We start from the raw sequence: 113361 nt of genomic DNA, 5'->3' as shown, positions 1-113361 counted from the left end.
GCGGGCGCACGAGCAGGAGGCGGGCAAATCCGATCGCTTTCTGCTGGTCGCCGTCGAGCAGCTTGTCCCAGCGGGCGCGGGTATCGAGCCTTGCGATCAGCGAATGCAGGCCAACCTTGTCGAGGGCCGCCTCGACGGCGGCTTTCTCGTAGGCTTCGGGACGTTCGGGAAAGGCCAGCGCCTCGCGCAGCGTGCCGCCGGGAACATAGGCAACCTGCGGAACGAAGAGCATGTCGTCGATTGGCGGCAGGCCCATCGTCCCACTACCGCACGGCCAGAGGCCGGCCATCGCCTGGAACAGCAGCTTGCGGTTGACGCTGTGATCGCCGTTGATCATGATCCTTTCGCCGGCCTTGATCACGACATTGGTTTCACGCAGTCGGAAACCGCCGCATTCCTCGATATCTTCGCCAACCTTGGCGACGATCACCACATCCTTCAGCGTCAGCGTGTCGGGCGCGGCGTTTTCATAGGCGATGCTGTCCTTCAGGTCGAAGTCCTCGTCCATGTCGAGCAGCGCCTGGCGGAAATCGGTGACGCGCATCAGCGTGGCGCGCCACTCGGCGATCGGGCCGAAATTGGAGACATACCAGCGCAGCGCCGTGTTGACCTGGTTGAAGGCGCCGACCGACATCATCAGCTGGCCGAGGGTGAGGCCGCCGGAGAAATAAGCGGGGGCGGCAACGATGATCGGGATGACGATTACCAGCCAGCCGTAGCCGGCCGAAACCCAGGTGAGATTGGTATTGGCCATGGCGAGCCGCTTGACGACTGTCAGTACCGAGCTGATGTCGGTGTTGATACGTCGGCGCTCGTTCTCCTCGCCGCGGGCAACGGTGATCGCCGGCATGTTCTCATTGGCATGCATCAGCGTGAAGCGAAGCTCGGCTTCTTTCGAAAAACGGTCGGCATTGAGCTTGACCAGCTTGCGGCCGACGACCTGGCTCAGCACCGAGGCGGAAGCGGCATAGAAAATCGCCGCCCAGACCATGTAGCCCGGAATGGAGAAGCTGTGGCCGCTGATGCGGAAGATGAAGCCGCTCGAAAGCTCCCAGAGCACGCCGATGAAGCTCACCAGGAGGATGGTCGACTGCAGCAGGCCGAGAACGAGCCCTGTCGTGCTTTCGGCAAGGTTGCGGGAATCCTCGTGCAGACGCTGGTCCGGATTGACGCCGATCAGGCCGCTGGAGGCAAGCCGCAGCGCCCGCTTGCGCTTCAGCCACTGGTCGACGAGATCGCGTGACAGGCCTTCGCGCATATAGAGCGCGGTCATCTGGTTCAGCCAGGCCTGCAGCACGTTGAGCAGCAGCAGCGTGCCGGCGATCATCGCGAAGATTTCGAGTTGGTGGAAGAATTCGCCGAGGTCGCGGCGCTCCAGCGAGTCATAGAAGGGCGCATTCCACTCGTTCAATATGACCTGGCCGTAGGACGTCGCCAGGATAACGAGGATCAGCACGGTCGCCAGAAACAGCACCCTGCCACGCACTTCCGAATTCCAGAATGCTGAGAACATGACGCCGAGGCGATATGTCAGGCTGAAATCATACCCTACCCTATCCTGCCTCCGGATGCCCGGCCTCCCCTCAATCTTATCTGCCATTACGCTTTTCCAAATCGCCCATGCCCTATAAATAACATGGTGGCGTTACGGGTCCATCAACAGATTCTATCATTCATTAAACTGTGATGATGCGGCAGAGGTCACTTGACTGCAGTCGACAGTTGATTCGCGACCCGACTGGGTCTAATTAAAGCGCTCCGTGGTGATTTGGCCGGCCGGCTTGCAGCCACGTTAAAAAAATCGCTAAAGGGCCGCGTGCGGACCGGTAGCGATTTTTTCGCCGCCGGTTTTTGTTTTTGATCGAGTGACCGCAATGCCCATCAAGATCCCCGATACGCTGCCCGCCTTCGAAACCCTGGTTCAGGAAGGTGTGCGGGTGATGACCGAGACGTTGGCGATCCGTCAGGATATCCGACCGTTGCAGATCGGGCTGCTCAACCTCATGCCGAACAAGATCAAGACCGAATTGCAGATGGCGCGTCTCGTCGGCGCCTCGCCGCTGCAGGTGGAACTGTCGCTCATCCGTATCGGCGGCCACAAGGCGAAGAATACGTCAGAAGATCATCTGCTTGCCTTCTACCAGACCTGGGAGGAGGTAAAACACCGCAAGTTCGACGGCTTCATCATCACCGGGGCGCCGATCGAGCTCTTGCCCTATGAGGACGTCACCTATTGGGCGGAGATGCAGCAGATTCTCGACTGGACGGAAACGAATGTCCATTCGACGATGAACGTCTGCTGGGGCGCGATGGCGGCGATCTATCATTTCCACGGCGTTCCGAAATACGAGCTCAAAGAGAAGGCCTTCGGGGTTTACCGCCACCGCAACCTGAAGCCTTCGTCCATCTATCTCAACGGCTTTTCCGACAATTTCGAAGTGCCGGTGTCGCGCTGGACCGAAGTGCGCCGCGCCGATATCGAGAAGTCCGAAAACCTGGAGATCCTGATGGAATCACCCGAGATGGGCGTGTGTCTCGTGCACGAGCAGAAGGGACGGCGGCTCTACATGTTCAACCATGTCGAATATGATTCCACCTCGCTTTCCGACGAGTATTTTCGCGACGTCGATGCCGGCGTGCCGATCAAGATGCCGCACAATTACTTCCCGCATAACGATCCGGCGCTTGCGCCACAGAACCGCTGGCGCAGCCATGCGCATCTCCTGTTCGGCAACTGGATCAACGAAATCTACCAGACGACGCCCTTTGATGTGGAAGAGATCGGCACGGACCTCTGACCGTTGCCGATCGCGCCTCGAGCCGATGCCGCCGCCTCACTGCTGCGGCATTTTCTTTCCGATCCGCCGGTTGCGGATTGAAGCAAATGCGGGCAGGTTCCTGTCCCGAACCCTACCACACCGCGCGTCTTCATCGGACGTGCAATGCACAGTTTGAATCGCTGCAAATTCCTCAAATCGATTCCGAATTGAGGAATTCGCAGCAGAGATAGAATGGACGGTCGATCATGTCGGATAAGTTGGAGCGGGACGTTTTCGGGCAGACGAAGGCGGGCGAAACCGTCTATCGCGTCGTGATCAAGGGCGGTGGGCTGACGGCCAAGATCATAAGCTGGGGCGCAGTCATCCAGGATTTGCGCCTCGAGGGACATGACGCGCCGCTGCAGCTCGGCTTCGACGATTTCCACAGCTACCCCCTCTATTCATCCTATTTCGGCGCGACACCCGGCCGCTGCGCCAACCGCGTCGGCGGCGGCAGGTTTACGCTTGACGACAAGGACTATCAGCTCGAACTGAATGAAAACGGCGTGACGCATCTGCATGGCGGCAGCGACAATATCGCCAAACGCAACTGGACGATCGTCGAGCATGACGTCGACCGCGTGGTGCTGAAGATCGTCGATCCCGATGGCCGCGCCGGCTATCCCGGCAATTGCACCATCCAGGCGACTTTCTGGGTGCATGGCAACGGTGAACTGTCGATCACCTACGAATCGACCAGCGACCAGCCGACGCTCGCCAATGTCTGCCAGCACGCCTATTTCAATCTCGACGGTCGCGACGATGCGCTTGGCCACGATATCATGATTGCCGCCGATCATTATCTGCCGACCGATGAGAAGCAGGTGCCAACCGGCGAGATCCGTTCCGTCGAGGGCACCGAATTCGATTTCCGCGAGATGGCGCCGATGAAGCGTTTCGTCGACAGCGAACAGGTGTTCTACGACCATAATTTCTGCCTGTCCGCCGAGCGCACCGCCAAACGAACCGTCGCGCTCGCCCGCAGCCTTTATTCCGGTGTGTCGCTGGAAGTGCGCAGCACCGAGCCAGGCGTACAGTTCTATGCCGGCTTCAAGCTCGATACCGGGGCTCCCGGCATCGGCGGGCGCAAATACGGTCCATTCGCCGGCTTCTGCCTGGAGACGCAGGTCTGGCCGGATGCCATCAATCACCAAGGTTTTCCGAATGCGGTTCTGCGCCCCGGCGAAGTGCTGCGCCAGGAGACGGATTATATCTTCACCAAGAACTGAGCGTCCTCCAGCGCCGCGCGTTTCTAACGCGGGGCGCTGTCGACGCACGGTTGTCAGATTTGGTCGCTATGAAACCCTCGCCGGCCCGCCGGCGAGGGTTTTTTCTTTCGGCACTCGATTCTGTCTTGCTGATTGGTCCTATATAGGTTCTATTGTGCGCCCATGGATAGAACCAGTCTGATAGCGGAATTGAATAGCCGCGGCCTGCGTGACGAGGCATTGACCGGGCCGCTCTACAAGCGGCTGGCGCAGACGCTGACCGGCCTCATTCAGGAAGGCCTGCTGAAGCCCGGCACCGCACTCCCGGGCGAGCGCGACCTTGCCGAAGCTCTGAAGCTCGGCCGAGTGACCGTGCGCACCGCCTATCGTGATCTGATGGCGTCCGGCGCATTGGAATCGCGCCACGGAAGCGGTACTTTCGTGTCGAGCAGAGTGGAGCGCATGGAACAGTCGCTCTGGCGGCTTTCCTCCTTCTCCGCCGACATGCGTTCACGCGGGCGTCTGCCGGCCGCACGGATATTGTCGCGGGCGGTCAATACGCCGTCGCCGGAGGAATCCTTCCTGCTCGGCCTCGGCGGCGACGAGCCGGTGCTGAGACTCGACCGCTTGCGCCTTGCCGACGGCCTGCCGCTGGCGATTGAACGCGCCGTGGTGCCGATCAAGTTCCTCGGGCACGATGCCGGCGGCGAGGGATCGCTCTACGATGCGCTGACGGCCAGCGGCCACAGGCCCGTGCGCGCGCTGCAGCGGCTGACGGCGGTCACGCTCGACCCGTCCTCCGCCGCAATCCTGAACGTCAAATCAGGCGCGCCGGCGCTCCTGATCGAACGTGTCTCGCGCCTGGAAGACCAGCGCGTCGTCGAATACACCCGCTCGCATTATCGCGGCGATGCCTATGATTTCGTAGCCGAATTGAGAATCGGAGATGACCTATGAATGACAACCAGTCACTGATGCTGCAAGAAGCCGGCCAATCGCCAGAGGTGGTGGCTACGCTTCTCGAAAAGGAAAAACCGGTCTTTGCCGAGATTGCCCGGCTGTTTTCGTCCGCCCGCCCAAGCGTGGTGACGACGGCGGCGCGCGGCTCCTCGGACCACGCCGCCACCTTTTTCAAATATCTTTTCGAGATTACCTGCGGCGTTCCGGTCGCCTCGGTCGGTCCGTCGATCGCTTCCGTCTACGGTGCGGCGCTGCATCTGGAGGGCGGCGTCCATTTCACCGTCTCGCAGTCGGGTGCCAGCCCCGATATCGTCGCGTTGCAGGATGCGGCGAAGAAGGGCGGAGCGACGACGATCGCCGTCGTCAACGTCACCGACAGCCCGCTTGCGAAACAGGCCGATATTGTTCTCGGCCTCAATGCCGGCGCGGAAAAGAGCGTCGCGGCGACGAAATCCTTCATGGCCTCGGTCGCCGCCCTTGCCGGTGTGACGGCTGCGATCGGCGGCGCGTCCGACCTGCAGGCGGCGCTCGACAAGCTGCCGGAGGCGCTGTCGGCGACCGCCGGGATCGACACGGCGGCAGCCGAGGAGGTGCTCTTCAACGCGACCTCGCTCTATACCGCCGGCCGTGGCCCGGCCTTTGCGATCGCACTCGAAGCGGCGCTGAAGGCCAAGGAAACCTCCGGCCTGCATGCCGAGGCCTTCTCGCTGGCGGAACTGATGCACGGCCCCATGCGCTTGGTGCAGCCGGGCTTCCCGATCGTCGCCTTCGCACCCGACGATGCGGCCTTCGCCAACAATGTCCAGGCGCTGGAGCGCCTGCAGAAGCTCGGCGCCACCACTGTCGGCTTCTCGGCGCAGCCGCTTTCCGGTGTCCATCTGCGCGTGCCGACGACGGGCAACGGCCTCGTCGATCCGCTGGTGTCGCTGCTCGTCTATTACCGGCTGATCGAGTCGGTGACGCGCCGCAAGGGCTTTGATCCCGACAAGCCGGCGAACCTGCTCAAGGTGACGGAGACGGTCTGATGGTCCGCAAGATCTTCCTCGGCGCCCGCATCTTCGACGGCGAGCGCTTCCATGACGACAAGGCGCTCATCGTTGCCGATGGACAGGTCGAAGCGATCGTCGCCAGAGATGATCTGCCGGACGGCGAGGTGGTGACGCTTGCGGGCGGTATTCTGTCGGCCGGCTTCATCGATGCGCAGGTCAATGGCGGCGCCGGGCGGATGCTGAACGACGAGCCTTCCGCCGCCTCGATGGACATTATCGCCAGCGGGCACCGGCCCTATGGCACGACGTCGCTGCTGCCGACACTGATTACCGATACATCAGAAGCGTCCATTGCCGCCATCGAGGCGGCCAAGGAGGCTGTCAAGGCGAACCGCGGCGTTGCCGGTCTGCATCTCGAAGGTCCGCATCTGGCGCCTGCGAGGAAGGGTGCGCATCTGGCCGAACTGATGCGACCGGTGGAGGACCGCGACGTCAAGGCCTTCATCCAGGCACGCGAGGCGATCGGCACTCTGCTCGTCACAATGGCGGCCGAGCAGGTGACGGTTGCTCAGGTGCGCGAGCTTGCGGAAGCCGGTGTCACCATCAGCATCGGCCATTCCGATTGTTCGAGCGAGGCGGCGGAAGAGCGTTTCGATGCCGGCGCGCGGGGCGTCACGCATCTCTTCAACGCCATGAGCCAGCTGGGACACCGTGCGCCCGGTCTCGTCGGCGCGGCGATCGATCATCCCTCGACCTGGTGCGGCATCATCGCCGATGGCCATCACGTCGATCCGAAGGCCTTGCGCACGGCACTGCGCGCCAAGCGCGGCGAAGGCAAGCTGTTCTTCGTCACCGACGCGATGTCGCTTGTCGGCTCGGAGAAGGATTCGTTCACGCTGAACGGGCGCACCGTCCGGCGCGAAAGAGGCGGCTTCTGCTCGAAGCTGGTGCTTTCCGACGGCACGCTGGCCGGTTCCGATGTCGACATGATCTCGACGATCCGTTACGGCGTCACCTATCTCGATCTGACGCTCGCCGAGGCGTTGCGCATGGCGACCCTTTATCCGGCCCGGTTCCTCCGGCTTGCTGATCGCGGCCATCTCTCGCCGGGGACACGCGCCGATCTCGTGCATCTGACCGATGCGCTTGCCGTCACCGCCACCTGGCTCGGCGGCGAAGCGGCCTGAACGCTAAGGCGCGTCGCGATCTTTCAGATTCGCTCTTCGCGCTTTAAATCTTTGTTTTTACGCATGTCGTTATCGCAAAACCGCGGCACACTTTTGCCCGACATGCGCTAGGAGAAGCGGGATGACCGACATTACCGATGCCTATTTCTCCAACCTGATCGGCCGGCTGGAAGAGCTGAAGCAGGTGCTTGCCGAGCCGATGGCGCAGGCAGCAGCCGTCATCCTCGATGCTGCCCACGGCGACAAGCGCGTCTATGTCTTTGGCACCGGCCATTCGCATATGCTGGCGGAAGAGGTGCACTATCGTGCCGGCGGGCTCGCTTTCACCGTGCCGGTGCTCGTCGGCTCGGCCATGCTGCACGAGGGTGCGGTCATCAGTTCGGTTTATGAGCGCACGCAGGGCCTGGTGCGGCCGATGCTGGAGCGTTACGGCATGCAGCCGGGCGATGTCATCATCATCGCCTCCAATTCGGGCGTGAATGCCGCGCCGATCGAGGCCGCCGACTATGCGCGCGAAATCGGCGCAAAGGTGATTGCCATCACTTCGATCGCCTATTCCTCAGCGATCGCCAATGGCCGCCGGCGGCTCGCCGACGTAGCCGATGTGGTGCTCGATAACGGGCTGCCACCGGGTGACGCCGTTGTCGATCTCGAAGGCACGGGGCTTCGGGTTGGGCCAGTCTCGACGGCGGTCGGGGTGACGGTCATCAATGCGATCTTCGCCGAAGTCGCCTCGGAGCTTTCGAAATCCGGCGATGCGCCAATTTATCTCAGCGCCAACATGCCGGGTGCTGCCGAGATCAACCAGAAACTCGTCAAGAAATACCGGCCGCGCAACCCGCATCTCTGATGATGGGAGCGAAGCGGTGTCGTAATTCACAGTTCCGTATGTCACGACATGCTCCTGACGCGATCAAGCGGCAAGAATGGAGCTGACCATCCGAGCCGTCCGCGGTGCCAGCGTCAAACCGATATGCCCGTGTCCAAAAGCAAACACCACGTCCCTTCCTCCTCTTGAAGGCCGGATGACCGGAACGGAATCGGGCATGGAAGGGCGGAAGCCCATCCAACTGCGGCTTGGTTCGCCAAGCGTCGGGAAAATCCTGCGAGCGTTTGCCAACAACACTTCGAGGCGCCTTGGGTTCGAAGGCGCGGTGATGCCTCCGAGTTCCACAGTGCCGGCCACCCGCAGGCGGCCGCGCATCGGGCAAAAATAAAATCCGTGATGCGTCGGGCATACCGGTCGTTCCACCGGCAATGTTTCCATATCGAATTCGAGATGATAACCCCGCTCGGTATCCAGGGGGACCCGCTCTCCGAGCTGCAGAGCCAGACCGCGGGAATGGGCGCCGGCAGCGATCACCGCCGCTCGGGCATGGATGCTGTGGGCCGAAGCCATCATCCTCACTCCGCTCCGCTCACGCGAAATAGTTGTCACCGAGTCTCGAACGAACTCGACGCCCGCTCGTTTGGCGGCGGCTTCCATCACGCTCATGACCTGGCCGGGATCGGTGAAGTTTATCGCTTTCGGAAAGAAAAGCCCTCCGCCATGGACCTGCGGCAGCCGAGGCTCCAGGCTTTGCACCTGGTCGGGTGTGAGAAGCTGCTGCGCTATCCCATAGGTTCGGCGAAGCTCGACATCCGAAGCGGCTGCCTTGAAGGCCTCGGGCGTCTGGTAGAGATAGAGGCATCCCTTCGCGCTCAAAAGATCGGATGCGCCGATCTCTGCCGCGAGTTCGAGCCATTCCGATGAAGCGTCGGACAGAAGGTCGGCGATGCGGCTCGTATTGTCTCTGTATCTGTGCGGGAGAGATTCGTAGGCAAAACGTATCAGCCAAGGAAACAGCGTGGGCAATGCCGTTTTGCGGATGGACAGCGGGCTGTCGGAATTGAGAAGCAGCGAGGCCAGGTTTTTGAGGACGGCGGGCGTACCGACGGGAATGATTGCATAGTCGGCGATCGTTCCAGCATTGCCGTAAGATGCTCCCGAACCGGGTTTGTTAGGTTCGATCACTACGACATCGCGACCGTCTGCACGTAGCCGCAGCGCGGTTGCCACGCCGATCACACCGCCGCCGATGACGGCGATATCTGTCGTTAGTTTGTCCATGAAATTATGTATCTACCTCGGCGCCTTGTGATGCCGCGATCCGTTATGTGAATTCGCCGGGCCGGTTCGGTTCAATCGAGGACTAAGGCGCGTCGCGATCTTTCAGATTCGCTCCTTGCGCTTTAGCTCTTTATTTCTACGCATGTCGTTGCCGCAAAACCGCTGCACACTTTTGCGCGACATGCTTTAGCCTGGCGAAGCGTAGCGCGCGACATAAGCCGCCGTGCGTGCTTCGGTTGGACGGTCAAGGACATCTCCGGCGGTTCCCTGCTCGATGATAAGACCACCGTCGATGAACACGACCCAGTCGGACACTTCCTTCGCGAAGGGCAGCTCATGCGTGACCAGGATCATCGTCATGCCGTCGGCCGCAAGTTCCCGCATGACGCGTAGAACTTCCCCGGTCGATTCAGGATCAAGCGCCGATGTCGGCTCGTCGAACAGCAACACCGTTGGTTCTAGCGCCAGGGCGCGTGCGATCGCCACACGCTGCTGCTCGCCGCCCGACATCTGTTCCGGATAAGCCATCGCCCGTTTGGCGAGGCCTACTCTCGTCAGAAGTTCCACGGCCCGTTCCACAGCCTCTCTCTCGCCGATCCCGGCTGCATGCATCTGAGCGAGAACGACGTTCTCCACGGCCGTCAGATGCGGGAACAGATTGAAGCGCTGAAACACCATGCCGACACGTTGCCGAAGCTTTGCAAGGTTGCGGCAGGTCACCTCGCCATTGGCGAAGATCGTCTCATCGCCGACAGTGATCGTTCCCTGATCGGGACGTTCAAGCAAATTGACGCAGCGCATGAGGGTGGTCTTTCCTCCGCCGCTCTGGCCAATGATGCTCACGATCTTGCCAGCGGGAACCTCGAGATCGACGCGGTCAAGCACCAGGCGCCCATCGAAAGACTTGCGCAATCCGCTGATTTTGACGGCCGGGCGTCCGACCGGCTGCCGTGACACGAAAGGAGTTTTGGCAGGGATGGTCGTCATGGGCGGATCTTCCCCTCGGCGAGGTAGGTCCTCGCTAATTTCAGCCGGCGCCTTCTGGCCAAGGACAATGGCACGCCCCCATGGATCTTGCGCTCCAGCAGAAGCAGACATTGTGACACCGGGTAGCAGATAGCGAAATAGGCCGTAGAGATCACGAGATACACTTCAAGCGCTCGGAATGTTTCCGAGGCTATCAACTGTGCCTGCGTCATCAGTTCGGCGGCGGAGATCGTGACAAGCAGCGAGGTCGACTTGATCAGGTCGACGAACATTGTGTTCGTACCGGGAAGCGCGAGCCGCACTGCCTGCGGCAGGACGACATGGGTGAACGTTTTGCCGCGCCCTAGCCCGAGAGCTTGAGACGCCTCTTGCTGTCCTTGGTGTACGCCGGCGATAGCGGCCCGAAAGATCTCGGACAGGTAAGCGGCGTAGAAGAGCACCAAGCTCAACACTCCAGCCTCGAAAACCTCCAGCCTGATGCCTACGGAAGGCAGGCCGAAGTATGTGAGGAATATGATCGCCAGAAGCGGTACGTTTTTAAAGAGCTCGGTATAGAACGCTGCAGGGACGCGGACGAGCCGCAGCCGGTTGAGCCTCATCAACGCAAGTGCAAGACCAAGAATCGTCGCGCCAATGAAGCTGGCCACGGTGTAGCCGAGGGTCCTGAGCAGACCCCCGGCAATGCTTCCGACGTAGTCATTCCAGGGAACCTGGAAAACATCGGTGAAGGATGACAGCGCCGTCATGCCCCGAACTCACTTCGCGATGGAAGGCGGGTTCCAGTCGGCGGGACGGTCAACGCCGCGCCGCTGTGCCGCCATCTCGGGCGATGGAACCAGGAACTGCTTGGGATCGCCGCCCCATTTCGTGATCAAAGCCGCAAGGGATCCATCCTTGTACATGCCGTCGATCTGATCGGATACAGCCTTGGCCAGCTTCGGCGACTGCTTGGGAAGGTAGAATCCGGTCATGTAGGCTTGAAAATATTTGTAATCGGGGTGTGCGGCCACCTGTTCGTTTGTCGGCGGCTTCAGATATTCGATGCGGACCTTCATGTCGGGGCGCTGCTGCTGTTGATAGGTGATCAGCAGCGGATCAAGAAAGCCAACGTCCAGACGTCCGGAAGAAATATCCTGGAACACACCTTCGGCGTTCGGGAACGTATGTGGTGATGCGTTAGGGACCTGCGCGATCGATTTCGCCCAGACATACCCCGTCACAGTGCCGAGATTTTTGCCTTCCAGACTCGCAACATCCGGAAAGCTCGCCGTGCCGCTCACCGCCATGGCCGGCGGCGAATAGTACGGAGGGTCCGTGAACAGGCCGACCTTCTGGCGAGCGTCGGACCATGCAATTCCGCCAATGGTTATATCAGCCCGCTGCGTCTGGACGGAAGCCAGCATGCCTGGAAAGTCGGTGACGTTGATTTCCATTTTGAGGCCGAGCTTATCGGCCACGGTTGTCAGGATGTCGCTGTCGAGACCGACCAGCTTTCCATCCTTGACCGCCGTATAGGGCATGTAAGGCTGCACTGCAACGACGAGCGTGCCCGGCTTCATCAGCTCCAGATCGTCGGCGTTTGCAGTGGATGGCACCGCCGTCGCGAATAGCCCCAAACCCAAGACCGCCAAGGCAATAATCCCGTTTGCCTGCGATTTTTTCGTCAATTCAGCATGTTTCATTGGAACCCCTCTTTGTAGTTATATATTGCTGATATATTAAGAATATGCGGACATGATATGGAGTCAAGCAGATTCGTTGAGCGGCTTTTTTCTAGGCGGATAAGCGTCTAGCTATGCGGAAACGGGCAGAGAGAGGAAAACGCTGAATATGTCGGCATTCGAAGTGGATTACGAAGCGGCGGAATCGACACTGGCGGAACGGACGTACATTCGGCTGCGCGACGACATCATTACGACGCTGCTTCCTCCGGGCACACTTCTGCGCGAAGCCGAAATCATGAAACGCATGGACGTCGGGCGCACGCCGGTCCGGGAGGCGATTCAGCGTCTGCAATATGATGGTTTCGTTGTCGTCAGCGCGCGGCGCGGCACATTTGTGAGCAAGATCGATATCAATGATCTTACTGCGGTTTATGAGGCGCGAGCACGGATCGAGTCCTGGGCGACCCGACTAGCTGCGGAAAGGCTGCGCGAGTTCGAGCGGCAAGAAGCGCGGCAACTGATCGATGAGCTCAAGCAAACAACCGGTCCGATGGCGTTGGAGGACATACTTGCTCTCGATCGCCGGGTTCACCGCTTCATTTACAAAGTGGCGAAAAACCCTTTCCTGTCCGATACGCTGGATCACTACCACAATCTGTCGCTGAGAATCCTGTACGTCGCCATGAAACGGTTTCCAAGTTTGGTGCCGCGCCTTGAGGACGTCTTGCATGATCAGGTCCTCATGCTTGAGGCGGTGTGCAGAGGTGACGCAGATGAGGCCGAAAAGATCGCGATGGCTCATGTCATGAGCTTTGAGAGCGAGGTCCGGAAGGTAATCTGAATTCGGATCTGGGGATTGGATGCAGCTTCAGCTGAACGAAGATATTTCCGGCAGAATGAGCCGTCCGAAACGATCTCGTGCTGCGAGTGGACTCGGCATCGACACCTGCCTGAATTCCACATCTCAGTGAGAGGCCGGCGTGAGCCGGCCTCCTGAACGGATGAAAACCAGGATCAGTCCTTGGCGCGTTCGACGTAGGAATTGTCTTCCGTGGCGATGACGACGCGGGTGCCGGCATTGATGTGCGGGGGCACCAGGGTGCGGACGCCGTTCGACAGCATGGCCGGCTTGTAGGAGGACGATGCCGTCTGGCCCTTGACGACCGGTTCCGTCTCCATGATTTCGAGCGTGACGTGGCGCGGCATCTGGATCGCCAGCGCAATGCCTTCATGCATTGACAGAACGCAGGTCATGCCTTCCTGCAGATAAGCCTTGTCGTCCCCCATCGTGTCGACATCGACGACGACCTGATCGTAGTTTCCAGGGTTCATGAAGTGAAAGCCTTCGCCGTCCTCGTAGAGGAATTGATGGTTCACGTCCTCGACGAAGGCGCGCTCGACCTGTTCGGTGGTGCGCCAACGCTCGGAAACCTTCACGCCGTCGACGATGCGGCGCATGTCGACCTGGGTGACCGGTGTGCCCTTGCCCGGATGAAAGTTCTGGGCGGTGAGAACGACGTAAAGCTTGCCGTCGACATCGAGAACGTTGCCCTTGCGGACCGAAGAGGCGATGACCTTGACCATAAGACTTCCTTGTAACTCGGCTTTCGGCGTCGTAGATGACTGCCGAGACGCTCCGAAGACGCAAATGTTTTTCTTTGGGGCGCAACTAACCTAAAATCCGGGAAATAGCCACCCCCTATACCGGCTTCTCCGGCGAAGAAAGCTTGGAATGAACTCTTCGGCGAAAGCGTCCCCCTGGTGGACCCCGTCCGTGCATGCCGACCGCCGTCCGTTCCTGATCGGGCGCAATGCGATCCAGGCGGCGTTGCGCGGGTTTTTCGCGCGCGAGGATTTCGTCGAGGTGGATACGGCTGTGCTGCAGGTCTCGCCGGGCAACGAGGCACATCTGCATGCCTTCGCCACGGAAGCACTGACGACGGATGGGCAAAAGGCGCCATTCTACCTGCACACCTCGCCGGAATTCGCCTGCAAGAAGCTGCTTGCGGCGGGCGAGGAACGCATCTCGTGTTTTGCCCATGTCTATCGCAACCGCGAGCGCGGGCCGCTGCACCATCCCGAATTCACCATGCTCGAATGGTATCGGGCCGGCGAAAGCTACGAGAGCCTGATGATGGATTGCGTGCGGATCCTGGCGCTTGCAGCCGAAACGGTGAAGACCGGGAAGCTTGCCTATCGCGGCGCCGAGAGCGATCCCTTTGCCGGGCCGGAGCGGATCGGCGTTGCCGAAGCGTTTGAGCGTCATGCCGGCATCGATCTTCTCGCCTCGGTCGCCGCCGACGGTTCGACCGATCGCGACCATCTGGCGGCCGAGCTCAGGCGCGTCGGCATGCGTGTTGCCGATGACGACGGCTGGGCCGATCTCTTCAGCCGGGTGCTGGTCGAAAAGATCGAGCCGTATCTCGGCTTCGGCCGCATCACCATCCTCGACGAATATCCGATCTCGGAGGCAGCACTTGCGCGTCCCTCGGCACGCGACCCCAGGGTTGCCGAGCGTTTCGAGCTCTATGCATGCGGCGTCGAGCTGGCGAACGGCTTCGGCGAACTTACCAACGCTGCCGAACAACGGCGACGGTTCGAGATCGAGATGACCGAGAAGGCACGGATCTACGGCGAGACCTATCCAATCGACGAGGATTTCCTTGCCGCAGTGGCGCTGATGCCTGAGGCAAGCGGCATCGCGCTCGGCTTCGACCGGCTGGTGATGCTGGCAACGGGAGCATCACGCATCGACCAGGTGCTCTGGGCGCCGGTTGCGGAGTACGGAAGATGAATGTCATCAAACCGATCAAGAGCGTCGATGATCTTGTAAAGGCAGGGCTGGTCGCGCCTGCCGATCGCGCAAGTCTCGAGGAGGTTGCCGCGCGTTACGCGATTGCGCTGACGCCAGCGATCAGCAAGCTCATCGACCGCACCGATCCCGATGATCCGATCGCTCGGCAATTCGTGCCTGATGCAGCCGAACTCACTGTCGCTCGCGAAGAACGCGCCGATCCGATCGGCGATCATGCCCACAGCCCCGTCGAAGGCATCGTTCACCGCTATCCCGATCGTGTGTTGCTCAAGGCCGTGCATGTCTGCCCGGTCTATTGCCGCTTCTGCTTCCGGCGCGAAATGGTCGGGCCGCAGGGCCTCGGCACGCTCGATGCGGCAGCGATGCAGGCCGCTTTCGATTATATCCGCGGTCACGAGGAGATCTGGGAAGTCATCCTCACCGGCGGCGATCCGCTGGTGCTTTCTCCGCGCCGGCTCCACGAGATCATGGAGACGCTTGCCGGGATCGCGCATGTGAAGATCGTGCGTTTCCACACCCGCGTTCCGGTCGTCGATCCCGAAAAGATCGATGCGGCGCTGATCGACGCGCTGAGGGCAAGCGGCAAGACGGTTTATGTGGCGCTGCACGCCAATCATGTGAGAGAACTGACGCCGGAAGCGCGGGCCGCCTGCGCCCGCCTCGCCGATGCCGGCATCGCCATGGTCAGCCAGTCGGTGCTGCTCAAGGGTGTCAACGACGATCCCGCCGTGCTTGCGGAGTTGATGAAGGCTTTCGTCGAAATCCGCGTCAAACCCTACTACCTGCATCATCCAGATCTGGCGCCTGGCACCGGCCATTTCAGAGTGACGATCGACGAGGGGCAGGAGATCGTAGCGGCGCTGCGCGGGCGGATTTCCGGTCTCTGCCAGCCGGCCTACATCCTCGATATCCCAGGCGGTCACGGCAAGGCCGTCGTCAGTGGGAGCGCGATCCGGGCGTCCGGCGACGGATGTTATTCCGTCACCGATTATCGCGGTGGCGAGCATTCCTATCCGCCCGTTGATTGAGACAAAAGTCGGCGTTTTGCGTGTCATTTCTGTACTCGCCACGCCAGACGCTAGAGTGTGTCGCAGCGTCGAAATTATTATAAGTCACTGATATAAAATGGTTGTTTACGACAGTGCGGAAAGGATCGCTAAAATCCTAACTATGAGCCTCAGTCATATTTAACTCAATTAATTAGCGGAATGTTCTGTTTTCCGCACTAAAAGAACGCTCATGACAAGGCGATGAACGCCGGTTCGGGATCATGAGAATCTTGGAGTGATGGGATGAATAAGGCAATCCGCGACCTCGTAGCCAAATTCGGCAAGCTTCCTGGGTCGATCGACCAGGTCGCCGACGACGCTGATCTTTATGCGGCAGGTTTGACGTCCTTTGCTTCTGTGCAGTTGATGCTTGGCCTCGAAGAGGCCTTCGACATCGAATTTCCCGACAATCTCCTGAACCGCAAATCCTTCGCGAGCATCTCGGCCATCGCCAGGACCGTCGATCTCATCCGGGACAGCCGGAAGGTCGCCTGATGAATTTCCCCGTCAAGATCATGCAGGACGGTCTTGTCGCAAGGGTGGCCCGCGTCGCCGAAATCGCGACGAAACACGCGGATACCGTTGATGCCGAAGCCCGCTTCCCCCGGGAAGCCGTCGATGCGATGAAGGCCGAAAGGCTGCTCGGCATCCAGGTGCCGCGCCATCTCGGCGGAGAATCCGCCTCGATCACCGAGATCGCCGAATTGTGCTCGCTGCTCGGCCAGGTTTGCGCCGCGAGCGCCATGGTCTTCGCCATGCACCACATCAAGCTGTCGAGCCTCGTTGAACACGGCGCCGACAGCGAATGGCATCGCGGTTTCATGCGCCGCATCGCCGCCGAGCAGTTGCTGATCGCATCCGCCACCACCGAAGGCGGTATCGGCGGAAACCTGCGCAACAGCATCTGTGCGGTCGAGGTCGATGGCGACACGTGCCGTCTCGAAAAGGATGCGACCGTCATTTCCTATGGCTCGCATGCCGACGCCATTCTCATCACCTCGCGTGCCCACGCGCAGGCGGCTTCCTCCGATCAGGTGCTGACGGCCTTCCTCAAGGACCAGTACACGCTCGAGAAAACGCATGTCTGGAATACGCTCGGCATGCGCGGAACCTGCTCCGACGGCTTCCTGTTCAAGGGCGAAGCGCCGGCGCATCAGATCCTGCCGAAGCCTTTCGCGGAGATCGCGGCGCAATCCATGCTTGCCTCCTCGCACCTCTTGTGGAGCGGCGTCTGGTACGGCATCGCCGTCGATGCCGTTGTGCGCGCCCAGGCTTTCGTGCGCGCCGCTGCCCGCAAGGCGCCGGATGCCCAGCCGCCGGGCGCGCTGCGCCTTGCCGAGGTTTCGAACCTGCTGCAGATGGTGAAATCCAACGTGGTTGCCGGCCTCAAGGCCTATGAAGATGCCAAGGCCGATGCCGACAGGCTATCTTCGATGGGATTTGCGGTGGCGATGAACAACGTCAAGATCGCCTCGTCCGAGACGATCCTGGAGATCGTCAACCATGCCATGCTGATCTGCGGCATCATGGGCTACAAGAACGGCACGCCCTTCAGCCTGGGACGCCATCTGCGCGACGCGCATTCCGCGCAGCTCATGATCTCGAATGACCGCATCCTCGGCAACACGTCGAGCATGCTTCTTGTCCATAAGCAGGACACTAGCCTACTGGGGTGACAGTCATGGATATGCAGACCTCGTTTCTGGACCGGCTTTTCGATGCCGGTCTGCTGATCGATACCGGCATCGACGGGCTTTACGGCCGTAGTGGCCAGTTCGAAGACGTGATCGCTGCCTTCGAGCGCCTGATCGACACGTTCGGCGGCGCCGATGGTGCCGAAGCCATGCGCTTTCCGCCCGGCATGAACCGCGCCTTCTTCGAAAAGAGCGGCTACATGAAGAGCTTTCCGCAGCTCGCCGGCACGGTGCACAGCTTCTGCGGCAGCGAACTCGATCATGTCAGCCTGCTGCAATGCATGGAAGTCGGCGAGGACTGGACCAAGGGGCAGGAGGCGACCGACATCGTGCTGACGCCGGCTGCCTGCTATCCGCTTTATCCGACGATCGCCAAACGCGGCAACCTGCCGAAGACGGGCGGCCTCTTCGACCTGCAATCCTATTGCTTCCGCCATGAGCCGTCGAAAGACCCGGCCCGCCAGCAGCTGTTCCGCATGCGTGAGTATGTCTGCATGGGCACCGAGCTGCACGTCACCGATTTCCGCCAGCGCTGGATGGATCGCGGTGTCGAGATGATGAAGGCCGTCGGTCTCGACGTGACGATCGACGTCGCCAATGATCCGTTCTTCGGCCGTGCCGGCAAGATGCTCGCCAATAATCAGCGCGACCAGAACCTGAAGTTCGAGCTGCTGATCCCGATCACCTCAGCTGCCAATCCGACCGCCTGCATGAGCTTCAACTACCATCAGGATGCCTTCGGCACGAAATGGGGTCTCTATCTCGAAGACGGCAGTGTCGCACACACCGCCTGCGTCGGCTTCGGACTGGAGCGCATCGCCCTTGCCCTCTTCCATCATCATGGGCTCGATGTGAAGCAATGGCCGGCCAGCGTACGGAAAGCATTGTGGGGCTGAGCAAATCGATGACATCGGTATTTTCGGGAATCGACCCGGAAACCTACCGGGCGCATGCGCTGCATTCCGGCGAGCGCGCCTGGCCGGAAACCAATTGCTATGTCGATCTCTGGATCGAAGTGCTGGCGACATCAGGCGTTGCACCAGAGGCGATGCTGGGTTTTACCCTGACGCAGGATTTCGAGGGCGACCAGTTCACCTTCTTCAAGGTGCCGCTCGAGGATCTCGAAGCGCTCTACGGCATTCGTGCGACTGAGCTTGCCATCTACGACCGTGTCGAACGCCATGCCGAGGTTCAGATCGCGCGGGGCCGTCTCTGCCTGATCGAAATGGATTCCTTTTACATGCCGGATACGCGCGGCACCGCCTACCGGCAGGAGCATGGCAAGACGACGGTTGCGATCAACCGGCTAGATGTTTCGGCAAAGCGCGTCGATTATTTCCACAATGCCGGTTATTTCCGTCTCGAAGGCGAGGATTTCGACGGTCTGTTCCAGCTGCAGCTGACGGAAAACGACCCGCCGTTCCTGCCCTACACGGAATTTGCCCGATTCCCGGAAAGACCGGCTGATGAAGAGCATCTGCGATCGACCGCGCGGCGGCTGGCCGGCTTTCACTTCATCAGGCGTCCCCGCGAAAACCCGATCCGCGCCTTTGCAAGCATCTTTCCGCAACAGGTCGAGGCGGTGGCGGAACGGCCGTTCGGCTTCTTCCATAAATACGCCTTCAACACGCTTCGCCAGGTCGGCGCCAATTTCGAGCTGGCGGCCGATCATCTCACCTGGCTCTCCCCTGGTGAATTTGCGGCTGCCGCCGAGCATGCCAGGCGCATTTCGGAGGTGGCGAAATCGGTGCAGTTCCAGCTTGCCCGCGCTGTCACCCGCAAGAAGTTCGAGCCGTTGCAGGCAGCTCTTGATCCGGCCGCCGATGCATGGGATTCCATGATGGCGTCGCTTGCGGGGCGAATCTGAGGCCGGAGATCTGACCATGCGGGGGCGTTTGGCGAGCATCGGTGCCGAGGAAAGTCTACTTTCCGAAGGCTGGAACCTGATCCTGACGGAGCCGGGCGCCTGCGCCGTGCCGCACGACATCCCGCTCTCGGCGCAGTTGATTCCAGCACCGGTTCCCGGCACCGTCGCCGCCGCGCTTGAAAAAGCCGGGCTCTTCGACCGGGAAAATCCCGAGCCGCTGAACACACGGGATGCCTGGTATCTCTGCCGGCTTTTCGATGCCGAGCCCGGCGACGCGATCCTGCGTTTCGAAGGGCTGGCGACGCTCTGCCATGTCTTCCTGAACGGCCAGGAAATCCTGTTTTCCGAGAGCATGTTCACGGCGCATGAGATTCCGGTGACGCTTTCGGGTGGCGATGAACTGGCTTTGTGCTTCCGGGCGCTCGGTCCCCGCCTGTCGGAGCCGGGGCCCCGTGCGCGCTGGCGGCCGCAGATGATCACGCCGGCGGGCTTGAAGAATTTTCGCACGACGCTGCTCGGTCATATGCCGGGCTGGTGCCCCGATATCCATGCCGTCGGGCCATGGCGGCCGATTTCGATGGTGCGGCGCAATCCCGTCTCGATCGACAATGTCTCCATCCGCGCCGTATTCGAGGAGAGTGGTGTCGGCCGTCTCAGCGTTTCCCTGCATAGCAATGCCGAGAATCCCTCAATGCTGCTTCGCTGCGGCGGGATGGAGCAGCCCTTCGAGAAGGTCGGCGACAGTCATTACTCGGCTATCCTCAAGCTTTCCGATATCGAGCCCTGGTGGCCGCACACGCATGGCGCTGCGCGTCTCTATGAGCTGACGCTGGTTTCCGACGGGGTGGAATATCCGCTCGGCAGGACTGGCTTCCGGCGCATCGACGTCGACCGTGGTGCGGATGGCGATGACTTCGCGCTCCTCGTCAACGGCGAACGCATCTTCTGCCGCGGCGCCGTGTGGACGACGGCCGATATCGCGCGATTACCGGGCGGGCGGGCGGATTATGAGCCGTTCCTGCGGCTTGCCGCCGGAGCCGGCATGAACATGATCCGCATCGGCGGCACCATGGCCTACGAAACGCCTGATTTCTTCGCGCTCTGCGACGAGCTCGGTCTGCTCGTCTGGCAGGATTTCATGTTCGCCAATTTCGATTATCCGCGCAACGACAAGGCTTTTCTCGGTCACGTGCATGCGGAGGTCGAGGAATTTCTGCACGGCGTGCAGGCGTCGCCTTCGCTGGCCGTGCTCTGCGGCGGCAGCGAAATCCACCAGCAGGCGGCAATGCTCGGTCTGCCGGCGGAATTCTGGAGCGGACCGGTCACCGATGAAATCATCCCGGCGGTCGTCGCGCGCATGCGCCCGGACGTGCCCTATGTCCCGAACTCGCCCTATGGCGGGGCAATGCCCTTTTCGCCGAATGCCGGTATCGCCCATTATTACGGCGTCGGCGCCTATATGCTGCCGGTTGCCGATGCGCGCCGCGCCGACGTGCGTTTTGCCTCCGAAAGCCTCGCCTTCGCGCATGTGCCGCAGCAGAGGACGCTGCAACGTCATCTCGACGTGCCCGCCGTCCACAGCCCGCTATGGAAGGCTCGCGTGCCCCGCGACCGCAGCGCATCGTGGGATTTCGAGGATGTCCGCGACTTCTACCTGCAGCTTCTCTACGGTTTCGATCCGGCCCAGCTGCGCCGCGAAGATCCGGAACGCTATCTCGATCTCTCCCGCGCCGTCACCGGCGAGGTGATCGAAGAGACTTTTGCCGAATGGCGGCGCAAAGGCTCGGCCTGCAATGGCGCGCTTGTCTGGACGCTGCAGGACCTGCTGCCCGGCCCCGGCTGGGGGGTGATCGATTCCACCGGAGAGCCGAAGCCCGTCTGGTATGCGATGCGCCGTGCCTTCCGGCCGGTTCAGGCAATCTTCACCGACGAGGGAACGAACGGTCTCGACGTGCATGTCGTCAACGAGACGGATGCCGCGCTCGACGTCGAGCTCGAGGTCGTCTGCCTGCGCGACGGAAAACAGCAGGTCGTCAGCGGCAGCAGGGCCTTCAAGCTGGCGGCAAGGGACACGGAGCGCCTTGCCTGCACCGCGCTGTTCGGCGCCTTCTTCGATACGACCTATGCCTTCCGTTTCGGGCCGCCGGCGCATGATGCAAGCGTCGCACGCCTGCGCTCGCTGGTAGACGGCGCCATTCTCGCCGAGAGCTTCCACTTCCCCTGCGGACGGGGGAGGGCGCTGCATGACGCAGGGATCGAAGCATCATTCGGCAGAGACGACGACTGGTTCGTCGATCTGAGGACCGACCGGCTTGCGCAATCGGTGCATATCGACGTCGAGGGCTATCGGGCCGACGACGACTGGTTCCACCTTGCCCCCGGCGCGATGCGGCGGGTGAAGCTCCACCCGCTGTCCGGCGCGGAAAGCGATACTCCGCCTGCGGGAGAGATCAGAAGTCTAGGCAGTTCGCATCGCGTCGCAATCGAGGGCTGATGCCCCTGCGAAGAATGATGCCGATCCATTGGGAAAGACCGTGATTTGAGAACGATATACCGCCTTCTGCGCGCCCATGTCCTGCAGCGGCTGATCCCGCGGTCGCGTGTTGCCTTCAACCCACGCAGGCCGGTGGAAGTCGTCGGTTATCTCTCGATGGCGGTCGGTGTCGGCGAATCGGCAAGGCTCTGCGCCGACGCATTGTCGGAGGCGGGGCTGGCGATTTCACTCTCCGACGTCAGCACGCATCCTGACGAGAATTCATTCGCCGGATGGACGCCGTCGCATCTTTCCACCGAACCGGCGGGAAGCCGGATCTGGCATCTTAATCCGCCGATGCTGCCGCGCGCCATCCTGAAGAAGGGCGTTGCGAATTTCAGCCGCGCTTTCAACATCGGCTATTTCGCCTGGGAGCTCGAAGTCGTGCCGGCGGAGTGGCGCAATGCGATGCATTACATGAATGCCGTCTTCGTGCCGTCGGAATTCACCAGGCGGGCGATTGCGCCTCTCACCACGGCGCCCGTCATCGTCGTTCCGCATCCCGTCACCGAGAAGCCGGCGACCGAAGGCATGCGCCAGAAATTCGGCATCGAGGAAGACGCCTTTCTCGTCAGCTTCATCTTCAGCGCCGGCTCCTCGATCAACCGGAAGAATCCGCAGGCCGTCATCGAGGCCTTCCGGATATTCGCCGCCGAATGCCCCAGCGCCTTCCTCTTGATGAAGGCCAGCGGCGATATCGGCAAGGACGAAGGCCTGCGCGAACTGGTCGCTTCGGTTAAGGGCGACAACCGGATCAGGATCGTCACCGACAGGTTATCGAACTCCGATATCAACGGCCTCATCCGCTGTTCCGACGCCTATCTTTCGCTGCATCGTTCCGAAGGTTTCGGGCTGACGGTTGCCGAGGCGATCATGCAGCATACGCCCATCATTTCCACGGCCTGGTCGGGAACAGTAGATTTCTGCGATCCCGACAATAGCTGGCTGGTTGGCTCTCCCCTTATTCCTGTGGTCGATACCCATCCCGAATTTGCCGGGCTCGAGGGTGCAGTCTGGGCCGACCCCTCACCCGAGGCGGCGGCCGGGTACTTGAGGGAAATTTTCCGCGCGCCAGAGCGTGCACGAGAGAAGGCCGGGAAGGCGCGGGAGTTCCTGCTGCGCTACCTTGCGGAAAACAGCTACGAGAAGGCGCTTCAGACATTGACGGCGATGCAGGCCAGCTAAGCTGAGGTCGTCACTCCGCTTTATTTTAACATTTTCGCATTAGAGATGGCGGGTATGCGGCGGTAGGCCGATCCTGACGGATGGACAGATGTCGAAGGGTATTATCGCAAACTCGGTGATGAACGCGGCGGCAGGCATGCTGCTGCTTCTGACGGGCTTCGTTTCCTCGATCATAACCGCGCGGTTGCTCGGGCCGGAAGCCAACGGCATCGTCGCCTTTTCGCTCTGGCTGGTGGTGACCGGCGCCTCGATCGCCGAGCTCGGCTCCAGCATCACGCTGCTGAAGACGTTGCCGCAACTTTCGGCGGAGGGTTTCGATGCGCGCCGTCGGCGGGGTTTTGCCGCCATCCTCGTCAGCTTCATGATGTTCTCGACCGTCGTGCTGCTGGCGCTCTACGCGCTGTTTTTCCTGACGTCCGAAAAGATGCACTGGGCCGACACCGCGCCATCCGTCGCTCTGGTCACCGGCGTGCTGTTCTTCATCCAGGCGATCGGATCCTTCGTCAAATTCTACCTGATCGGCGAAAAGAAGCTTGGCGCTTTCTTTAAGCTGACGGTCGCCGTCTCGATCGTGCAGCTTGCCGGCGTTGCCGTCGGCGCCGTTTTCTATGGCGTCGAGGGTGTTCTCGTCGGTTATGCGCTCGGCCAGCTGGTGCTGTTTTTCGCCACGCTGCCGATCCTTCTGGCACGGCGCGACTGGTGCGGGGTCTCGCTGAAGTATCTCGCCTCTTCCTCCGTCATCCTGTCGATCCAGTTCATCATCGATTCCATTTTCCTCAACCGGCTCGAGCTGCTCTTCCTGCAGCAGTTCTGGTCGGTGGAGATGGTCGGTTATTATGCCGTCGGCCTGTCGATCGCGAATATCGCGCTGCAATTGCCGATCCAGATGACCGGCAGCCTGCTGCCCTACTATTCCGAGCGGCGCCACAGCAGCGACGATTCGACATTGCCGGTCGAGGTCTTCGCTGCCGTCACGCGCAGCATGGCCTATATCGTGCTGCCGATGAGCCTCGGGCTTGCCGCGATCTCCAGCGAACTGGTGCTCGTGGTGTTCGGCGAAGCGTTCCGCCGCAGCGGGACGGTGGTGGCGCTGCTTGCGCTCGTCGCTCCCGCCTATACTTTCATGCAGATCCTCAGCCTCTACCTGCTGTCGATGGACAGGGCCCGCTCCCGCCTGAACATCAGTGTGATAGGTGGCCTACTGATGGTAGCGGGTTGTTTACTGATCGTACCTAGGCTTGCGGCCGAGGGTGCTGCACTTGTGCGCATCCTCGTATTCGTTGCGATGTCGGTGATGATGATCAGACAGACAGGATTCGGATCCCAGCTTTCGGGTCTCTACGCAAGCCTGACGAAGGTGACGCTCGCCTCCGTCCTCTGTGCTTGCGGAGCGATTTCCGTGCTGGAATTCGTCCAAGGTCCGGCCGGATTGGTCGGCGCGATCATCGCCGGCGCATTCGCCTATTTCGCGGCGCTCCGAGTGCTGCGCGCCGTGCCGGGCGAGGATGTCGAAGTCATGCGCTCCATTCTCGACAAGATGCCGTCCCTGCTGCGGCGACCGGTTGGCCACGCGATCAATTTCATCGCGCCGCGGCTTCCCGGCGATCCCGATCGCGCCAAGGTCGCGCCCGGCGAATTCTCGCTGGAACCGGCCGAGGGGGCGGGACGCAACGCTGCCCTGCCTGTCGTCTTCGACGGCACGATCGGGCTGTTCATGCCTGAGAATCCTCTCACGAAGAAACGTTCGGCCGCCGTGCTCTTCGTCAGCCCCTGGGGTTTCGAGGAGATGTGCAGCCGCAAATTCTTCCGCGTCGCGGCCGAGCATTTCTCGGATATCGGCGTGCCGAGCCTGCGCTTCGACTATCGCGGCACCGGTGACGCGCTCGATTTCGGGGTGCTGCCGGCAAGGCTGGAAACCTGGGAAAACTCGATCCGTGCGGCCGCTGACAAGCTGAAGTCGCTGAGCGGCTGCGACCGTATCATCCTCATCGCACAGGGCCTCGGCGCGACGCTTGCCCACCGCGTCGGTTCTTCGATCGAAGGCGTCGACAGCCTCGTCATGCTGGCGCCGGTGCTGAGCGGCAGGGCCTATCTGCGCGAACTCAACATGTGGTCCAAGATCATCGATGCCGATCTCGGCCTCGGCAAGGAGCACGTCCAGACCGCGAAGGTGCAGATCGCCGGGCTCGTCATGCCCGAGGAAATCGCTGCCGAGCTCGGCAAGCTCAACATCACCTCGCCGCAGGGGCTCGCAGCCTCGCGCTATCTGATCCTCGAACGTCCTGCCAAGGCCGAGGATACCGGCTTTGCCGATGCGCTGATAGCGCTTGGCGCCGATGTCGAGCAGAAGGCCTTCGAAGGCTATGACGAACTCGCCACCAATCCGCTGTTTGCCAAGACGCCGATGGCTGTCGTCGCGCTGCTGACGACGTGGCTGGAGGCAACGACGACAGAGACATCCGCCGCCCATTCGCCGACGGCGATCGACAACCCGCTGCTTGCCGGCGATGATTTTGCGGAAACGCCGGTCCGTTTCGGAAGCCATAATCATCTGGTCGGCGTCGTCAGCCGGCCGCTCGGCGAGATCAAGGGCAATGCCGTGCTCTTCCTGTCGACAGCCTATGACCGGCATGCCGGCTGGGGACGGACGACGGTCGACATGGCGCGCGAGCTCGCCCGCCAAGGCGTCGTTTCGCTGCGTTTCGATTCCGCCAATGTCGGCGACAGCCCGCCGCGGCCGGATGCACCGGAACAGGTACTTTATTCGGATACGCAGACCGGAGATGCGGTCGCCGCGCTCGATCTGCTCGAAGGCGTCGTCGCCGGTCCCGTCATGGTCGCCGGTCGATGCAGCGGCGGCTATGTCGCCTTCCGCGCCGGCGTCGCCGACGAGCGCTTGAAGGCTGTCGTGTCGATCAATCCCTTCGTCTATTACTGGGATCCTGACATGCCGGTGCGCAGGGAGCATGTCGTCTCCGTTCCCCGCAGTCTGGATGATTACAGCCAGCGCCTGGCGCGGCTCGACACGCTGAAGCGGCTGCTGCGCGGCCAGGTGGATGTCGTTGCGGCGCTGCAGAATATCGTCATCGCCGCCGGCCGCCGGCTGTCGCCGTGGATCGCGCCGGTGCTCGAGCTGCTTCCCGACCGGCGCCATATCGCCCGCGAGGTCCGGCACTCCTTCGCGCTGTTCGGCAAGCGGAGGGTGCCGTTGACGCTGATCTACAGCGAGGGCGATGTCGGGCTCGACCACGTCTATTTCCACTTCGGGCCGCGCGGCGCCAGGCTCTCTCGCTATCCGAACGTACGGCTGCTGATGCTGCCGGATGCCGACCACAATCTGACGCCGCCGCAATCGCGCAAATTCGTGCTCGACGAGATCATCCGTCTCGCCAGAGCGTGACCGGGATTTCAGCTAAAGCGGTTCAGCTTTTAACGGAAGCGCAGGACCGCTCTAGCCTTTTGTTTTTACGCAATTCCGGACGGAAAACCGCTTCGCACTTTTCCTGGAATTGCTCTGAAGCATGTCGCGCAAAAGTGTGCAGCGGTTTTGCGCCGAAGACATGCGGAAAGCAAAGACCTAAAGTGCAGTAAGCGAATCTGAAAGATCGCGATGCCCGTTAGGCAGGGGATCAGATGTTTTCCGCGGCGACGACATCAAGCGATCTGTAGAGATCGATATAGCGTTCGGCGACGATATCCCAGGAATAGCCGCGCGCGGCTTCGAGAAGCCCGGCCCGCACCACGTCCGGTTGGCGCGAAAGGTCTTCATAGGCCGTTTCGATCGCCGTGGCGGCGGCCTCAGGATTGGTGAAATCGGCAAGCATGAGAACGGGATGCCGGGCGGCAAGCGTCGCAAAGGCATCGTTGGCGTTCAGCACCGGCAGGAGGCCGGCGCTCATCGCCTCCAGCGCCACCAGGCCGAAACCTTCATATTCCGAGGCGGAGGCGAAAATCGAGGATTCTGCGATGATGCGCCGGATGGTGTCGTTGTCGGGCGACACATGCAGGGTGACGCGGCCGGAAAGATGACGGCTTTCGATTGCGCCTTCGACATCCGCCCGGTTCAGGTCGGATTCGGCGCCGACAATGTCGAGATGCCATTCCGGGTCGCGGGTCTTCAGCCCGGCCATCGCATCGAGCAGATGGTCGATGCGCTTGTTCACCGAGAACCGGCCGATCGTGACGATGCGGCGCTTTGCCCGGCGCGCAGCGGTGTCGGCGAACTTGCCAATATCGGCGCCGTTTTCGATCAGGAGACTGTCGGGCACGATCTCGCAAAATTGCTTGAGGTCGGAGGCGCTGCAGCAGACGACGCGGCGATAGGCCATCGCCGAAGCGCGGGTCAGCGTCCGGAACCAGATCTTCTTGATTGCCGCGTATTTCCGCGTGTGAAAGAAGCCGCCATGGGTGGTGACGATCATCGGTTTTCCGTGCAGCAGCCGGCCCCAGGCGAGCGCGTCGAAGAAGAAGTCGATGGCGTGGACATGGACGAGATCGGCATCGGCGAGATGGCGGAAAACCTGCGGTGCCAGCGGATAGCGGCTGGAGCCGGACCAGGGAATGCGCACCACCTCGATGCCGTCGATATCTTCGCGAAGCGGCAGCTTGTCTTCAGGCGCGGTGAAGAGCGAATCCAGCGTGACGACGCGCACGCGGTAACCACGGCGTACAGTCTGGCGGGCGAGATTGGCGACCACGTCTTCCAGGCCGCCGCGATTGGGCAGGAATTGGCGCACGACATGGACGATCAGCGGAGCTGTTTCCAACTGCGGCTTCGCGCGTACCCTATCTGCCTCGACGATCGACATTTTCCACCTATCGCTGCACGTGCCGGCCCGCGCTGATGCGGGCCTGTGATAACAACGACCAGATATGCCCGGCGTTAAGGCGCGGTTTAGGCGACGTCCTGCGAGGGCCAATCTTCGCGAAAAGGGTTAACCGTGTCTGACGGCAATTTGGAGCGTTTCCGTTTTTCTCGAATCACGGAAACGCTCTATCTCTTTTGTTTTCACGCAATTCCCGGCAAAAGCGTTTCACGCTTTGCCTGGCAAAACTGCTGCGCACTTTTGCTGGAATTGCTCTAGAATGCCTTGAAGGTCAGCGTCGTCAGCGAGCGGACGATGCCGGGAATATTGGCGATGTTGTCGTTGATGAATTTGCCGATATCCTGGCCTTCCTCGATATAGACCTTCAGCAGCAGATCGTAGTCGCCGCTTGTGGAATAGAGCTCCGAGACCAGTTCGGTCTGGTAGATGGCGTCGGCGACATCATAGGTCTTGCCGGGTGCGCATTGGAGCTGGACGAAGATCGGCTTCATGGAGATTTCCTGCAAAGTTGTTTGGAGCGCATAATGGTCGAAAGCGCCATGCCGATGCAAGCCGTTCGTCACACAGCCGGGTTGGTGGTGGCTTCCGCGACGATCCAGTCACGAAAGGCGGCAAGCGGCGCATAATCGGCGCGCTCGGGCGGAAAGGCGAGATAATAGCGCTCGCGACTTTCCATTTCACGGTCGACTGCGGCGACGAGATCGCCGCGCCGGATCTCCTCCTGCATCAGGAATGTTGGCAGCAGGGCGACGCCGAGGCCGGCGATCGCCGCCTGCGCGGCGGTGGCGAACTGGTCGAAGAGCATGCCGTGGACGTTTTCGAAGGAAACGCCGTTGCTGGCGAACCACTGCTCCCAGGCGTCGGGACGTGTCGTCAGATGCAGAAGCGGAACGGCGAGCAGATCCTCCGGTCCTGAGATCGCATATTGCTGCAGAAAATCCGGACTGCAGGCCGGCACCGTGCGCTCCGACATCAGGAAGGCGAGTTCGGCGCCCGGCCAGTGCGGATGGCCGAAGTGGATGGCGGCGTCGATCGAATCGAGGCGGAAATCGAACGGCGAAAGCCGGGTCACCAGATTGATGGTCACGCCGGCATTGGCGGCGAGAAAGCGCCCCAGGCGCGGCGCCAGCCAGCGCGTGCCGAAGGTCGGCAGGATGGCGAGATTGAGCGTGCCGCCATGCGGATTGGCGCGCAGGTTCAGCGAGGCGCTCGATATCCGCCGCAGCGCCTCGCGAATCTCGCGAGCATATCCGTCACCGGCAAGCGTCAGCCGCATGGTCTGGCGTTCGCGCAGGAAGAGCTCGACGCCAAGCTGCTCCTCCAGCGCACTTACCTGGCGGCTGACGGCGCTCTGCGTCAGATCGAGTTCGCGCGCCGCTGCGGTCACGCTGCCGGTGCGGGCAACCGCCTCGAAGGCGGCGAGATGCGAAATCGATGGCAGAAAACGTCTTGACGTCAGCATGGTCATTCCGTTTCAGAATGGGCTATTTCCGAAATAGCGATATTTGCGGCTTTGTCGCGCGTGTAAAGAGGTTCATCCTGCAAAAACGGAATGAGCCGGAGTTTCCCAATGCCGCAAGCCTTCGTTTCCCCAGACCGCATCCGATCGCTGTTCACCGAGGCGATGTCGCAGATGTACCGGGCGGAGGTGCCGCAATACGGCACGCTGATCGAACTGGTGGCGGATGTGAATGCCGGCTGCCTCGAAAACGATCCCGATCTGCGCGAACGTCTGGCCCAAGCCGGCGAGCTGGAGCGCATCGATGTCGAGCGCCACGGTGCCATCCGGCTCGGTACGGCTGACGAGCTCTTCACCATCCGCCGGCTGTTTGCGGTCATGGGCATGCAGCCGGTTGGCTACTACGATCTTTCGGTCGCCGGCGTGCCGGTTCATTCCACCAGCTTCCGGCCAATCGACGAGGCAGCGCTCAACGTCAATCCATTCCGCGTCTTCACCTCGCTGTTGCGATTGGAGCTGATCGAGGACGAGGGGTTGCGCGGCGAAGCCGAAGCCATTCTGGCGAAACGGCGGATCTACACGCCGCGTGCCGTCGCGCTGATCGAGCGCCACGAGCAGAACGGCGGCCTGACCGAGGCGGAAGCGACGGAATTCGTCGCCGAGGCGCTGGAAACCTTCCGCTGGCATGGCGAAGCGACAGTCAGCGCCGAAACCTATAAGCGGCTGCATGATGCGCATCGGCTGATCGCCGACGTCGTCAGCTTCAAGGGGCCGCACATCAACCATCTGACGCCGCGCACGCTCGATATCGACGCGGTCCAGGCCCGCATGCCGGAACGCGGCATCACGCCGAAGGCTGTCATCGAAGGGCCGCCGCGCCGTCATTGCGATATCCTGCTGCGACAGACGAGCTTCAAGGCGCTGGAGGAAACGATCGCCTTTTCCGGTGATGACGGTGCGATTCAAGGGACGCATACCGCCCGCTTCGGGGAGATCGAACAGCGCGGCGTGGCGCTGACGGCGAAGGGCCGGGCGCTCTACGACCGGCTGCTCGCCTCGGTTCGCGGCGAGGTGCAGGTGGGCGCCGGCGGCGCCAAGGCCGGCGCCTACGACGACGAACTCGCCGCACGTTTCAAGGCACTCCCGGACAGTTGGGATGAGTTGCGCAGGGCGGATCTGGCCTTCTTCCGCTATGCCGCGACGCCTGCGGGCATTGCCGCCGCGGCCGGCAGCATGCTGCCTGGCGATCCGGAGGCGCTGATCGCCAAGGGTTACCTTGCCTTCACCCCGATCGTCTACGAAGACTTCCTGCCCGTCAGCGCGGCCGGCATCTTCCAGTCGAACCTCGGCACCGACCAGCAGCAGAACTACGCGACCCGCTCGAACCGTGACGCCTTCGAGGCAGCACTGGGTGCTACCGTTCAGGACGAGCTGGCACTTTACGCCGAACGCCAGGCCGCATCGCTGGAATCGGCGCTGGCCGCGCTCGACCTTGCGGGCCTGCCGCTGAAGACCGTTGCGTGAAATGGCAGGTTCAACACTTTCTCTTATGCATTAGAGTATCCGCGATTTCGCTCTGATCGGACTGAGCCATGCTGAATGATCCGCGCTCCCACGGCCTCTGGGAAAAGACAGCGCCCGAAGCGCCGACGACCTCGCCTCTCGATGGCGCGATTTCGGCCGACGTCGTCATAGTCGGCGGCGGTTACACCGGCCTCTCTTCCGCCCTTCATCTTGCCGAAGCCGGGTCGAAGGTGGTGTTGCTGGAGGCCAAGGAGATCGGCTTCGGCGGTGCCGGGCGCAATGTCGGGCTGATCAATGCCGGCATGTGGGTGATGCCCAACGATCTGCCCAGCGTGCTCGGCCCGGTGCATGGCGAACGTCTGCTCGATCTACTCGGCAATGCGCCGAAGCTCGTCATGGAGCTGATCGACAAGCATCAGATTGCCTGCGAACTCGAACGGAACGGCACGCTGCATTGCGCGGTCGGCGCGGACGGGCTGAAGGAGATCGAGGATCGCGCGGCGCAATGGTCCGCCCGCGGCGCAGCCGTGACGCTGCTTGATGCGGCGGAAACGGCAAAACGCATCGGCAGCGATGCCTATACCGGTTCGCTGCTCGACAAACGCGCCGGCACGCTGCAGCCGCTTGCCTATGCGCGCGGCCTTGCCCATGCCGCCGTCAAGGCCGGCGTCGCCATTCATACATCCAGTCCGGTCATCGCAACGGAGCGTAACGGCAGCCGCTGGACCGTGAAGACGGCAAGCGGCGAAGTCAGCGCCGAGTGGATCATCGTCGCGACAGATGCCTACAGCACCGGCCCATGGGAGCAGGTGCGCAGCGAACAGGTGCATCTGCCCTATTTCAATTTTGCCACCGTGCCGCTCGGCCACAATCTGCGTCAGTCGATCCTGCCTGGGCGCGAAGGCGCCTGGGATACCAAGGAAATCCTCTCCTCCTTCCGCATGGACCAGGCCGGCCGGCTCGTTTTCGGCAGTGTCGGGGCGCTGCGCAATACCGGGTTGGCCGTGCACAAAGGATGGGCCAAACGCGCATTGAAGCGGCTCTTCCCTATTATCGGCGATGTCGAATTCGAGTGCGAATGGTATGGCCAGATCGGCATGACCGACAATGCGCTGCCGCGCTTCCACAAATTCGCCCCGAATGTCGTCGGCTTTTCGGGTTACAATGGCCGCGGCATTGCGCCTGGCACGGTCTTTGGCCGCACGCTGGCGGAGCATATCCTCGGCCGGATTGGCGAAGCCGATCTGCCGCTGCCGCTGACCGCGCTCAGCGAACCGAGCTTCCGTGCGCTCAAGGAAATATGGTACGAAGCCGGCGCTCAGGTCGCCCATTTCGCCGATGCACGCTTCTAAGCACAATAAGATTGGAAACACGACAATGACCATCGCCGTCCTCGATCTCGCCACCGAAACCGCCAAGCTGCTTGCCGAACTCGGCGTCGATGCCAGCCGCTATCACGGCGGCACGCTTTCCGTCACCTCGCCGGTCACCGGCAAGGAAATCGGCAAACTCAGGGAAGATTCCGTTTCCGAGACGAAAGCGGCGATCGAAGCGGCGCACCAGGCTTTCCTCGAATGGCGTGCCGTGCCGGCGCCGAAGCGCGGCGAACTGGTCCGCCTGCTCGGCGAGGAGCTGCGCGCCGCAAAGACGGCGCTCGGCCGTCTCGTCTCGATCGAGGTCGGCAAGATCACCTCCGAAGGCCTCGGCGAAGTGCAGGAGATGATCGACATCTGCGATTTCGCCGTCGGCCTTTCCCGTCAGCTCTACGGCCTGACGATTGCCACCGAGCGCTCCGAGCACCGGATGATGGAAAGCTGGCACCCGCTCGGCGTGATCGGCATCATCTCCGCCTTCAACTTCCCTGTTGCCGTCTGGTCGTGGAATGCGGCGCTTGCGATGGTCTGCGGCAATTCCACCGTCTGGAAGCCTTCGGAAAAGACGCCGTTGACGGCGCTTGCGGTGCAGGCGCTGTTCGAAAAAGCGCTGAAGCGTTTCGTCGCCGAGGGCGGTAGCGCACCGGCCAATCTGTCGACGCTGATCATCGGCGGTCGCGAGGTCGGCGAAGTGCTGGTCGATCATCCGAAGATCCCACTGGTGTCCGCCACAGGCTCGACGGCCATGGGCCGCGCCGTCGGTCCGCGCTTGTCGCAGCGATTTGCCCGCTCCATTCTCGAGCTCGGCGGTAACAATGCGGCGATCGTCTGCCCGACGGCCGATCTCGACCTGACGCTGCGCGGCGTCGCCTTCTCCGCCATGGGCACGGCCGGCCAGCGCTGCACGACGCTGCGCCGTCTCTTCGTTCATGACAGCGTCTACGACCAGCTGGTGCCGCGCCTGCAGAAGGCCTACGGCTCCGTCACCATCGGCAATCCGTTGGAAAGCGGTACGCTTGTCGGACCGCTGATCGACGGCCAGGCTTTCGAAAAGATGCAGGCTGCGCTTGGCGAGGCGAAATCGGCCGGCGGCACGGTGACCGGCGGTGACCGCGTCGAAAGCGGTTCGGCTGACGCCTACTACGTTCGCCCGGCGCTTGTCGAAATGCCCGATCAGACCGGGCCGGTCGAGCACGAGACCTTCGCGCCGATCCTCTATGTGATGAAGTATAGCGATTTCGACGACGTGCTGGCGCTACACAATGCCGTGCCGCAGGGACTGTCGTCGTCGATCTTCACCAACGACATGCGCGAGGCCGAGACCTTCGTGTCCGCCCGCGGTTCGGATTGCGGCATCGCCAACGTCAACCTCGGACCATCCGGTGCCGAGATCGGCGGCGCCTTCGGTGGCGAGAAGGAAACCGGCGGCGGCCGCGAATCCGGCTCGGATTCCTGGAAGGCCTATATGCGCCGCTCCACCAACACGATCAATTACGGCAGGACGCTGCCGCTTGCGCAGGGCGTCAAGTTCGACGTCGAATAAGCCGGCTGCAAAAGTCTGCAAAGAGAGGCGGCGCTCGGGAAGCGTCGCCTTTTTTGCCAAATCGAGATTTATTCCCCTGTAATATGAAATATTTAGTCAAGATATTGTGATGGCTTTTCTGGCCAAGCCAAACTTGAAATCCGCAGTCAGGAAAAATATACGCCTCTCATCGCCCTTGGAGAGCTCGGGTGACATCGTCACGGAGGCCATCATGAACATTGCTCTTAACCGTTTTTCCCTCGCGCTTGCCGCTTCGCTTCTCTCCGCCACTGCGCTCGCTGGCAGCGCTAGTGCGCAGGACGAAGGTCTCGTCGTTTACAATGCCCAGCACGAAAGCCTGGGCCGTGAATGGATCGATGCCTTCACCAAGGAGACCGGCATCAAGGTCACCATGCGCCAGGGCAGCGACATGCAATTCGCCAACCAGATCATCCAGGAAGGCGACGCCTCTCCCGCGGATGTCTTCCTGACCGAGAATTCGCCGGCGATGACGCTGGTCGATGGCGCGGGCCTCTTCGCCCCCATCGAAAAGGAAACGCTGGATCAAGTTCCGGATCAGTATCGCCCGGCCGACGGCATGTGGACCGGCATTGCCGCCCGTACCACCGTTTTTGCCTATGACAAGACCAAGCTCACCGAAGACAAGCTGCCGAAGTCGATGCTCGACCTCGCAGATCCGGCTTGGAAGGGCCGCTGGGGAGCAGCACCTGCCGGTGCCGACTTCCAGGCCATCGTCGCCGCCCTGCTGCAGCTCAAGGGCGAGCAGTCGACGGCCGACTGGCTGAAGGCTCTCAAGGAAAACGCCACGCCCTACAAGGGCAACAGCGTCGCCATGAAGGCGGTCAACGCCGGCGAAGTCGAAGGGGCGATCATCTATCACTATTATTGGTTCGGCGATCAGGCCAAAACCGGTGAGAACAGCAAGAATGTTGGCCTGCACTACTTCAAGAACCAGGATCCGGGCGCTTTTGTCAGCGTTTCGGGCGGCGGCATCCTGAAGTCCACGCAGCACATGAAGGAAGCCCAGGATTTCCTGAAGTTCCTAACCAGCAAGGCCGGCCAGGCAGTCCTCAAGGACGGCGATTCCTATGAATATGCCATCGGCAAGGATGTGCCTTCCAACGACAAGCTCACTCCGCTTGCCGATCTCAATGCTCCGAAGGTCGAAGCTTCGACCCTCGACAGCAAGAAGGTCGTGGAGCTGATGACGGCCGCCGGCTTGATCTAACCTTTCTGCCGCAGGCGTCTTCCGGCCAAAACTATTGCATTTGGCTCAAGAAAACCTTAGGGCATGACGATATCCGGCAACCGCCTTTCCAAGGCGGTTGCCTTCCTTTTTCAGCGTGTAAAGGCATCGGCCTTGCTGCAGGACAACAGATTGCTCGCATCCGGCAACCAGGCGCCGGTCGCGCCGAGGGCCACGCGAATGGCTTTGCCACGCGGACGCATGCCGCACGCTTCCGTGATCCTCCTCGCAACCATCGTCGCGATCTTCAGTCTCGTGCCGCTCGGCTTCATCGGCTGGGTGACCTACGATGTCGGCTGGGAAACGGTGAAGGCCCTGGTCTTCCGACCGCGCGTCGGTGAACTTCTCGTCAATACGATTCTCCTGGAATCGATCACCATCCCGGTGTCGATCGCGCTTGCGGTGACGCTCGCCTGGCTGACCGAGCGGACGGACATTCCTTTTGCGCGGCTCTGGGCCTGGCTGGCGATCGCTCCGCTCGCCGTGCCCGCCTTCGTGCACAGTTATGCCTGGGTCAGCCTGGTTCCCGGCATGCGCGGCCTGCAGAGCGGCGTCTTCGTCTCGGTCATCGCCTACTACCCGTTCCTCTACCTGCCGGTCGCAGCAGCATTGCGCCGCCTCGATCCGGCCATCGAGGATGCCGCGGCTTCGCTGGGGCTCAATCCGTGGCGGGTCTTCTTCCGGGCCGTGCTGCCGCAGCTCAGACTCGCCATCTGCGGCGGCTCGCTGCTGATCGCGCTGCATCTGCTTTCGGAGTACGGCCTGTTCGTCATGATCCGGTTCGACACTTTCGCGACGGCGATCGTCGACCAGTTCCAGTCCTCCTACAACAGCCCGGCTTCCAACATGCTCGGCGGCGTGCTCGTCGCCTGCTGTCTTTTTCTGCTCGGCTTCGAGGTGTTGGTGCGCGGCAACGAACGTTATGCCCGCGTCGGCTCGGGCTCGCCACGCCCCACGGACCGCCGCCGGCTGGGCTGGTTCGTGGTGCCCGCCGTTTTGCTACCTGTCATCCTGGCGGTACTGACGCTCGGCGTGCCGCTGGTGACGCTTGGCCGCTGGCTCTATCTCGGCGGCACCGATATCTGGCGCATCGAAGTCGGCAACGCTTTCCTGCAGACGATCGTGCTCGCCATTGTCGGCGGCGTGCTGGCGACGATTGCCGCAGCACCGATGGCCTGGCTTTCCGTGCGGGCGCCCGGCCGCCTCCAGCGCGTGCTCGAAGCCTGCCATTATTATGTCGGCTCGCTGCCGGGCGTCGTCGTGGCGCTGGCGCTGGTGACGATCACCGTGCGTCTCGTGCTGCCGCTCTATCAGACCTTCGCAACGCTGCTCGTCGCCTATGTGATGCTTTTCCTGCCGCGGGCCATGGTCGGGCTGCGCGCCAGCATCGCCCAGGCCCCGGTGGAGCTGGAGCGCGCCGCGATGGGCCTCGGCCGCACCCCAGGCCAGGCGGTGCGGCAGATCACCATGCGGCTTGCCGCACCCGGAGCGGCCGCCAGCGTCGCGCTGGCCGCACTCGGCATCACCAATGAACTCACGGCAACATTGATGCTGTCGCCCAATGGCGTCGATACGCTGGCGACGAAATTCTGGTCGCTGACCAGCGAGATAGACTATGTCTCGGCCGCCCCTTACGCCTTCATGATGGTCGTGCTGTCGCTGCCGCTCACCCTGATGCTCTATACCCAATCGAAACGGACCGCCGGCCAATGACGCTGCTCACGATCGAGAATATCAGCAAGCGCTATGGCCCCGTCCAGGCGCTGAAGGATATTTCGCTCGAGGTCTCGGCCGGCAGCCGCACGGCCGTCGTCGGCCCGTCCGGTTCGGGCAAGACGACGCTGCTGCGCATCATTGCCGGCTTCGAGCAACCCGATGTCGGCAGAGTGACGCTGGATGGCGATCTGCTCGCGGACGGTCCGGCGACAGTACCGGCACACAAGCGCGGTATCGGCATCGTCTCGCAGGACGGCGCGCTGTTTCCGCACTTAAGCGTTGCCGAGAATATCGGCTTCGGCTTCGAACGAGGCGCAGCCGATCGCGAGAAGCGCATCGTCGAGTTGCTCGACATGGTCGAGCTCGACCGCGGCATGCTGGCGCGGCGCCCGCATCAGCTTTCCGGCGGGCAGCAGCAGCGTGTGGCGCTGGCCCGCGCGCTCGGCCGCAAGCCGCGGCTGATGCTGCTCGACGAACCTTTCTCGGCACTCGATACCGGCCTGCGAGAAAACATGCGCAAGGCGGTTGCGCGCGTGCTGCAGGCGGCCGGCATCACCACCATTCTCGTCACCCATGACCAGGAAGAGGCGTTGACCTTTGCCGATCAGGTCGCAGTGCTCAGGGAAGGACGGCTGATCCAGGCCGGATCGCCGCAATCATTGTATCTGCATCCGCGCGATCGCGAGACGGCACTGTTTCTCGGCGATGCCGTGCTGCTTCCCGCCATCATCCGAAACGGCCTTGCCGACTGCGCCCTCGGCCGCGTCGCCGTCGAGGGCAGTCGTCAGGGCAAGGCCGAGATCATGCTGCGGCCCGAGCAGATTCGTGTCGTTGCCGATGACGGCGATCGCAACTATGGCGGACGTGTCGTCGAGGTGGAGTTCGGCGGTGCGGTCTGCACTGTTGCGGTTTCGCTCGACGGCGTCGCCCTGCCGCCAATCCTGATCAAGACCTCGAGCGTCGCGCTTCCGGCGCGAGGCGACCTCGTTCGCCTCGACATCGCCGGCAAGGCGCATGTCTTCGAGAGCTAAACCAAGAGCCCGCACCTCCTATCGGACGCGCGGGCTCTGTTGTTTTCGTTTTCGCGTCATCCTCTCCGGAAATCCGCTTCGATTTCCGGGCTTGTGCGCTAGCCGAACTTGCGCACCACTTCTTCCGGCTCGATGCCTTCGAGCCAGCCACCGGTAAAGCCGGCGCGCTCGAGGCCGAGACGGATGACCGGCGATTGCCGCATCAGCTTCCAGATGAAGTCGGAGCGCTCGTTCTCGATGGTCATGACGACAAGACCCTGGTCGATGCCGACGGTGCGGTCGTCGACCCAGCCTTCCGGCCGCTTGGTCTTGACGGTCGGGTTGAAGCCACCAGGGAAGCCGCCTTCCAAGAGCAGGTTCGGATAGGTGGTCAGAAGCGCCTTGGTGCCGTCGAGAGCCGCCTGCCGGTCGTAGGGCAGGCAGGCAAGTGCTGCCCAAGGTGCGATCGTGCCGTCATCCGGGCCGAGCGGTGCGCCACGTGCAGCATAGCCCAGAACCTTCGGCTGGCGGCCGCCGCGCATACGCCGTGTCGGCGGGGGGCCGTCACAGGCAGAGAAACCCCAGATATTCTTGTTGTAGCCGACGAACTGGCCGGGATTGCGTTCGGCATAGTCACGCTGGACGTCGATCATCACCTGCGTGTTGCGGAAATAGTCCCAGTTTCGCTCCGCCATCGGCTTGTCCTGAATGGTGCGGAAATCGATCCAGGCATGCGAGAAGAGGTGGATGAAGAGCGGCCCGGCATAGAGATAGGACTGCTCGCCATGCAGCATCCAGGAATAGCTTGACGTGAAGGCGTCGTAGCTCGATTGCGGGATCGGGTGCGTCGGCGAAGCGAGCGCCAGCGTATAGAGAATGATCGCCTCGTCGAAGCCGTGATAGCGCCAACGCAGGAAGCCGGATGAGGGCTTCCAACCCATGGAAATGGTGTCACCCTTGTTCAGCGCCCAGCGCCAGTCGACGCGCTCGTAGATGAAGGTGGCGAGTTCACGGATTTCAGTCTCCGTCTCGTCGTCTTCGCGATTGAAATACTGTGCGGCCGTGAGGATGCCGGCGACGAGCAGCGCCGTATCGATGGTCGAAAGCTCGCTGTTCCAGGCGCGATGGCCGGTATCCATGTGCAGGAAGTGGTAGAAGAAGCCGCGGTAGCCGGTGGCGTGGCGTTCCTCGCCCTGGCGCGCCTCAGCGAAGAACCGCAGCGTATTGACCGTGCGTTCGGCTGCCTCCTCGCGGCTGATCCATAAACGCTCGACACCAACAGGATAGGAGGAAAGCGCAAAGCCGACGGCTGCGATGCTGCACGGAACCCCGCCGATCGACGTGTCCGCCACAAGGCCATTTTCGGGATTGGTATATTTCAGGAAGTACTTGAACGCCGAATGCTGCAGCCTGTCGACGAGCGCTGCATCAATGTCTTCAATCCGTTGCAGCATAGGCTCCTACCCAACTGTTGCATCGCCCCATGCTTCAACATGGGGGCCGTCCCCGGGCAAATCAAACCTTTTTGATTCGCAAGGATAAGAGAACACAAAAGGGTGGAATCGGTCGTTAATAATTATCGGTAAAATAATATCTAGCAGAAGTCATATAAGCGGTGCAGCAAAAAAGACGGCCCGCGCGCCACCAGGACGGGTTATTTTCCCGCAATACTTGTTTATCGAGTGCTCTGAAGAGTGGATTTCACGCTCAGGCGGCTTCATCGACCCGCACCAGATGGCCCGCCGTCACTTCCCGGTATCGACGCGGCGGCGCGACGTAGCCAACCGGGCGAACGGGGCTCTTGAGCTCGTCGGTTCCGAGGTTGCGCTTGATGCCGCGACGTGAGGGGTCGGGAACCGGCACGGCTGCCATCAGCTTCTTCGTGTAGGGGTGCTGTGGGTTGCTGAACAATTCCGCGCGCGGGCCGATCTCGACGATTTCGCCGAGATACATCACCGCGACCCGGTGACTGACGCGCTCAACCACCGCCATGTCATGGGAAATGAACAGGAAAGCGAGGTTGAGACTTTGCTGCAGGTCCATCAGCAGATTGCAGACCTGTGCCTTGATCGAGACATCGAGGGCCGAAACGCTTTCGTCGGCGACGATCACCTTCGGATCGAGTGCGAGCGCGCGGGCGATGCAGATGCGCTGGCGCTGACCGCCGGAAAATTCGTGCGGGTAACGTTTCATCATGTCGGGTTTCAGCCCGACGCGTTCGAGAAGATCGGCCGCCTTGTCGCGGGCCTGGGCGCGGGTGCCGAGGCCGTGTTCGGTGATGGGTTCGGCGACGGCGGCGCCGACGGTCATGCGCGGGTTGAGGCTGGCGAAGGGATCCTGAAAGATCATCTGGATGCTGCGGCGCATCCGCCTGAGACTGACGGCGTCAAGGCTCAGCACGTCATAGCCGTCGAGGCTGACGCTGCCGCCGTTCGGCTGGACGAGGCGGGTGATCGAGCGGCCGGTGGTCGACTTGCCGCAGCCGGATTCGCCGACGAGCGACAGCGTCTCGCCCTGGAAGAGATCGAAGGAGACGTCCTCGACCGCATGGATCGCGCCCGTCTTGCGACCGAGCAGCCCGCCGCGGATATCGAAACGGGTCACGAGGTTCTTGACTTCGAGGATCGGTGTCCGGCGGCGGTCGACGGTATCGGCCACCTCGACCGGCTCGCGGCGTTCGCCGGTCGTGGTATCGATGACGGGGAAACGCAGCGGCCATTTCCGGTCGGCCATCGAGCCGAGGCGCGGCACGGCCGAGAGCAGTGCGCGGGTATAGGGATGCCTGCCGCGATGGAAGATGTCGTCGGTCGTGCCGCTTTCCACCGCCTCGCCGCGATACATGACGATGGTGCGGTCAGCGATTTCGGCGACGACGCCCATGTCGTGGGTGATGAAGAGAACGGACATGCCCTCTTCTTCCTGCAGCATCTTGATCAGGTCGAGGATCTGGCCCTGGATCGTCACATCGAGCGCCGTCGTCGGCTCGTCGGCGATCAACAGTTTCGGCCGGCTGGCGAGCGCCATGGCGATCATCACGCGCTGGCGCATGCCGCCGGAGAATTGGTGCGGATATTCGTCGAAGCGCGAAGCGGCGTTGGGGATACGGACCTTTTCCAGCAGGCGCACGGTCTCGGCCCGCGCCTCGGCCTTGCCGATCTCGCCGTGGCAGGTGAGCGCTTCGGAGATCTGGCGGCCGATGGTGAAGATCGGGTTGAGGGATGTCATCGGCTCCTGGAAGATCATGGCCGCGTCGTTGCCGCGCACCTGCCGCATCTCCTTTTCCGAAAGGGTGAGAACATCCTTGCCGTTCAAGGTGATGGCGCCATCGATGCGGCTCGATCCCTTGGCGAGCAACCGCATGATCGAAAGGGAGGTGACGCTCTTGCCCGAGCCGCTTTCGCCGACGATCGCCACCGTCTCGCCAGGCATGACGTCGAAGGAGACGTCGCGCACCACCGGCTTCCAGTCGCCATCGACGAGGAAGGAGGTTGTCAGGTTCCGGACGGAGAGAACCGGAGAGGCGGGGGCCGAAGAAACATCACGCATGTCGTTCCCTTAGTTTTATCTGATTCACGTCTTCAAAGGTGTGGCGAAGGAGGCGGAAGGCCTGCCTGCCGTGATGCGGGCCGCTTCCAGCGTCGCGATCTTTTCGTCGATCTCGCGCCTGTCGGTCATGCCGTTCGGATTTTGCCGCGTGGCCATCGTCTCGGCGACATGCAGGTAACGTTCACCCGCCACTGCATGGAGGCGGACAAGTTCGGCAAGCGGATCGGGATGATCGTCGGCGCGGATGCTCAGCCAGGGATAATCCTGATCGCGATGGATGACGAGGGCGGCGGACTGCCTGCCGCGCTTGTCGCCGCCGGCATCCTCGCCTGCCTGCATCGCCAGCAGCAGGCGTTCGGCCAGCGGCTTGTCCATCGCCTTGTTGTAGGTGGCAAGCGTCTCGGCGACGACGTCGGGACCCGCGAGCATGTTGCCGGCGACCGAGACGTTTTCGTCGATCAGATGCCCCGCCCAGTCGATGCACGCGGTGCCGGTGAAGGCGGCGTTGCGCCCCTTCGCATCGATGAGGTGCAGCTGCCGTTGATCGCGGCCGGCGTCACGCGCGGTCAGGTCGGCGATGATTTCCTCCGGCGCCTTACCGGCGGCCAGCAGCGACAGGCCGTCGACGCCGTAAAGCGGGCTGACGAAGGCTTGCGTGGCGACGGCGCCGATGCCGCCGCGAATATACGGCACAAGGGCGCCGACGGCGAAGAAGCGGGTCACGACGGCGATGCCGAGATGACCGGTCGAGGGATCACGGGCGACGATGGACCAGGTCATGGTTATCGTCCGATCGCATAGGCCTGCATCAGGCGCGGGGTGGCTGCGGCGCGCAACAGTCCGTCGCTATCGCGTCTCGCGGCGGTCAGCCGACCGATCGTCCAGGGATCGGCGACGGTCAGCTTGTGGCCCTTGTGGCGCAGGGCATCAAGGACATCGGGGCCGAAATTTGCTTCCGCCATCAGGCTGCCGGGTTCGCGGGTGCGGGGATAGAACGAGCCTGGAAAATGCGAGGTGTGGAACAGCGGCTGGTCGATCGCCGCCTGCAGGTCCAGCTGGTGATGCGCATAACGCAGGAAGAAGGAGAGCTGCCACTGCTCCTGCTGGTCGCCACCCGGTGTGCCGAAGGCCAGCGTCGGGCGGCCCTCATAGAGGCCGAGCGACGGCGTCAGCGTCGTGCGCGGCCGTTTGCCCGGAGCAAGCGACGTCGGCAGGCCTGATTTCAGCCAGAACATCTGGGCGCGGGAATTGAGGCAGAAGCCGAGGCCGGGTACGGTCGGCGAGGATTGCAGCCAGCCACCTGATGGCGTGACGGAGACCATGTTGCCGTCGCGGTCGATCACATCGATATGCACCGTGTCGCCGCGCTTTTCGGAAAGATGCGCCATGGTCGGCTCGTAGACGGCGCCGGTCTTCGAATCCGCGCCGAGCATCTTCATCGTCAGATCATGCTGCGCCTCGAAGCCAGGCACGATGCCGGGGCGAAGATCGAAGGAGGCGTCCGCACCGACCAGCTTGCGGCGCTCGGCGGCATACGTCTCCGACAGCAGATGCGTGACGGGAATCTCCGAGAAATCAGGATCGCCGTAATAGACTTCGCGGTCGGCGAAGGCGAGCTTCATCGCTTCGACGACGGTATGGACGAAATCGGCGCCAACGGGGTTCATCGCGGCGAGATCGAAGCCCTTGAGGATCGACAGGGTCTGCAGGAAGACCGGGCCTTGGCCCCAAGGGCCGATCTTGGCGATCGTCCAGCCATGATAATCATAGGTCAGCGGCTCCTCGATCGTTGCCGACCAGTTTGCCATGTCGTTGGCAGTCAAAACGCCCTTGTGGCGGTTGCCGCTCGCATCCATCACCTCTGCGGTCTTCAGATAGTCGTCGATCGTCTCGGCGACGAAGCCGCGATAGAAGGCGGCGCGGGCCGCCTCGACCTGCGCTTCCCGGCCTCTTTTCACCTCGGCCTCGGCGATGACGCGCTTCCAGGTCTCGGCAAGCACCGGATTCCTGAAATTCGCATGCGCTTCGGGCGCGCGGCCATTAGGCAGCCAGGTCTTGTAGGAGGTCGGCCATTCCTTCTCGAAGAAGGCGGCGAGCCCCTTGATGGTGGCGGAGACGCGCGGCAGCATCGGATGGCCGTGTTCGGCGTAGTAGATGGCTGGCTCGAGCACCTCGCGCACGCTCATCGAGCCGTAGTCGCGCAGCATCAGCATCCAGCCGTCGAAGGAGCCGGGGATGACGGTCGCAAGCAGCCCGTCGCCGGGGATCAGGCTCAGGCCTTCCGCCGTGTAGTGTTCGATCGTTGCGCCGGCGGGGGCAGGCCCCTGCGCGCAGATGACCTCGACCTTGTCCTTCTTCTTCGAATAGATCACCGCCGGCAGGTCGCCGCCCGGGCCGCAAAGATGCGGCTCGACGATCTGCAGCACGAAGCCCGTCGCCACCGCCGCGTCGAAGGCGTTGCCGCCCTTTTCGAGAATGCTCATGCCGACCGCCGAGGCAATCCAGTGCGTCGAGGTAACGACGCCGAAGGTGCCGAGGATTTCTGGACGGGTCGTGAAAGCGGTCATGTCAAATGTCCTTTCGAGAAATCATGCTTCGCGCGGATCGAGCGCATCGCGCAGGCCATCGCCTAAAAGATTGAAACCGATGACGACGAGGAAGATCGCGGCACCCGGCCACATCGCCATCCATGGCGCCTGGGAGAGGAAATTCTTGGCGACGTTCAGCATCGAGCCCCAGCTCGGCGCCGGCGGCTGCTGGCCGAGCCCGAGGAACGAGAGGCTCGCTTCGGCGATGATCGCCGTTGCGATCGTCAGCGTCGCCTGCACGAGGATCGGCGCAAAGACATTCGGCAGGATATAGCGGGTGATGATGCTCGAGGACCGGAGACCGATCGAGCGGGCGCCCTCGACATATTCCTCGGTCTTGACCGAAAGCACCTGGCCGCGCGTCAGCCGCACGAAGACGGGCATGGCCGAAAGGCCGATCGCAATCATCGCATTGGTCAGGCTCGGACCGAGAAAGGCTGCGAGCGCGATCGCGGTGATGAGGAAGGGCATGGCGAGAAAGGCTTCGGTGATGCGGGAGATGACCATATCGATCCAGCCGCCGAAATAACCGGAGACGAGGCCGAAGGGCACGCCGATGACAACGGCGATCGCCACCGAGAAGACGCCTGCCATCAGCGAAGCCTGCGCGCCCCAGATCATCCGGGAAAGAATGTCGCGGCCGATGTCGTCGGTGCCGAGCCAATGGGCGGCGGAGGGCGCCTTGCGGATCGCCGACCAGCTTGTGGCGTTCGGATCGGGAATCGGAAGAAGGGGGGCGGCAACCGCGAGGATCGCGAAGAAGGCGATGATCGCAAGGCCGACGAGGGCGCCCTTGTTGGCCTTCAGCTTGCGCCAGGCGCGGCTCGGCGTGCGGTCGACCGCGGAGGGAATGCCGGTCTCTCCGATCGCGGTCATAGGGCGGCCCTCATGCGCGGATTGAGCAGGACGTAGAGGATGTCGGCCAAGAGGTTCATCAGAATGAAGCCGATCGCCGTGCAGATCACCACGCCCTGGACGACGGCGTAGTCGCGGTTGAAGACGGCGTCGACGATGAGCTTTCCAAAACCCGGAATGGTGAAGATCTGTTCTGTCAGCACGGCGCCGGCGAGCAGTTCGCCGAACAGCAGCGCGGTCAGCGTCACGATCGGCAGCACCGCATTGCGGAAGCTGTGTTCGAGCACGACGGTGCTTTCCGGCAGTCCCTTGGCGCGGGCGGTGCGGATGTAGTCGGCGCTCAGCACACTGAGCATTGCCGAGCGGGTATGCCGCATCAGGGTCGCAGCCAGCGCGTTACCGAGCACGAAGGAGGGCATCAGCATGGTTTCCAGCGATCGCAGTGGGTTGCTGAAGAAGGGTTCGTAGCCCGATGCCGGCAGCCAGCCGAGATTGACCGAAACCAGGAGGATCAACATGATGCCGAGCCAGAAATTCGGGATCGACAGACCGGTCAGCGCGATGATGTTGGCGAGATAGTCGATCATCGTGTTCTTCTTGACGGCTGCCAGGATGCCCATCGGCACGCCGATCGCAAAGGCGAAGATCATCGACATGATGGCAAGCTGGATGGTGACCGGCAGCTTTTCGCCGACGAGTTGCAGAACCGGCTGATTGGTGCGCAGCGAGATACCAAGATCGCCCTGAAGGGCGGCACCCAGCCAGCGGACATATTGATAGGGCACGGGATCGTTCAGCCGGTATTTCTCGCGCAGGAATTCGAGAACCTGCGGGTCGCGTTCCTCGCCGGCCATGGCGAGGATCGGATCGCCGGGCAGCAGCTTCTGCAGCGAGAAGACGAAGATCGAAATGATCAAAAGCGTCGGTATGGCGACCAAGAGCCGTTTGGCGATGTAGGTGTACATGGGCGATCCTGACACGACCAAAGCATGTCGCGCAAAAGTGTGCAGCGGTTTTGCGATAACGACTTGCGTAAAACAAAAAGCTAAAGCGCGTGAAGCGAATCTGAAAGATTGCGACGCGCTTTAGAATCATGCGGCGGAGATTTCCGCCGCATGATTTGCTGATGATCAGCCGGCTTTCTTGACGCCGACGAGGCGGATCATGCCATCCGGCGACGGGATGAAGCCGGTGATGTTCTTGTGCAGCGCCCAGATCCAGGACTGATGGCCGAGATAGATGATCGGCAGATCATCGTTCAGGATGACGGCGGCGGCATCATATTTCTGCTTGCGCACGGCATCGTCGGTCGATGCGCGAGCTTCGTTCAGCAGCTTGTCCACCTCGGGGTTGCAGTATTTCGTGTCGTTGATGCCACCCTTGCAGGTGATGAACTGGTGGATGTTGCCATCGGGATCGACGCGGCCGGACCAGTCGGAACGGCTGAGCTGATAGTTGCCGGCCGTCTGCTCGCTCAGCAGCGTGGCGAATTCCGTCGACTTCAAGCTCACGTCAAAGCCGGCTTCGCCGACCATCGACTGGATGATCTGCATCATCTGCATGGCAACAGGATTGTTCGGGATCTGCAGCTCGATCGGCACGCGGTCGAAGCCGGCTTCCTTGATCAGGGCCTTGGCCTTGTCGAGATCACGGGCGGGGACGGGAATATCCTTGTCGAACCATGGACTGCTTGGCGGGAAGGGCTGGTTGCCGGAAACGGCCGTGCCTTCATAGACGATCTGGTTGACGGCATCGCGGTCGATCGCCAGCGAGAAGGCCTGGCGCAGGCGTTTGTCCTTGCCGAAAGCATTGTCGGCACGCGCACCATTGCCGATATTGGTATAGAGCGCCATGTAGCCGGTGCCGACGGCGTCGGCATAGACGAGGCTCGAATCCGCCTTCACCGCCTCAGCGTCGGTCGCAGCCAGGCGCTCGATCATGTCGAGATCGCCGGACCGCAGATTGGCGAGACGCACTGTCGTATCCGGGATCGGCAGATAGGTCAGCTTGTCGATGAAGATCTTGTCCTTGTTCCAATAGTCCTGGAACTTTTCGAGCACGATGCGGTCCTGCTGGACGCGCTCGACGAACTTGAACGGACCGGCGCAGACCGGGTGATCGCCGAACTTGGCGCCGAGTTCCTTGGCGGCCTTCGGCGAGACGATCATGCCGGCGCGGTCGGAAAGCTGGGCAAGAAGGGTGACGTCGGGCGCCTTGAGGGTGAACTTGACCTCGTATTCGCTTGTCGCCTCGACCTTTGCGACGGAGCTGAGCTCGCTCTTGCGGCGTGATTCCGGCAGCGTGATGTTGCGCTCGATGGTGGCGACGACGGCTTCGGCGTTGAAGGGGGTCTCGTCATGGAACTTGACGCCTTGGCGCAGCTTCATGGTCAGCTCTTTGCCGTCCGCCGACCAGCTCCATTCGGTGGCAAGCTGCGGCACGATCTTCAGATCCGGCGAGACGTCGACGAGCTTGTCGCACATTGCAGTATAAACGATGCGGCCGACGAAGGTGCGCGACTGCGCGGGATCGAGCACGTCGGCATCGTCCTGCAGGCCGATCTTCAGGTCGACGGCGAAGGCAGGAAGCGCAAACAGCGCGCCGGCAACGGTGGCGGTCAGCAATTTGGCGATCTTCATTCCATTCTCCTCTGTTCTGTTTTGTTTGGTTTTTGCTTCCATTCCGGCGGGTATGGCCCGTCCGTGTTTTTTCTCCCTGCTCACCCGGTCAGGCGAGGGTCTTGTCGACCTCCGTTTCGCTATGGTCGAGCGACGTGATGCGGATGAGGCTTTCCTGCAGTGTCAGCAGATGCTGGCGCATGGCTTCGCCCGCCCTGGCAGGATCACGAGCGGCGATCGCATCGACGATTGCCGTGTGCTGGCCGAAGGTGACGGGCCGCGTCCGGCTGGCGCTGCGGGCGCGCTCACGGATCGTCTGCCAGGCCTCGTCCTGCCGCACCCGGTTGATGACGTCGAAGATGGTGAGGAAGAAACCGTTGCCGGCGCATTGGGCGATCTGGCGGTGCAGCGCCCCGTCCCAGAGTTCGCGCCCGTCGGCATCGGTGCTTTCGTAGATCTTCTTCACCAGATCATACATGCGCTCGATATCGGCGGCCTTGGCGCGCATGGCGGCAAGCTGGGCGAGTTGCGGCTCGATGCGCAGGCGCACTTCCATGACCTCCATGAGATCGGTGCCGGCAACGATCGAGCCGACATGATCGCTCCAGCCGTCGGGGCGCGGGCCGGCATAGGTGCCGGAGCCTTGGCGGCGCCAGATGCGGCCCTCGGCTTCCAGCACTTCGAGGGCGCGGCGGACGGCACGGCGGCCGACGCCAAGCATTTCCGAAAGGGTGCGCTCGGTCGGCAGCTTGCCGTCGGCGTCGAGACTGTCGGACCGCAGGAGAGCCCTCAGCCTCTCCAGTGCATAATTCGAATTGCCCTGCGTCTCATCCATCGGCATTCGCTGAAATGGTCCGTACCAATTTTCTATTGGTTCAGTGCAAACCAAATCGCGCCGAGCGTCAAGCGCTTTTTTGTGCAAATCAAAATCTGCTCGTTTTTTGCTCAATTCCCGCCATTGCCGCGATACGGGAAAACAGTCCATCGCGGCGACAGGGCGGCGCGATGGACAATGTTATTCAGAAAAATGCAATTGGTTCAGGTGGAGCTCAGGCCGGCGTCGAGCGTGCGGAGAGAAAGACCTGCGGCTCGAAGGCAAAATCCTTGTCGAAGGGATAGGTCGGATGCTGCTTGCGCAGCCGTGGCAGGCGCTCGACGAACTGGTCGACGACACCTGTCGACAGCGCCATCAGGTTCGGATTGGCAATCGGGGCCAGTTCCGGCGAGAGATAGCCCGATTTAACGACGATGACCTTCGCCCGGTGCGGGTCGAGGCCGAGCCGGGTGAAATCAACGATATTGTGATAGGGCCGGCGCTTGGCGGAGAGCACCAGATCAATACCACCGATCGAAACCACCGCCTGGCGGTCGGCGGGATCCGAAGTTTCGTGCAGGAACTTGACCGTGAAGCGGGCGATGACCGGCTTGCTGCCCTTGGTATCGAGCGAGGCGCCGACGCTGAGCTCCAGTTCCGAGCCGATGCCTGCGGCATAACAGGCCTCGGTCGCCGCCTTGTCGGCGATGCCGGCAAAGACGACGCCGGTGGCGTCGCTGGCGATCAGTTCGGCCAACACATCGGCCCGGTCCCCGACGCCGCCGCCTGTGGGGTTGTCGCCGGATTCGGCAAGCACCACTGGCGCGGTCGGGCTGGCGATCGCCCTTTCGACGCATTCTTCGACCGAGCCGGTCTCGCAGCCGAAGACGAAGTCTTGGCGCGCATCCCAATAGGCCTTGGCGAGGCGTTTGGCCTCGCGCTCCAGCACGGCGGGGTCGGTGCCGGTCATGATGGCGGCAGCGGTGGCGCGCGGTTCGTCGGCCCAGACATAGCCGACCATCAGCGATGCGTCCCAGACGCCATCAATCGCATCGATCCCGGGCAGCATGTCATAGAGGCTCTTTGCCGGCTCATCGACGGTGCTGGTGCGCTCGCCGGGCAGCACGACCGGGATCGGCGCCCAGAGAAGGGTCGGCCTCACGCCGGTTTTCAGGCTCTTGACCAGCATGAAGACGGAGCGGCGCATCGTCTCCTCGACATCGATATGCGGCGCGGTGCGATAGGTGGAATAGATGTCGAGCGCATCGATGATGCGCTGCGTGACGTTGCCGTGCAGGTCGTAGCTGGCCGAAACGGTGCAATCTTCGCCGACCAGCGCGCGGGCCGCACTGATCCAGTCGCCTTCGGCATCTTCCATGCCCTCGACATACATGGCGCCGTGCATGGCGAGATAGAGACCGTCAAGCGGCAGCATCGGCTTCAGCCGCTCGAGGAATTCGCCCTTGAAGGCCTCGTAGGTGGCACGCGAAACCGGACCGCCGGCAATGGCGCGTGCATGGATGGTCGGCAAGAAGTCGGCGTCATAATCCTTGAGGAAGGCGAAATACGGTGCTTCCAGCAGCGCCTCGCCACGCACCACGCGAAAATCCTTCTCTTCGTTCAGGACGGGATTGTATGTGCTGCATTCGGTATGAATGCCACCGACGGCGATGCGCATGGGAAACCTCAGTTGATGTTGGGAGCGATCAGGAAGGTGTTGACGGCGATGCTGGCACCCTGGCCCGAGCGCCGGCATCGACACGCTGGGTGCGGATCGGTGTCGCTCGAAGGAGTTTGTGCTGCGATAAACTGAACATTCAGGGTCCGATCCGAAGACGCGTCCTTTTTGCCTCGACAATAAGTTTACAAGCGAACCAATCAACCAAAATAATTACAAACTTGATCTTCTAAGCCGGCGTCGAGGTTGAAGGTGCCTTAATCGATGAGCCTCCGACCGACTCGGTTTTTTCCGTCGGATGCTGCGGGCCGATTGCTGCCGACAAACGCGTCAGCGTCGCCATGAAGAAAAAATCCCACTTCGGGATCCCGAAATTCCCCCGCTTCGGGATTCCGAAATTCGTCGCGTTTTGGGCGGTGTCGTCGCGGGGAAACATCCAATGATTTCAACGCCGCAACCAATTTCGGGATTCCGAAGTGCTATATAGATTATGGTGGGGGTCTGGCTGGCCGATGAATTCAGCGAAGCGCTCGACAGGTTCAGCGAACAGGAAGTCGATGCGCCTGCCCACTCGGAGGCTATCCGTCGTATTCTTCGAGAATGGCTACCAGCTCACGGATTCCTGCCAAAATGACCTCGGAAACGTAGCGCAAGGCGTCAAATCAGCTCCTGCCATGAGTTTCGGAACGAATATGGTCCCTTGCCGTACGGCGCGAGGGCGTCAATCGTGGCGCCATGCAAACATGTAATCGGTTGAGAACGAGGTCCAATGGCGAAGGCAACCTATCCTGGAGAATAGGTTTTCCCCCTCGAAAGCTTTTGATATTTACCCTGCATCAGACACCGCGAATAACCAAAAGAACGGCGAAATCGCTCGCGACATTGGGGCATGTCATGGGTAGTAGGACTGACAACGTCGGCCAGCATAGGCGGATGCTTAATGATCCCGCGATTGTTGACGGGACCGCACATAAGCATCGCTCGTCAACGAGCGGGCAACCATGAGCGTGCCTTGCTCCAGCGATCCTCTCGAGAGCTCGCCGGCTGAGACAATCGAGGCGCGCCGGGACGAAATGCCGGTTGCTGACCAGAATCCTGCAAACGAGATGTCGCGCGTTCTGAGGACTGCGCCAATCCATCTTGCGGCAGATCCCTCCGGCGGTGCAATCGCCCACTGGAATCACGACCCCTTGCATGATGTCGTCGAGCCCATGACCGACCACGTCATCATGGCTTACAACGGCGTGATACAGCGCATGGAACGGCGGTCCGGACGATCGGTCGAGAGCGGAACGTTTCGTCGTGGGGTTGTGATCATCATCCCGGCTGGATCAAGCTCCCGATGGGATATTCCAAAACCGGTTGATGTCGTTCAGCTCTATCTTCCCCGCACGACACTGACGCGCATTGCCGACGAAACCGATACGTTCACGCCGACCGATCTGTTGGAGCGAACGGCGCATCCGGACCTCATTACATCCCGATTGCTCCTGAGCGCAGCCGATGTCCTGGAAGGCAATACGGCACTGGATACACTGTTCAGGCAGCAGTTGACTGACCTTCTGGCCACGCGCCTGCTGGCTGCGCACACAGGCAAGGCACCGAGCTATCAGCCGGCGCTCGGCGGCCTCGCGCCGAGCGTGCTGCGCCGGGCCATCGAACGATTGCGGTCGGACGCCGACGCGGACGTCTCCCTCGGGGCCCTCGCTGCCGATTCCGGGCTGTCGCGTTTTCATTTCTGTCGCGCTTTCAAGGAAAGCACGGGGCTTTCACCTCACAACTGGCTGCGTCAATATCGGCTCGAGCAAGCCATAAACATGCTGCGCGATCCTCAAAATTCGATCGCGTTGGTCGCCGCCTCCCTCGGCTATGCCTCGCAAACAGCATTTGCAGCTGCATTCCGAAAATTGACCGGTGAAACACCGACTGATTGGCGCCGCCGCCACGGCTGACCGTAATCTCCTTTCGCGCTCGCCTCAGATTCCGGACCGTCCCGTTCTTCGCTTCCACACCATCGGCTCGAGCACGCGACGACCCTGCCGCGCAATCCCCCTGGCATGGCGTTGGTCGCAGCCTCACTTGACTGCGTCTCGCAAACAGCCTTGGCCGCCACATTTCGAAAGCTGACCGGTAAAACGCCGGGCGATCAGCTGCGGCGCACCCGCTAAACCGCAATTGCTCTGCAATGGCGCCAATCCCTCTGGCGCAGCCGTAGACCTGTTTCGCTAAACCACCATTGCGCCCATTCCGATGGATCCTGCGGAGACAAAGGATGGTCTGGGGCACCGATTACGGGTCAATCGCAACGACGCGACCCGCAGCGGCTTGCATACCCGATTTGAGCAACTGTCCGTCCGGCGATGACGGGCGCCGAAACAAATATTTCTACAAAGGATCAGCACAATGACCTCCATTACAACCAGCGACGGTGTTCAGCTTTTTTACAAGGACTGGGGACCGAAGTCCGCTCAGCCGATCGTCTTTCACCATGGCTGGCCACTCAGCTCCGACGATTGGGATAATCAAATGCTCTTCTTCCTCGGCAAAGGCTTTCGCGTGATCGCTCATGATCGCCGCGGCCACGGCCGATCGAGCCAGGTGAGCGACGGTCATGACATGGATCACTACGCCTCCGATGTTGCCGCAATGATCGACTACCTCGATCTTCGCAACGCGATCCATGTCGGCCACTCTACCGGCGGCGGTGAAGCCGCGCGGTATGTCGCGCGGTACGGCAAGGGTCGCGTTACCAAACTGATACTGATTGCGGCCGTGCCGCCGTTGATGTTGAAGACCGACGCCAATCCCGGCGGTTTGCCGATCGAGGCATTCGACGGATTGCGCAGCCAGCTCGCTGCCAATCGCTCGCAGTTCTATCGCGATTTTCCGAGCGGCCCCTTCTACGGTTACAACCGCCCGGGTGCCGAGCCGTCGCAGGCGGTGATCTCAAATTGGTGGCGTCAGGGCATGATGGGCGGCGCGAAAGCGCATTACGAAGGCATTAAGGCATTCTCGGAGACGGATTTCACCGAGGACCTGAAGAGCATCACCGTGCCGACGCTGGTGCTGCATGGGGATGACGACCAGATCGTTCCCATCGGTGCTGCCGCTCCATTGTCGGCGAAGCTCCTGCAGGCTGGCACGCTGAAAATCTACGAGAAACTGCCGCATGGGCTGTGCACGACCCATGCAGATGTCGTCAATGCCGACATGCTGGCCTTCATCACCGCCTAAGCGACTCGCTTCACCAATCCGCGCGCCATCGTTACCGACCATCTCGCCGCCCATCGGGAGCGGCAACAGTGACGCGCGGCCCTTTGAAACTACAAACCACGGAGTGAATAACATGAGACTTGTGATTGTAGGCGCCGGGTTCGCCGGCATGTACGCCGCACTTTCCGCAGCCCGCCTGCGCGATATTGAAGGCGTTTCGCCCGAAGAGCTCGAAATCGCGCTGGTGTCCCCGGAACCGACGCTCGTCATCCGCCCCCGGCTTTATGAGCCGAAACCCGAGAGCCTGACGGCACCTTTGCAGGATGTATTTGATGCCGTCGATGTCGCCTACGTGCAGGGCAGCGTTGAAGCGGTCGACACGAAGGCCGGCACCGTAGACGTCATCAATGCCAAGGGCGAACGAAAGCCCCTTCAGTATCATCGCCTTGTGCTCGCCACCGGCAGCCGGCTGTTCCGTCCGAATATTCCCGGCCTCGCCGACTACGCCTTCAGCGTCGATAACATCGATGACGCCATTGCCCTTGATCGCCACCTGCACGAGCTTGCGAAGATGCCGGCCTCGGCTGCGCGCGACACAATCGTTGTTGCCGGCGCTGGTTTCACAGGTATCGAGGCGGCGACCGAGATGCCTTCGCGGCTGCGGACCCTGTTCGACGAAACCGCCAATCCGCGTGTCATTATCGTCGACCGCAGCAGCGCGGTAGCCCCCGACATGGGCGAAGGTCCGCGCCCGATCATCGAGGAAGCACTTCACAAGCTCGGCGTGGAAACGCGGCTCAATGCCTGCGTTTCATCGCTGGATAAATCCGGAGTTACGCTGAGTACCGGTGAGCATATCGAAACCATGACCGTAATCTGGGCGGGAGGCATACGGGCCAATCCGCTGACCACCAAAATTCCCGGCGAGCGTGACAAGTTCGACCGGCTGCTGGTCGATGGCTGCCTGCGCGTGCCGTCCGTACCCGGCGTCTTCGCCACCGGGGATGCGGCGCGCGCTGCTTGCGACGACTGCGGCAACTACGCACTGATGTCGTGCCAGCACGCCACACGCATGGGCGCCTTCGCGGGCAACAACGCCGCCGCTGAACTGTTGGGCGTGCCAGCACGGCAATATCATCAGGAAGCCTATGTCACCTGCCTCGACCTCGGCGATGCCGGAGCCCTCTTTACGCGAGGATGGGATCGCAAGGTGGAGATGGTCGGCGAGAAAGCGAAGGCGACCAAGCAGGAGATCAACACCGTCTGGATCTATCCGCCGAAGCCCGAGCGCGCCGCTGCGCTGGCCTCAGCTGATCCGGAGCACGTGACCAAACTGTGATCGGATCCCGAGATGAGGCTGCGCTCTGAATAAGAGCGCAGCTTGCCATATTCCGGCTTGTTCCTGACGCAACTCATCTTTCATCGATCATTTCTTCCCGAGCGCTTTCGGCTCGTAAGCAATCTTTGAAGGCGTGCGATACCATCGGGCTGGTGCGGCGCGATGCTTGCCATAAAAGGCACGAGACTCACGCCGGTAAAGAAAAGGACCTGGACGATCAGGCGACCTGTCGGACGGTTTCCGCCCTGTGTGCCACACGACGATCCCGGCAATTCCCAGAGTGTTGATCAGGACGACCGGCAGGAAGTTGTCTTCACTGGACATAGCTGGGTTCACCGATCATGGTTTGTGCCAATGAACTGCCGGGCACGGCATCGTGCCCGGCCAGATCGCCTATTTCTTGATCGGGAAGGTCAGTTCCTGCTCAGTGGTATCGACCACGAAGACAGCAAGCAGCTTTGCCGGCTTAGTCTTGCTGGCGTTTTCGCTGACACCGTGGCGATCGCCCGGAAATTCTGAGAAGCTTTCACCGGCGCTGTAGACAGTGACGGGGCCATCGTTGACCTGACTGCGGATCGCGCCTTCGAGAACGGTCGCGTAAATGAAGGCGGACACTGGATGTGTATGGCCCTCCGAGAAACCACCCGGAGCATATTCGACGAGAACGCCCTTCATGCTCTTGCCGGGTACGTTCGGCAGTTTGTGGTCATAGACCAGCGTAACCTTTGCGCCCTCTCCGCCACCGGGCGCATCATGCGCAAGAGCCGAACCTGACAGGAGAGCCGTCAATGCGACGGCAAAAGCCAATGACTTGATCATGTTTATCGTCCTTTCATGACTTGGAGTCGATCGCGGTTTCTATATAACATATTGTTTTTATATATCTTTTCTATGGCATCGCCATGAAAATGTGATGCTGCGGGCGCATGGGCCGCTTATCAGGCGGCCCATGCGCAACTCGTTATTTTCTGGGCGTTGTCGCAAACCAATCATCGAAACCGATGCGGCCGATGCGAGGATGATTGTCGGAGACGAGTGAACCGTCTTCCAGTTTGGTGCCGAAATAGCGGGCATCCGGATCTGCGACAACCGTGCGGGAATCGCCGATCGCCTTGAGGTAGCGCGCGGCGAAATCGCAGAGACGCGCGCGCTCGGGGCCGCAGATTTCGATAATGCCGTTAGCCGGCGCGGCAAGCGCCGCGTCCGTCACGAAATCGGCGACGTCGTCGGACGCGATCGGCTGCAGGGAACCTGTCGACAAGCGGGCCGTGTCGCCAACCGTGCCCTCCTGGGCGATGCCGCCGAGAAATTCCATGAACTGTGTGGAACGCACGATGGTGTAGGGAATGCCGGCTTCCCGGATGATCTTTTCCTGGGCGACCTTGGCTCGAAGATAGCCGCTATCCGGCAACCGATCCGTGCCGACGATGGAAAGCGCTATGTGGTGTTTCACGCCGGCCGCGATTTCCGCTGCCATCAGGTTCTTGCCCGCCGTCTGAAAGAATTCAAGCACGGCCTTATCCTCGAAGGATGGCGAGTTCGCGAGGTCGATCACCACGTCGGTATTCTTCAGTGCTTCCGCCAAGCCCTCCCCGGTAAGGGTATTAACGCCGGTTTTCGGGGCAGCGGCAATGACCTCATGCCCTTTCTTGCGCAGGCGCTCTGCGGTCTTGGAACCGATCAGGCCGGTTCCGCCGATAATCACGATTTTCATAAGACGCTCCATTTGCTGCGCGCCCATGCGGTGCGCGTGGTTCAATAGGTGGATAGGTGAAGGTCTGGTTGAAGCGCGGGCTTGAAGGCCGGGCTGGGCACGGCCTTCAAGGATGCACGCTTTGGTTCGGCCTTAATTCAACAGGCGGTCAGTAGTCCCAAAAGACCGGGACCCAACGAAAGGCGTCGCCGTCGACCGCGACATGGCCAACGGAAGGAAACGGCATATGCGTTGCCACCAGCAGTTCGCCGGTCGCTGCAAGCTCCCGCAAAAGCCGGACCCGAACGCGGGCAGCCTCCTCGGGGTCATGCTCGAAGCCGTTGTACCAGTCGGGGTGGTCGAACCCGACCGCGAACACGGCGTCGCCGGCAAACATCAGACGGTCGTTGCCTGAGGCCACGCGGACCACGCTGTGCCCAGGGGTGTGCCCGCCGGTACGAGAGACGACCACGCCGGGCGCCACTTCATGCTCATCCTCGAACAGCCTGAGATGGCTGCGATACTCTTTGGCGAACCGCTTGGCGGCCGCCCGAAGCGCGTCGGGGAAGCCCGCCGGCATCGAGACGTGGGAGAAATCGGGCGACTCCCAAAATTTGACCTCGGCAGCGGCCACATGGATCCGCAGGTCCGGATTCAACTGTTCCTTCACCCCGTCGACGAGCAGCCCGCCAACGTGGTCCATGTGCATGTGTGTCAGCACCACGTCGGTCACGGATCCTAGATCGATGCCGGCGGCCTCCAGTCGCTTCATCAACTGCCCGGCCCGCGGCAAGTTCAAGTCCGGGTCCAATCCTAACCCGGCGTCGATGAGTATGGTCTGCCCGCCGCTGCGCACCACGACCACGTTCAGTGCCCAGTCGAAGGCGTCCGGCGGCAGGAACATGTCGCCCAGCCAGGCGGCCCGGGCGGCCGGCTCGGCGTTGTGTCCCAACATCGCGGTTGGGAGCGGTAGCACCCCATCGCTGATCACCAGCACGTCAATCTCGCCGATCCGTACCGCATAGCGCGACGGAACCAGCTCTTCGGGCGCCGGTCTGCTGGGATGTGAGCTGTTGTCCAGTTTCATGCTTGCCTTCTGAGCGTCATTGATCATCTGGTTCATCTTTGAAAACTCCTGTGTTCTATCCTGGTGCTAATCCTGGGTGGCTTACGCTTCCTGGACGGGAAGCGCGGTCAATGCGGGTGAAGTCTTTAGCGGTCGGCGACACACTCACTGCTGGCGTGTCCTCTAATGATCTAGCGAAACCGATCTGCGGCTGCGCCAGCACGATTGCTGCCGCTGCAGAGCAATTGCTGTTGACACATGCGTATGCGGCAGTCGCCCGGGGTTTCGCCGGTTTGTTGGATGCAGCCGCGAGAGAAACGTCCCGCAATGATCCTCAAAGACATCCTGGCCTTCGGGATCGTCGTTTACGTGGTTCTCGACTGCTTCGACCTTAGGGTCGGCATCCAATAACGAGTTGGAACACCATCGCCCCATCTGAGATAGCAACGAGACGTCACTCGTCTGGCAAGCTGGTGCTGCGGCCTTTCCAACAGGCCTCGCCATCAACATCTCGGGGCCGTTGATTGAAGCTCGGCGCGCTTTCCCAAGCGGGCGGAACGGTGCCAAAACGATGAAGGTGGGCGCTATGGATTTCCTCACCAAGCCGGTGTCAGACCAGACGCTGCTCGATGCAGTGGGGCCGGTATCGCGTTGGAGGCCCGGTGCACGGAAGCTATCGTCGTCAAACGCAATCTTGAACGTTTAGGGATGCTGACGCATCGCGAGCGCCAGATCCTACGCGAGGTGGTGACGCGCGGACGCCTCAACAAACAGATCGCTTTCGACCTCGGCATCAGCGAAGTCACGGTCAAGCTCAGATGGCTTCGAGGGCTTTTGCCTCGCGGGCGATGAAATCGCAGACCAGCTTTACGCGCAACGGCACGGTGCGACCAAAGGCGTGCAGTGCATTAAAGGGAGCGCTAGGGAACGCAAACCCCGCCGCGAGCGTAACAAGCGTGCCGTTTGCCAGGTCTTTCGCGACCAGACATCGCAGAAGATAGGCCGCTCCCAGCCCACTGAGCGCAGCCTGAATCAGTGCGGCCCCTGAGTCGCAATCGACGCGCCCGAAGGGAATGAAGCTCGTCCCGTCCGGCAGGCGCAGAGGCTGCGTGACACCACCCAGTGCATAGCGGGCAAAGGGCAGAGCCGCCAGCGCTTCGGCAGTTGCAGGATTGCCCCAGGTCTTCAGAAAGGTCGGAGATCCGACGATCGTCATCGGCAGGTCGGCCAGGTGACGAACCATGAGGTCCCCCGGCGCGGGATTTCCAACGCGCAGCACAACGTCGTAGTCCTCCCTGATCAGATCGACGAACCGATCCGTAAGTCCGACTTCGAGATGCAGGTTTGGATAGTCGGCTGCAAAGCTTCCGAAGAGGCGCGGCAGCAGTAGAGGGGCCATTTCGCTAGGCATGCTGATGCGCAAGCGACCCGAGGGCGCAACGTCGGACCTGATCGCCTCTTCACTTGCATCCAGGTCCCGCAACAGCGGCGCAACGCGGTCGAAGAAAAGTTGCCCGTCCTGGGTAAGCATCAGGGCGCGCGTGGAGCGCAGGAACAGCCGGGCGCCAATCTTCTTTTCCAGCCGCGCCACGCTCTTCGACACCGCTGACGGTGTCGTCGCCAGATCGCGGGCCGCGGCGCTGAACGATCCGGCCTCTACCGTCCGCACAAAAGCCATCAATCCGGGCATCTCGTTGAGCAGATTCGGCATTTGCACCTCGCGGCACAGATCATGTGCCCGCCCATGATCTAATGACGAAGGGTGGCAGCGTTTATCTCATTTCTCGTTGAAAGGAGATAAACAATGCAACACCTCAAAGACAAGGTCGCCGTCATCACCGGCGGCAATAGCGGCATAGGCAAGGCGACCGCTCGGCTGTTCGCGGAAGAAGGAGCGCAGGTCATCATTTCCGGGCGCCGGCAGGATGCTGTCGACCGCGCCGTGCAGGAAATTGGTCCGTCGGCCATCGGCTTCGTGGGTGATGCCGCCGACCTGGAAGATCATCGCAGGCTGGCGGACACCGTGAAGAGCCGCTTCGGCGGGCTCGACATCTACATGGCCAATGCCGGGATCATCAACCTCACCCCCTCCGCCGAGGTGACTCCGGCAGACTATGACCGGCACTTCGCAATCAATACGCGCGGCGTGTTCTTCGGCGTGCAGGCGATCGCCCCTCTGATCCGCGACGGCGGAAACATCATCGTTACGAGCTCGCTCGCGGCCACGAAGGTCCTCCCGGACCATACTGTCTATGCCGGTTCAAAGGCAGCAACCGCCGCCTTTGCGAAAAACTGGGCGATCGAATTCAAGTCGCGGCGGATCCGCGTCAACATCCTGAGCCCGGGACCGGTCGAGACGGAAATCCTCGCCAAGCTGGGCGTATCGGAGGCCGAGCGGCCGGCATTCGAAGATTACATGGCTTCCCTGATCCCTGCCGGCCGTCTCGGCCGACCGGAAGAGTTGGCGCGCGCCGCACTCTTCCTCGCCTCCGACGCAGGAAGCTTTGTCAACGGGATCGAGCTTCATGTCGATGGCGGCATGACACTGGCTTAAACGGCCTGCCCTTTGCCAGCCCCAACGGGCTCTACAACCTGTCGAAACTGTCGGTGGACTATGATCTGGGATATATCGACCTGGAGCAGAGGACTTTGCAAACCACCGACAACCCGTTCGGCACGAGGTTGTCACCCATGTCTGAGGAACAATCTGTTACCTATGTCTTCGGTATGGGCACTTTGGAAACTGGAGCGGGCGAAGGGATTCGAACCCTCGACCCCAACCTTGGCAAGGTTGTGCTCTACCCCTGAGCTACACCCGCTCAATCCGCATCGGTCCGGGGTAGTTGTTGGACCGTGGGCGCCGCCTCGCGGCGACCGGCGCTATATGGCCTAACGGGTTTTCAAATGCAACAGGGAAATGACGGTGAGGCGAAGAAAAATTCTGGTGTTCGCAGAGCTCGGGCGGAAAGGCCGCAAATGCGGGGCAAAGCGTCGGTCGCAAAGATTGCCAAACGATGTGGACGGACTTAATCAGGACGCCTCGCTTTTTTCCCTTCCCGTCCAATGGATTGCCCCATGTCCGAAAATGCCCCCAAGACCAGAGAAGAATTGTTTGCCTTTCTCGACGGGCTCGGCATCGCCCATAACACCGTGGACCATGCGCCGGTCTTCACTGTCGCCGAATCGGTGGCCCTGCGCGACGAGATCCCCGGCGGGCACACCAAGAATCTCTTCGTCAAGGACAAGAAGGACAAGTATTTTCTGCTGACGGTGGAGGAAAATGCTGCCGTCGACCTCAAGCAGGTGCATAATGCCATCGGCGGGTCCGGCCGGGTCTCTTTCGGCAGACCGGAGAAGCTGATGGAGTATCTCGGCGTGGCTCCGGGTTCGGTCACGGCGTTCGGCGCGATCAACGATACTGCGGAGAATGTCACCTTCGTGCTCGATGCCGAGCTGATGCGCGAGGAGATCGTCAACTGCCATCCGCTATCCAATGATGCGACGACCTCAATTGCGAGCAGTGACCTCATCCGTTTCATGGAAGCGACGGGACATAAGCCACTTGTCTTGAAAGTGACGTCCTGACATACGATTTTAGCGCTAAAGCGCGTGGCGATCTTTTAGATTCGCTTGCCGCGCTTTAGTCTTTGGTTTTGCGCATGTCTTTATCGCAAAACCGCACCACAGTTTTGCGCGAGATGCTTTAGCAAAGACGCCGGAAGGATCGGCGCGGCGGGAGATACCTATGAGCGGCAGCGACAACCCCTATAGCGGTTCCTTCGGAAATCAGATGACGGCGACGACAAGCTTCGGCGGGGCACCGGAACCCGCGGCTGCGGCCGGCAGCTACATCACGGATACAACGACCGCGAATTTCGGCAAGGATGTGATCGAGGAATCGCGCAAGCAGCCGGTGCTGGTCGATTTCTGGGCACCCTGGTGCGGTCCGTGCAAACAGCTGACGCCGGTCTTGGAGAAAGTGGTCAACGAAGCCAAGGGCCGCGTCCGGCTGGTCAAGATGAACATCGACGATCATCCCTCGATCGCCGGCCAGCTCGGCATCCAGTCGATCCCTGCTGTCATCGCGTTCGTCAACGGCCGCCCCGCCGACGGCTTCATGGGCGCGGTGCCGGAAAGCCAGATCCTGCAGTTCATCGACCGGATCGCCGGTCCGGCCGGCGCCGACGAGGCGGCGGAAATCGAAGCCGTGCTTGCGGAAGCGGCGGAACTGTTTGCTGCCGGGAATATCAACGAGGCTGCTCAGCTCTATGGCGCCGTCATGCAGGCCGACCCCGAGAATGCCAAGGCGCTTGCCGGAATGGCCGAATGCATGATCGCCGCAAACCAGCATCAACGGGCGCGCGAAATCCTGACGGAATTGCCGGAAGAGCTGGCGAAAGACGCCGGCATCCAGGCCGTGCTGATGAAGCTCGAGCAGATCGAAGAGGCCCGCAAGCTCGGCGATCCCGTTGCGCTTGAGCGCGAGCTGGCTGCCAATCCCGATGACCACGAGTCGCGTCTGAAGCTCGCCAAGATTCGCAATGTCGAAGGCCGGCGCGACGAAGCGGCCGACCATCTGCTTCTGATCATGCGCAAGGACCGTGCCTTCGACGATGATGGCGCCCGCCGCCAATTGCTTCAATTCTTTGAAGTCTGGGGCTTCAAGGATCCGGCGACGGTTGCAGCGCGCCGCAAGCTTTCAGCCATGCTGTTCTCGTAAAGCGATCCAGCTTTCCTGGAAGCGCAGCACCGCTCTAGCCTTTTGTTTTCACGCAATTCCGGGAAAACCGCTTCGCACTTTTCCCGGAATTGCTCCCGGCTCCGCGCGTCCAACAGGACGCGCTAACCGCGCGCTATCGCATTCAATCCACGTATAATCCTGCTCGAACATCGATCCTGATTTTCAGGGTATGCGTTAAGTTTCGAGCATCTGCCCTTGCGTTTTCGGACGAGGGCACCACATTCTCGTCAGAACGGGCATGCCCGTTACAAGAATGCGGGACGGTTTCATGCAAGTCGGGAATGCCAGATACCTGAAGCCGGGCGATCTGCCTGATGCGATCGCTGTCTTCCCCCTGACCGGCGCCCTCCTGCTGCCGGCCGGGCAGCTTCCCCTCAACATTTTCGAGCCGCGCTATCTGGCGATGCTGGATGCAGCACTGACCGGAAACCGGCTGATCGGCATGGTGCAGCCGGCGCTTGGCGAACATGAGGACAAGGGCGGCGAGCCCAACCTTGCCGCTGTCGGCTGCCTCGGTCGGATCACCTCCTTCGCGGAGACCGGCGACGGGCGCTATATCGTATCGCTGACCGGCGTCTGCCGCTTCCGGCTGCTGGAGGAGAAAACGACCAGCGATCCCTTCCGCATCTTCCGTATCGCCCCGTTCATCGCCGACCTCTCGGCTGCGAACGAGGAGGAGGCGGTCGACCGGGCAGCACTTCTGACCGCCTTCAAGGCCTATCTCGATGCCAACAAGCTCGAGGCCGACTGGGAGAGCGTCGAGCGGGCGAGCAATCTGACGCTCGTCAATTCGCTGGCGATGATGTCGCCCTTCGGGCCGGCAGAAAAGCAAGCGCTGCTGGAGGCGCCGGACCTGAAGACGCGGGCCGAGACGCTGATCGCCATTACTGAAATCGTGCTGGCGCGCGTCTTCGGTGACTCCGACACGGTTCTGCAGTAGACTTCAGCCATGGATGAAAAACTCAGCCGCGTCGATCCAAAGCTGCTCGATCTCCTGGTCTGCCCGCTTTCCAAGGGCCGGCTTTCCTATGATCGCGAGCAGAATGAGCTTGTCTCGGAAAAGGCACGACTTGCCTATCCGATCCGCGACGGCATTCCGATCATGCTGGTGTCCGAGGCCCGCCGCCTCGACGACTAAAGCAATTCCAGGGAATTGCGTAAAAACAAAGATTAAATCGTCTCTCCGGCAAGCAGGCGCGGATTGTCCTTTGCCGTCGTTCCGGCCGCCTGGCCGATGAAGAAGGATTTGAGGCGCGGCAGCCGGTCGACGATGCCGAGGCCGACGTCGCGGGCGATGCGGACCGGCGTCGCATCGTTGGAGAAGAGCCGGTTCAGCACGTCGGTCGTCACCCCCATGCGGAAAGTGTCGAAGCGCCGCCAGGTCTGGTAGCGCTCGAGGATATTGATCGAGCCGATATCGAGGCCGAGGCGATCGGCGTCCACGATGGTTTCGGCAAGTGCCGCCACATCCTTGAAGCCGAGATTGAGGCCCTGACCGGAAATCGGGTGAATGCCGTGGGCGGCGTCGCCGGCCAGCGCGAAACGCGGCGCGACGAAGGAGCGCGCCAGCGTCAGGCCAAGCGGGAAGGCGCGCTTGTCGCCGATGACTTTCAGGCTCCCAAGCTTGTGGCCGAAGCGGCGTTCGAGCTCTTCCTCGAAGATCAGGTCGTCGGCGGCAACCAGCCGGTTGGCATCCGGCGTCCGCTCCGTCCAGACGAGCGAGGAGCGGTTGTTCTTGAGCGGCAGGATGGCGAAGGGGCCGGCCGGCAGGAAATGTTCCTCGGCGCATCCGTCATGCGGCCGCTCGTGTTCGACTGTTGCAACGATGCCGGACTGGCCGTAGTCCCAGGTGACGGTCCTGATGCCGGCCAGATCGCGCAGTTTCGAGCGCACGCCGTCGCAGGCAACCAGCAGCCGGGTTTCCAGCGCGCTGCCGTCCGAAAGCGTGACGGTGACATGGGTGTCGTGGGTCTTCAGCTCCGTGGCGCCGAGCCCGTGGCGGATGTCGATGCCGAGCCGTTCGCAGGCGCCGCGCAGTGCTGCGACCATGGCAACATTCGGGATCATGTGGGCGAAGGGCCGGCCTTCAGTCACTTCGCCGTCGAAGGTCAGAAAAACCGGACGCACCGGATCGGAGGTCTTGGAGTCGGTGACGATCATTTTGGTGATCGGCTGGGCTTCCGGTTCGATCTCGTTCCAGATGCCGAAGACCTCGAGCATCTTCGCCGCCGCCGCGATGATGGCGGAAGCGCGCGTATCGTTTTTCCAGACATGTTCGGGGGCGGCCTCGACGACGGCGACATTCAGATGGGGTGCCGCCTGTTTGACCGCGACAGCGGCGGAAAGGCCGACATAACCCCCGCCCACAACCAGCATGTCCAGCATCGCGCCGCTCCCGTACCTTATGCCTCAGATGTGATCTATATAGATCATCGCAACTTCACTTCCTACCGCTGGGAGACATAGAAATGACAGGCGAGACGACCGGGCCTTCGGCGATGGAGACGCTGCTTTCGACGCTCGACCTCGAGCCGATCGAGGTCGATATCTTCCGCGGCCGCAGTCCCAAGGTCGGCTGGCAGCGGGTCTTCGGCGGCCAGGTGATCGGCCAGGCGCTGATGGCGGCACAGCGCACCATCGAGGGCGAACGTTTCGTCCATTCGCTGCATGCTTATTTCATGCGTCCCGGCGATCCCTCGGTGCCGATCATCTATCAGGCGGAGCGCATTCGCGACGGATCGAGCTTCAATACGCGGCGTGTCGTCGCCATCCAGCACGGCAAGGCAATCTTCGCGCTGTCGGCCTCCTTCCAGGTGGAGGAGCCGGGCTTCGAGCACCAGACTGCGATGCCCGAGGTCGAGATGCCGGAGGCGCTGCTCGGCGAGCAGCAGATCAAGGAACAGTATCTCGCGCATGCGCCGGAGGCGATCCGAAAATACTGGCAACGTGAGCGGCCGATCGAGATCCGTCCCGTCTCGCTGACCCATTATTTTTCCGACAGGAAGCTCGATCCCAAACAGGACGTCTGGGTGCGCGCCACCGGCCCGGTTCCCGACGACCGGCTCTATCAGGCGGCTGTGCTTGCCTATCTTTCGGACATGACGCTGCTCGATACGTCGCTCTATGCGCACGGAACGTCCATCTTCGACCAGAGCCTGCAGGTGGCGAGCCTCGATCACTCCATGTGGTTCCACCGACCCTGCAAGCTCGACGACTGGCTGCTTTATACGCAGGACAGTCCGTCGGCTTCAGGTGCCAGAGGATTAACCCGGGGTAGCCTGTTTACGCGATCGGGTCGCCTAATCGCATCGGTCGCGCAGGAAGGCCTGATTCGGAAAAAGGCAAATGAATAAAAATTGTGCAATTTTATAAATTTGCGCGTTATTTGTGCGCTTATTGGCCGATCATTTGCCTGTTTATTGGCACTCTTTATTATAACCTTTACTTTTCAATAACTTACGATCTGCCTCGAATCTGGCACGCCCCTTGAATGTGTATCGCCGGTCGCTGTTCAGGAACGTCAGCGGCAAGGAGAGTCGGCTCCGCGCCGAGGATAACGAAGGATGGGAAACCAGATGAAAATTGTGATGGCCATTATCAAGCCGTTCAAGCTCGATGAGGTCCGCGAAGCCCTTACGGCGATCGGTATTCAGGGGCTGACCGTAACCGAGGTGAAGGGCTACGGGCGCCAGAAGGGGCACACCGAAATCTATCGCGGCACCGAATATGCAGTCAGCTTCCTGCCGAAGCTCAAGATCGAAATCGCGGTTGCATCGGAACTCGTCGACAGGGCGGTCGAGGCCATCGCGGCATCGGCCAAGACCGGCCAGATCGGTGACGGCAAGATCTTCGTCTATTCGATCGACCATGCCGTGCGCATCCGTACGGGCGAAACCGACTCAGAAGCGCTGTAAGAACGGCAGATCAAGGAGCTTTATCCAATGTCAATTTCGAAGTTTTCTTCCACCTTTGCGCGGCTTTGCGCAGCTTCGGCCGCCCTTCTGGCGCCGGCCGTCGCTTTCGCGCAGGAGGCTGCACCAGCTGCGGCCACCGCCGCTGCTGCTCCTGCTTTCACCATGGACAAGGGTGACAATACCTGGATGCTCGTCTCCTCGGCGCTCGTCCTTCTGATGACCATCCCCGGCCTTGCGCTTTTCTACGGCGGTCTCGTCCGCGCCAAGAACATGCTCTCGGTGCTGATGCAGGTCTTCATGATCACGGCCGTCGTGGCGCTGATCTGGGTGACCTATGGCTATTCGCTCGCCTTCACCGACGGCGGCTCGCTGAACAGCTTCGTCGGCGGCTTCTCCAAGGCGTTCCTGGCCGGCGTTAACACGTCGTCGCTCGCCGAGACCTTCTCGAAGGGCGTCGCCATTCCGGAATACACCTTCATCGTGTTCCAGATGACCTTCGCCTGCATCACGCCCGGCCTGATCGTCGGCGCATTCGCCGAACGCGTCAAGTTCTCGGCCGTCATGCTCTTCGTCGTGCTATGGGTTACCTTCATCTACTTCCCGATGGCACACATGGTCTGGTTCTGGGGTGGTCCGAGCTCCTACACTTCGCCGGCCGGCCTGATCTTCTCCTATGGCGCAATCGACTTCGCCGGCGGCACAGTCGTTCATATCAATGCCGGTATTGCGGGCCTCGTCGGCGCCATCATGCTCGGCAAGCGCACGGGCTATAAGAAGGAAATCATGGCTCCGCACTCGATGACGCTGACCATGGTCGGCGCCTCGCTGCTCTGGGTCGGCTGGTTCGGCTTCAACGCCGGCTCCAACCTCGAAGCCAATGCCTATGCCTCGCTTGCCTTTATCAACACCTTCGTCGCAACGGCTGCCGCCGCTGTGTCCTGGTGCATCGTCGAAACCCTCACCCGCGGCAAGGCTTCCATGCTGGGTGGTGCTTCCGGCGCCGTCGCCGGTCTCGTTGCCATCACCCCGGCGGCAGGCTTTGCCGGCCCGATGGGCGCGATCGTTCTCGGCCTCATCGTCTCGCCGGTCTGCTACTTCTTCGTTGACGTCGTGAAGAACAAGTTCAACTACGACGACAGCCTCGATGTCTTCGGCGTCCATTGCGTCGGCGGCATCATCGGCGCTCTCGGCACCGGTATCCTCGTCAACCCGGCGCTCGGCGGTGCAGGCATCGTCGATTATTCCACGGCCGACTTCGCAGCCTCTTATGCCGGCACGGCAACCCAGGTCTGGGCCCAGGCCAAGGGCGTGCTGACAACGCTGCTGTGGTCGGGCATCGGCTCGGCGATCCTCTACAAGATCGTCGACGTCGTCATCGGCCTGCGTGTAACCGTTGAAGCCGAACGCGAAGGTCTCGACCTTTCGACCCACGGCGAAGCCGCCTACCACTCTTCTTGATCACAGGGTTTGCGGCGCCCGGCAGAAGGGCGCCGCTGCACGGCCCGTCGCGGCCTATCTAACCATAGACCGCATTTGGCCCGGACCTTCCAAGGTTCGGGCCTTTTTTCTTTTCCCGGTTCGGAATGCACGTCCTAGCATGCATGGTTAACATCGCTTTAACCCGGCTCTGATTAGGTAGAGCGGACGCATTTTGGCACGGCGAAGCTTTAGCGATTCGCGTGTCCTCAGGCATTGGACGGGTTAGACACATGGCAAGAAGCACGTCGCCGGCAATGGATGGCCGTCCGGATCGGTTCTCCTTCTCGGCATTCATGCTGCGGCAGATCCAGGCGCTCATCGGCTTTGCGATCTTTCTGCTGCTGGCGTTCTGCGTCGCGGCGCTGGCGACTTGGAATGTTGCGGATCCGAGCTATTCCTATGCGACCGCCAATCTGCCGACCAATATTCTCGGTTACAGCGGTGCCGCCTTTGCCGATATCGTCATGCAATTCCTCGGCCTTGCCAGCGTTGTTTCGATGCTGCCGATCGTCGCCTGGGCGCTGACGCTGATCTCGGGCCGCCGCTTCAGCCGTATTCCTGCCCGCATCGGCGCCTGGTTTGCCGGTTCAGTGCTGTCTTCTGCCGTCATCGGCTGTTTTCCGCCGCCGCTCACCTGGCCGATTCCGAACGGCATCGGCGGCGTCGTCGGCGACATGATCCTGCGTTTTCCGGCACTCTTCGTCGGCGCTTATCCGACAGGCACCTTTGCCATGATCGTCGGCTGCATCTTTGCCGCGCCGACCGCCTGGATGATGCTCTTTGCCTCAGGCCTCGTCGGCCGCAGCGACGCCGACGAGGAGATCGAGGAAGATTACGTCGATACGCGTAGCAAGGCTCGCGTCGTCGGAGACGAGGACGAGGAGGAGGACGAGTCCCGCTGGGTCGCTTTCAGCGGGGCCGTGACGCATGCGTGGTACATGAGCCAGGGCCGGCTGCGCCGGCTCTTCGGCATGGGACCGCGCAAGCGCCGTCAGGGCGATTACGAATCTCCTTATGATTTCAACGATGACGAGTTCGGCACGCTGAACGAACCCGTTCGCGCCAAGGCGCCGACCGTCCGCGGCGAGCGCATGGAGCCGTCGATGGAACCATCGATGGGGTCAAGGACGGCTTCGCCGCGGCGCATCGTATCCGCGCCGTCGCTGTCGATCGATGACGACGACGACGACAATGACGACGACCTGCCCTTTGATAGCGACATGCCGCCGCGCCCGGCCGATATCCTGCCCGACGACGATGACGACGACTGGATGATCCGCGCGCCGGCAAAGGCGGCCGGCAAGCCGGAACCGCGCGTCGTCCCGGTGGTCGCACGTCCGAAGCCCAGCGCCCGCATCGAACGGGAAGCGCAGGGCTCGTTCATCCGTCCCGAGGGTTTCCAGCTTCCGTCGATGCATCTGCTCGCCGAACCGAAGAATGTCGTGCGCGACTCCACGCTTTCGGCCGATGCGCTGGAACAGAATGCGCGCATGCTCGAAGGCGTGCTCGAAGATTTCGGCGTCAAGGGCGAGATCATCCACGTCCGTCCAGGCCCCGTCGTCACGCTCTACGAACTGGAGCCGGCGCCCGGCATCAAGTCGTCGCGCGTCATCGGCCTTGCCGACGATATCGCCCGCTCGATGAGCGCCATTGCCGCCCGTGTTGCCGTCGTGCCCGGCCGCAACGCGATCGGCATCGAATTGCCGAACCAGACGCGCGAGACCGTCTATCTGCGTGAACTCATCGCCTCCAGGGATTTCGAAGGCAGCAAGGCGAAGCTCGCCATGGCGCTCGGCAAGACGATCGGCGGCGAAGCCGTCATCGCCGATCTCGCCAAGATGCCACACCTGCTGGTGGCCGGCACCACCGGCTCCGGCAAGTCTGTCGCCATCAATACGATGATCCTGTCGCTGCTCTACCGCATGACGCCGGAACAGTGCCGGCTGATCATGATCGACCCGAAGATGCTCGAACTCTCCGTCTATGACGGTATCCCGCATTTGCTTTCGCCTGTCGTCACCGATCCGAAAAAGGCCGTCGTCGCGCTCAAATGGACCGTTCGCGAGATGGAAGAGCGCTACAAGAAGATGTCGAAGATCGGCGTGCGCAACATCGATGGCTTCAACACCCGCGTCGAGCAGGCGCTGTCGAAGGGCGAGGCGATCTCGCGCACGGTGCAGACCGGCTTCGACCGCCATACCGGCGAGGCGATGTATGAGACCGAAGAATTCGATCTCAGGCCGATGCCCTATATCGTCGTGATCATCGACGAGATGGCCGACCTGATGATGGTCGCCGGCAAGGATATCGAAGGCGCCGTCCAGCGTCTGGCGCAGATGGCGCGCGCTGCCGGCATCCACGTGATCATGGCGACACAGCGTCCGTCGGTCGACGTCATCACCGGCACGATCAAGGCAAACTTCCCGACCCGCATCTCCTTCCAGGTGACGTCGAAGATCGACAGCCGCACCATCCTTGGCGAACAGGGCGCCGAACAGCTGCTCGGCATGGGCGACATGCTCTACATGGCGGGCGGCGGGCGTATCCAGCGCGTGCACGGCCCGTTCGTTTCGGATGTCGAGGTGGAAGAGATCGTGTCCTATCTGAAGACCCAGGGCTCGCCGCAATATCTCGACGCGATCACCGCCGATGACGACGAGGACGGCGATTATGGCGGCGGTGGCGGTGGTCCGGCCGGCACGTCCAATCTCTCCGAATCGGAAGATCCCTACGACCAGGCGGTCGCCATCGTGCTGCGCGACGGCAAGGCGTCGACCTCCTACGTCCAGCGCCGGCTCGGCATCGGCTACAACCGCGCCGCCTCGCTCGTCGAGCGCATGGAGAAGGAGGGCATCATCGGGCCGGCCAACCACGCCGGCAAGCGCGAGATTCTCGTTCCCACAGAAGGCGACATCCTCGACCGCTGACAGAACAGGCATATATTTCCGATGCAGCCGCTTTTGCGGAAACCTGATAGCATCGAAGCCGTTACCTCTCGCAGGCCGATCGCAACGCCTTGAAGACGCCGCCTTTCGGCAGCATGCAGATGGCATAAAGGAGATTTAGATGAGTCACTCCGATACCTTCCTCTCCGGCCTGACGGTAACGCGCCGCGACCTTCTCGGCGCCTTCGCCGTTGCTGCAATGGCGAGCGCCATTCCCCTCGGCGCTTACGCGCAGGCGGCAGCTCCCGCCTCCGGCACGGCGCAGGCGATCGCCGATCATTTCTCCGGCGTCAAGACGATGCAGGGTGAATTCGTGCAGTTCGGCCCGCGCGGCGAACAGACCGGCGGCAAGTTCTTCATCCAGCGTCCCGGCAAGCTGCGTTTCAACTATGACGATCCGTCGCCGATGCGGGTGATCGCTGACGGCAAGAATGTCGCGATCGGCAATACGAAGCTTAAAACCTGGGATCTCTATCCGCTCTCCAAGACCCCGCTCAGCCTGCTCCTGGCGCAGCATATCGACCTTTCGGCCGGCATGGTGAAGGGCGTGAAGGAAGAGTCTGATCTGACGACGATCGCGCTCGGCAACAATACGGTGTTCGGAAACTCGACCATCACCATGATGTTCGATCCGAAGACCTACGACCTGCGTCAGTGGACGATCACCGACAATCAGGGCAAGGACACCTCGGTGATGATCTTCAACGTCAAAACCGGCGTGCAGTTCGACGATCGCGTCTTCCGCGTGCCCTATGAAACCATTCCGGGCACGCCTCAGTCGCGCGATTGAAACCTTTTCGGTTGATCGCCGGCCGCTTTCACACGCGGCCGGTTCCCTCGCGTCCGCCTTTGTTTTAAAGCCCTTTCATGAAAGCGCGTCGCGTCGAGCCACTGCAGCTCGGCCGGCACGCTGACATTGGACGCGAGAGGGTATGGGCATGGGCTTTTCGATCACCACCTGGAACATCAACTCGGTGCGGCTGCGCATGCCGATCGTCGAGCAGCTCGTTCTCAAGCACAGGCCCGATATCCTCTGCCTGCAGGAAACCAAGGTGACGAACGAGCTGTTTCCGGCGGCACCGCTGCGGGCGATGGGCTACAATCACATCATCATCCATGGCCAGAAGGGCTATCACGGCGTGGCGATCGCCTCGCGCATTCCGCTGACCGAGGATCACCGGCAGGATTATTGCGGCGTCGGCGACGCCCGCCACATCTCGGCGATCTTCGAGCGCGGCAATCGTCGCGTCCGGCTGCATAATTTCTACGTCCCGGCCGGCGGCGACGAACCGGATCGCACGATCAATCCGAAATTCGGCCACAAGCTCGATTTCATCGAGGAGATGAAGCTGCTGAAAGCCAATGGCGAGGCCAACACCTCAGCCATCCTCGTCGGCGACCTCAACATCGCGCCGCTGGAGCATGATGTCTGGTCGCACAAGCAGCTTCTGAAGATCGTCAGCCATACGCCTGTCGAAACCGAAGGGCTGCTCGAGGTGATGAAGCGCGGCGACTGGCTCGATCTGATGCGTCAGCATGTGCCTGAAAACGAGAAGCTCTACACCTGGTGGAGCTACCGCGCCAAGGACTGGGAGGCCGCCGATCGCGGCCGCCGTCTCGACCATATCTGGTCGTCATCGGATCTCGGGCCGCATCTGAAGCGGATCGAGATCCTGAAGGAGGCGCGCGGCTGGGATCGTCCTTCCGATCACGTGCCGGTGACGGCGCATTTCGATTTGTAGCGCATCCTCTCGGAGGCGCGGCCTCTATCAGGATCAGCTGAAGCGGTAGAACTGGCTTGCGGCCTTTGCCGCAAGCTCCGCGAGATTGTCGCGGATCCGGTTCTCGATCAGCCGGGCTGCGTCCGGATATTCTTCGATCAGCCGGTGGAAGAGGGCGCGGGTGATGCGGATGATGCTGGTGTCCTCGCGCGCTACCGCGGTGAACTTGCGCTCCACCAGCGTCACCAGCGCCAGCTCGGAAACCAGGGTTCCGGGACCGGCGATCCCCTCTGTCCTCTGCATGCCGTCGCTGCTCGTCGCGCTCAGCTCCAGGCTGCCGCTGAGGATGACATAGGCGCTCTCGGCGGGTGAGCCCTGGCGAAACAGCATCTGGCCGGCAGCGATCATGCGCCGGTCGGCGCCGAAGGCAATCAACCGCAGTTGATCCTCGTTCATGTCCTTGAACAGAGGAAGCTGCGCGAGCATGTGGATGTCGTCGGTCAGCGCCATGCGGGCTTTTCGCCTTAGAGCAATTCCAGCAAAAGTGCCTAGCGGTTTTGCCAGGCAAAGCGTGAAACGCTTTTGCCGGGAATTGCGTGAAAACAAAGAGATAAAGCATTTCCGTGATTCGGAGAAAAACGGAAATGCTCTAGGGTATGATCTTATAGCCGCCGTTTTCCGTAACGAGGATTTCGGCATTGGAGGGATCGCGCTCGATCTTCTGGCGCAGGCGGTAGACGTGGGTTTCCAGCGTATGCGTCGTCACGCCGGAATTATAGCCCCAGACCTCTTCGAGCAGCACGTCGCGGGTGACGACCTTCTGTTCGGCGCGGTAGAGATAGCGGATGATCGCCGCTTCCTTTTCCGTCAGCCGGATCTTCTGGCCATTATCGGTGGTCAGGAGCTTCTGGCTCGGCTTGAAGAGATAGGGGCCGACGGTGAAGGTCGCGTCCTCGCTCTGCTCATGCTGGCGCAGCTGCACGCGGATGCGCGCGAGCAGAACGGCGAAGCGGAAAGGTTTGGTGACATAGTCGTTGGCGCCGGCTTCGAGACCGAGGATCGTGTCCGAATCGGTATCGTGGCCGGTCAGCATGATGATCGGCGCCTTGAAGCCGCCCTTGCGCAGCAGCTTCACCGCCTCGCGGCCGTCCATATCGGGCAGGCCGACATCCATGATCAGCAGGTCGACCGGCGTCGAGCGGGCGGTCGCGACACCTTTGCCGGCGTTGGCTTCCTGCAGAACCGTGAATTCCTCATACAGCGACAATTGCTCCGTCAGCGTCTGTCGAAGGTCATCGTCGTCATCCACCAGAAGAATGGTGCGTGCGGTCATGCCGTTTGCGTCCTCATGTTAAGTCCCCTAGTCCTACGCCAAATTCCTGGTTTGGCAAGGATCGGGCAACGGGCTGTTGCCGGGCCAGTTTCGATATGATTTCAATCGAAGCCCCAGACAAGGCACGACATGCGAGAAAAATGGAAAAAGCAAGGCAGAGGCCGAGTATGACGGCGTCGACGATCGTGGTGCGTCCTGCGCCGGGGCGCAAGAGCCGGGCGATCGTCCGGCTCGGCGCCATCACCGCGCCCGCTGCGATCGGCCGCTCCGGCCGCACGGTGATGAAACGCGAGGGTGACGGCGCTACGCCAATCGCCTCGATGAGGCTGATATCAGGCTTCCGGCGCGGCGAGCGGAACGGCCGGCTCGTCACCCCGCTTTCCATCCGCCGCATCCGTCCTGACATGCTCTGGTGCGATCAGTCTGGCAATGCCAGCTACAACCGCCTCGTCAGGGCGCCGTTCCGGGCAAGTCATGAGGAGATGCGGCGCAGCGACAGGCTCTACGATATCTGCCTGGTAATGGACTGGAACATTTCCTCGCGTGCGCGCAATCGCGGCTCGGCGATCTTCTTCCATCTCATCCGGCCAGGCTACGAGCCGACGGCGGGCTGCGTGGCGGTAAGCCTGCGTGACATGCGCCGCCTGCTGCCCCACCTTCGAAAGGGAACGATTGTCCGCGTCGTCTGATTGTCTTCCGGATGCGGTCGCCTATATGCTTCCGGTGACCGAACGCTCCGGCTGAAATGCGTTCAGGGACGTCCGCAAGCGCGGGCGCAATTCATGCCTCGTCCAATTCTTCAAACTCCCGGAGATATATTGTGACCGCTCAACCTATCATCACTTTCCATGACGGACATTCCATTCCACAAGTCGGCCTCGGCGTCTGGCAGACGCCGCAGGATATTGCCGCTCCCACCGTGCGCACTGCGATCGCCGCCGGCTATCGTCACATCGATACGGCTTCCGGTTACGACAACGAAGAGGGCGTCGGCGAAGGCATCCGTTCTTCCGGCCTCGACCGCAAGGACATCTTCGTCACCACCAAGCTCAGGAATACCGATCAGGGCTATGACAATACGCTGCGCGCCTTCGACGGCAGCCTGAAGAAGCTCGGTTCCGAATATGTCGACCTCTATCTCATTCACTGGCCGTCGCCGCATCGCGGCCTTTATACCGAGACCTGGAAGGCTTTCGTGCGCATCCGGGAAGAGGGTCGCGCCCGCTCGATCGGCGTGTCGAATTTCTATCCTGAACATCTCGAGCGTATCATCGGCGAAACTGGCGTCGTTCCCGTCATCAACCAGATCGAGCTGCATCCCGATTTCCAGCAGAAGGCGGCGCAGGAGGCTCATCAGAAGCTTGGTATCGCCACCGAATCCTGGAGCCCGCTCGGCCAGGGCAAGTTCATCTCGAACGCTGATATAGGCGAGATCGCCAAAAAGCATCAGAAGACGCCGGCTCAGGTGATCATTCGCTGGCACATCGACACCGGCCTTGTCGTCATCCCGAAATCGGTGACGCCGTCGCGCATCGAGGAGAACTTCCAGGTGTTCGACTTCAAGCTCGATGCCGACGACATGGCCGCAATCGCCAAGCTCGACAGCGCCAGCGCCCGCATGGGACCGGATCCGATGACGGCCGCCTTCTGAGCACTATCGAGGGCATCAGCGGTCGCCCCGGAGGAGAGATCACCCGGGCGGCCGCGCTTGACGGAGGCATGCAGCCTTCAGTCAATAATTGCAATTGGACGATCCGTTGGTCGGCGCGAAGCCGTAACTGCAGCTATTGCCCAGGCTCTGCGGTCTTCCAATTGAGCCGGTATAATCGTCGAAGGCGCGTGAGGGATACCAATAACCATTGGCGCTCTTGATATAGCCGGGCCGGCCACTGCTGTAGCCGCGATATCCGTTAAGTGAAGGTATCTTCTTCTGCGCGACCTGCAGCAGTTGGTCCGAGGCGACCGTGACTGTCGGTATGGCTGGATGCATCGGCGCGGCGCCGACGGCGTCGATCGATGCCAGCGGTGCAAACATGATCAGGCTGGCTCGCAGTAAACTCACTACTAATTTCTGCCTCATGGCGCTTCCCCGATGGCGCGGTGTTCGCCGAAGCCTGAACGGTATCTGTCGCGTGTCGCGCCTGATTATCGATGAGGCCACAGGAATTTATCGATGTCGATTGCCCGAAAGGATGAAATTGGGAAGGCGGGCCATGCACAAACGGGCTCGCCCGCCACGCGCTTTAGCACAGCAATTCAGAGGGCTGCAGAGCTCTTGCGCGTGGGAGAAGGCGCGGAGCTGTGCGGATCGCAGCATGTGGGTGTCGAAGCGACAGACGCCATAAAATGCAAAGCCGCCCGATGCGTATCGGGCGGCTGTCAATCTCATCTGTTGGCCGGATCAGATCAGTTCCACTCGCGGATATCGACGAAGTGCCCGGCGATCGCGGCTGCGGCTGCCATTGCCGGCGAGACGAGGTGCGTGCGGCCCTTGAAGCCCTGACGACCTTCGAAGTTGCGGTTCGAGGTCGAAGCGCAGCGTTCGCCCGGCTTCAGGCGGTCGTCGTTCATGGCAAGACACATGGAGCATCCCGGCTCGCGCCAGTCGAAACCGGCGGCCTTGAAGATCTTGTCGAGGCCCTCGGCTTCGGCCTGTTCCTTGACGAGGCCGGAGCCCGGCACGATCATCGCGTCGACGGTTGGGGCAACCGTCTTGCCTTCGACGACCTTGGCGACTTCCCGCAGATCCTCGATGCGGCCGTTGGTGCAGGAGCCGATGAAGACGCGGTCGAGCGTGATGTCGGTCATCTTCGTGCCCGGCTTCAGGCCCATATAATCGAGCGCGCGCCACTTGGAGGTGCGCTTGGTTTCGTCCTGGATGTCGTCGGGGTTCGGAACGATGCCCTGGACGGAGATGACATCCTCGGGCGAAGAGCCCCAGGAAACGATCGGCGGCAGGCTGGCGGCATCGAGCACGACGACGCGGTCATAATGAGCGCCCTCGTCGGTCTGCAGCGTCTTCCAGTAGGCGATTGCCTGTTCCAGCGCCTCGCCCTTCGGTGCGCGCGGCTTGCCCTTGATGTATTCGAAGGTCTTTTCGTCCGGGGCGATCAGGCCGGCGCGGGCGCCGCCTTCGATCGTCATGTTGCAGATGGTCATGCGGCCTTCCATCGACAGCGCGCGGATCGCTTCGCCGGCAAATTCGATGACGTGGCCGGTGCCGCCGGCCGTGCCGATCTCGCCGATGATGGCAAGGATGATGTCCTTGGCGGTGACGTGCGGCGGAAGCACGCCGTCGACCCGCACGAGCATGTTCTTTGCCTTCTTCTGGATCAGCGTCTGGGTCGCCAGCACATGCTCGACCTCTGAGGTGCCGATGCCGTGCGCCAGGGCGCCGAAGGCGCCATGCGTCGAGGTATGGCTGTCGCCGCAGACGATGGTCATGCCGGGCAGGGTGAAGCCCTGTTCCGGGCCGACAATGTGGACGATGCCCTGGCGCTTATCGCTTGCCGAATAATATTCGACGCCGAATTCGGCGGCGTTGGTCGCCAGCGCTTCCACCTGGATGCGGCTTTCCTCGTTCTTGATGCCGAGATGGCGGTCGGGCGAGGTCGGGACGTTGTGGTCGACGACGGCGAGCGTCTTTTCCGGCGCGCGAACCTTGCGGCCGGTCATGCGCAGGCCTTCGAAAGCCTGCGGCGAGGTGACTTCGTGGACCAGATGGCGGTCGATGTAGAGAAGACAGGTGCCGTCTGCCTGTTCATCGACCAGATGATCGTCCCAGATCTTGTCGTAGAGGGTACGCGGTGCGCTCATGGCGTTAAGTCCGTTTTTCTAAAACTTTTGGAAAATCGAGAAATGGCAGATCAGGCTCCGCCGGCCGTCATTCGATCAACGAAGTCGGCTGTTGAGCGCACCGGACACGCACGCAAAAAACCGCGCCGGCAGGCGATAATGGTCCTGCAGCACGAAAATATGCGCACCAATGCATCTGAACTTGGATTCCATGGCCCTGCATATAGCGATTTTTCGCGGCGGCTTCAATTTGAATCATCAGGCGGCCCTCTGAGACCCCTCGGTGGTGCGGCCATTGGCGCAATCACCGCGACTTCATCCATTTCTCCGTCCGCCGCAGAGCCAGCGACAGGCCGATCGTCAGGATCAGATAGATATAGGTGACGATCGAATAGGTTTCGAAAAAGCGGAAGGAGCCGGCGGCATAGACCTTGCCCATCTGGGTGATGTCGGCGACGCCGAGCACGGAGACGAGCGAGCTGTCCTTCACCATCGAGACGAAATCGTTGGAGAGGGGTGGGAAGATCACCCGGATCGCCTGCGGGAAGACGACCGAGCGGAAGCGCCGGTAGCGCGAGAGGCCGAGGGCCTTGGCCGCCTCGATCTGGCCGAGATCGACCGACTGGAAACCGGCCCGGAAGATTTCGGCGATGAAGGAGGAATAGCCGACCGTCAGGGCGATGATCGCTCGCCACATCAGCGAGAGGTCGCGCACCAGAATGGGCTCGGTCACACCTGATGTCACCAGCGGCGAAATCAGGAAATTATAGGCTGCGACCAGGGCCGGCGCGCCGACGAAGGCGACGTAGAACAACAGTACGAGAATCGGGATGCCGCGGATGATCTCGATGTAGAATCGTGCAATCTGACGCAATACCTGGCTGTCGGCCATGCCGAGCAGGCAGATGCCGAGGCCGAGCACGGTTGCGAGCACGAAGGCGACCAGCGTGACGAAGACGGTGATGCCGACACCGTTGACGACGGTGCGGAAGACCTGGGCATAGATATCGTTGGTGACGATGACGGCGGCAAGGACGAGGCCGATCGCGACAAGCGCGACCAGCCACCAGGGATAGTCATCCTTGACGTATCTGTCGGGAGATGGTCGCAAGGCCATCAGCTGCAGCTCGGCGTCATTCGCCCATCTTGTAGTCGAGGAACCACTTCTTGTTCAGCGCATCCAGCGTACCGTCGGCCTTGAGTGCGGTGATGGCGGCATTGACCGGGGCGACAAGATCGGACCCTTTCGGGAAGATGAAGCCGAAATCCTCGGTGCCGAGCGGTTCGCCTATCAGCTTCAGGGCGCCGTTCGAGGCATCGACATAGCCCTTGCCGGCTGTGCCGTCGGTCAGCACAACGTCGACGTCGCCGGCCTTCAGGGCCTGGACGGTGGCGCCGAAGGTTTCGAAGAGTTTGATGCGCGGGTTCTGCTCGTTGCCATCAAGCACTTCGTAGACCGCGGTGTAGAAGGGCGTGGTGCCGGGCTGCGCGCCCACCAGACCGTCCTTGAATTCGCCGAAGGACTTGGCGTCAGTGAAGCGCTTCTCGTCGCCGCGCACCAGCATGAACTGCTGCGAGCGCATGTAGGGGTCGGAGAAATCCACCTTCTGTTTGCGGTCTTCCTTGATGGTGATGCCGGTCATGCCGATGTTGTACTGGCCATCGGAAACCGCCTGGATCATCGCGTCCCAGCTGGTGTTCTGGTATTCGACCTTGACGTTCAGCCGCTTGGCGATCTCGTTCATCGCATCATATTCCCAGCCGATCGCCTTGCCGGATTTCGGATCGACGAACTGCAGCGGCGGATAGGCATTCTCGGTGACGACGACGACGCTCTTGCCGCCAAGATCCGGCAGTTCGGCGGCCGATGCGGCCAGGGGCAGAAGAGCAAGGGCGGCGAAGCTCGCAAGAACGGTACGGCGAAACAACATTGAACGGTTCCCCTAAATTGAACGGCAAAAACTGTCACGGAAGATGGGCCCGAGGCAAGGCCGCCGGCTGCGTGCCGAAACAAAAATTAGAAAAGGCGACCCGAAGGCCGCCTTTCCAAGCAAAGAATTTTGCGTAGCGCAGAACTTATTCTGCTGCCGGTTCCGCTGCGGCGGCAGCGGCGGCTGCTTCAGCAGCGGCCTTGGCTTCCGCAGCTTCGGCTGCTGCCTTCTCGGCGGCGAGTGCCTGAGCTGCTGCGACCTTTTCAGCTTCGATGCGTGCCTTTTCCTCGGCAATAGCGGCGCGCTCGGCGTCGTTGAGCTTGCGGGCGCGGACGCCGGTGTCTTCAACGATACGGGCAGACTTGCCGCGACGGTCTCTGAGGTAATAGAGCTTGGCGCGACGGACCTTACCGCGGCGAACGACGTCGACGCTTTCGATCATCGGCGAGTAGACCGGGAATACGCGCTCGACGCCTTCGCCGTAGGAGATCTTGCGGACCGTGAAGTTTTCCTGCAGGCCGCCGCCGGAGCGGGCGATGCAGACGCCTTCATAGGCCTGAACGCGGGTACGGCTGCCTTCCGTGACCTTCACGTTGACACGGACGGTGTCGCCCGGGGAAAATTCGGGAAGCGTGCGCTTGGCTTCAATCTTGGCGGCCTGTTCGGCCTCAAGCTGCTGAATGATGTTCATCGTCTTAACCTTTGGTTCTTCTGAAACAGCCAGAGCGCTCAACACTGATCCTTCGGAACTGGCCTCAGGACTTTGCCCATCAAGGGCGGGAGCGGATTCGCCATTCTTTGTTTGCTGGCAGACGGGGATAAACCCCATTTCCGCGTGCGCCAATACACGAAAGGCCAGGGCTTGTCATCCCTTGGACGGCATTTTTGTGAAAAGGGCTGCGAAATCAGCCGTTTTTCTCACTTTACAGCGCCGCGCGTCTTTTTCTGACACGCAAAGGACGCTGTAACATTGAATCTACGCATCGTGCCTTCGGAAAATCGATCCCGATTTTCGAGCCGATAGGCTAGCCCTCTTCGAGCAGATCCGGCCGCCGCTCCCGGGTCAGCCGCACCGCTTCCTGATGCCGCCATTTCTCGATGGCGCCGTGGTTGCCCGAGGTGAGGATTGCGGGGATTTCCCGGCCTTCCCATTCCTGCGGCCGGGTATAATGCGGATGTTCCAGCAGTCCGCCTTCGAAGCTTTCGTGCAGGCCGGAAAGATCGTTGCCCATGACGCCAGGCAGGATGCGGACGATCGCATCGAGCACGATCAGCGCCGCCGGCTCGCCGCCTGACAGTACGTAGTCGCCGATCGAGACCTCTTCCAGTCCGCGTGCCTCGATCACCCGCTGGTCGACGCCCTCGAAGCGGCCGCAGACGATGATGACGCCGTCGCCCACCGCGAGCTCGCGCACACGCTCCTGCGTCAGCGGCCGGCCGCGCGGGCTCATCAGCAGCCGTGGGCGGGGATCGTTTTCTGAGGCGCTATCGATCGCGCGGGCGAGAACGTCTGGTTTCAGCACCATGCCGGCGCCGCCGCCTGCCGGGGTGTCGTCGACGGTGCGGTGTTTGTCGGTGGCAAAATCGCGGATCTGCACCGCCTCCAGCGACCATTGCCCCCGCTCCATCGCCTTGCCGGCGAGCGAGAAGCCCAGATGCCCCGGAAACATTTCCGGATAAAGTGTCAGCACGCTCGCCCGGAAAGCCATGGCGTCACTTCTTCTTTTTCGGCTTGTCCGGGGTGAATTTCGAAAGCTCTTCCGGATCGTCGACCAGACCCGCCGCCAGCGGATCGATCAGCAGCGTGCCGGCCTCAAGGTCGATCTCCAGCACCGAGGCTTCGGAGAAGGGGATCAGCACCGGGCGTTTGCCCGGACCTTTGAGTTCCAGCAGGTCGCCGGCGCCGAAATCGAAAACGCCGGTGACCGTGCCATAACTGACACCCTTGTCGTCCCGCGCCTCGAGCCCTTCGAGATCGGCATAGTAGAACTCGTCGTCCTCCAGCTCCTCGTCCGGCAGGTTGTCCCGCTCGATATAGAGTTCAAGCCCGTTCAGAGCCTCGGCGGCATTGCGGTCGTTGACGCCGCGGAAACGAACGACGACGACATTCTTCATCTCGCGGATCTCGAGGACTTCGAAGCTGCGGCCGTCCATGCTGTGGAGATGGCCGTAGTCGCCAAGCGCGCTGGGATCGGCCGTATAGGCCTTGGCGCGCACCTCGCCCCGGAGGCCTTGCGCGCCACCGATCGTCGCCATCAGAACGGGGTTTTCAAGCTTTGTCATGGGTTCCTTCATGTGAAGCCGAAAGACAGGTTTCTCATAAACGAAGTGCGGGCGATTGGAAACGAAAACGGGCGGCATGTCGCCATGCCGCCCGCTCGAAGGGAATGTCCCGATTATTCCGCGGCGTCGGCAGCAGCAGCGGCGGCGTCAGCGACCTTCTGAGCCTTTTCGGCGGCGCGCTCCTGGGCGCGCTTGCCAGGCTTTGCCTTGACCGGGTTGTTCTTGACTTCGCGCTTGGCAACGCCGGCCTCATCGAGGAAGCGCAGAACGCGGTCGGTCGGCTGAGCGCCGTTTTCGATCCAGTGCTTGATGCGCTCGGCGTTCAGCTGAACGCGCTTCTCATCGTCCTTGGCAAGCATCGGGTTCCAGGAACCGAGGTTTTCGAGGAAGCGGCCGTCACGCGGGCTGCGCGCATCGGCGAGAACGACGTGGTAGTACGGGCGCTTCTTGGAGCCACCGCGGGCGAGACGAATTTTCAGTGCCATGTTCTTTACTCCTTGGGCTTTTCTTGACCGCTTTCTTGAGCGGTACGGTTATCGGGCCGCGGCGCTTTGTTCAGCGTGATCCGCAGCGATCTGCTCATGATGCCGGATGACTTCCTTGATGACGAAGTTCAGAAACTTCTCAGCGAAATCCGGATCCAGATTGGCGGCTTTCGCCAGTTGGCGAAGGCGTTCGATCTGGTATTCCTCGCGCGCCGGGTCGGCCGGCGGCAGATTGTATTTGGCCTTCAGCACGCCGACCTCTTTGGTGCAGCGGAAGCGTTCGGCCAGCATGTGCACGAGAGCGGCATCGATATTGTCGATCGACTGACGATAGCTCGCGAGCTGGGCTTTGACGTTTGGATCATTCATGGGGCAAGCGATCCTTTCACTTCTTCTTCGGCAATCCGGGCAATCCCGGGAAACCACCGCCAAGGCCCGGCAGCTTGGCGCCGCCGAGGCCCGACAAACCACCCGGCAGACCGCCGAGACCGGGCATACCCCCACCCGGCTTTCCAAGCCCCGCCGCTTCGGCCTGCTTCTGCAGGGCCTCGAGCTGTCGGGGATCGATATTCGAGAGATCGGGCATGCCGCCACCCATACCGCCCATGCCGCCGCCAAGCCCCATCTTGCCGGCGAGGCCGCCCATCATCTGCTTCATCATGCCGCCTTTGCCCTTGCCGCCCATCATCTTCATCATGTCCGCCATCTGGCGGTGCATCTTCAGAAGCTTGTTGATGGCGGCGGCATCGGTACCGGAGCCGGCGGCGATGCGCTTCTTGCGCGAATGTTTGAGCAGGTCGGGATTGGCGCGCTCGGCCCTGGTCATCGACTGGATGATGGCGATCTGGCGGCCGAAAAGTCTGTCGTCGAGGCCGGCTGCGGCCATCTTGTCCTTCATGCCCGCCATGCCGGGCATCATGCCCATGATGCCGCCCATGCCGCCCATTTTCTGCATCTGGCGCAGCTGGTCGGCGAGGTCGTCGAGGTCGAACTTGCCCTTGGCCATCTTGGCGGCCATGGCGGCCGCCTTCTCGGCGTCGATGTTTTCAGCCGCGCGCTCGACGAGCGAAACGATGTCGCCCATGCCGAGGATGCGGTCGGCGATGCGGCGGGGATGGAACTCCTCCAGCTCGCTCATCTTCTCGCCGACGCCGATCAGCTTGATCGGCTTGCCGGTGACGGCGCGCATCGAAAGGGCGGCACCGCCGCGGCCATCGCCATCCATGCGGGTCAGCACCAGACCGGTGATGCCGACACGTTCGTCGAAACTGCGGGCGAGGTTGACGGCGTCCTGACCGGTGAGGCTGTCGGCGACCAGCAGGATTTCATGCGGGTTCGAGCGCTTCTTGATGTCGGCCATTTCGACCATCAAGGGCTCGTCGATATGCGTGCGGCCGGCGGTATCGAGGATGACGACGTCGTGGCCGCCGAGCTTAGCCGCCTGCACGGCGCGGGTGGCGATATCCGTCGGCGACTGGCCTGATATGATGGGCAGCGTGTCGATGTTGGCCTGCGCGCCGAGCTGGCGAAGCTGCTCCTGGGCTGCCGGACGGCGCGTGTCGAGCGATGCCATCAGCACCTTCTTCTTCTCGCGCGTCGACAGGCGATGGGCGATCTTCGCCGTCGTCGTCGTCTTGCCGGAGCCCTGCAGACCCACCATCATGACGACGACCGGGGCGGCCGCATGCAGGTCGATGCCGACGCCTTCGCCACCCAGCATCTCGATCAGTTCGTCATGCACGATCTTGACGACCATCTGGCCGGGCTTGATCGACTTCAGGATCTCGGCGCCGACGGCCTTTTCACGTACGCGGTCGGTGAAGGAACGCACGACGTCGAGCGCGACGTCGGCCTCCAGCAAGGCACGGCGAACCTCGCGCAGCGCTGCGGAAACATCGGCTTCCGAAAGCGCGCCACGGCCTGTCAGTCCATTCAGAATGGATCCAAGACGGTCCTGGAGGTTTTCAAACATCGGCTCTTCCTTGATACGTTTCGGGTGGGTTTTTACATGCCCGGAAACGTCGTGCTTTTCCTTGACGAAAACAAGACGCAAAGCCAAAAAGCACCCGAGGGCGCATCGCGCTGTCGGGTGTTGACCTCCGGGATCTCAGGTCCCGGTCGGCGGCTCGGAGTCGTGTGGCTCGTCGCGGATTGGGCGCGATAAACAGGAAAGTCGGGCGAAAGTCAAGGTGAATGCGGGCAAATGACCGCATGGCGACTTTTCAAAGCCCGCGTGACATGGGCGCGACCGGAATGTGCCGCTGGACACGCACGAAAGTACGTGTTCAAGCCGACCTCTGTATTGGCTTCCGCACTCCGCCTGATTTTTCCGATTTTTGCTGGCAAAAATTCCGATTGGCGACCCGAATTCGCTGGAGGGGCCAGTTGCAAATTATTCTGCTTATGATTCTACTTTCTACTTAAGTGCGTCCTGTAAAATGATTCGTGAATATCCTTGATGCCGAATGAATCGGCGGAGATATCGAATGATAAATCTTGATATTGAGAGTTGGGCGCTGGCGCGGGCCCATCATATTGTTCTGAACGAAGGCTTGAATCTTGCGAAGGCGGCACAGGATCTGGATCGCAAACGGTCCCGCTCGCTGGTCTACGAGCTGAGAAAGGTCATCACCGCAGCCATTGTGGAAGCCCATGCTGCGTCCTTCGATCCCGACGGTGCGCAGCGGTAAAAGCCGAACTGCTGCCTCGAAGGGGTCAGCAGGCCGCTACGCCTGTCCGGCACTCACCCACTGGTAATTCCTTCGCATTTCCGCCATATACACCGGAAAGACAGACGGAATGATACCATGAGCGCAACGGTCGAATTCGCAAGGATGAACGGGCTTGGCAACAAGATCCTGGTCGTTGACATGCGCGGCCGGCCGGACAAGGTGACGCCTGCGGCGGCGGTCGCGCTCAATGCCGATCCGCAGACTGAGTTCGATCAGATCATGGCGATCCATGATCCGAAGGCCGAAGGCACCGATGCCTTCATCGATATCCTGAATTCCGATGGCTCGAAGGCGCAGGCCTGCGGCAACGGCACACGCTGCGTCGTGCAGGCACTTGCCGCCGAGACCGGCAGGAAGGTCTTTACCTTCCAGACGGTCGCCGGCATCCTCAACGCCGTCGAGCACGAGGATGGGACGATTTCGGTCGATATGGGCCGGCCGGTCTTCGATTGGGACAGGATCCCGCTGGCGGAAGAATTCCACGACACCAGCCGCATCGAACTGCAGATCGGTCCGATCGACAAGCCGGTGCTGCATTCGCCGTCGGCGATGTCGATGGGCAATCCGCATGCGATCTTCTGGGTGGACAGGGACGTGATGTCCTATGATCTCGCCCGCTTCGGACCGCTGCTGGAAAACCATCCGATGTTTCCCGAGCGCGCCAATATCACGCTGGCGCAAGTGACGTCGCCGACATCAGTGACGACGCGCACCTGGGAGCGCGGCGCTGGACTGACGCTCGCCTGCGGCTCGGCTGCCTGTTCTGCTGCCGTCAGTGCTGCGCGCACCGGCCGTACCGGCCGCAAGGTGACGATCAATGTGGCCAGCGCCAAGCCGCCGGCCACACTTTCGATCGAATGGCGCGAGCGCGACGATCATGTGATCATGACCGGCCCGGCCGAATGGGAATGGTCGGGCAGGCTCGATCCTTCGACCGGTCTCTGGTCGCGCGAGGGTACCCGAGAGGCGGAGGCGCAGTGAGCGGCATCGAGGTCATTACCTTCGGCTGCCGCCTCAACACATATGAATCCGAAGTGATGAAGGCGCAGGCTGAAAAGGCCGGGCTCAACAATGCCGTCCTGGTCAATACCTGTGCCGTAACCGGCGAAGCGGTGCGTCAGGCCCGCCAGGCGATCCGCCGGGCACGGCGTGACAATCCGCATGCCCGCATCATCGTCACCGGCTGTGCCGCGCAGACGGAAAAGCAGACCTTCGCCGCGATGGCGGAGGTCGATGCCGTGCTCGGCAACGAGGAGAAGCTGACGAGCGCCTCCTATCGCGGCCTGCCGGACTTCGGCGTTTCGGCCGAAGAGAAACTTCGCGTCAACGACATCATGAGTGTCAAGGCGACGGCGCCGCAGATGGTCAGGCACATTGATGGCCATGTGCGCGCCTTCATCCAGGTGCAGAACGGCTGCGACCATCGTTGCACCTTCTGCATCATTCCCTATGGCCGCGGCAATTCCCGCTCTGTGCCGATGGGAGCTGTCGTCGACCAGGCCCGCAATCTCGTCGATGGCGGTTACCGCGAGATCGTGCTGACCGGCGTCGATGCCACCAGTTACGGCGGCGATCTGCCGGGCGCCCCGACGCTCGGGCTTTTGGCGAAGACCCTTCTGAAGCAGATCCCCGATATCCGCCGCCTGCGGCTTTCCTCCATCGACAGCATCGAAGCCGATGCCCACCTGATGGATCTCATCGCCGACGAGCCACGCTTCATGCCGCATCTGCATCTCTCGCTGCAGCACGGCGACGACATGATGCTGAAGCGCATGAAGCGCCGGCATTTGCGCGCCGATGCGCTGCGTTTCATCGAGGATGCGCGTCGCCTTCGCCCCGAGATGAGCTTCGGCGCCGATATGATCGCCGGCTTTCCCACAGAAACCGAAGAGATGTTCGAGAATGCCGTGCGGCTGGCCGAAGAGGCTGGTATCGCCCATCTGCATGTCTTCCCCTACAGTCCGCGTCCCGGCACGCCGGCAGCGCGCATGCCGCAACTCGACCGTTCGCTGGTCAAGGATCGCGCAGCAAGGCTGCGCGCCACTGGACATAGGCTGCATCAATCCCATCTCGATGGGATGATCGGAACCCGGCAATGGCTGCTTGTTGAAAACAACGGCTTGGCGCATACGGAGAACTTCACGCTGGTCGCCGCACCCGGCCTTCGTCCCGGCGAACTTGTGCCGGTCACGATCACCGGCCACAATGGCAAGCATCTCGACATGCAATTGACGGCCGCAGCCGCGGCCTGACTTTCACGGAATCCCCATGGCGCTCAGTTTCATCAAAAAGGTCTTCACCTTCGGCAAGCCGGCTGAAGAACCTGTGCCTGCGGCCGTGGAAAAGGAGTTGGAGCCGCGTTCGCGCGTCGAAGATCTGCCGGTTGCTGACGATCCAGTGCTGGCCGAGGAAATGGATACTGCCGGCGGGCCCGCTTCAGATATTGACGAGGGCGGGGTCGAGGCGCCGGTTGCTGAAGATGATGTCGAATCCGCAATCCTGCCCGCCGCCGACCAATTGAGCGACATGGGTGTCGTGCCGCTTTCATTGCTGGAAGCCGAGGCAGCAGCGGAGGCGGAGACTGAAATCCAGGCGGTCGCCGAAACCGTTGCGGAAATACCCCCTTCTGCCCCTCTGGGACATCTCCCCCACCAGCCGGGAGATCATGTGGAGACCGGAGCGCTAGAACAGCCGGCTGACCTCGAAGAGATCGTCGAAAAGCTTCCGGAAGAGATTCCAACTGAACCGGAAGAGATTCCGACTGAGGATGATGCAGGACTGGATTCGCCCTCCCAGCCAATCTCCCCACCTCTGGGGGAGATGCCCGGCAGGGCAGAGGGGGGTAGCCCCCCGGCAGAACCGGAGCTTGGTTCTCCCATCCTCCCCAAAGGCTTCGCCACCGGCCCGAAGGTCGTCGAGCCGGAGCCGGTTATCTTGCAGCCGAAACTCAGCTGGTTCCAGCGCCTGCGCAACGGTCTCGCGCGCACCTCCTCGCAGCTGACCGGCCAGATCACCGCGCTCTTTACCAAGCGCAAACTCGACGACGAGACGCTGCAGGATCTCGAAGATCTGCTGATCCAGGCCGATCTCGGCGTCGAGACCGCGCTGCGCGTCACCGATACGCTGGCGTCCGAGCGCTATGGCAAGGATGTAACCGGCGAGGATGTCAGCCGGATCATGGCGTCCGAAATCGCCAAGGTCCTGAAGCCGGTCGCCAAGCCGCTGCAGCTCGATCTCTCGCACAAGCCACATGTCATCCTCGTCGTCGGCGTCAACGGCACCGGCAAGACGACGACGATCGGCAAGCTGGCCGCCAAACTTTCCGGCGCCGGACTGAAGGTGATGCTGGCGGCCGGCGATACGTTCCGCGCGGCAGCGATCGAGCAGCTGAAGATCTGGGCTGAGCGGACGAACTCGGAATTCGTCGGCACCAAGCTCGGCGCCGATGCTGCCGGCCTTGCCTATGATGCCTTCGAACAGGCGAAGGCGAAAAAATGCGACGTGCTGATCGTCGATACCGCCGGCCGCCTGCAGAACAAGGCCGAGCTGATGGCCGAGCTCGAGAAAATCGTGCGCGTGCTCGGCAAGCTCGATCCCGATGCGCCGCACACCGTGCTGCAGACGCTCGACGCGACGACGGGACAGAATGCGCTGAGCCAGGTCGAGATCTTCCGCAATGTCGCCGGCGTCAACGGGCTGATCATGACCAAGCTCGACGGCACGGCACGCGGCGGCATCCTCGTCGCCATCTCCGCCAAGCACAAGCTGCCGGTCTACTTCATCGGTATCGGCGAGGGCGTCGACGATCTGGAGCCGTTCGAGGCCGAGGATTTCGCCCATGCCATTGCCGGACTTCCGCAATGATGCCACAGATATGCCGCCGAGAGCCTGCAAGGCACGGCCGGCAACCAGGTTTTCAGGAATAGCAGGTTTGAAGAGCGCATGACCACCGAAAGCGATATCACCCCGACCCCGGCCGACCGGCATCATCCAATGCTGAAACTGGCGCTGGAACTTGGGCCGCTGATGATCTTCTTCTTTGCCAATCTGCGTGGCCAGTGGCTGGTGGAGACGTTTCCCGCTCTTTCCGAATTGGGCGGGCCGCTGTTCGTCGCGACCGGACTCTTCATGGCGGCGACGATCATCTCGCTGATCGTGTCGAAGATCGTGCTCGGCCATCTGCCGATCATGCCCTTTGTATCCGGCATCGTCGTGCTTATCTTCGGCTCGCTGTCGATCTGGCTGCAGAACGAGACCTTCATCAAGATGAAGCCGACCATCGTCAATGCACTCTTCGGGGTGACGCTTCTCGGCGGACTGGCCTTCGGCAGGTCGCTGCTCGGCTATGTCTTTAATGCGGCCTTTCAGCTCGATGCCGAGGGCTGGCGCAAGCTCACCATCCGCTGGGGCATCTTCTTTCTCTTCCTCGCGGTGCTGAACGAAGTCGTCTGGCGCAATTTTTCCGACGGTACCTGGGTCGCCTTCAAGGTCTGGGGCACGATGCCCATCACCATCATCTTCACGCTGGCGCAGATGCCGCTGGTATTGAAGCACAGCATCAATCTGGAAACGGACGGCGAGAAGTGAGCGCTGCAGAGGCCGAATACCGGGTAAGACACCAAACCTTTTGGTTCGCCGCCTGCCTTGCGGTTCTGATCATTCAGATTGCCGCCGAATATATGATGGGCCGCGTGCCGATCTGCGCCTGCGGTTATGTCAAGCTGTGGGAGGGCGGGGTCAATACCAGCGGCAATTCGCAGCATCTTTCGGATTGGTATACGCCGTCGCACATCATCCACGGCTTCCTGTTCTACGGGCTCGCTCATCTTATCCTGCGCGGCAAGCCGTTGGCGGCAAGGCTGCTGCTGGCGCTCGTCATCGAATCCGGCTGGGAGCTGCTCGAGAATTCACCTCTCATCATCGACCGCTACCGCACGGCGACGATCGCGCTCGATTATTACGGCGACAGCATCCTGAATTCGGCGATGGACACCGTCTTCATGTGCATCGGCTTCTTCTTCGCGCGGCGCGCGCCGGTGGCACTGACGGTGGCGATCGCCATCTTCTTCGAGATTTTCACCGGCTATATGATCCGCGACAACCTGACGCTCAACGTTGTCATGCTGATCTGGCCGGTGGAGGCGATCAAGGTCTGGCAGAGCGGGCTTTAGCGCTTCTTTGTCCCGATAAACCCTCCCCGACCCCTCTCACAAGGGGAGGGGCTTAGATGCCGCTCCGACGCTTTTCATTTCATCGTTTCATGAGGCTGATATTTGCTCGATGCGGGCCACGAGTTAGTCCATCCCCCTTGTGGGGAGGGGTTGGGGAGGGGTCTTTGTGGAGTAATCGCTACGAAACCGGCTTGCCGAGCGCCTTTTCCATCGCTGGAAACAGCCCTTCCTTCAGGCTGATATCGTCGAAGGGGCCGACGCGCTTGTAGAGGATCGTGCCGTCTGGCCCGACCAGATAGCTTTCCGGAATGCCGTAGACGCCCCAGTCGATTGCCGCCTTGCCGTTCGGATCGATGCCGATCGCCTGATAGGGGTTGCCGAGTTCGCCGAGGAAACGCAGGGCGTTGTCGTTCTGGTCCTTGTAATTGATGGCGACGATGTTCAGCCGTCGGTCTTTCGCCAATTCCTTCAGCACCGGATGTTCGTCCCGGCAGGGGAGGCACCATGAGGCGAAGACGTTGACGAGGGTCAGCTTGCCCTTGATTGCCGCATCGGTCAGCGCCGGCAGGTTGGCGCCGTCGAGCGGCGGCAGGTTCAGCGTCGGCGCCTTGGTGCCGATCAGGGCGGAGGGAATTTCGGCAATGTTCTTGCCATGGAAATCCTGGTCGTAGAGCATCTTTGCGGCCGTGGCCGCAATGCCGCCGAAGACGATCAGCGGCAGAAGCGCCAAGGTGTAGCGACCCAGCGCGCGCGGTTTGTCGGTCGTCTTTTCCGGTGTGTCGTTCATTCGCCGTCCCTTGCGCGCGCCGAGCGGCGGCGGATGCCCGCAGCCTCGAGTGCAGCAAGTTCCCGGCGACGGGCGCGGCCGTCGGCCCAGGTCCAGACGGTGACGGCGATCGTCACCAGGGCCGCGAAGCCATAGGAGGCGTAGACGTAAAAGGCATGCGTCACGGCTATTCCTCCCGGCTCGCCATGCGGGCGGCAAGACGGCGCTGGGCGGCAATGCGGCGGCGCCAGATCTCGTTCCTCATCGCCATGATGTGCAGCGTGAAGAAAAGCAGGGTGAAGGCGATCGCCATGATGAACAGCGGGCGCAGGAATTCCGGATCGATCGCCGGGCCGTCGAGGCGCAGCACGCTTGCCGACTGGTGCAGCGTGTTCCACCACTCGACCGAGAATTTGATGATCGGGATGTTGACGAAGCCGACGAGAATGAGCACGGCGCTGACGCGCGCGGCCTTCGACGGATCATCGATGGCGCGGCTGAGCGCAATCAGGCCGAGATACATCAGGAAGAGGATGAAGACGGAGGTCAGTCGTGCATCCCAGACCCACCAGGTGCCCCACATCGGCTTGCCCCAGAGCGAGCCGGTGACGAGCGCGAGCAGGGTGAAGGCGGCGCCGAGCGGGGCTGCGGCCTTGGCGGAGACATCGGCCAGCGGATGGCGCCAGACCAGCGTGCCGATCGCCGAGACGGTCATGATCGTATAGCACATCATCGAAAGCCAGGCGGAGGGGACGTGGATATACATGATGCGCACGGTCTCGCCCTGCTGATAGTCGCCTTCGGTGGCGAAGCTCAGATAGAGACCGACGGTAAAACAGAGGGCGGTGATGCCGGCCAGCCACGGAATGGCGCGCGCCGCCAGCGCCAGAAATCGCGTCGGGTTGGCGAGATCGCTGAATTTGCTGATGGCAAGGCTCGTTTCGCTCATGTCGCTTCCATACCTTGATCCGGTTTTTCCTGCAATCGAATGACCAATCAATCCGCCGTGTTTCGCAGCGCAAGGGCGGCTGCTGCCGGGCCGATGACCGCGAAGAAGAGTGTCAGAGCGATGAGGATCAGAAAGGGCGGCAGGAACGGGGCCGGATCCTCGACCGCGGCATAGGTGGCGCTGACGCCGAAGATCAGCACCGGGATGGTCAGAGGCAGCACGAGGATCGAGACCAGCAGACCGCCGCGAGGCAGTGCCACAGCAACGGCGGCGCCGACAGCGCCGATGAAGGTGATAGCGGGCGAGCCGACGAGCAGCGTCAACATGGTCGCGCCGATCGCCGTCTCGTCCATGTTCATGAAGAGGCCGAGCAGCGGCGAGGCGATGACCAGCGGCAGGCTGGTGGCCGTCCAATGGGCGAAGCATTTGACCAGCACCGTCAGGACGAGCGGCGTTTCCTGCATCAGCATCAAGTCGAGCGATCCGTCGTCGCGCTCGGCCTGGAACAGGCGGTCGAGGCCGAGAAGGGCGGCAAGCAGGGCTCCGATCCAGACGATGGCGGGGCCGATGCGCGAAAGCAGCTTGAGATCGGGACCGACGCCGAAGGGGATGACGGCGACGATGGTCAGGAAGAACAGTACGCCGATCAGCGCGCCGCCGCCGGCGCGAATCGAGAGTTTGAGGTCGCGGAAAAAGAGGGCGGTCATGCGCGGCGGCTCTTTGCGTCAGCGGTGGACGGGGTAGCCACATCGAGAAACATCAACCCCATACCCCATGATCCACGCCGGCAAAGCCCGTCATCTTCAATTCCTGTGTATTCTGCAGCCCCAGGGGCTGATGGGTTGCCGCCAGCACGATGCCGCCCTTTGCCAGATGGGCCGAGATCAAATCGGCAAGCAGCCGGTCGGCGCTGGCATCGAGTGCGGCTGTGGGTTCATCGAGGATCCAGATGGGGCGGTAAGCGACGAGTAGTTTGGCGAAGGCGAATCGGCGCTGCTGGCCGGCGGAGAGATAAGCGAAGGGAAGGTGAGTGATTCCCGAAAGACCGACCGCCTCGGCGGCGTCCTCGACGGCGAGGCCGGCGTCGCCGCCTGTACTGCCGAGAAAGGTACGCCAGAAATCGAGGTTTTCTGCAACCGTAAGTTCATTCTTCATCGCATTTCTATGGCCGAGGTAGTGGCTGACCTCGCCGGGATGCCTGCCTTCCCGGCCCTCTTCGTCGCGGAAGATGACAGTGCCTTTTTCCGGCCTCAGCAGTCCGGCGGCCACACGCAACAAAGTGGACTTTCCCGATCCATTTCTACCCGTGAGAACAAGCGCCTCGCCGGCCGCCAAGTGAAAGGAAATGTTAACGAAAATGAGATCCTCACCGCGCCTTGCAGCCAGATTTTCGGCGGTGAGATGCATGCGTCGGCTCTTTCTTGGTTTCGGCTTCCGGCGGGGTCAAAAAATGTCCGATTTTGACTGTCCTCGGGTATGGCAAGTTTTTAGGAAATTATCTATAAGACCTGCAACCACGCCAGCGGTCGGCGTGAATTTCATCCTTGCGCCGAACTTGGAGCGTCTGTTCCACGTGCGGACAGCGGAAATGGCCGTACCCGCATCCTGATGTGCATTAAGTGCATAGGCGTTCGCACGACTGTGTTGGCTATCAGAAACGGGGTATCTCGTGTCTAAATCTCTTGACAGTTTCAATTGTCGTTCCACGCTTTCCGTCAACGGGAAGGACTATGTCTATTACAGCCTGCCCAAGGCTGAGGCAAACGGTCTGGCCGGCGTGTCGAAGCTTCCCTATTCGATGAAAGTGCTGCTTGAAAACCTGCTGCGCTTCGAAGACGGCCAGTCGGTCACCAAGGAGCATATCCTGGCCGTTGCCGAATGGCTGAACAATAGGGGTGCGGTCGAAAACGAAATCGCCTATCGCCCGGCGCGCGTGCTGATGCAGGACTTCACCGGCGTTCCCGCCGTCGTCGATCTTGCCGCGATGCGCGACGCGATGGTGTCGCTCGGCGGCGATCCCGAGAAGATCAACCCGCTCGTTCCCGTCGATCTCGTCATCGACCACTCCGTCATCGTCGACGAATTCGGCACGCCGCAGGCCTTCGCCCGTAACGTCGAGCTGGAATACCAGCGCAACGGCGAGCGCTACCGCTTCCTGAAGTGGGGTCAGCAGGCCTTCAAGAATTTCCGCGTCGTGCCTCCCGGCACCGGCATCTGTCATCAGGTCAATCTCGAATATCTCGGCCAGACTGTCTGGACCAAGGAAGAGGACGGCGAGACGATCGCCTATCCCGATACCTGCGTCGGCACCGACAGCCACACGACGATGATCAACGGTCTCGGCGTTCTCGGTTGGGGCGTGGGCGGTATCGAAGCGGAAGCTGCGATGCTCGGCCAGCCGGTCTCGATGCTGCTGCCCGAAGTCATCGGCTTCAAGCTGACCGGCAAGCTCAAGGAAGGCGTCACCGCGACCGACCTCGTTCTCACCGTCGTGCAGATGCTGCGCAAGAAAGGCGTCGTTTCGAAGTTCGTCGAATTCTTCGGCCCTGGCATGGACAACATGCCGCTCGCCGACCGCGCGACGATCGGCAATATGGGCCCGGAATACGGTGCCACCTGCGGCTTCTTCCCCGTGGACGGCGAAACCATCAACTATCTCAACATGTCCGGCCGCACCAAGGACCGTATCGCGCTCGTCGAAGCCTATTCGAAGGCGCAGGGCATGTGGCGTGACGGCGACGGCTCCGAGCTCGTCTTCACCGATACGCTGGAACTCGATCTCAGCGATGTCGTGCCGTCGATGGCCGGCCCGAAGCGTCCGGAAGGCCGCATATCGCTCGAGAACATCGCGATCGGTTTTGCCGGCTCGATGGACACGGATTACAAGAAGCCCGGCCAGCTGAACAACCGCTATGCCGTCGAAGGCACGGATTTCGATCTCGGCCATGGCGACGTGGCGATCGCCGCCATCACGTCGTGCACCAACACCTCCAATCCGTCAGTCTTGATCGCTGCCGGTCTTCTTGCCCGCAACGCCGTTGCCAAGGGACTGAAGACGAAGCCGTGGGTGAAGACCTCGCTGGCACCGGGATCGCAGGTCGTCGGCGAATATCTCGCCAAGTCGGGCTTGCAGGCCGACCTCGACAAGCTCGGCTTCAACCTCGTCGGCTTCGGCTGCACCACCTGCATCGGCAATTCCGGCCCGCTGCCGGCGCCGATCTCGAAGACGATCAACGACAAGGGCCTTATCGTTTCCGGCGTTCTTTCCGGCAACCGTAACTTCGAAGGCCGCATCTCGCCCGACGTGCAGGCGAACTACCTCGCATCGCCGCCGCTCGTCGTCGCCTATGCGCTTGCCGGCACGGTACAGAAGGATCTGACCAAGGAGCCGATTGGCGAGGACCAGAGCGGCAACCCGGTCTATCTCAAGGACATCTGGCCGACCTCGAAGGAAGTCCAGGAATTCATCCTGAAATACGTGACCCGCGAGCTCTACGAAAGCAAATATGCCGATGTCTTCAAGGGCGACGTCAACTGGCAGGCCGTTCAGGTTCCGCCGGGCCAGACCTATGCCTGGGACGACAATTCGACCTACGTGCAGAACCCGCCCTACTTCGTCGGCATGGGCAAGAAGGGCACCGGCGTTTCCGACATCAAGGGCGCCCGCGTTCTCGGCCTGTTCGGCGACAAGATCACCACCGACCACATCTCGCCTGCCGGTTCGATCAAGGCTGCATCGCCGGCCGGCGCCTACCTCATCGGCCACGACGTCGCCGTTGCCGACTTCAACCAGTACGGCACGCGCCGCGGCAACCATGAAGTGATGATGCGCGGCACCTTCGCCAATATCCGCATCCGCAATCACATGCTCGGCCCGAACGGCAAGGAAGGTGGCTACACCATCCACTACCCGTCGAAGGAAGAAACCTCGATCTACGACGCCGCCATGCAGTACAAGCAGGAAGGCGTGCCGCTCGTCATCTTTGCCGGTGTCGAATACGGTAACGGCTCCTCGCGTGACTGGGCTGCCAAGGGCACCAACCTGCTCGGTGTCAAGGCGGTGGTCGCCCAGTCCTTCGAGCGCATCCATCGCTCTAACCTGGTCGGGATGGGCATCATTCCCTTCGTCTTCGAAGAGGGCACGACCTGGCAGAGCCTCGGGCTCAAGGGCGATGAACTCGTCACCATCGAAGGTCTGGAAAAGATCAAGCCACGCGAGAAAAAGATCGCCAGGATCACCTATGGCGACGGCACCGTGAAGGAGGTTCCGCTGCTGTCGCGCGTCGATACGCTCGACGAGGTGATCTACCTCAACAATGGCGGCATCCTGCAGACGGTTCTGCGCGATCTCGCTGCCTGATTTTTAAGAAACTCACATGATAATGGCCGCCGGAGAGCAGTTTCCGGCGGCTTTTCTTTGCGGCGACGCCATTTAAGCGGGGCTCACGATGATTTGTTTTGCGCAAGTTCCCGTCGAGCTACGTCTCACCCGTTCGTGACTTTTCGTTTGGACCCGGAAGGATTATTCGTACGTTCATATGTCAGGGCCTCCGGTTCGAACACGCCGTCGGCGCTGAAAAAGAGGTGCAGGTGAATGTCCCCCCGTTTTTTGATTCCGCTGATCGCTAGCGTTGTTTTCTCAGGCCCGTTGCAGGCCGAGGACGGCACGCCGAAAGGTGTCGTCGAACTCTTCACGGCGCAGGGCTGCTCCTCCTGTCCTCCCGCTGACGCCGCTTTCCGCAAGCTGGTGAACCAGGGCGATGTCATCGCGCTCGCCTATCATGTAGATTACTGGAACTATCTCGGCTGGGCCGATACGCTGAGCTCCAAGGAAAACACCGAGCGGCAATACGGCTATGCCAGGACGATGGGCCGAAGCAACGTCTACACGCCGCAGGCCATCGTCAACGGACGCGGCCATCTGGCCGGGGCCGATCTCAACGGCATCAACAGCAAGATCGACACCTTTAGCAGCGAAGGCAACGGGCTGACCGTTCCCATCAACGCCGCGATGCGCGGCGACGAACTGGAGATCAAGATCGGCGCCGGACAGGGCAAAGCCAATGTCGTGATGGTCTATTTCGACAAGGAAAAGACAATCGACGTCGAAAAGGGTGAGAACAGCGGCCAGAAGATCTCTTATCTGCACAGCGTCACCAATGTCGAAACCGTCGGCATGTGGGACGGCAAAGCGACCAGTCTGACGCTGCCGGCCAGCGTCCTGCAGCGTCCGCAGCTCGAGGGCTGCGCGATTCTGCTGCAATCGGCGACCGCAGACGGCGATCCGGCAGCGATCCTTGGCGCAACCGTGGTGATGGCTGGAAAAAATATCTGAAATTTCATCCGGTTACGGATGAAATACTGGGGCGGCCCGGCCGAGCGTATTCGGGGCTGGGGTTAAGGTCGATACGCTCCGCCGGGCCCTTTGGCGCGCTGGCGCCAAACTGGAATTCATAAATCTCCTGCAAATGAGGCGCTGTTTTGACTGAAATGCGGCGCTGTCGAGAAAGCGTTGGCCTGCCCAGCGCATCATGCCTTCCGAAAATCGGACCCAACTTTCGGAAGGCATGATGCGCAGACTCAAAGTGCTACAGCGCCCTTGCGCGAGAGACGCGCGGCGCTGTGGTGCGGCCGAATGTGGCGGCTGGCACTCTTGCAATTTGCGGCGGCTCGGGCAAACTGTCACTCTCCTGTCACATGTGGAGGCCTTGTGAGACTGATGACAGATCAGCCGGATTTGCGACACGGCGAAAGCCGTTCCGTCGACCACAGTTCCTCAGTCGTCGTCGATCTCAGGGAATACAAGCAAAGCAAGGACCCGCTTCCGGTGACCTTCCACCGGCGCGAACTGGACGCCATCCTCTGGATCTACGGCCGTATGGTCGGTGACGGTGAATGGCGCGACTACGCCATCGATCACCTCAAGGACAGGGCAGTCTTTTCCGTCTTCAAGCGTTCCGGCGAAATGCCGCTCTTCCGCATCGAGAAAAACCCGAAGCTCGCCGCTAAGCAGGGCGCCTATTCCGTCATCAACACCAACGGTACGATCCTGAAGCGTGGTCACGAGCTGAACCAGGTGCTGAAGGTGTTCGACAAGGCCCTGAAGCTCGTCGACAAGTAAGCCGCACTTACAGCGCTGCGCCTCTTTCCAAACGCGCAAAGCACGATGCGCTAGCCGGCAAACAGCGTGCCGGGATAGGCTGACGGGTCCGGATCGGTGCCCATGCCCTCACCGAGGACGCGCTGCATGAACATCGTATCCAGCCAGCGGCCGTGCTTGTAGCCGGTGCCCTTCATCAGACCGACCTCCTCGAAGCCGGCTGCGCGATGAAGCGCGATCGAGGCGGGGCTGGCGCCGCCGATGACGGCGGCCATCTGACGGAAACCGAGTCCGGTGCAGCGGGTGATCAGTTCGGCGAGCAGCGCCTTGCCGATGCCCCGGCCGCGGGCCTCAGGCGCGAGATAGATCGAATCCTCGACCAGCCAGCGATAGGCGGGACGCGTGCGAAACGCCGAGGCATAGGCGTAGCCGAGCAGGACTCCATCCGCATCGGTTGCGGCAATATAGGGATACTGCTGGCTGACGATCGCCGAAAAACGCAGCGCCAGCTCGGCCTCTGACGGCGGCACGATCTCATAGCTCGCGACGCCGTTCAGGACGGATTCGCGATAGATATCGGCAATGGCGGGAATATCGGCGTTCGAGGCATCGCGCAGGAGGAAGGACATTTCGCGGCAGGTCCATAGGAGTGGGTAAGGCCTTCCTACTGCATAATTCCTTAAATCGGAATCGATTTAAGGACGAAATTATGCAGCAATTCAAAATGCTACAGCGTCCTTTGCGCGTCTGAAAAGACGCGCGGCGCTGTCGAACCACCCCGCGAAAGCCTGCGCAACAAAAAAGGCGGCCGAAGCCGCCTTTTCGATCTCAGTCTGCCCTGCTTATTTACGGTTGCCCATGAACTGCAGCAGGAACATGAAGAGGTTGATGAAGTCGAGATAGAGCGTCAGCGCACCCATGATCGCCTTGCGACCGGCGACGGCGACGTCATCGGCTTCCAGGTACAATTCCTTGATCCGCTGCGTATCGTAGGCGGTGAGGCCTGCGAAGATCAGGACGCCGAGCACCGAGATCGCGAACTGGACGGCGGACGACGCCAGGAAGATGTTGACCAGCGAAGCGATGATCAGGCCGAAGAGACCCATCATCAGGAACGAGCCCATCGCCGACAGGTTACGCTTCGTCGTGTAGCCGTACAGCGACAGCGCGCCAAAGGAGGCGGCGGTGACGAAGAAGGTCTGAACGACGCTCTGGCCCGTGTAGATCAGGAAGATCGACGAGAGCGACAGGCCGACGAGCGCTGCGTAGACCGCAAAGGTCGTCTGGGCGGCGGCCACCGTCATGGTATTGATCCGGAAGCTCAGGAAGAACACCAGAGCCAGCGGCGCCAGAATGACCACCCACTTCAGCGGGCTTACATAGATCGCCTGACCGAAAGCGGTCAGTTCGCCATTGGCGAAGGCGAATTGGAACGACAGATATGCGGCCACACCGGTGATCGCCAGACCCAGCGCCATCAGGTTGTAGACCTTGAGCATATAAGCGCGCAGGCCTTGATCAATCATCTCGCCGGTCTGAGCGCGGCTTTGATAGTTACGAAGATCAGCCATAGTTTCCTCTTACAAGCTCCGATGGATATACGGTGTCGGGGTTTTCGACCCGGGCGCCGCTGCGGAGCTCCAGCATGCCTGCGAACAATATGAGGCTTTCGCCCATTGCAAACAAGAGGCTTGCAAAGCCTCGGCCGGTTAAATCGCCGTAAGGTGAAGGGTTTGAGTGCCGCTGCCCGGTCAGAGCTCGCGCAAAACGGGGGCCGCCTTCTGCCCAAGGATGCGCCAGGTGCCGATAAGGCCGATGCCGACGGTGAGGACGAGCGCGGTCACAAGCGTCAGTCCCGCCACGTCGGGCAGAAAGGTCGAGGGCAGACGCATGATGCGGGCGACGATGAACCAGGCTGCAACGCCGCCGGCGATCAGCGCGAAGATTGCGGTCGCAAGCCCGAGGATCAGATATTCGTAGCTGAAGGCGCGGATCAGCATGGCGCGCGTGGCGCCGAGCGTCTTCAGCACCACCGCGTCGTGGGTGCGCGCCCGGTTTCCGGCGGCAAGCGCGCCGGCAAGGACGAGGATCGAGGCGATGAGGGCGACGGAGGCTGCGGCGCGGATCGCGGTCGCAAGCTGTGCGACCAGCTGGTTGACGATATCGATCGCGTCCTTGACGCGCACACTGGTGATCGTCGGATAGGTGTTGGTGACGGATTTCAGGATCGCCGCATCTTCGGCCGGTGTCGAAGAGGGATCGGTCAGCGTCGCGAGCCACGCATGCGGGGCGCCGCGGAAGGTATTCGGCGAGAAGACCATGACGAAATTGATCGACAGCGATTCCCACTCGACGCGGCGCAGATTGGCGATCTTCGCCGTAATGTTGCGGCCGAGCACGTTGACGGTGACCTTATCGCCGATCTTGAGGCCGAGCTCATGGGCCTCTTCCGAGGAGAAGGAGACGAGTGGCTCGCCGCTGTAATCCTTGTCCCACCATTTGCCTTCGGTGAGGGCGGCGTTCTCCGGCAGGGTTTCGGCATAGGTGATGCCGCGATCGCCGTTCAGCACCCAGCGGCCGGCCGCCGGCACGTTCATCTTGGTGACATCCTCGCCGTTGAAGGCGATGATCCGGCCGCGCAGCATCGGCACTTCGACAAGCTTGCCCCGCGGCGCTTGGCCCTGGACGAGATCGCGGAATGCATCGACCTCGGCGCTCTGGATATCGACGAAGAAGAAGTTCGGCGCACCCTCGTTCATACGGCCGGTCAGCTGCTGGCGCAGGTTCCCGTCGATCAGGGTGAGCGTCACCAGCAATGCCAGGCCAAGGCCGAGCGAGAGCACGACCGAGGGGGTCAGTGCGCCGGGGCGGTGGATGTTGCCGATCGCAAGCCGCAGTGCCGGTGAATTGACGCGCGGGCTGCGGCGCGCGAGCCAGGCAATCAGGGCGGCGACCAGGCGCAGGACGACGAAGGCAAAAACGATCGCGCCGACGAAGACGACGGCGATGAAGCGGTCATAGGCGGTGAGGATGGCAAGCCCGGCAAGGGCGGCCATGAACAGGGCGGCAAGCAGGATGTAGGGCCAGGAGGGCAGGCGGCGGGCCTCGAAGCCCTGTTCGCGAAAGAGGGCCGTCGCCGGCACTTCGCGGGCGTGGCCGAGCGGCAGGATGGCGAAGGCGAGCGTCGTCAGGATGCCGAAGAGCGTGGCGAGCAGCAGGGCGCCGGGATAGAGGGTCGGCGTCGTGGAGACCGGCAGGAATTGCGCCAGGAATTGCGCGGCGAACATCGGCGACAGGGCGCCGATGACGAGGCCGATCAGGATGCCGCCGAGTGCGATGATGGCGATCTGGAAGAGATAGATCAGAACGACGACCTGCGCCGGCGCACCCAGACATTTGAAGGTGGCGATGGTGGTGCGTTTGGAATCGAGGAAGGCGCGCACCGCATTGGCGACACCGACACCACCGACGATCAGCGCGGTGAGGCCGACCAGCGTCAGGAACTGCGAGAAGCGGGTGATGTTTTCGGTGAGCGAGGGCGCGGCGCGGTCGCTGGTGCGGATCGCCCAGCCGGCGGAGGGGAATTCCTTCGAGGCGCGCGCCTGGATGCCCGACATCGCGGCCTTGTCTTCCAGTCGGATCTTGTAGGCGTGTTCGACCAGGCTTCCCGTCTGGATCAGCCCGGAGGCTTGAAGCGCCTGGCGGCTGACGAGCAGACGCGGCGCAAAGCCAAAACCTTCCGACAACGCATCCGGTTCGGTTTTCACCGTGCCGGTGATGCTGAGCTTGACGTTGCCGAGCAGCAATTCGTCGCCGACCGCAAGCCCGAGCCGATCGAGAAGGAGGGGCGCTGCGACTGCGCCATAGGTGCCGCCTTGGCCCGAAAGCAGTGCTGCAAGCGGATAGTCCGGTTCGGCCACGAACTTGCCGTAGAGCGGGTAGGCGTCATCGACTGCCTTGACCTCGACCAGCGCCTGATCGGAACCGTCGGGCTTGCGGGCCATCGAGCGCAGGCCTGTTGACACCGAAACGGTGCCGAGGCCTTCGAGGAAAGCTATTTCCTGAGGTGTGGCTTCGCGGTTGTTGAGTTCGAAACGGACGTCGCCGGCCAGCAGCTCCTGCCCCTGCGAGGCGATCGTGTCGGTGATCGACTGCGAAACGGAATTGACGGCGGCGATGGCGCCCGTGCCGAGCGCGATGCAGGCAAGGAAGATGTAGAAGCCGCGGATGCCACCGCGCAGCTCGCGCAGTGCCAGGCGAAAAGCGAGCGAGACGCGTGGCGTGACGATCCTCATGCGATCGCCGCTTCGCTGCGGCGGGCGGCGCTGTCGCCCTCGATCCTGCCGGAGCGGACGCGAATCTGGCGCGAGCATCGGTTTGCAAGCGAGACGTCGTGGGTGACGAGAAGCAGGGTCATACCGCGTTCGGCCTGCTTGGAGAACAGAAGGTCGGCGATCTGGCGGCCGGTCTCGGTATCGAGATTGCCGGTCGGCTCATCGGCGATCAGCAGGGCCGGCGACGGGGCGAGCGCTCTGGCGATGGCCACGCGCTGCTGTTCACCGCCGGAAAGCTGACCGGGATAGTGGCTCAGCCGTTCGCCGAGGCCGACCGATTTCAGCTCGCGATGAGCGATCTCGAAGGCGTTGCTGACATTGGCGAGCTCGAGCGGCACGGCGACGTTTTCCAGCGCCGTCATGTTGGCGATCAGGTGGAAGGACTGGAAGACGATGCCGATGTTGCGGCCGCGGAAATCGGCGACCTGGTCCTCACTGAGGCTATGGAGCGGCGTGTCATTGATGTTGATCTCACCGCTGTCGAGTTTCTCCAGCCCGGCAAGCACCATCAGCAGGGTGGATTTGCCGGAACCGGAAGGGCCGACGATGCCAACGGATTCACCGGCAGCGATATCGAGATCGATGCCCTTCAGCACATGGACGGAGGCGGCTGCGCTGCCAAGGGTCAGATCGGCGCCCTTCAACTCGATAATGGTTTTTGCCAACAGAAATCGCCCTATATAAGTCCGTAATCGAATGGCCGCATAACGGCACCTCGCCAATCTAGGGAAGCCAGCATGAGATTTAAAGTTGCCGCCCTTCAATTCACCGTCATTGCCGTCTCGCTGATCTTTGCCACTGCAGCCGATGCCCGGACGATCAATCTCGTCGGTTTCGGGGACAGTTTGATGGCGGGCTATCAGTTGCCGCCCGGCGCTGGCTTTCCGGAAAAGCTGCAGGCGGCCCTGAAGGCGAAGGGGCTCGACGTCACCATTGCCAATGCCGGGGTCTCCGGCGACACGACGACAGCAGGCCTTGCGCGCATCGACTGGTCGGTGCCCGACGGCACCGATGGCGTCATTCTCGAGCTTGGCGCCAATGATGCGTTGCGCGGCATCCCGCCGGAGGAGAGCGAGAAGAATCTCGATCAAATGATTACCCGGCTAAAGGAGCGTGGGATTGGCGTGCTGCTCGCCGGTATCATAGCGCCGCCGAACATGGGGGCGGATTATGCCGCACGATTCAACCCGATCTATCAGAAACTCTCGGAAAAACATAAGCTTCCACTCTATGCCTTCTTCCTCGACGGCGTCGCGCTGGAGGCCGACTTGAAGCTCGAAGACGGCATGCATCCAAATGCGAAAGGTGTCGACGTCATGGTCGAAAAGATGGAGCCTGCTGTCACAAATTTCGTCGAAACGATTTCTTCTGTGAAGAAATAGGGGCTTGCGCGGTTGTTGATTGCGTGATTCCGTGTGAGCACCTGCAAAAGATTCGGGGAGTGCTCGTGATGCCGAGACTGTTTACCGCCCTCGAAATTCCGCGCAATGCGGCGATGAGTCTTTCATTGCTGCGCGGTGGCCTCCCCGGAGCACGATGGATCGATGTGGAGAATTACCACATCACCCTGCGCTTCATCGGTGATGTCGACGGCCGCACGGCCGATGAAATCGTTGAACGCCTCGACCGGATTGACCGGCCGGAATTCCAGTTCCGGCTCGAAGGCATCGGTTCCTTCGGATCGAAGAAACCGCATTCGGTCTGGGCCGGCGTCTCGCAATCGCCAGAAATGTATGCCCTGCAAGGCGAGATCGAGCGCATCTGCCAGCGTATCGGCCTGCCGCCGGATCCCCGAAAATTCATGCCGCATGTGACGCTGGCGCGGCTCAAATCCTCGCGGCTCGACGATGTCGTGCAATATCTGGCGGGGCGCGGCAACTTCCACACCACAACCTTCACCGCACCGCGCTTCGTGCTGCTTTCGTCGCGCGAATCGGTTGGTGGCGGGCCTTACCTGACCGAGGAAGTGTTCCCGCTGCACGAGGCGCGCTCGACGCCCAGCGTTTCGAGCAGGCTGCAGCAGCCGGTCAAGAGCCTGGTGTAGACCAGTTCGAAACCGCCCGGGCCGCCATAATAGGGATCGGGAATATTCTCTCCCGTTCCCAGCGCCGTGTCACCGAAAAGGTGGATATTCGCCCCATGCGGCGCGCTCTTTTCGAGCGCCGCCAGGTTGTCGCGGTCCATGGCGAGGATCAGATCGAAATCCGTAAAGTCCTTCGGCCGGACGCGGCGGGCGCTCTGCCCCGATATGTCTATGCCGTGGCTTTTCGCGGTGGCGATCGAACGCTGGTCGGGCGGCTCGCCTTCATGCCAGCCGCCGGTGCCGGCGGAATCGATCGTAAAATCGCTGGTCAACCCCGCTTCGGCGACGAGATGGCCAAAAATTCCCTCCGCGAGCGGAGAACGGCATATATTGCCCATGCAAACGAAGAGGATGCTGATGCGTTTCATCGGTAACCTGTCGGACAGAGAAGAGGACCATGGCATGAAACTGGAAAAACTGGAACGGACGGCGGCCGAGGCGCAACTGACCGAGCTTTCGGGCTGGGTGCTCAATGATGCGGGTTCTTCGATATCGAAGACGTTCAAGTTCGCAAATTTCGTCGAGGCTTTCGGCTTCATGACGCAGGCAGCACTTGCGGCCGAGAAGCTCAACCACCATCCCGAATGGTTCAACGTCTATTCCAGGGTGGATGTGACGCTGAACACGCATGATGCCGGCGGGCTGACGGAACTGGATTTCAAGCTCGCCAAAGCAATGGAGAAGGCTGCGGCGCGACGTGTCGTTTGAAAATGGGGCCGATTGAAAGGGGCCGATTGAAAGACTGGGCGCCGTCACCATATGTTCGCATGGACAAAAGGGATGCAGGGATGGACGAGGTCAAATTCGGCGAAATCCTCTTGCCGGGCGACGAGGACACCCAAAGCCGGCGCGAGAAGACCGTCAGGCAGAAATTCTGGCCGACGTTCCGGCGGGCCGTGCGGCAGATCCCCTTCTCGCGCGATGTGGTCGCCGGTTTCTATTGCGCGCTCGATCCGCAGACGCCGACAAAGGTGCGCGGCGTGCTGCTCGCGGCGCTCGCCTATTTTGTCATGCCGATCGACATGATCCCGGATATTTTCGCCGTCATCGGCTTTTCCGACGACATCGCCGTGCTTTCGGCCGCCTTCGCCATGGTGCGCGGCCATATCCGGCCGGGTCATTACGAAGCGGCCGACCGCGTTCTCGCCGACCGGCCGGAAGAAGCGATGAAGACGATTTAAAGCGCGTCGAATCGAGCTGGGATGTGACACGCTTGTTTCATGCGTGTCGTCATCTCAAAACCGGTGCGCCCTTCTGGGCGACATTGCATCAGGCGATTTCGCGTTCCAGCACCTTGCGGAGCTTGCCGAAGGCAAGCCGGATACGCGACTTCACCGTGCCGAGCGGCAGACCGGTCGCTTCGGCGATCTCCGAATGCGATTGACCGAGGAAGAAGGCGGCGCGCAGCATGTCGCGCTGTTCCTCCGGCAGTTGACCGACGGCGGCGCGTATCTTGGCGTCGCGATCGTCATTGGCGATGAGTTCTTCCGCGCCGATATCGGCCGGCGGCTGCAGGGCCGGATCAGTCTCATCGAAGATGCGGGTATTGGCGCGGCGTTGCATGTCGATGCGGCGATTGCGGGCAATGCGGAAAAGCCAGGTCGAAAGTGAAGATCGCGTGGCATCATAGAGGTCTGCCTTGTGCCAGAGCACGATCATGATCTCCTGGACCAGTTCCTCGGCCTCGCCTGATGTCATCCTCTGGCGCATCAGCCAGGCCTTCAGGCGGGGCGCGAAATAGTCGAACAGGATGGAAAAGGCCTGCTGGTCGCGATCGTTCGCGACGGCCTTCGCGAGGGCAGCGAAACGCTGTCTTTCCTCGGCATCCATATCCCCTCACCAGCCCCCTGCGGCAACAATTTCGTCCCGGATTTCCAAGTCTTAATGAGGTACAACGGATTTGGGAAAGGTCAAACTCTTGCCTGAATCTTTGTGTCTTAAATTCAGCCGAACGGACGATCAGTGCCATTGGGGCACGGTGTCGCGGTCGATACCGTCAAAGGGGCGAAAATTGACACTCGAGCTGAAATGACACAGGCAGATACAAATCGCAGCTATTGTTGACCATTTGGTAACCTGAATTAAGTCAAAATAAAGCAGATCGTGATTATGCGGCGCCCGCTATGATCGCTTCGGGCCTTGAATCGCAAGAACCGGCAGGAATCCATGTTTGTAAAAAGTATCGTATCCGCTCTCGCACTCACCCTTGTTATGGCCGGAGTTGCGGAAGCGCAGCAGGCCGCGCCGAACCGCATCCAGCAGTTCCAGGCATGGGGCGCCTACTCCTACAAGTCGGGCAGCAGCACCGTCTGCTACGTGCTTTCCGTTCCGACGGCAAAGCAGCCGGCAAGCGTCGACCACGGCGACAATTTCTTCATCGTCTCGCAGCGTCCGGGCCAGAACATTTCCTACGAGCCGCAGGCGATGATGGGCTACACGGTCAAGGAAAATTCGAAGATCAACGTCGTCATCGACAACAAGACCTTCGTGATGTTCACCAAGGACAAGGCTGGCTGGGTCGAGAATGCGGCGCAGGAGCCGGCCCTCGTCGCGGCGATGAAGACCGGTCATTCGATGACGGTCAATGCCGTTTCGCGCAAGGGCACCGGCACCTCCTACAGCTATTCGCTCTCGGGCATCTCGGCTGCCCTGAAGCAGATCGAAACCTGCAAGTAGGCGGTCCTTCCGGCCGCAGAATTTCAAGGGCCGGCCTTGCGCCGGCTCTTCTCGTTTCCATCTAAAGCGCGACGCGGTCTTTCAGATCCGCCTGCCGCGCTTTAGGAGTTGGTTTGAGCGTGCCCTAATCGCAAAACCGCCGCGTGTTTTTGCGCGACATGCTTGATAGTGACGCGCGGGCAAAATGATGCTAAAGCCGGCGCCAACAGCGGACAGATCGCGATTTCAGTCGCCGTTCCGCCATTCAATTTCTGCTAATGTGCCGTCACGCACCCGCCAGTCTTCCGGCTTAGCCCTGAAGTTCGCAGGGCTAGCGGGGCGGTTACGTGTTCGAATTCGGGATGAAAGACTATGTCCGTCATGGATGCGATCGTTGTCACCAAGCCGCAGGCGCGCACGTCCGCCAACATCGAGAAACCCTCGTTGATCGGCCTGTCGCGTGAGGAGATGGGGGCGGCACTCCGGGAAAAGGGTGTGGCCGAGAAGCAGATCAAGATGCGCGTCTCTCAGCTCTGGAACTGGATCTATGTTCGCGGCGTCTCCGACTTCGACCATATGACGAATGTCGCCAAGGACATGCGGGAGATGCTGAAGCAGCATTTCACCATCGCACGTCCCGAGATCGTCGAGGAGCAGGTCTCCAACGACGGCACGCGCAAATGGCTGCTGCGCTTTCCCCCGCGGGGCGCCGGGCGCCCCGTCGAGATCGAGGCTGTCTACATTCCGGAAGAGGGCCGCGGCACGCTCTGTATCTCAAGCCAGGTCGGCTGTACGCTCACCTGTTCCTTCTGTCATACCGGGACGCAGCGTCTGGTGCGCAACCTGACGGCGGAGGAAATTCTTTCGCAGCTGCTGCTTGCCCGCGACCGACTTGGCGATTTCCCGGACCGTGAAGCGCCGCAGGGTACTATCATGCCTGCCGAGGGCCGCAAGGTCAGCAACATCGTCATGATGGGCATGGGTGAGCCGCTTTATAACTTCGATGCCGTCAAGCAGGCATTGCTGATCGCCACGGATGGTGACGGCCTGTCGCTGTCCAGGCGCCGCGTGACGCTTTCCACCTCCGGTGTCGTGCCGGAGATCTTCCGCACCGGCGATGAAATCGGCGTCATGCTGGCGATTTCGCTGCATGCGGTGCGCGACGATTTGCGCGACATTCTCGTGCCGATCAACAAGAAGTACCCGCTGAAGGAGCTGATCGAGGCCTGCCGGACCTATCCGGGCCTTTCGAACGCGCGGCGCATCACCTTCGAATATGTGATGCTGAAGGATGTCAATGACAGCCTGGAAGACGCCAAGGGGCTGATCAAGCTCCTGAAGGGCGTGCCGGCGAAGATCAACCTCATTCCGTTCAATCCCTGGCCCGGCACCAATTACCAGTGTTCCGACTGGGAGCAGATCGAGAAGTTCGCCGATTTCATCAATTCGGCGGGTTATGCTTCGCCGATCCGCACGCCGCGCGGCCGCGACATTCTTGCCGCCTGCGGCCAGCTGAAATCGGAATCCGAACGCATGCGCAAGACCGAACGTCTGGCCTTCGAGGCGATGATGATCGCCAATCACGGCGCCGACGACTGATCAGCAAGTTTGATCCTCGCTACAATTCTCCGCGATTGATTTCAGGGGGTGCTTTTCCTAAAAGTGGCGCCAAAATCATTCAGGAGGATCCCCATGCGCCCGATTTTGCTCGCTCTTGCCGCCAGTTTGGCCCTTTCCCTGCCCGCAAAGGCCGATGACGTCACCGTCGCCGTGACGGCGATCGTCGAACATCCGGCGCTCGATGCGGCGCGCAAGGGCGTTCTCGATGCGCTGACAGCCGCCGGCTATAAAGAGGGCGAGAACCTGAAATTCGTCTTCGAGTCGGCGCAGGGCAATCCGGCGACAGCAGCCCAGATTGCCCGCCAGTTCGCCGGCGACGAGCCCAATGCCATCGTGCCGATCTCGACGCCCTCGGCTCAGGCCGTCGTTTCCTCGACGCGTGACATTCCCGTCGTCTTCACGGCCGTCTCCGATCCGCTTGGCGCCCAACTGGTCAAGAACATGGACAAGCCCGGCGGCAATGTCACCGGCCTTTCGGATATGTCGCCGGTCGCCGAGCACATAGCGCTGATCAAGGAAATCCTGCCTGATGTGAAAACCATCGGCTATCTCTACAATTCCGGCGAGGCGAATTCCGTTTCGCTGCTCGCCGTGCTGAAGGCTGAAGCCGAAAAGGCTGGCCTGAAGGTGGTCGAATCGGCTGCCACCAAGTCGGCCGAGGTCCAAGGTGCGGCACGCGCACTCGTCGGCCGCGCCGATGCGATCTACATTCCAACCGACAACACAATCATCTCCGCGCTCGAAGGCGCCGTCGCGGTTGCCGAGGAGAGCAAGCTGCCACTCTTTACCGCTGACACGGATTCGGTTTCGCGCGGTTCGATCGCCGCCCTCGGCTTCAACTATTATGATGTCGGCAAGCAGACCGGCGAGATCGTCGTGCGCGTGCTGAAGGGTGAGAACCCCGGCGACATCGCGGTCAAGACCGCCGCCGGCAGCGATCTCGTCGTCAACAAGGCGGCGGCCGAGAAGATGGGCGTCACCCTGCCGCAGAGCGTGCTTTCTCGCGCCAACAAAGTCATCGAATAGTCGGCCGGTACGTCTAGCGCCTTCGTCGTATTCAGCCGCTCTCGTTTGCACGGGAGCGGTTGTTTGTATTAAAAGGCTCCGTTTCGCGACGGGCGGAACGGACACAAAAAGGGGCTGAAAGCCTTGAGCCAAATCGCATTCTGGGGGGCCGTCGAGCTCGGCCTAGTCTATTCTTTCGTCGCTCTCGGCGTCTATCTCGCCTTTCGAGTTCTCGATTTTCCTGACCTGACGGTCGACGGCTCCTTTCCGCTTGGCGCGGCGGTGACAGCCGTGCTGATCATTGCCGGCGTCAACGCCTGGCTCGCGGCTCTGATCGCCATGGCGGCAGGTGCCGCTGCGGGCATGGTGACGGCGCTGCTCAACGTGCGCTTCAAGATCCTCAATTTGCTCGCCTCGATCCTGACGATGATCGCGCTGTTTTCCGTCAATCTGCGCGTGATGGGCAAACCCAATGTCGCCCTCATCAATGCCGACACGATGATCAGCCCGTTCTTCGGCCATGGCCTTCGCGATTTCTACGTGCGGCCGCTCTTCGTCGGTGTTCTGGTCGTCATCGCGCTCATCCTGGTCTGGCGTTTCCTGGAAAGCGATGCGGGCCTGGCAATGCGGGCGACCGGCGCCAATGCAAGGATGGCGCGGGCCCAGGGCGTCGATACCAGCCGGCAGATCTATCTCGGCATGGCGATCTCGAATGCGCTGGTGGCGCTCGGCGGCGCCCTGTTTGCCCAGACGAACGGCTTTGCCGACGTCACCTCAGGCGTCGGCACGATCGTCGTCGGCCTCGCTGCCGTCATCATCGGCGAGACGCTGCTCGGGCGGCGCGGGTTGCTGATCGCGTTGATCGGCTGTGTGCTCGGCTCGATCCTCTATCGCATCGCGATCCAGCTGGCGCTTTCGAGCGACGTCATCGGTCTGCAGGCGTCCGATCTCAATTTCGTCACCGCCGTGCTGGTGACCGTGGCGCTCATCCTTCCCCGTTTGCGTGGAGGTGCCGCGTCGTGATCAACCTCAAGAACATCAAGGTCGTCTTCGGGCGCGGCACGCCGCTGCAGAAGCAGGCGCTCTCGGGTGTCAGCCTGACGATCGAGGAAGGCTCCTTCGTCACCGTCATCGGCTCGAACGGCGCCGGCAAATCGACGCTGCTCGGCGTGCTCGCCGGCGATGTGCTGGCAAGCGAGGGGCAGGTGCTGATCGGCAATGCCGACGTGACGCGCAAGACGACGGCGGCGCGCGCCGGACTTGTCGCCCGGGTCTTTCAGGATCCGCTGACCGGAAGCTGCGGTGCCTTGTCGATCGAGGAGAACCTGGCGCTTGCGGCGCGGCGCGGCGAGCGGCGCGGGCTTGTTTCGGCGCTTGGCGCAAAACGGCGCGAGCATTTTCGCGAGAGGATCGCCGAGCTCAATCTCGGGCTGGAGAACCGCATGAAGGACCGCATGGACCTGCTGTCCGGCGGCCAGCGGCAGGCGGTCTCGCTTGTCATGGCGACGCTGGCGGGCTCGGAAGTGCTGCTGCTCGACGAACATACGGCCGCCCTCGACCCCGGCATGGCAGAGTTCATCATGGGCCTGACCCAGAAAATCGTTTCCGAGCGCAAGCTGACGACGCTGATGGTGACGCATTCGATGCGCCAGGCGCTCGATTATGGCCACCGGACGGTGATGCTGCATGGCGGCGAGATCGTGCTCGATGTCGCCGGCGACAGCCGCAAGACATTGCAGGTCGAGGATCTGATCGCGATGTTCCGCAAGATGCGCGGGCAGACGCTGGATGATGACGCCCTGCTGATCGGCTAAGGCCGACAGCGGGCGGACCGATTAAATGGCTGCGGGCTATTTCGCCTGGGTGAGCAGGATCTTCGCGGCGAAGACCGAGAAGACGCCGGCGAAGGTGTAGTCCATGCCGCGCAGCACTTTCTTGTTGTTCTGCAGCCAGGAGGCCAGCCAGTCGGCGGCAAAGACGACGCTGGCATTGACCGGCATGCCGATCAGGATGAAGCAGAAGCCGAGAAAGAGCAGCTTTTGGGTGACGGCTGGATCGCCGGCGCTGACGAATTGCGGCAGGAAGGTCATGAAGAAGATGATGACCTTGGGGTTCAGAAGATTGACCCAGAAGCCCGACGAGATGTTCGAAAGTGGCGTGCCCTTCTGCTCCTCGACCTTGGCGACGGTGAGCTTCGAGCCGAAGCGGATCGCCTGCACCGCCAGCCAGAGCAGATAGGCGGCACCGCCGGTCTTCAGGATCAGGAAGGCGGTCGGCGAGGCGGTGATCAGCGCCGAAATCCCGAAAGCGACCAGCATGGTGTGGACGACGATGCCGAGGCTGGTGCCGACGACAACGAAGAGAGCCGCCTTCTTGCCCTGGGCCAGCGCGCGGCTGATCGACAGCGTCATGTCGGGGCCTGGGGTCGCCGCAAGCAGCAGCGTCGCGGCGGCAAAGGCCAGAAGGGTCGGCAGGCTGGGCAGGAAATCCATGACACACTCTGAAAGCCGGAAAGGATCTGGGGATCTCTTACCCAGCTTTCAGAAAATTACCAATCAAACCTTCTGATGGCGCCGATTACTTCTGGTCGAGGAAGGCCTTGAACTTGTCGGCGAAGTCCTTGTGCCAGCGTGACAGCGGCGGACGATTCTCGATGATATCGCCGGCCGCCCAGGCCATTCGGCGTTCGTCGACCGGACGCGCCACGTCATTGTCGGGGCAGAGAATATAGAAATCGCCGCGTTCGAGGCTTTCGACCATGAAATCGACCGTCTGTTCCGGCGTCCAGGCGGCGGCCGGTTTTTCCGAGCGGTCGCCCTTGGTGAGGCCGGTGAAGACGAAGCCGGGGATCAGAAGATGGGCGGAGATCTTTCCGCCTTCGGTGTTGCGAAGCTCATGCTGCAACGCTTCGGTGAAGACTTTCACACCAGCCTTGGAGATGTTGTAGGCGGGATTGCCGGGCGGTGTGGTGATGCCCTGCTTGGAGCCGGTGTTGATGATCAGGCCGGGCTCGCCGTGCGACAGCATCTTCGGGCCGAAGGTGCGCGTGCCGTTGATCACGCCCATCAGGTTGACGGCGAAGATATGGTCCCAGTTCGCCTGCGGGCTGAAGATCGAGGTTTCCGGGCCGATGCCGGCATTGTTCATCAGCACGTGCACACGGCCGAAACGCTGGAGTACGGCGCGCTCGAGCGCCTCCAGGGATTCCTTGACTGCGACGTCGGTCTCGACCGCCATCACATTTTCCTCGCCGGCAATGGCCTTGAGTTCATTGGCGGCGTCGGCCAGCCGATCGCCGCCGAGGTCGGCGATGGCGACGCTCATGCCGCGTCCGGCGAAATATTTCGCCGCGGCAAGACCGATGCCGGAGGCGCCGCCGGTGATGACGGCAACATTGGACTTCTTGAAAATGTCTTGAATATTCGTCACGGGGCAGCCTCTCCTCGAGCATTTGCGGACGCTGGCGAATATGGGCTCCGCTTTCGCGCTGTCAAACGGTATCGGCACCATCAGCGTCGCACTTGGCCTTGCGTCACGCGCCAATCTCGCTAAAAGTGCCGCGACACCGGGTTTTCGCCGGCCTTTTATGCAACGGACCTCATCATCATGGCATCATACAAAGACGTGAAGAAAGTCGTTCTCGCCTATTCCGGCGGCCTCGACACCTCGATCATCCTGAAGTGGCTGCAGACGGAGCTCGGCGCCGAAGTCGTCACCTTCACCGCCGATCTCGGCCAGGGCGAAGAGCTGGAGCCGGCGCGCAAGAAGGCCGAGATGCTCGGTATCAAGGAGATCTATATCGAGGATGTGCGCGAGGAATTCGTGCGCGATTTCGTCTTCCCGATGTTCCGCGCCAATGCCGTTTACGAGGGCGTCTACCTGCTCGGCACCTCGATCGCCCGGCCTCTGATTTCCAAGCATCTGATCGATATCGCCCGCAAGACGGGTGCGGATGCGATCGCTCACGGCGCGACCGGCAAGGGCAACGACCAGGTCCGTTTCGAACTGTCGGCCTATGCCCTGAACCCCGACATCAAGATCATCGCGCCGTGGCGCGACTGGGCGTTCAAGAGCCGCACCGACCTGCTCGCCTTCGCCGAACAGCATCAGATCCCGGTTGCCAAGGACAAGAAGGGCGAGGCGCC

The 113361-nt window shown here is 61.6% G+C and carries 106 protein-coding genes, 1 tRNA gene, 1 pseudogene and 1 riboswitch (2 of these 109 only partly in view); of the genes and pseudogenes, 58 read left to right on the top strand and 50 right to left on the bottom strand.

Annotated features, from left to right (window positions below):
* A protein-coding gene (locus U5G49_RS21275) for an ABC transporter ATP-binding protein/permease (RefSeq protein ID WP_193444570.1) crosses the window boundary here: on the bottom strand, positions 1–1600 show its 5' portion. Its footprint begins 251 nt before the window's first position; 1600 of the gene's 1851 nt are visible here — the first part of the coding sequence; the start codon lies at positions 1598–1600; its stop codon lies beyond the left edge, outside the window.
* 150 nt (positions 1601–1750) lie between these two features.
* Positions 1751–1828, top strand: a riboswitch (SAM riboswitch).
* 46 nt (positions 1829–1874) lie between these two features.
* Between U5G49_RS21275 and metA the strand changes: the two genes are divergently transcribed.
* The 6 genes from metA to U5G49_RS21245 all read left to right on the top strand — a co-directional run bounded on the left by metA (position 1875) and on the right by U5G49_RS21245 (position 8013).
* On the top strand, positions 1875–2798 hold the full coding sequence (gene metA, locus U5G49_RS21270; protein ID WP_193444571.1) for a homoserine O-acetyltransferase MetA: 924 nt from the start codon (positions 1875–1877) through the stop codon (positions 2796–2798).
* A 227-nt stretch (positions 2799–3025) separates the two neighbouring features.
* Positions 3026–4048, top strand: coding sequence for an aldose epimerase family protein (locus tag U5G49_RS21265; RefSeq protein ID WP_193444572.1), 1023 nt, complete (start codon positions 3026–3028; stop codon positions 4046–4048).
* 162 nt (positions 4049–4210) lie between these two features.
* Positions 4211–4984 (top strand): GntR family transcriptional regulator, encoded by a 774-nt coding sequence (locus U5G49_RS21260; protein ID WP_003543751.1) that lies wholly within the window; start codon positions 4211–4213, stop codon positions 4982–4984.
* Positions 4981–6012 carry an SIS domain-containing protein gene (locus U5G49_RS21255; RefSeq protein ID WP_193444573.1) on the top strand — a complete coding sequence of 344 codons (1032 nt, stop codon included), beginning with the start codon at positions 4981–4983 and terminating at the stop codon, positions 6010–6012. The genes U5G49_RS21260 and U5G49_RS21255 overlap by 4 nt, the downstream gene beginning before the upstream one ends.
* Positions 6012–7163 (top strand): N-acetylglucosamine-6-phosphate deacetylase, encoded by a 1152-nt coding sequence (gene nagA / locus U5G49_RS21250; protein ID WP_193444574.1) that lies wholly within the window; start codon positions 6012–6014, stop codon positions 7161–7163. The genes U5G49_RS21255 and nagA overlap by 1 nt, the downstream gene beginning before the upstream one ends.
* Positions 7164–7284: 121 nt before the next feature.
* Positions 7285–8013 carry an SIS domain-containing protein gene (locus tag U5G49_RS21245; protein ID WP_028733579.1) on the top strand — a complete coding sequence of 243 codons (729 nt, stop codon included), beginning with the start codon at positions 7285–7287 and terminating at the stop codon, positions 8011–8013.
* Positions 8014–8076: 63 nt separating this feature from the next.
* On the opposite strand, the gene U5G49_RS21240 is transcribed toward U5G49_RS21245, so the two are convergent.
* The 4 genes from U5G49_RS21240 to U5G49_RS21225 form a co-directional block, all read right to left on the bottom strand.
* Positions 8077–9273, bottom strand: a complete 1197-nt coding sequence (locus U5G49_RS21240; protein ID WP_115157109.1) for an NAD(P)/FAD-dependent oxidoreductase — start codon at positions 9271–9273, stop codon at positions 8077–8079.
* A gap of 186 nt (positions 9274–9459) precedes the next feature.
* Entirely contained in the window at positions 9460–10260 is an 801-nt protein-coding gene (locus tag U5G49_RS21235) for an amino acid ABC transporter ATP-binding protein (protein WP_018448313.1), read from the bottom strand.
* Positions 10257–11006, bottom strand: coding sequence for an amino acid ABC transporter permease (locus U5G49_RS21230; RefSeq protein ID WP_193444575.1), 750 nt, complete (start codon positions 11004–11006; stop codon positions 10257–10259). The genes U5G49_RS21235 and U5G49_RS21230 overlap by 4 nt, the downstream gene beginning before the upstream one ends.
* 9 nt (positions 11007–11015) lie before the next feature.
* Entirely contained in the window at positions 11016–11942 is a 927-nt protein-coding gene (locus U5G49_RS21225; protein WP_193444576.1) for a substrate-binding periplasmic protein, read from the bottom strand.
* Between the two features lie 148 nt (positions 11943–12090).
* On the opposite strand from U5G49_RS21225, the gene U5G49_RS21220 reads away from it, so the two are divergent.
* Complete coding sequence (locus U5G49_RS21220; protein ID WP_018244037.1) at positions 12091–12765, top strand: GntR family transcriptional regulator; 675 nt, start codon at positions 12091–12093, stop codon at positions 12763–12765.
* Between the two features lie 173 nt (positions 12766–12938).
* Here U5G49_RS21220 and efp read toward each other — a convergent pair whose 3' ends face one another.
* Positions 12939–13508 (bottom strand): elongation factor P, encoded by a 570-nt coding sequence (gene efp / locus U5G49_RS21215; RefSeq protein WP_018244036.1) that lies wholly within the window; start codon positions 13506–13508, stop codon positions 12939–12941.
* A 148-nt stretch (positions 13509–13656) separates the two neighbouring features.
* On the opposite strand from efp, the gene epmA reads away from it, so the two are divergent.
* The 9 genes from epmA (at position 13657) to U5G49_RS21170 (ending at position 26467) form a co-directional block, all read left to right on the top strand.
* Positions 13657–14718 carry an EF-P lysine aminoacylase EpmA gene (gene epmA / locus U5G49_RS21210; RefSeq protein ID WP_166480730.1) on the top strand — a complete coding sequence of 354 codons (1062 nt, stop codon included), beginning with the start codon at positions 13657–13659 and terminating at the stop codon, positions 14716–14718.
* Positions 14715–15767, top strand: coding sequence for a lysine-2,3-aminomutase-like protein (locus tag U5G49_RS21205; RefSeq protein WP_193444577.1), 1053 nt, complete (start codon positions 14715–14717; stop codon positions 15765–15767). Before epmA ends, U5G49_RS21205 begins: the two co-directional genes overlap by 4 nt.
* Positions 15768–16031: 264 nt before the next feature.
* The gene (locus tag U5G49_RS21200) at positions 16032–16283 is read left to right on the top strand and encodes an acyl carrier protein (RefSeq protein ID WP_003543737.1); all 252 of its coding nucleotides are present in this window, start codon (positions 16032–16034) and stop codon (positions 16281–16283) included.
* Complete coding sequence (locus U5G49_RS21195) at positions 16283–17464, top strand: acyl-CoA dehydrogenase family protein (RefSeq protein ID WP_018244033.1); 1182 nt, start codon at positions 16283–16285, stop codon at positions 17462–17464. The genes U5G49_RS21200 and U5G49_RS21195 overlap by 1 nt, the downstream gene beginning before the upstream one ends.
* A 5-nt stretch (positions 17465–17469) precedes the next feature.
* Positions 17470–18378: an amino acid--[acyl-carrier-protein] ligase gene (locus tag U5G49_RS21190; protein WP_193444578.1), complete on the top strand. Its 909-nt coding sequence runs from the start codon at positions 17470–17472 to the stop codon at positions 18376–18378.
* Positions 18379–18386: 8 nt separating this feature from the next.
* Positions 18387–19349, top strand: a complete 963-nt coding sequence (locus tag U5G49_RS21185) for a DUF1839 family protein (RefSeq protein ID WP_032980776.1) — start codon at positions 18387–18389, stop codon at positions 19347–19349.
* 16 nt (positions 19350–19365) lie between these two features.
* Positions 19366–21843 (top strand): glycoside hydrolase family 2 protein, encoded by a 2478-nt coding sequence (locus U5G49_RS21180; RefSeq protein WP_018244030.1) that lies wholly within the window; start codon positions 19366–19368, stop codon positions 21841–21843.
* A 45-nt stretch (positions 21844–21888) separates the two neighbouring features.
* Positions 21889–23067: a glycosyltransferase family 4 protein gene (locus U5G49_RS21175; protein WP_018448304.1), complete on the top strand. Its 1179-nt coding sequence runs from the start codon at positions 21889–21891 to the stop codon at positions 23065–23067.
* Positions 23068–23155: 88 nt separating this feature from the next.
* Positions 23156–26467, top strand: a complete 3312-nt coding sequence (locus tag U5G49_RS21170; RefSeq protein ID WP_018244028.1) for an oligosaccharide flippase family protein — start codon at positions 23156–23158, stop codon at positions 26465–26467.
* 229 nt (positions 26468–26696) lie between these two features.
* Here the strand turns inward: U5G49_RS21170 and U5G49_RS21165 are convergent, their stop codons facing one another.
* From U5G49_RS21165 to U5G49_RS21155, 3 genes are all read right to left on the bottom strand, one after another.
* Positions 26697–27875 (bottom strand): glycosyltransferase family 4 protein, encoded by a 1179-nt coding sequence (locus U5G49_RS21165; RefSeq protein ID WP_018244027.1) that lies wholly within the window; start codon positions 27873–27875, stop codon positions 26697–26699.
* A 272-nt stretch (positions 27876–28147) separates the two neighbouring features.
* On the bottom strand, positions 28148–28384 hold the full coding sequence (locus U5G49_RS21160) for an Lrp/AsnC ligand binding domain-containing protein (protein ID WP_003543721.1): 237 nt from the start codon (positions 28382–28384) through the stop codon (positions 28148–28150).
* Positions 28385–28452: 68 nt separating this feature from the next.
* Positions 28453–29361, bottom strand: a complete 909-nt coding sequence (locus U5G49_RS21155; RefSeq protein WP_018244025.1) for a LysR family transcriptional regulator — start codon at positions 29359–29361, stop codon at positions 28453–28455.
* Positions 29362–29445: 84 nt separating this feature from the next.
* On the opposite strand from U5G49_RS21155, the gene hglS reads away from it, so the two are divergent.
* The 6 genes from hglS to U5G49_RS21125 all read left to right on the top strand — a co-directional run bounded on the left by hglS (position 29446) and on the right by U5G49_RS21125 (position 37785).
* Positions 29446–30876 (top strand): 2-oxoadipate dioxygenase/decarboxylase HglS, encoded by a 1431-nt coding sequence (gene hglS / locus U5G49_RS21150; protein ID WP_193444579.1) that lies wholly within the window; start codon positions 29446–29448, stop codon positions 30874–30876.
* Positions 30877–30944: 68 nt separating this feature from the next.
* Complete coding sequence (locus U5G49_RS21145) at positions 30945–32228, top strand: NAD(P)/FAD-dependent oxidoreductase (RefSeq protein WP_018244023.1); 1284 nt, start codon at positions 30945–30947, stop codon at positions 32226–32228.
* A gap of 25 nt (positions 32229–32253) precedes the next feature.
* Positions 32254–33792 carry an L-piperidine-6-carboxylate dehydrogenase gene (gene amaB, locus U5G49_RS21140; protein ID WP_193444580.1) on the top strand — a complete coding sequence of 513 codons (1539 nt, stop codon included), beginning with the start codon at positions 32254–32256 and terminating at the stop codon, positions 33790–33792.
* A 211-nt stretch (positions 33793–34003) separates the two neighbouring features.
* Entirely contained in the window at positions 34004–35020 is a 1017-nt protein-coding gene (locus U5G49_RS21135; RefSeq protein WP_193444581.1) for an iron ABC transporter substrate-binding protein, read from the top strand.
* A 63-nt stretch (positions 35021–35083) separates the two neighbouring features.
* A complete protein-coding gene (locus U5G49_RS21130) occupies positions 35084–36751 on the top strand; it encodes an ABC transporter permease (protein ID WP_047620251.1) in 1668 nt (555 codons plus the stop codon).
* A complete protein-coding gene (locus tag U5G49_RS21125) occupies positions 36748–37785 on the top strand; it encodes an ABC transporter ATP-binding protein (RefSeq protein WP_018244019.1) in 1038 nt (345 codons plus the stop codon). The genes U5G49_RS21130 and U5G49_RS21125 overlap by 4 nt, the downstream gene beginning before the upstream one ends.
* Positions 37786–37883: 98 nt before the next feature.
* On the opposite strand, the gene U5G49_RS21120 is transcribed toward U5G49_RS21125, so the two are convergent.
* From U5G49_RS21120 to U5G49_RS21080, 9 genes are all read right to left on the bottom strand, one after another.
* Positions 37884–39218, bottom strand: coding sequence for a glucoamylase family protein (locus U5G49_RS21120; protein WP_018448294.1), 1335 nt, complete (start codon positions 39216–39218; stop codon positions 37884–37886).
* A 253-nt stretch (positions 39219–39471) separates the two neighbouring features.
* On the bottom strand, positions 39472–41310 hold the full coding sequence (locus U5G49_RS21115) for an ABC transporter ATP-binding protein (protein ID WP_168298813.1): 1839 nt from the start codon (positions 41308–41310) through the stop codon (positions 39472–39474).
* Between the two features lie 24 nt (positions 41311–41334).
* The gene (locus U5G49_RS21110) at positions 41335–42090 is read right to left on the bottom strand and encodes a DUF1028 domain-containing protein (protein WP_193444582.1); all 756 of its coding nucleotides are present in this window, start codon (positions 42088–42090) and stop codon (positions 41335–41337) included.
* A gap of 2 nt (positions 42091–42092) precedes the next feature.
* A complete protein-coding gene (locus U5G49_RS21105) occupies positions 42093–43877 on the bottom strand; it encodes a gamma-glutamyltransferase family protein (protein WP_193444583.1) in 1785 nt (594 codons plus the stop codon).
* Between the two features lie 21 nt (positions 43878–43898).
* Entirely contained in the window at positions 43899–44774 is an 876-nt protein-coding gene (locus tag U5G49_RS21100; protein ID WP_131702828.1) for an ABC transporter permease, read from the bottom strand.
* Positions 44771–45718, bottom strand: coding sequence for an ABC transporter permease (locus U5G49_RS21095; RefSeq protein ID WP_024320455.1), 948 nt, complete (start codon positions 45716–45718; stop codon positions 44771–44773). The genes U5G49_RS21100 and U5G49_RS21095 overlap by 4 nt, the downstream gene beginning before the upstream one ends.
* 165 nt (positions 45719–45883) lie before the next feature.
* The gene (locus tag U5G49_RS21090) at positions 45884–47392 is read right to left on the bottom strand and encodes an ABC transporter substrate-binding protein (protein ID WP_047620257.1); all 1509 of its coding nucleotides are present in this window, start codon (positions 47390–47392) and stop codon (positions 45884–45886) included.
* An 88-nt stretch (positions 47393–47480) separates the two neighbouring features.
* Positions 47481–48212: a FadR/GntR family transcriptional regulator gene (locus U5G49_RS21085; protein WP_012759394.1), complete on the bottom strand. Its 732-nt coding sequence runs from the start codon at positions 48210–48212 to the stop codon at positions 47481–47483.
* Positions 48213–48420: 208 nt separating this feature from the next.
* Entirely contained in the window at positions 48421–49863 is a 1443-nt protein-coding gene (locus tag U5G49_RS21080; protein ID WP_193444584.1) for a M81 family metallopeptidase, read from the bottom strand.
* Between the two features lie 1001 nt (positions 49864–50864).
* Here U5G49_RS21080 and U5G49_RS21075 point away from each other — a divergent pair.
* From U5G49_RS21075 to U5G49_RS21065, 3 genes are all read left to right on the top strand, one after another.
* Complete coding sequence (locus U5G49_RS21075) at positions 50865–51815, top strand: helix-turn-helix domain-containing protein (RefSeq protein ID WP_182564481.1); 951 nt, start codon at positions 50865–50867, stop codon at positions 51813–51815.
* A gap of 451 nt (positions 51816–52266) precedes the next feature.
* Positions 52267–53097 (top strand): alpha/beta fold hydrolase, encoded by an 831-nt coding sequence (locus tag U5G49_RS21070; protein WP_113542418.1) that lies wholly within the window; start codon positions 52267–52269, stop codon positions 53095–53097.
* Positions 53098–53209: 112 nt separating this feature from the next.
* Entirely contained in the window at positions 53210–54415 is a 1206-nt protein-coding gene (locus U5G49_RS21065) for an NAD(P)/FAD-dependent oxidoreductase (RefSeq protein ID WP_193444585.1), read from the top strand.
* An 87-nt stretch (positions 54416–54502) separates the two neighbouring features.
* Here U5G49_RS21065 and U5G49_RS21060 read toward each other — a convergent pair whose 3' ends face one another.
* From U5G49_RS21060 to U5G49_RS21045, 4 genes are all read right to left on the bottom strand, one after another.
* The gene (locus U5G49_RS21060) at positions 54503–54739 is read right to left on the bottom strand and encodes a hypothetical protein (RefSeq protein WP_284200469.1); all 237 of its coding nucleotides are present in this window, start codon (positions 54737–54739) and stop codon (positions 54503–54505) included.
* Positions 54740–54808: 69 nt separating this feature from the next.
* Entirely contained in the window at positions 54809–55234 is a 426-nt protein-coding gene (locus U5G49_RS21055; RefSeq protein WP_047620262.1) for a cupin domain-containing protein, read from the bottom strand.
* A gap of 142 nt (positions 55235–55376) precedes the next feature.
* Entirely contained in the window at positions 55377–56129 is a 753-nt protein-coding gene (locus U5G49_RS21050; RefSeq protein ID WP_018448281.1) for an SDR family oxidoreductase, read from the bottom strand.
* 148 nt (positions 56130–56277) lie between these two features.
* Positions 56278–57231: an MBL fold metallo-hydrolase gene (locus U5G49_RS21045; RefSeq protein WP_018244003.1), complete on the bottom strand. Its 954-nt coding sequence runs from the start codon at positions 57229–57231 to the stop codon at positions 56278–56280.
* A 508-nt stretch (positions 57232–57739) separates the two neighbouring features.
* Here U5G49_RS21045 and U5G49_RS21040 point away from each other — a divergent pair.
* Positions 57740–57990: pseudogene (locus U5G49_RS21040) on the top strand (response regulator transcription factor); the annotation flags it as partial.
* On the opposite strand, the gene U5G49_RS21035 reads toward U5G49_RS21040, so the two are convergent.
* Complete coding sequence (locus U5G49_RS21035; protein WP_193444586.1) at positions 57989–58885, bottom strand: LysR family transcriptional regulator; 897 nt, start codon at positions 58883–58885, stop codon at positions 57989–57991. The pseudogene U5G49_RS21040 and the gene U5G49_RS21035 overlap by 2 nt on opposite strands.
* A 93-nt stretch (positions 58886–58978) precedes the next feature.
* On the opposite strand from U5G49_RS21035, the gene U5G49_RS21030 reads away from it, so the two are divergent.
* Positions 58979–59728 carry an SDR family NAD(P)-dependent oxidoreductase gene (locus tag U5G49_RS21030; protein WP_112905495.1) on the top strand — a complete coding sequence of 250 codons (750 nt, stop codon included), beginning with the start codon at positions 58979–58981 and terminating at the stop codon, positions 59726–59728.
* 190 nt (positions 59729–59918) lie between these two features.
* Here the strand turns inward: U5G49_RS21030 and U5G49_RS21025 are convergent.
* Positions 59919–59993 (bottom strand) — tRNA-Gly (locus U5G49_RS21025).
* 256 nt (positions 59994–60249) lie between these two features.
* Here U5G49_RS21025 and U5G49_RS21020 point away from each other — a divergent pair.
* From U5G49_RS21020 to U5G49_RS21005, 4 genes are all read left to right on the top strand, one after another.
* The gene (locus U5G49_RS21020; protein ID WP_047620264.1) at positions 60250–60759 is read left to right on the top strand and encodes a prolyl-tRNA synthetase associated domain-containing protein; all 510 of its coding nucleotides are present in this window, start codon (positions 60250–60252) and stop codon (positions 60757–60759) included.
* A 160-nt stretch (positions 60760–60919) separates the two neighbouring features.
* Complete coding sequence (trxA, locus tag U5G49_RS21015) at positions 60920–61894, top strand: thioredoxin (protein ID WP_028733567.1); 975 nt, start codon at positions 60920–60922, stop codon at positions 61892–61894.
* Positions 61895–62168: 274 nt separating this feature from the next.
* Positions 62169–62855, top strand: a complete 687-nt coding sequence (locus U5G49_RS21010; protein WP_018243998.1) for an LON peptidase substrate-binding domain-containing protein — start codon at positions 62169–62171, stop codon at positions 62853–62855.
* Positions 62856–62864: 9 nt separating this feature from the next.
* The gene (locus tag U5G49_RS21005; RefSeq protein ID WP_017966162.1) at positions 62865–63053 is read left to right on the top strand and encodes a Trm112 family protein; all 189 of its coding nucleotides are present in this window, start codon (positions 62865–62867) and stop codon (positions 63051–63053) included.
* A gap of 32 nt (positions 63054–63085) precedes the next feature.
* On the opposite strand, the gene U5G49_RS21000 is transcribed toward U5G49_RS21005, so the two are convergent.
* Positions 63086–64300, bottom strand: coding sequence for a ubiquinone biosynthesis hydroxylase (locus U5G49_RS21000; protein WP_018448274.1), 1215 nt, complete (start codon positions 64298–64300; stop codon positions 63086–63088).
* A gap of 83 nt (positions 64301–64383) precedes the next feature.
* Between U5G49_RS21000 and tesB the strand changes: the two genes are divergently transcribed.
* The 6 genes from tesB (at position 64384) to U5G49_RS20970 (ending at position 71995) form a co-directional block, all read left to right on the top strand.
* On the top strand, positions 64384–65268 hold the full coding sequence (gene tesB, locus U5G49_RS20995) for an acyl-CoA thioesterase II (RefSeq protein WP_028733566.1): 885 nt from the start codon (positions 64384–64386) through the stop codon (positions 65266–65268).
* A 210-nt stretch (positions 65269–65478) separates the two neighbouring features.
* Complete coding sequence (locus tag U5G49_RS20990; protein ID WP_003543684.1) at positions 65479–65829, top strand: P-II family nitrogen regulator; 351 nt, start codon at positions 65479–65481, stop codon at positions 65827–65829.
* 27 nt (positions 65830–65856) lie between these two features.
* Positions 65857–67287, top strand: coding sequence for an ammonium transporter (locus U5G49_RS20985; protein ID WP_112905492.1), 1431 nt, complete (start codon positions 65857–65859; stop codon positions 67285–67287).
* Between the two features lie 251 nt (positions 67288–67538).
* Positions 67539–70235 carry an FtsK/SpoIIIE family DNA translocase gene (locus tag U5G49_RS20980; RefSeq protein ID WP_193444587.1) on the top strand — a complete coding sequence of 899 codons (2697 nt, stop codon included), beginning with the start codon at positions 67539–67541 and terminating at the stop codon, positions 70233–70235.
* 139 nt (positions 70236–70374) lie between these two features.
* The gene (locus U5G49_RS20975; RefSeq protein ID WP_183619485.1) at positions 70375–71043 is read left to right on the top strand and encodes an outer membrane lipoprotein carrier protein LolA; all 669 of its coding nucleotides are present in this window, start codon (positions 70375–70377) and stop codon (positions 71041–71043) included.
* Positions 71044–71191: 148 nt separating this feature from the next.
* Positions 71192–71995 (top strand): exodeoxyribonuclease III, encoded by an 804-nt coding sequence (locus U5G49_RS20970; protein WP_193444588.1) that lies wholly within the window; start codon positions 71192–71194, stop codon positions 71993–71995.
* A 33-nt stretch (positions 71996–72028) separates the two neighbouring features.
* Here U5G49_RS20970 and U5G49_RS20965 read toward each other — a convergent pair whose 3' ends face one another.
* Entirely contained in the window at positions 72029–72484 is a 456-nt protein-coding gene (locus U5G49_RS20965) for a cyclic nucleotide-binding domain-containing protein (protein ID WP_003543679.1), read from the bottom strand.
* A gap of 139 nt (positions 72485–72623) precedes the next feature.
* Positions 72624–73307, bottom strand: a complete 684-nt coding sequence (locus tag U5G49_RS20960) for a response regulator transcription factor (RefSeq protein ID WP_018243991.1) — start codon at positions 73305–73307, stop codon at positions 72624–72626.
* Between the two features lie 167 nt (positions 73308–73474).
* Here U5G49_RS20960 and U5G49_RS20955 point away from each other — a divergent pair, with 167 nt between their 5' ends.
* Together U5G49_RS20955 and U5G49_RS20950 are read left to right on the top strand one after the other, a co-directional pair.
* Complete coding sequence (locus U5G49_RS20955; RefSeq protein ID WP_193444589.1) at positions 73475–73996, top strand: L,D-transpeptidase family protein; 522 nt, start codon at positions 73475–73477, stop codon at positions 73994–73996.
* A 131-nt stretch (positions 73997–74127) separates the two neighbouring features.
* Positions 74128–74958, top strand: a complete 831-nt coding sequence (locus tag U5G49_RS20950) for an aldo/keto reductase (RefSeq protein ID WP_047620269.1) — start codon at positions 74128–74130, stop codon at positions 74956–74958.
* 81 nt (positions 74959–75039) lie between these two features.
* Here the strand turns inward: U5G49_RS20950 and U5G49_RS20945 are convergent, their stop codons facing one another.
* The 10 genes from U5G49_RS20945 to ffh form a co-directional block, all read right to left on the bottom strand.
* A complete protein-coding gene (locus U5G49_RS20945) occupies positions 75040–75387 on the bottom strand; it encodes a hypothetical protein (RefSeq protein ID WP_026230958.1) in 348 nt (115 codons plus the stop codon).
* 326 nt (positions 75388–75713) lie between these two features.
* Positions 75714–77123 (bottom strand): 3-isopropylmalate dehydratase large subunit, encoded by a 1410-nt coding sequence (gene leuC, locus U5G49_RS20940; RefSeq protein WP_018243987.1) that lies wholly within the window; start codon positions 77121–77123, stop codon positions 75714–75716.
* A 283-nt stretch (positions 77124–77406) separates the two neighbouring features.
* Positions 77407–78219 carry an amino acid ABC transporter permease gene (locus U5G49_RS20935; protein WP_018243986.1) on the bottom strand — a complete coding sequence of 271 codons (813 nt, stop codon included), beginning with the start codon at positions 78217–78219 and terminating at the stop codon, positions 77407–77409.
* A 16-nt stretch (positions 78220–78235) separates the two neighbouring features.
* Positions 78236–79033 (bottom strand): transporter substrate-binding domain-containing protein, encoded by a 798-nt coding sequence (locus U5G49_RS20930; protein ID WP_018243985.1) that lies wholly within the window; start codon positions 79031–79033, stop codon positions 78236–78238.
* Positions 79034–79178: 145 nt separating this feature from the next.
* Positions 79179–79724, bottom strand: a complete 546-nt coding sequence (gene rplS, locus U5G49_RS20925; RefSeq protein WP_018243984.1) for a 50S ribosomal protein L19 — start codon at positions 79722–79724, stop codon at positions 79179–79181.
* Between the two features lie 334 nt (positions 79725–80058).
* Positions 80059–80742: a tRNA (guanosine(37)-N1)-methyltransferase TrmD gene (trmD, locus tag U5G49_RS20920; RefSeq protein ID WP_193444590.1), complete on the bottom strand. Its 684-nt coding sequence runs from the start codon at positions 80740–80742 to the stop codon at positions 80059–80061.
* 4 nt (positions 80743–80746) lie between these two features.
* The gene (rimM, locus tag U5G49_RS20915; protein ID WP_026188551.1) at positions 80747–81316 is read right to left on the bottom strand and encodes a ribosome maturation factor RimM; all 570 of its coding nucleotides are present in this window, start codon (positions 81314–81316) and stop codon (positions 80747–80749) included.
* A gap of 113 nt (positions 81317–81429) precedes the next feature.
* Positions 81430–81801 (bottom strand): 30S ribosomal protein S16, encoded by a 372-nt coding sequence (gene rpsP, locus U5G49_RS20910; RefSeq protein WP_018243981.1) that lies wholly within the window; start codon positions 81799–81801, stop codon positions 81430–81432.
* Between the two features lie 48 nt (positions 81802–81849).
* A complete protein-coding gene (locus tag U5G49_RS20905) occupies positions 81850–82170 on the bottom strand; it encodes a chorismate mutase (RefSeq protein WP_018243980.1) in 321 nt (106 codons plus the stop codon).
* 16 nt (positions 82171–82186) lie between these two features.
* Entirely contained in the window at positions 82187–83773 is a 1587-nt protein-coding gene (gene ffh / locus U5G49_RS20900) for a signal recognition particle protein (RefSeq protein ID WP_130718209.1), read from the bottom strand.
* A 493-nt stretch (positions 83774–84266) separates the two neighbouring features.
* Here ffh and U5G49_RS20895 point away from each other — a divergent pair, with 493 nt between their 5' ends.
* The 6 genes from U5G49_RS20895 to U5G49_RS20870 all read left to right on the top strand — a co-directional run bounded on the left by U5G49_RS20895 (position 84267) and on the right by U5G49_RS20870 (position 89704).
* Positions 84267–84491, top strand: a complete 225-nt coding sequence (locus U5G49_RS20895; RefSeq protein WP_018243978.1) for a hypothetical protein — start codon at positions 84267–84269, stop codon at positions 84489–84491.
* Positions 84492–84608: 117 nt separating this feature from the next.
* Positions 84609–85514, top strand: a complete 906-nt coding sequence (gene dapF / locus U5G49_RS20890) for a diaminopimelate epimerase (protein ID WP_130653248.1) — start codon at positions 84609–84611, stop codon at positions 85512–85514.
* Positions 85511–86785: a tRNA (N(6)-L-threonylcarbamoyladenosine(37)-C(2))-methylthiotransferase MtaB gene (gene mtaB, locus U5G49_RS20885; protein ID WP_193444591.1), complete on the top strand. Its 1275-nt coding sequence runs from the start codon at positions 85511–85513 to the stop codon at positions 86783–86785. The genes dapF and mtaB overlap by 4 nt, the downstream gene beginning before the upstream one ends.
* 16 nt (positions 86786–86801) lie before the next feature.
* Positions 86802–88397: a signal recognition particle-docking protein FtsY gene (ftsY, locus tag U5G49_RS20880; protein WP_193444592.1), complete on the top strand. Its 1596-nt coding sequence runs from the start codon at positions 86802–86804 to the stop codon at positions 88395–88397.
* A 78-nt stretch (positions 88398–88475) separates the two neighbouring features.
* Positions 88476–89120, top strand: a complete 645-nt coding sequence (locus U5G49_RS20875) for a septation protein A (protein ID WP_193444593.1) — start codon at positions 88476–88478, stop codon at positions 89118–89120.
* On the top strand, positions 89117–89704 hold the full coding sequence (locus U5G49_RS20870; protein ID WP_018243973.1) for a DUF2585 domain-containing protein: 588 nt from the start codon (positions 89117–89119) through the stop codon (positions 89702–89704). Before U5G49_RS20875 ends, U5G49_RS20870 begins: the two co-directional genes overlap by 4 nt.
* 178 nt (positions 89705–89882) lie before the next feature.
* Here U5G49_RS20870 and U5G49_RS20865 read toward each other — a convergent pair whose 3' ends face one another.
* Genes U5G49_RS20865 through ccmA form a run of 5 tightly spaced genes read right to left on the bottom strand, consistent with a single transcriptional unit; the run spans position 89883 to position 92826 of the window.
* Entirely contained in the window at positions 89883–90491 is a 609-nt protein-coding gene (locus U5G49_RS20865) for a DsbE family thiol:disulfide interchange protein (RefSeq protein WP_193444594.1), read from the bottom strand.
* A complete protein-coding gene (gene ccmD, locus U5G49_RS20860; protein ID WP_047620282.1) occupies positions 90488–90655 on the bottom strand; it encodes a heme exporter protein CcmD in 168 nt (55 codons plus the stop codon). The genes U5G49_RS20865 and ccmD overlap by 4 nt, the downstream gene beginning before the upstream one ends.
* Before the next feature lie 2 nt (positions 90656–90657).
* Positions 90658–91419 carry a heme ABC transporter permease gene (locus U5G49_RS20855; protein ID WP_193444595.1) on the bottom strand — a complete coding sequence of 254 codons (762 nt, stop codon included), beginning with the start codon at positions 91417–91419 and terminating at the stop codon, positions 90658–90660.
* A gap of 47 nt (positions 91420–91466) precedes the next feature.
* A complete protein-coding gene (gene ccmB, locus U5G49_RS20850; protein WP_018243969.1) occupies positions 91467–92126 on the bottom strand; it encodes a heme exporter protein CcmB in 660 nt (219 codons plus the stop codon).
* A 52-nt stretch (positions 92127–92178) separates the two neighbouring features.
* Positions 92179–92826 (bottom strand): heme ABC exporter ATP-binding protein CcmA, encoded by a 648-nt coding sequence (gene ccmA / locus U5G49_RS20845; RefSeq protein ID WP_028733558.1) that lies wholly within the window; start codon positions 92824–92826, stop codon positions 92179–92181.
* A gap of 262 nt (positions 92827–93088) precedes the next feature.
* Here ccmA and acnA point away from each other — a divergent pair, with 262 nt between their 5' ends.
* The 3 genes from acnA (at position 93089) to U5G49_RS20830 (ending at position 97540) form a co-directional block, all read left to right on the top strand.
* A complete protein-coding gene (acnA, locus tag U5G49_RS20840) occupies positions 93089–95779 on the top strand; it encodes an aconitate hydratase AcnA (RefSeq protein ID WP_193444596.1) in 2691 nt (896 codons plus the stop codon).
* Between the two features lie 234 nt (positions 95780–96013).
* A complete protein-coding gene (locus U5G49_RS20835) occupies positions 96014–96754 on the top strand; it encodes a DUF1223 domain-containing protein (RefSeq protein WP_018243966.1) in 741 nt (246 codons plus the stop codon).
* A gap of 384 nt (positions 96755–97138) precedes the next feature.
* Positions 97139–97540: a DUF2794 domain-containing protein gene (locus U5G49_RS20830; protein WP_018448249.1), complete on the top strand. Its 402-nt coding sequence runs from the start codon at positions 97139–97141 to the stop codon at positions 97538–97540.
* Between the two features lie 50 nt (positions 97541–97590).
* Here U5G49_RS20830 and U5G49_RS20825 read toward each other — a convergent pair whose 3' ends face one another.
* The 4 genes from U5G49_RS20825 to U5G49_RS20810 form a co-directional block, all read right to left on the bottom strand.
* Positions 97591–98148, bottom strand: coding sequence for a GNAT family N-acetyltransferase (locus U5G49_RS20825; protein ID WP_193444597.1), 558 nt, complete (start codon positions 98146–98148; stop codon positions 97591–97593).
* A 213-nt stretch (positions 98149–98361) separates the two neighbouring features.
* The gene (locus U5G49_RS20820; RefSeq protein WP_011653891.1) at positions 98362–99090 is read right to left on the bottom strand and encodes a Bax inhibitor-1/YccA family protein; all 729 of its coding nucleotides are present in this window, start codon (positions 99088–99090) and stop codon (positions 98362–98364) included.
* A gap of 180 nt (positions 99091–99270) precedes the next feature.
* The gene (locus U5G49_RS20815; protein ID WP_193444598.1) at positions 99271–101814 is read right to left on the bottom strand and encodes an ABC transporter permease; all 2544 of its coding nucleotides are present in this window, start codon (positions 101812–101814) and stop codon (positions 99271–99273) included.
* Positions 101811–102518, bottom strand: a complete 708-nt coding sequence (locus U5G49_RS20810; RefSeq protein ID WP_018448245.1) for an ABC transporter ATP-binding protein — start codon at positions 102516–102518, stop codon at positions 101811–101813. Before U5G49_RS20810 ends, U5G49_RS20815 begins: the two co-directional genes overlap by 4 nt.
* Before the next feature lie 72 nt (positions 102519–102590).
* On the opposite strand from U5G49_RS20810, the gene U5G49_RS20805 reads away from it, so the two are divergent.
* The gene (locus U5G49_RS20805) at positions 102591–103235 is read left to right on the top strand and encodes an arylesterase (RefSeq protein WP_193444599.1); all 645 of its coding nucleotides are present in this window, start codon (positions 102591–102593) and stop codon (positions 103233–103235) included.
* Between the two features lie 68 nt (positions 103236–103303).
* A complete protein-coding gene (gene thpR, locus U5G49_RS20800) occupies positions 103304–103897 on the top strand; it encodes an RNA 2',3'-cyclic phosphodiesterase (RefSeq protein WP_018448244.1) in 594 nt (197 codons plus the stop codon).
* Here the strand turns inward: thpR and U5G49_RS20795 are convergent.
* On the bottom strand, positions 103804–104304 hold the full coding sequence (locus tag U5G49_RS20795) for a low molecular weight protein-tyrosine-phosphatase (protein ID WP_193444600.1): 501 nt from the start codon (positions 104302–104304) through the stop codon (positions 103804–103806). The two genes, thpR and U5G49_RS20795, sit on opposite strands and share 94 nt — an antisense overlap.
* Positions 104305–104338: 34 nt before the next feature.
* On the opposite strand from U5G49_RS20795, the gene U5G49_RS20790 reads away from it, so the two are divergent.
* Both U5G49_RS20790 and U5G49_RS20785 read left to right on the top strand, forming a co-directional pair.
* Entirely contained in the window at positions 104339–104644 is a 306-nt protein-coding gene (locus U5G49_RS20790; protein ID WP_026230956.1) for a 4a-hydroxytetrahydrobiopterin dehydratase, read from the top strand.
* A gap of 80 nt (positions 104645–104724) precedes the next feature.
* Positions 104725–105117 (top strand): YkvA family protein, encoded by a 393-nt coding sequence (locus U5G49_RS20785; RefSeq protein WP_012759347.1) that lies wholly within the window; start codon positions 104725–104727, stop codon positions 105115–105117.
* Between the two features lie 88 nt (positions 105118–105205).
* Here the strand turns inward: U5G49_RS20785 and U5G49_RS20780 are convergent, their stop codons facing one another.
* Complete coding sequence (locus U5G49_RS20780; RefSeq protein ID WP_113542440.1) at positions 105206–105766, bottom strand: sigma-70 family RNA polymerase sigma factor; 561 nt, start codon at positions 105764–105766, stop codon at positions 105206–105208.
* Positions 105767–106102: 336 nt separating this feature from the next.
* Here U5G49_RS20780 and U5G49_RS20775 point away from each other — a divergent pair, with 336 nt between their 5' ends.
* The 5 genes from U5G49_RS20775 (at position 106103) to U5G49_RS20755 (ending at position 111030) form a co-directional block, all read left to right on the top strand.
* On the top strand, positions 106103–106612 hold the full coding sequence (locus U5G49_RS20775; protein WP_018243956.1) for an invasion associated locus B family protein: 510 nt from the start codon (positions 106103–106105) through the stop codon (positions 106610–106612).
* Positions 106613–106963: 351 nt separating this feature from the next.
* Positions 106964–108190: a 23S rRNA (adenine(2503)-C(2))-methyltransferase RlmN gene (gene rlmN / locus U5G49_RS20770; RefSeq protein ID WP_193444601.1), complete on the top strand. Its 1227-nt coding sequence runs from the start codon at positions 106964–106966 to the stop codon at positions 108188–108190.
* A gap of 93 nt (positions 108191–108283) precedes the next feature.
* On the top strand, positions 108284–109237 hold the full coding sequence (locus U5G49_RS20765) for an ABC transporter substrate-binding protein (RefSeq protein WP_193444602.1): 954 nt from the start codon (positions 108284–108286) through the stop codon (positions 109235–109237).
* Between the two features lie 123 nt (positions 109238–109360).
* Positions 109361–110239, top strand: coding sequence for an ABC transporter permease (locus U5G49_RS20760; RefSeq protein ID WP_011653881.1), 879 nt, complete (start codon positions 109361–109363; stop codon positions 110237–110239).
* Positions 110236–111030, top strand: a complete 795-nt coding sequence (locus U5G49_RS20755; RefSeq protein WP_018448239.1) for an ABC transporter ATP-binding protein — start codon at positions 110236–110238, stop codon at positions 111028–111030. Before U5G49_RS20760 ends, U5G49_RS20755 begins: the two co-directional genes overlap by 4 nt.
* A 36-nt stretch (positions 111031–111066) precedes the next feature.
* On the opposite strand, the gene U5G49_RS20750 is transcribed toward U5G49_RS20755, so the two are convergent.
* Positions 111067–111708 (bottom strand): LysE family translocator, encoded by a 642-nt coding sequence (locus U5G49_RS20750; protein ID WP_017995428.1) that lies wholly within the window; start codon positions 111706–111708, stop codon positions 111067–111069.
* 85 nt (positions 111709–111793) lie between these two features.
* Positions 111794–112645 carry an SDR family NAD(P)-dependent oxidoreductase gene (locus U5G49_RS20745; RefSeq protein ID WP_193444603.1) on the bottom strand — a complete coding sequence of 284 codons (852 nt, stop codon included), beginning with the start codon at positions 112643–112645 and terminating at the stop codon, positions 111794–111796.
* 177 nt (positions 112646–112822) lie between these two features.
* On the opposite strand from U5G49_RS20745, the gene U5G49_RS20740 reads away from it, so the two are divergent.
* Positions 112823–113361, top strand: the beginning of a protein-coding gene (locus U5G49_RS20740; RefSeq protein WP_115157127.1) for an argininosuccinate synthase. It continues 685 nt past the right edge of the window; the window shows 539 of its 1224 coding nt (coding positions 1–539); the start codon lies at positions 112823–112825; its stop codon lies off the right edge, out of view.

The organism is Rhizobium indigoferae (genome assembly GCF_034554815.1).
GTDB classification, from domain to species: domain Bacteria; phylum Pseudomonadota; class Alphaproteobacteria; order Rhizobiales; family Rhizobiaceae; genus Rhizobium; species Rhizobium leguminosarum.
Note: the sequence above shows the minus strand (reverse complement) of the source record. Positions and strands in the feature narration are given on the sequence as shown.

What these genes read in the sequence shown, in the direction of transcription:
- metA (WP_193444571.1), top strand. Translation starts at nt 1,875, where the DNA reads ATGCCCATCAAGATCCCCGATACGCTGCCCGCCTTCGAAACCCTGGTT.
- U5G49_RS21265 (WP_193444572.1), top strand. Translation starts at nt 3,026, where the DNA reads ATGTCGGATAAGTTGGAGCGGGACGTTTTCGGGCAGACGAAGGCGGGC.
- U5G49_RS21260 (WP_003543751.1), top strand. Translation starts at nt 4,211, where the DNA reads ATGGATAGAACCAGTCTGATAGCGGAATTGAATAGCCGCGGCCTGCGT.
- U5G49_RS21255 (WP_193444573.1), top strand. Translation starts at nt 4,981, where the DNA reads ATGAATGACAACCAGTCACTGATGCTGCAAGAAGCCGGCCAATCGCCA.
- nagA (WP_193444574.1), top strand. Translation starts at nt 6,012, where the DNA reads ATGGTCCGCAAGATCTTCCTCGGCGCCCGCATCTTCGACGGCGAGCGC.
- U5G49_RS21245 (WP_028733579.1), top strand. Translation starts at nt 7,285, where the DNA reads ATGACCGACATTACCGATGCCTATTTCTCCAACCTGATCGGCCGGCTG.
- U5G49_RS21240 (WP_115157109.1), bottom strand. Translation starts at nt 9,273, where the DNA reads ATGGACAAACTAACGACAGATATCGCCGTCATCGGCGGCGGTGTGATC.
- U5G49_RS21235 (WP_018448313.1), bottom strand. Translation starts at nt 10,260, where the DNA reads ATGACGACCATCCCTGCCAAAACTCCTTTCGTGTCACGGCAGCCGGTC.
- U5G49_RS21230 (WP_193444575.1), bottom strand. Translation starts at nt 11,006, where the DNA reads ATGACGGCGCTGTCATCCTTCACCGATGTTTTCCAGGTTCCCTGGAAT.
- U5G49_RS21225 (WP_193444576.1), bottom strand. Translation starts at nt 11,942, where the DNA reads ATGAAACATGCTGAATTGACGAAAAAATCGCAGGCAAACGGGATTATT.
- U5G49_RS21220 (WP_018244037.1), top strand. Translation starts at nt 12,091, where the DNA reads ATGTCGGCATTCGAAGTGGATTACGAAGCGGCGGAATCGACACTGGCG.
- efp (WP_018244036.1), bottom strand. Translation starts at nt 13,508, where the DNA reads ATGGTCAAGGTCATCGCCTCTTCGGTCCGCAAGGGCAACGTTCTCGAT.
- epmA (WP_166480730.1), top strand. Translation starts at nt 13,657, where the DNA reads ATGAACTCTTCGGCGAAAGCGTCCCCCTGGTGGACCCCGTCCGTGCAT.
- U5G49_RS21205 (WP_193444577.1), top strand. Translation starts at nt 14,715, where the DNA reads ATGAATGTCATCAAACCGATCAAGAGCGTCGATGATCTTGTAAAGGCA.
- U5G49_RS21200 (WP_003543737.1), top strand. Translation starts at nt 16,032, where the DNA reads ATGAATAAGGCAATCCGCGACCTCGTAGCCAAATTCGGCAAGCTTCCT.
- U5G49_RS21195 (WP_018244033.1), top strand. Translation starts at nt 16,283, where the DNA reads ATGAATTTCCCCGTCAAGATCATGCAGGACGGTCTTGTCGCAAGGGTG.
- U5G49_RS21190 (WP_193444578.1), top strand. Translation starts at nt 17,470, where the DNA reads ATGGATATGCAGACCTCGTTTCTGGACCGGCTTTTCGATGCCGGTCTG.
- U5G49_RS21185 (WP_032980776.1), top strand. Translation starts at nt 18,387, where the DNA reads ATGACATCGGTATTTTCGGGAATCGACCCGGAAACCTACCGGGCGCAT.
- U5G49_RS21180 (WP_018244030.1), top strand. Translation starts at nt 19,366, where the DNA reads ATGCGGGGGCGTTTGGCGAGCATCGGTGCCGAGGAAAGTCTACTTTCC.
- U5G49_RS21170 (WP_018244028.1), top strand. Translation starts at nt 23,156, where the DNA reads ATGTCGAAGGGTATTATCGCAAACTCGGTGATGAACGCGGCGGCAGGC.
- U5G49_RS21165 (WP_018244027.1), bottom strand. Translation starts at nt 27,875, where the DNA reads ATGTCGATCGTCGAGGCAGATAGGGTACGCGCGAAGCCGCAGTTGGAA.
- U5G49_RS21160 (WP_003543721.1), bottom strand. Translation starts at nt 28,384, where the DNA reads ATGAAGCCGATCTTCGTCCAGCTCCAATGCGCACCCGGCAAGACCTAT.
- U5G49_RS21155 (WP_018244025.1), bottom strand. Translation starts at nt 29,361, where the DNA reads ATGACCATGCTGACGTCAAGACGTTTTCTGCCATCGATTTCGCATCTC.
- hglS (WP_193444579.1), top strand. Translation starts at nt 29,446, where the DNA reads ATGAGCCGGAGTTTCCCAATGCCGCAAGCCTTCGTTTCCCCAGACCGC.
- U5G49_RS21145 (WP_018244023.1), top strand. Translation starts at nt 30,945, where the DNA reads ATGCTGAATGATCCGCGCTCCCACGGCCTCTGGGAAAAGACAGCGCCC.
- amaB (WP_193444580.1), top strand. Translation starts at nt 32,254, where the DNA reads ATGACCATCGCCGTCCTCGATCTCGCCACCGAAACCGCCAAGCTGCTT.
- U5G49_RS21135 (WP_193444581.1), top strand. Translation starts at nt 34,004, where the DNA reads ATGAACATTGCTCTTAACCGTTTTTCCCTCGCGCTTGCCGCTTCGCTT.
- U5G49_RS21130 (WP_047620251.1), top strand. Translation starts at nt 35,084, where the DNA reads ATGACGATATCCGGCAACCGCCTTTCCAAGGCGGTTGCCTTCCTTTTT.
- U5G49_RS21125 (WP_018244019.1), top strand. Translation starts at nt 36,748, where the DNA reads ATGACGCTGCTCACGATCGAGAATATCAGCAAGCGCTATGGCCCCGTC.
- U5G49_RS21120 (WP_018448294.1), bottom strand. Translation starts at nt 39,218, where the DNA reads ATGCTGCAACGGATTGAAGACATTGATGCAGCGCTCGTCGACAGGCTG.
- U5G49_RS21115 (WP_168298813.1), bottom strand. Translation starts at nt 41,310, where the DNA reads ATGCGTGATGTTTCTTCGGCCCCCGCCTCTCCGGTTCTCTCCGTCCGG.
- U5G49_RS21110 (WP_193444582.1), bottom strand. Translation starts at nt 42,090, where the DNA reads ATGACCTGGTCCATCGTCGCCCGTGATCCCTCGACCGGTCATCTCGGC.
- U5G49_RS21105 (WP_193444583.1), bottom strand. Translation starts at nt 43,877, where the DNA reads ATGACCGCTTTCACGACCCGTCCAGAAATCCTCGGCACCTTCGGCGTC.
- U5G49_RS21100 (WP_131702828.1), bottom strand. Translation starts at nt 44,774, where the DNA reads ATGACCGCGATCGGAGAGACCGGCATTCCCTCCGCGGTCGACCGCACG.
- U5G49_RS21095 (WP_024320455.1), bottom strand. Translation starts at nt 45,718, where the DNA reads ATGTACACCTACATCGCCAAACGGCTCTTGGTCGCCATACCGACGCTT.
- U5G49_RS21090 (WP_047620257.1), bottom strand. Translation starts at nt 47,392, where the DNA reads ATGAAGATCGCCAAATTGCTGACCGCCACCGTTGCCGGCGCGCTGTTT.
- U5G49_RS21085 (WP_012759394.1), bottom strand. Translation starts at nt 48,212, where the DNA reads ATGCCGATGGATGAGACGCAGGGCAATTCGAATTATGCACTGGAGAGG.
- U5G49_RS21080 (WP_193444584.1), bottom strand. Translation starts at nt 49,863, where the DNA reads ATGCGCATCGCCGTCGGTGGCATTCATACCGAATGCAGCACATACAAT.
- U5G49_RS21075 (WP_182564481.1), top strand. Translation starts at nt 50,865, where the DNA reads ATGAGCGTGCCTTGCTCCAGCGATCCTCTCGAGAGCTCGCCGGCTGAG.
- U5G49_RS21070 (WP_113542418.1), top strand. Translation starts at nt 52,267, where the DNA reads ATGACCTCCATTACAACCAGCGACGGTGTTCAGCTTTTTTACAAGGAC.
- U5G49_RS21065 (WP_193444585.1), top strand. Translation starts at nt 53,210, where the DNA reads ATGAGACTTGTGATTGTAGGCGCCGGGTTCGCCGGCATGTACGCCGCA.
- U5G49_RS21060 (WP_284200469.1), bottom strand. Translation starts at nt 54,739, where the DNA reads ATGTCCAGTGAAGACAACTTCCTGCCGGTCGTCCTGATCAACACTCTG.
- U5G49_RS21055 (WP_047620262.1), bottom strand. Translation starts at nt 55,234, where the DNA reads ATGATCAAGTCATTGGCTTTTGCCGTCGCATTGACGGCTCTCCTGTCA.
- U5G49_RS21050 (WP_018448281.1), bottom strand. Translation starts at nt 56,129, where the DNA reads ATGAAAATCGTGATTATCGGCGGAACCGGCCTGATCGGTTCCAAGACC.
- U5G49_RS21045 (WP_018244003.1), bottom strand. Translation starts at nt 57,231, where the DNA reads ATGAACCAGATGATCAATGACGCTCAGAAGGCAAGCATGAAACTGGAC.
- U5G49_RS21035 (WP_193444586.1), bottom strand. Translation starts at nt 58,885, where the DNA reads ATGCCGAATCTGCTCAACGAGATGCCCGGATTGATGGCTTTTGTGCGG.
- U5G49_RS21030 (WP_112905495.1), top strand. Translation starts at nt 58,979, where the DNA reads ATGCAACACCTCAAAGACAAGGTCGCCGTCATCACCGGCGGCAATAGC.
- U5G49_RS21020 (WP_047620264.1), top strand. Translation starts at nt 60,250, where the DNA reads ATGTCCGAAAATGCCCCCAAGACCAGAGAAGAATTGTTTGCCTTTCTC.
- trxA (WP_028733567.1), top strand. Translation starts at nt 60,920, where the DNA reads ATGAGCGGCAGCGACAACCCCTATAGCGGTTCCTTCGGAAATCAGATG.
- U5G49_RS21010 (WP_018243998.1), top strand. Translation starts at nt 62,169, where the DNA reads ATGCGGGACGGTTTCATGCAAGTCGGGAATGCCAGATACCTGAAGCCG.
- U5G49_RS21005 (WP_017966162.1), top strand. Translation starts at nt 62,865, where the DNA reads ATGGATGAAAAACTCAGCCGCGTCGATCCAAAGCTGCTCGATCTCCTG.
- U5G49_RS21000 (WP_018448274.1), bottom strand. Translation starts at nt 64,300, where the DNA reads ATGCTGGACATGCTGGTTGTGGGCGGGGGTTATGTCGGCCTTTCCGCC.
- tesB (WP_028733566.1), top strand. Translation starts at nt 64,384, where the DNA reads ATGACAGGCGAGACGACCGGGCCTTCGGCGATGGAGACGCTGCTTTCG.
- U5G49_RS20990 (WP_003543684.1), top strand. Translation starts at nt 65,479, where the DNA reads ATGGGAAACCAGATGAAAATTGTGATGGCCATTATCAAGCCGTTCAAG.
- U5G49_RS20985 (WP_112905492.1), top strand. Translation starts at nt 65,857, where the DNA reads ATGTCAATTTCGAAGTTTTCTTCCACCTTTGCGCGGCTTTGCGCAGCT.
- U5G49_RS20980 (WP_193444587.1), top strand. Translation starts at nt 67,539, where the DNA reads ATGGCAAGAAGCACGTCGCCGGCAATGGATGGCCGTCCGGATCGGTTC.
- U5G49_RS20975 (WP_183619485.1), top strand. Translation starts at nt 70,375, where the DNA reads ATGAGTCACTCCGATACCTTCCTCTCCGGCCTGACGGTAACGCGCCGC.
- U5G49_RS20970 (WP_193444588.1), top strand. Translation starts at nt 71,192, where the DNA reads ATGGGCTTTTCGATCACCACCTGGAACATCAACTCGGTGCGGCTGCGC.
- U5G49_RS20965 (WP_003543679.1), bottom strand. Translation starts at nt 72,484, where the DNA reads ATGGCGCTGACCGACGACATCCACATGCTCGCGCAGCTTCCTCTGTTC.
- U5G49_RS20960 (WP_018243991.1), bottom strand. Translation starts at nt 73,307, where the DNA reads ATGACCGCACGCACCATTCTTCTGGTGGATGACGACGATGACCTTCGA.
- U5G49_RS20955 (WP_193444589.1), top strand. Translation starts at nt 73,475, where the DNA reads ATGACGGCGTCGACGATCGTGGTGCGTCCTGCGCCGGGGCGCAAGAGC.
- U5G49_RS20945 (WP_026230958.1), bottom strand. Translation starts at nt 75,387, where the DNA reads ATGAGGCAGAAATTAGTAGTGAGTTTACTGCGAGCCAGCCTGATCATG.
- leuC (WP_018243987.1), bottom strand. Translation starts at nt 77,123, where the DNA reads ATGAGCGCACCGCGTACCCTCTACGACAAGATCTGGGACGATCATCTG.
- U5G49_RS20935 (WP_018243986.1), bottom strand. Translation starts at nt 78,219, where the DNA reads ATGGCCTTGCGACCATCTCCCGACAGATACGTCAAGGATGACTATCCC.
- U5G49_RS20930 (WP_018243985.1), bottom strand. Translation starts at nt 79,033, where the DNA reads ATGTTGTTTCGCCGTACCGTTCTTGCGAGCTTCGCCGCCCTTGCTCTT.
- rplS (WP_018243984.1), bottom strand. Translation starts at nt 79,724, where the DNA reads ATGAACATCATTCAGCAGCTTGAGGCCGAACAGGCCGCCAAGATTGAA.
- trmD (WP_193444590.1), bottom strand. Translation starts at nt 80,742, where the DNA reads ATGGCTTTCCGGGCGAGCGTGCTGACACTTTATCCGGAAATGTTTCCG.
- rimM (WP_026188551.1), bottom strand. Translation starts at nt 81,316, where the DNA reads ATGACAAAGCTTGAAAACCCCGTTCTGATGGCGACGATCGGTGGCGCG.
- rpsP (WP_018243981.1), bottom strand. Translation starts at nt 81,801, where the DNA reads ATGGCACTGAAAATTCGTCTCGCCCGCGGTGGCTCCAAGAAGCGCCCG.
- U5G49_RS20905 (WP_018243980.1), bottom strand. Translation starts at nt 82,170, where the DNA reads ATGAATGATCCAAACGTCAAAGCCCAGCTCGCGAGCTATCGTCAGTCG.
- ffh (WP_130718209.1), bottom strand. Translation starts at nt 83,773, where the DNA reads ATGTTTGAAAACCTCCAGGACCGTCTTGGATCCATTCTGAATGGACTG.
- U5G49_RS20895 (WP_018243978.1), top strand. Translation starts at nt 84,267, where the DNA reads ATGAATCGGCGGAGATATCGAATGATAAATCTTGATATTGAGAGTTGG.
- dapF (WP_130653248.1), top strand. Translation starts at nt 84,609, where the DNA reads ATGAGCGCAACGGTCGAATTCGCAAGGATGAACGGGCTTGGCAACAAG.
- ftsY (WP_193444592.1), top strand. Translation starts at nt 86,802, where the DNA reads ATGGCGCTCAGTTTCATCAAAAAGGTCTTCACCTTCGGCAAGCCGGCT.
- U5G49_RS20875 (WP_193444593.1), top strand. Translation starts at nt 88,476, where the DNA reads ATGACCACCGAAAGCGATATCACCCCGACCCCGGCCGACCGGCATCAT.
- U5G49_RS20865 (WP_193444594.1), bottom strand. Translation starts at nt 90,491, where the DNA reads ATGAACGACACACCGGAAAAGACGACCGACAAACCGCGCGCGCTGGGT.
- U5G49_RS20855 (WP_193444595.1), bottom strand. Translation starts at nt 91,419, where the DNA reads ATGAGCGAAACGAGCCTTGCCATCAGCAAATTCAGCGATCTCGCCAAC.
- ccmB (WP_018243969.1), bottom strand. Translation starts at nt 92,126, where the DNA reads ATGACCGCCCTCTTTTTCCGCGACCTCAAACTCTCGATTCGCGCCGGC.
- ccmA (WP_028733558.1), bottom strand. Translation starts at nt 92,826, where the DNA reads ATGCATCTCACCGCCGAAAATCTGGCTGCAAGGCGCGGTGAGGATCTC.
- U5G49_RS20835 (WP_018243966.1), top strand. Translation starts at nt 96,014, where the DNA reads ATGTCCCCCCGTTTTTTGATTCCGCTGATCGCTAGCGTTGTTTTCTCA.
- U5G49_RS20830 (WP_018448249.1), top strand. Translation starts at nt 97,139, where the DNA reads ATGACAGATCAGCCGGATTTGCGACACGGCGAAAGCCGTTCCGTCGAC.
- U5G49_RS20825 (WP_193444597.1), bottom strand. Translation starts at nt 98,148, where the DNA reads ATGTCCTTCCTCCTGCGCGATGCCTCGAACGCCGATATTCCCGCCATT.
- U5G49_RS20820 (WP_011653891.1), bottom strand. Translation starts at nt 99,090, where the DNA reads ATGGCTGATCTTCGTAACTATCAAAGCCGCGCTCAGACCGGCGAGATG.
- U5G49_RS20815 (WP_193444598.1), bottom strand. Translation starts at nt 101,814, where the DNA reads ATGAGGATCGTCACGCCACGCGTCTCGCTCGCTTTTCGCCTGGCACTG.
- U5G49_RS20805 (WP_193444599.1), top strand. Translation starts at nt 102,591, where the DNA reads ATGAGATTTAAAGTTGCCGCCCTTCAATTCACCGTCATTGCCGTCTCG.
- thpR (WP_018448244.1), top strand. Translation starts at nt 103,304, where the DNA reads ATGCCGAGACTGTTTACCGCCCTCGAAATTCCGCGCAATGCGGCGATG.
- U5G49_RS20795 (WP_193444600.1), bottom strand. Translation starts at nt 104,304, where the DNA reads ATGAAACGCATCAGCATCCTCTTCGTTTGCATGGGCAATATATGCCGT.
- U5G49_RS20790 (WP_026230956.1), top strand. Translation starts at nt 104,339, where the DNA reads ATGAAACTGGAAAAACTGGAACGGACGGCGGCCGAGGCGCAACTGACC.
- U5G49_RS20785 (WP_012759347.1), top strand. Translation starts at nt 104,725, where the DNA reads ATGGACGAGGTCAAATTCGGCGAAATCCTCTTGCCGGGCGACGAGGAC.
- U5G49_RS20780 (WP_113542440.1), bottom strand. Translation starts at nt 105,766, where the DNA reads ATGGATGCCGAGGAAAGACAGCGTTTCGCTGCCCTCGCGAAGGCCGTC.
- U5G49_RS20775 (WP_018243956.1), top strand. Translation starts at nt 106,103, where the DNA reads ATGTTTGTAAAAAGTATCGTATCCGCTCTCGCACTCACCCTTGTTATG.
- rlmN (WP_193444601.1), top strand. Translation starts at nt 106,964, where the DNA reads ATGTCCGTCATGGATGCGATCGTTGTCACCAAGCCGCAGGCGCGCACG.
- U5G49_RS20765 (WP_193444602.1), top strand. Translation starts at nt 108,284, where the DNA reads ATGCGCCCGATTTTGCTCGCTCTTGCCGCCAGTTTGGCCCTTTCCCTG.
- U5G49_RS20750 (WP_017995428.1), bottom strand. Translation starts at nt 111,708, where the DNA reads ATGGATTTCCTGCCCAGCCTGCCGACCCTTCTGGCCTTTGCCGCCGCG.